Source organism: Exiguobacterium sp. s57, assembly GCF_018617685.1.
GTDB classification, from domain to species: domain Bacteria; phylum Bacillota; class Bacilli; order Exiguobacteriales; family Exiguobacteriaceae; genus Exiguobacterium; species Exiguobacterium marinum.
In genome coordinates this window covers 1-115,343 of record NZ_JACSKR010000001.1, presented here as the reverse complement: position 1 = coordinate 115,343, position 115,343 = coordinate 1, and the positions used below count along the sequence as shown (strand labels likewise).

Below are 115,343 nucleotides of genomic sequence, written 5' to 3'. Positions count from 1 at the left end.
CAAAGGTTTTTAAATTGTTGAATCGTATCTAAAGCTCGATTGGCATAACGTTCGTACCGTTCTTGCTTTTTCATTTTCTTCGGAGTGTCTTCGAGTGAAGGGACTAATCCGAAATTCGCATTCATCGGTTGGAAATGTTTCCCGTCAGCTGTGGTGATATAATGCGCCATCGAACCAAGCATCGTCTCTCTTGGTAAAACGACAAGTTCTTCACCCGCAATCATCTTCGCTGCATTAATTCCAGCTAAAAGTCCAGATGCCGCTGATTCTACGTATCCTTCCACACCCGTCATCTGACCGGCAAAGAAGAGTGTATCACGCGTGCGTGCCTGATACGTCGGCTTGAGCAGGCTCGGTGAATTGATGAATGTATTTCGGTGCATGACACCGTAACGGACGATATCTGCATTTTCAAGCCCAGGGATCAGTCGAATGATTCGCTTTTGTTCGCCCCACTTCAGATGCGTCTGGAAGCCAACTAAATTATAAAGCGTCCCTGCTGAGTTGTCTTGGCGAAGTTGCACGACCGCATACGGACGTTTGCCCGTCTTCGGATCTTCTAATCCGACCGGCTTCATCGGTCCGAATAGAAGTGTCTTCTTCCCACGCTCCGCCATGACTTCAAACGGCATACATCCTTCGAAGTAAATTTCTTTTTCGAACTCTTTGAGCGGGACAACTTCCGCTTTGACCAGTTCTTCATAAAACACATCAAACTCTTCTTCTGTCATCGGACAGTTCAAGTAAGCAGCTTCACCTTTGTCGTAACGCGACTTCAAATATACTTTTTCGCGATCGATTGTATCGCCATCTAAAATTGGGGCAGCCGCATCATAGAAGTAGAGATAATCTTCACCTGTAAACGCTTTGAGTGACGCAGAAAGATCAGGAGACGTCAATGGGCCTGTCGCTACAATGACAATGCCTTCTGGAATTTCTTTTAACTCTTCAGTATGCACTATGACGTTCTCATGATTTTTTAGTTTCTCGGTGATGAATCCGGCAAACTCATGACGATCGACAGCGAGGGCGCCACCAGCTGGCACGCTTGCCGTGTCTGCCGCTTTCAAGATGAGCGAATCAAGCGTCCGCATCTCTTCTTTCAAGACACCGACCGCGTTTTGAAGACCGTTCGCACGGAGCGAGTTCGAACAAACGAGCTCTGCGAATTGATCTGTGTGGTGAGCCGGTGTTTGGCGTACCGGTCTCATTTCATACAAATCGACTTGAATGCCGCGTTTGGCGAGTTGCCATGCCGCTTCGGAACCGGCCAACCCAGCCCCGATTACAGTTACACGTTGTTGCAACATTAATCCTCCTCTTGCTGATGTACCTCGGTATGGGTACAGTTCGTACATTGATATTTCAGACCGTCTTTAATTTTCTTCTCGACCATCAAGCTGTCGCACACTGGACACGGTTTCGCAACCGGTTTGTCCCATGAAACGAACTCACATTCCGGATAATTCGAGCACCCATAGAAAAGACGACCTTTTTTACTGCGTCGTTCCACGATTTGCCCATCCTTACAATTTGGACAAGGAACCCCGATTTCGACTTGTACCGGTTTCGTGTTAGTGCAGTTCGGGAAATTCGAACAAGCCATAAATTTACCGTATCGTCCCATTTTGATGACCATCGGCGAACCACAGACTTCACAGTCGATTCCCGCAGGCTCATCTTTCACTTCGATTTTTTCAATTTCTTCTTCGGCACGCTTCAAGCGCTTCTCGAATGATCGATAAATCGGTGCGACGACCTCGGTCCACTCGACTTCCTTATGCTCGATTGAGTCAAGGAGTGTCTCCATATCGGCCGTGAACTGAACAGTAATAAAGTCATTGAAATACTCATCAATCATTTCAATCACGAGTTCTCCAAGTTCAGTCGGAACAAACTTCTTCTCTTCTAAAACGACATAACCTCGTCGTTGAATCGTGTCGAGTGTCGGTGCATAAGTCGACGGTCGACCGATACCGAGTTCTTCCATCGCCCGAACGAGGCGCGCCTCTGTATAACGTGGTGGTGGTTGCGTGAAGTGTTGCTTCGGTTCGATCGTTTCGAAACTAACCGTATCCTCCACTTCAAGAGGAGGTAGTAGTCCTTCCTTCTCTTGATTCGTATCCACGATATCATCATCTTTCGATTCAATATACACTTTCATGAAACCTGGGAATTTAACGGTCGATCCATTGGCACGGAAAATCATGCCGTTCGACTCGACATCGATTTTAACTGTGTCTAATACTGCTGGTGCCATTTGGCTTGCAATTAAACGCTCCCAAATCAATTTATATAGTCTCAACTGGTCGCGTGACAGATAAGGCTTCAAGGAAGCTGGGTCACGTAGCGCTGAAGTCGGACGAATGGCTTCGTGGGCATCTTGTGCGTTTGCTGCTTTCTTTTCCTTTTGTTTCTGCAGAGCTACATATTCCTCGCCGAATGTCGATTCAATGTATTCTTTTGCCTCTGTCTTCGCCAAATCAGAGATCCGTGTCGAATCTGTACGCATGTACGTGATCAGACCGACCGTGCCCTCTTTCTTACCAAGATCGATTCCTTCATATAATTGTTGGGCGAGCATCATCGTTTTCTTCGCACGGAAATTCAATTTACGCGCCGCATCCTGTTGCAACGAACTCGTCGTGAACGGTAGCGAAGCGTTTCGCTTTCGTTCTTTCTTCGTTACGTCAATGACTTTAAACGTGTCATCGATGGTATCAAGAACTGATTGAGCGTCCTCTTCCGACTTCAATTCCATCTTCTTCCCATCTTTTCCGTAAAATGAAGTCTCGAACATTTCCCCATCATGATTCAAATCAAGTTTGATTGTCCAATACTCTTCCGGATCGAACGCATTGATTTCGCGTTCACGGTCGATGATCATCTTTACAGCAACCGATTGGACTCGTCCAGCAGATAGTCCTTTTTTTACTTTCTTCCATAATAAAGGACTCATCCCATAACCGACGAGACGGTCTAGAATACGCCGGGCTTGCTGCGCATCGACGAGGTCATGATTAATTTTACGTGGGTGTTTAAACGATTCTTTAATCGCATCTTTTGTGATCTCGTTAAAGACGACGCGACATTCAGTCGTCTCATCGACACCGAGCGCGCGAGCCAAATGCCAGGCAATCGCTTCCCCTTCTCTATCGGGGTCGGCCGCGAGAAAGATTTTCGTGGCTTTTTTAGCCGCCGTCTTCAATTCTTTCAATACCGGCCCTTTACCACGGATGGTAATATACTTCGGTTCAAAGTCGTGTTCCACGTCTACACCGAGTTGACTTTTCGGTAAATCGATGACGTGTCCCATCGAAGCTTTGACCATATAATTCGGACCTAAATAACGTTTAATCGTTTTTGCTTTCGCAGGTGATTCGACGATCACCAAATATTTTGCCATACATCTGCTCCCCTTTTAGAGGTCATTTAAATCCCTACCATAATATTCATGTTCTCACCGGTTTGTCAACGTACAATCTTGAGATCTTGAATAATTTGATCAGAATTCGTCAATGGAATCGCACCTTCTTCAATCAATCGATTCGGTCCTTCAGCAAGTGGATCGAGTGGTGAACCTGGTACCGCGAATACCGTCTTTCCTTGCTCTAAGGCGTGTCCGACCGTATTCATGGTTCCGCTCTTTCTCCTTGCTTGTAAGACGACGAGTGTATCACCGAGACCACTCACCAATCGATTTCTTTCCAAAAATTGAAATTTTTGAATCGGGGTGTCGGGCGTGTACTCACTCAACAAAATTCCATTCAGAGGAAGTCGTAGAAGCATGTTCCGGTTCGCTGCTGGATAGAGGTTTTTTAACCCCGCTCCGAGCACCGCCACGGTCGGACGATTTTTATTTAAGGCAAGCTCGTGGACAAGGCCGTCAATGCCAAGCGCTCCGCCTGAAACCGAAACAGTTTCTTCTATTAAAGAGTGATAATGATTCACGAGCGATTGACTGATTCGATTCAACTCACGACTTCCGACCATCGCAGTCGTTCTTTCTTGTAGTACCTCTAAATCTCCATCGTAAAACAAGCAATATGGTGGGTTGGGGATGTCAAGTAACCGTTTTGGAAACAGCTCATCTTCCCACGTGACGAACTGAGTATACGACTCAGACGCGTGCAACGCCCGTTCAGCCCGCTTCCAAACGTGTGTAGAGATTTGAGTGCGATGTGCTTCTAGCGTCCCGTTCAAATAATGATGCACAAATTCAACCGGAATTCGTGCAGCGGCAAACCGAGCTATTGTTTGATTCATCACAAACTCTCCTTTAAAAAAATGAGGGATGCAAGCATCCCTCAAGACTCTTATGTCGTCGGTTGACCCGTGACACACGCTTCGTATAAACCTTCATTTTTCAAGACACGAATCAATGTTTCACCGATGACAGCTGGCGTTTCAGCTACTTCGATCCCATTTGCGTTCAATGTCTTAATTTTCTCTGCAGCCGTCCCTTTGCCGCCTGAGATAATCGCGCCGGCATGTCCCATGCGCTTGCCTTCAGGTGCCGTTTGGCCACCGATGAACCCGATGACTGGTTTCGTCATGTTCGCTTTCACCCATTCAGCAGCCTCTTCTTCAGCTGTTCCACCGATCTCCCCGATCATAATGACAGCTTTCGTGTCTTCATCTTCGTTGAACGCTTTGAGCGTATCAATGAAGTTCGTTCCGTTGACTGGGTCTCCCCCGATTCCAACAGCCGTTGATTGACCGATTCCCGCAGTCGTCAACTGATGTACCGCCTCATACGTGAGCGTCCCAGAACGTGAGACGATTCCGACATGCCCTTTCGTATGAATATAGCCAGGCATGATGCCAAGTTTTGCTTCTCCTGGTGTGATGATTCCAGGACAGTTCGGTCCAATCAAGCGCGCTGGTTTGTCCTCGAGATAGCGTTTCACTTGAATCATGTCTACAACAGGGATTCCCTCTGTGATACAGATGATCAATTCGATGCCGCTGTCCACAGCTTCCATAATCGAGTCCGCTGCGAAAGCTGGTGGAACATAGATGATGGATGCATTGGCACCTGTCGCTTCTACCGCTTCAGACACCGTGTTGAAGACTGGCACGTTGTCGAGAACCGTCGTGCCACCTTTACCAGGTGTGACACCACCGACTAATTTCGTGTTATATGCAAGCATCTGTTCGCCGTGGAACAGACCTTGTTTCCCTGTAATCCCTTGAATGATTACTTTCGTATCTTTATTCGCCCAAATACTCATGTCGTTTCCCCCTTATCGAACAAGTGCTGCGATTTTTTCCGCACCATCAGCCATCGAGTTGGCTGTCGTGATCGCAAGTCCAGATTCATCGAGAATGCGTTTCCCGGCATCAACGTTCGTTCCTTCTAAGCGAACGACGAGTGGCAAGTCGAGTCCGATTTCTTTCGTCGCTGCGACAATCCCCTCTGCGATGATGTCACACTTCATGATTCCACCAAAAATGTTAACGAAGATTCCTTTGACCTGGTCGTCTGACAAAATCAATTTGAATGCTTCTGTTACCTTTTCTTTCGTCGCGCCGCCGCCTACATCGAGGAAGTTAGCGGGTTCGGCGCCGTAATGTTTGATGATATCCATCGTTGCCATCGCAAGGCCGGCACCGTTGACAAGACAGCCGATGTTCCCGTCAAGTGCGATATAGCTGAGGTCATGTTTAGACGCTTCCACTTCACGCGGGTCTTCTTCTGTCGTGTCACGGAGCGAAAGGATCTCCGAGTGACGATAGAGTGCGTTGCTATCGAAGTTCAATTTTGCATCGAGCGCGATGACGTTGCCGTCTTTCGTCGTAACGAGCGGGTTAATTTCTGCAATCGTGCAATCTGTCTCGACGTACACTTTGTACAACTTCATGACCATGTCACTGAACTTGTTGACGAGTTTCGTCGGGACTTCCATCTTGAATGCGAGACGACGAGCTTGGAATGGACGTAAGCCCACGACTGGGTCGACGATCTCTTTATGAATCTTCTCCGGTGTATGTTCAGCGACTTCTTCGATGTCCATACCACCTTCAGATGAACCCATGATGACAATTCGGCCGATCGAACGGTCAAGCACGAGTCCTAAGTAAAATTCTTGGTCAATCGCAGAACCTTCTTCGATATAGAGACGCTGGACAACTTTTCCTTCCGGACCAGTTTGGTGTGTCACGAGCGTTTTCCCGAGAATCTCTGAAGCGTATTGCTTCACTTCCTCATCTGTCTTCGCAAGTTTGACGCCGCCAGCTTTACCGCGGCCACCTGCGTGAATTTGTGCTTTTACAACTTTCACTTCACCATCAAGCTTCGCAGCTGCTGCTACAGCTTCTTCAACCGTAAAGGCTGGATAACCCGTCGGAACGGCTACCCCAAACTCTTTTAGCAATTCTTTTGCCTGATACTCATGGATATTCATATGTTTTCCCCCTTAGTCCCCTTTAATATCGGCACGTCTATTGTAACGAAAAACTGAAAGCGCTGTCTATCGTTCTTGCTTTAAGTTTTCATCTTTTTTTCACATATATCCCTAGACAAATCAAATTTTATCCTGTTCCATCTGATAAAGAAACACAAAAAGTTCGGCAATGACTTGATAGACGTCCTCCGGAATCTGATCTTCGATATTCAAAGCAGAGAGTAAGGATAGCAGTGCTGGGTCTTCATGAACAGGTATTCCGTTTTCGAGTGCAATCTCAAGCATGCGTTCGGCTACAATTCCCGTTCCTTTGGCGACGACATGTGGCGCATCCATCGACTGCTCATAGGAGAGCGCCATCGCTTTCTTCTGGTCTTTCATACTTGGAGGTCCACCTTTCCAAGCGGCGCGAACGTAGCAGGAACATGTTCCCGTTTCGCTTCATACGAAAAAGAAGATAGTTCGAACGAAACGCGATTCAAGCTCTCTTTCAAGAGCGGTTCATATGCGCTAACATATTGACTTAAATCGTGTCGCTCATTGAATACTCGAACAGACACGTATCGCTTTTGAATCAACACATCGATTCCCGTTTCGCCAAACTTTGGCGTCTCAAGAAACAACACGATCCTTGCATGATCAGAGTCAATTACATCCCGCTTCGGTGCCTCTAACCGAAATTGGACGTTTTCAAACGGACCTAATTGCGGTATGTGAAATGCTTGAGCGACGAATGGTGGATGTTGGGCTGCGTTGAACGCCTCCTGTGCTCTCACGAACTGCTCAAACTTTGGCTCGCCTTTCGCTTTGAACAGTTCTCCGACGAGTGTCTTCACATCATTGCCGGATCCGCTCTCTAGCATTGTTTTTCCCGCGTTTTTGAGTGATTCCGGCGTCTGCATCGGCTCCCGCATGAATCGCGCCAGTTGCTCCCCTAGCACTTGTAGCGGGGACTTAGCAGTCATGAGTGACTCTGTCGCTTGGGTAACCACTTTCAAGACAAGCTTTGGTTCGACGTCCGTGACGACCATCTTATACGTCACATTCTCCTTGACGTTCGCATTGACTCCGACTCGGAACATGCCTTGCGGTAGTTGCATAACCGCCTCGTTGCCGGGTAACAATTGCAACACCTTTCCGACCACTGTATTGCCTAGCAAAAGCGGTCGCGATGTCTGTTCGGTCACTTTGAACGGTAATACTCCTTGGTGATCGATACGCAACGCGATCACTCCTTTCACATATGCTTGATAGGGGCAAACGTACGACGATGAATTGGCGTCACCCCGAGGCGCCTCAACCCTTCTATATGTGCCTCGGTCCCGTATCCTGCGTTCTTGTCAAATCCGTATCCAGGATATGTAAGGTCGTATTCTTCCATCATCCGGTCCCGAACGACTTTGGCGACGACACTTGCCGCGGCAATCGAGACACTGAGCGAGTCCCCTTTGATTAGAGATTGTTGTGGAATATCGAGGTCAAGCTTCATCGCGTCAATCAATAAGGCATCGGCGTCTCCGACTTGACGGATGGCCTCCATCATTGCAAGTTTTGTCGCTTCATATATGTTGATATCATCAATTGTCCCCGACTCGACGATTCCGACACCGACTTCTGCAACTTCCATGATTTGATTGTAAGCCGCATCTCGTGCCGTTTTCGTCATCTTTTTAGAATCATTCAACCCCGCGACGTAAAATCCTTCAGGTAATAAAACGGCAGCCGCCACGACTGGTCCTGCGAGTGGACCGCGACCGACCTCATCCACGCCGACAATCCGTTCATATCCTGCACGTGTTAACTCGCGCTCATATGTCAAGCGTCGTTCGAAATCGGACCGTAACATCCGCTCCCGTTCAAATTGCAGCTCCTTCTGCCGAATCAACGTCTGCACACCCACCCGTGGGTCTTGTGATAATGTTGACTTCATTTGTATCCACTCTTCATATCGGATGTCTTGAAGCTGTTGTTTAATCTGTTGAATCGTCACAATCTTTCTCCTCCTACTCAAAAAAGCCCTGTTTTCACAGAGCTTCAAATCATTTCATGGTCGGCAGGTGTCTCGAGAGAGACCCGTCCGATTTTTTCATGTCGAAGTTCATTCAAAAGTAGTTCGCTCGTTTTTTCAAAATCGACGTATCCACCACTGAGTAAACCGCGTTTCTTCCCAATCATCTCGAGAAGTTCCACCGCATCATCAGGTAACGTCTCGATTTTGAATCGTTCCTTTAATTGCTCCGGGTAACGCGCCTGCAATTCTCGGACGGTGTACAGGGCGATGTCGTCCAAGTTGAGAATCTCATCTTTGATGGCGCCTGTTGCGGCCAAGCGATAACCAACTTGTTGGTCCTCAAATTTCGGCCAGAGAATACCTGGCGTGTCCAAGAGTTCCATCTCGCCGCCTTTCATCTTGATCCACTGTTGACGCTTCGTCACACCCGGACGGTCGCCCGTGATGGCGATGTTTCGTCCTGCGAGACGGTTGATGAGTGTTGACTTCCCGACGTTTGGGATACCGATGATGAGTGCACGAATCGGTCCAGGGTTACGCCCCTTTTCACGCATGCGGTCATGTTTTTCTTTCATCAACTTTTGAGCACCCGTGATGAGTTGTTTCAAGCCTTTACTATGCTTTGCATCGACGGCGACGACCTCGACGTCATCGCGCTTCAAGGCGCGGAGCCAAGCGTCGGTGACGACGGGATCCGCCATGTCTGACTTGTTCAAGACGATAAGACGGGGTTTGCCCGCCGTAATCTCATCGACCATCGGGTTACGGCTCGATTGCGGCACACGCGCATCTACGAGCTCGATGACGACATCAATCAGTTTTAACTTTTCAGTAACTTGTCTTCTTGCTTTGGCCATGTGGCCAGGAAACCATTGAATTGCCAAAAAAGCACCACCTTAATCTTCTATCGTGCCAACATCATCGAGCGGCCAGAAGATGAAGTTTGTCTTGCCGACAATCTCCTCTTTCGACACAAACCCAATCTCACGGCTGTCTTTCGAATTTTGACGATTGTCGCCCATGACGAAATACGAATCCTCAGGAACGACCGACTCACCCGTCACTTGTTCAAGTGTAAAGTTCTCCGTCAGCGGAAACCCGTTCATCTGTGCACGGAACTCATCTAAATACGGCTCTTCAACCGCTTCATCATTAATATAGAGCACGTCATCTCGATATTCGAGCGTGTCACCTGGAATAGCGATGACACGTTTAATATAATCTTTTGATTCTGTCGCATGGAATACGACGATATCGCCTCGGTCTAGCTCTCCAACATAGTTCGAAATTTTACTGACGATCATTCGATCCGCATTGTGGAGCGTCGGCATCATCGACTCTCCTTCAACGATGACAGGAACGAAGATGAACGTCCGGATAACGAACGCGATGACAAGAGCGACGACGATGGCTTTTAGCCAACTAAACACTTCTTTCAACTTCACTCACTCCTCTATCCATTTGAACTTATTGTACTAGAAAAAAATAAGCTTGTCGCAAGCGACAAGCTCAATTCCCATCTTAACGACGGATTTCTTTAATACGTGCTGCTTTACCGCGAAGGTTACGGAGGTAGTAAAGTTTCGCACGGCGAACTTTACCGTAGCGTACAACTTCGATTTGCGCAACGCGTGGTGAGTGAAGCGGGAATGCACGCTCAACACCTACACCGTAAGAAATCTTACGGACTGTGAATGTTTCGCTGATGCCGCCACCTTTACGCTTAATGACTACGCCTTCGAAGATCTGGATACGCTCGCGCGTTCCCTCTACGACTTTAACGTGGACACGTACTGTGTCACCAGGACGGAAAGCAGGTACGTCCGATTTGAATTGTTCTTCTGTGATTTCACGGAACAGTTTTTGTGTGTTCATGAATCATATCTCCTTTTTCTTCAATGTTCATATCTTCATATGCCCAAGCATCCAACAGCGGAACATCGGTAATCGGTGGGTTTAACCCACATGCTCAAACATAGCATATATTTCTCAATCGCGCAACGATTGCAGAAACTTTTTATCACGTTCCGTCAACTCGGCATGTTCGAGCAAATCCGGCCGTTTTCGATAGGTCCGCTCAAGCGATTGTTCCCGCCGCCATTCCTCGATTCGGGCATGGTTCCCCGATAGGAGGACGTCCGGTACTTTCAACCCACGAAATTCAGCCGGTCGTGTATAGTGCGGATACTCAAGAAGTCCGGTCGAGAAAGAATCATCTTCATGGCTCGCCTGATCGCCGAGGACGTCCGGAAGTAGTCGTACGGTCGCATCGATCATGACCATCGTCGCAAGCTCTCCACCAGTCAGAACAAAGTCCCCAATCGACACCTCATCGGTCGCCAGTTCATCATGGATGCGCTGGTCAAACCCTTCATAATGCCCGCATAAAAAGATCAGATGTTCTTCCTTTGCCCATTCCTCTGCCATCTGTTGATTGAACGGTTTTCCAGTTGGGGTCGTGAGGATGATTCGAGGCTTTCGTGCCTCGAGAGAGTCAAACGCATCAAAGATTGGTTGTGGTGTGAGTAACATGCCCGCCCCGCCGCCATACGGATAATCATCGACTTTATGATGCTTGTTCGTTGAAAAGTCCCGAAAGTTGACGAAGGTCATGTCCACCTGCCCGAGCGCTTTCGCCCGGCCAACGATGGAATAATCGAGCGCCTGAAACATGTCCGGGAACAACGTCAACACATCAATCTTCATCGTCAATCATTCCAGGAATCGGTGTGATGACAACTCGCTTCGTTTCCAAGTCGATTTCTTTAACGACCGATTCGATATAGGGGATGAGAGCATCCGACTTACCTGGGCGCTTGATCACCCACACATCGTTCGCACCGTTCGTTTCAAAGATGTCATCGACGACACCGATGACAATCCCGTCCACGATGGCCTCACAACCAATGATTTCATGATAATAAAATTCATGTTCATCCAACTCGTGGACGTGTTCGGCATGAACATAAAGCTTCAATCCTTTATATTTTTCTACGAGGTTGATATTCTCAAGTCCTTTGAACGTGACAAGATGAAACTGCTTATGCGGACGATATGTCGTGATTGTCATTTCTTGTTTCGTTCCGTCCACATCAAGAAACAGCGTGTTTCCTTTTTTAAAACGTTCTTCCGGAAAGTCTGTTGCCGCCAAAATCTTCACTTCGCCTTTAAGTCCATGCGTATTGGCGATTTTTCCAACATATAACCAATCCATCTCATTTCCCTCCTCAACAAAATAGGCCGACCTCAGAAAAGGTCGGCCACATCATTACTTCGCGTTTTTCGCGTTGTGGAATTTCTCCATGATCCCTGCTTTAGAGAACAAGTTACGTACTGTGTCAGATGGCTTCGCGCCGTCTGCCAACCATTTGAGCGCGAGTTCTTCGTTGATGCGAACTTCTGCTTCTGGTTTTGCAACCGGGTTGTAGTGACCAACTTGCTCGATGAAGCGACCGTCACGTGGTGAACGTGAGTCTGCTACAACGATACGGTAGAAAGGTGATTTTTTTGCGCCCATGCGCTTAAGACGAATTTTAACTGCCATGGTAATATACCTCCATCATGTGTTTAAGAATTGACAACTTTTATAGTATACAGCTTTTTCGTTCGACTGACAAAAGTTTTTGTTAGAAGAATGGAAGACCGAGGCCTTTTTTCTTCCCTTTCATTTGTCCTGACATTTGTTTCATCATCTTCTTCATGTCATCGAACTGTTTGATGAGACGGTTCACTTCTTGAATCGAGCGACCGCTCCCTTTTGCGATTCGCTTACGACGACTCGCATTGAGAACTTCCGGGTTGGAGCGTTCATGTTTCGTCATCGAGCGAATGATCGCTTCGACGTGATCGAGTTGTTTCTCGTCGATTTGGACGTTCTTCAACCCTTTCATTTTACCTGCACCAGGTAACATCGAAAGTAATTCATCAATTGGTCCCATGTTTTTCACTTGAGCCAACTGTTCAATGAAATCATCGAACGTGAACGACGCATCACGAATTTTGCTTTCTAGCTCTTTCGCTGCGTCTTGGTCCATCTGTGTCTCGGCTTTTTCAATGAGTGAGAGCACGTCCCCCATTCCAAGAATGCGTGACGCCATGCGCTCTGGATGGAACGGTTCGAGGGCATCCAACTTTTCTCCGAGACCGACGAACTTAATCGGCGCTCCCGTGACTGCCTTAATCGAAAGGGCTGCCCCGCCTCGTGTATCTCCGTCGAGCTTTGTCAGCACGACCCCGGTGATTCCGAGTTTCTCATTGAAACTGTCGGCCACATTGACCGCATCTTGACCCGTCATCGAATCAACGACGAGGAAGATCTCATTTGGTTTGGCAATCGTCTTCACATTTTCGAGCTCGCCCATGAGCGTCTCATCGATATGAAGGCGACCGGCCGTATCGATCAACACGAAATCGTGATGATTTGTTTTTGCGTACTCGAGCGCTTTCGTCACAATCTCTTCCGGCTTCACTTGATCACCAAGTGAAAAGACCGGTAAATCGAGTTGTTTTCCGAGTGTCTCAAGTTGCTTGATTGCCGCCGGACGATAAATATCCGCCGCGACGAGAAGTGGACTGCGGTTATGCTTTTTACGAATCAAGTTCGCTAGCTTCCCGGTCGTCGTCGTTTTACCCGCACCTTGCAGACCGACCATCATGACGACTGTCGGTGGTTTCTGACTAAATGAAATCGGGACGACGTCGCTTCCCATCAAATTTGTCAACTCTTCGTGAACAATCTTGACGACTTGTTGTCCTGGCGTCAATGATCTCATGACATCCTGACCAATCGCACGTTCTTTCACGTCATTGACGAATTGTTTGACCACTTTAAAGTTGACGTCGGCTTCTAGAAGGGCGAGGCGAACCTCACGCATCATCTCTTTGACATCGGCCTCCGAGATTTTTCCTTTACCGCGCATTTTGGAAAGTGTCGATTGCAATCGTTCTGATAATCCTTCAAATGCCATGCTTCAGCCCCCTACTCTAAATTCTCAAGCGCAGATATCGTAGCACTCACATCGTCTGTGAGTTCGACTTGACGTTTGAGGGTCTGAAGAAGTTGCTGGCGCTCTATGAATTTTTCGAATAGAGCTAGCTTTTCCTCGTACTGTTCAAGCATCGTTTCTGTACGCTTTATGTTATCGTAGACCGCTTGACGGCTGACTTCAAACTCTTCCGCAATCTCTCCGAGCGAGTAGTCATCTAGGTAATAAAGAGACATATAGTTGCGCTGTTTCGGTGTGAGGAGCGCTTGATAAAAATCGATGAGATAGTTCATACGATTCGTTTTTTCGAGCGTCAAACCTTTCACCTCCACATGTTAAGTGAAATCCCTTTACAACTACCAATAGTACAGCCGTCCCAAGTACTTGTCAAGTTTTTTTCTTAACAGTAAAACTTAGGCGAGGTCTTTGTTTGTGTCGTCTTTTTCAGTCATGTCATCCTGTGTCTTGTCTTCAAAAATATCACCGAACAATCCAAGGACGAACTGTTCCGGATTGAACACCTGTAAATCATCCATCTTCTCTCCGAGACCGACATATTTAACCGGAATGTCGAGTTCATTACGGATTGCAAGGACAATTCCGCCCTTTGCCGTCCCATCGAGTTTAGTCAAGACGATCCCACTTACGTTCGTTGCCTCTTTGAACGCTTTCGCTTGAATCATGGCGTTTTGCCCCGTCGTTGCATCGAGTGCGAGCAAGACTTCGTGTGGTCCGTTCGGAATTTCTCGTTCGATGACACGTTTCACTTTCTCGAGCTCTTTCATTAAATTGACCTTATTTTGGAGACGTCCTGCCGTATCACAGATGAGTACATCCATGTTACGTGACTTTGCAGACTGAACGGCATCGTATACGACTGCCGCTGGGTCCGATCCTTCCGTTTGACGAATGACCGGCACCCCGACACGTTCTCCCCACACTTCAAGTTGCTCTATAGCACCGGCACGGAACGTATCACCTGCCGCGAGCATGACGGAGCGACCTTCTGACTTCAATTGGTGCGCCAGTTTCCCAATCGTCGTCGTCTTTCCGACGCCATTGACGCCGACAAACAAAATGACAGTGAGTCCATCCTGCATATTGAGTTCACGATTCGATTCATCTTCTTGAAGCCGATTCGCTACGACCTCGACGAGTGCGTCACGGACAAGGACCGGGTCTTTCAAATTGCGTCGTTTCACTTCTTCCTTCAAGTCTTCGACGAGGTCCATCGTCGTCGTGACACCGACATCCGCTTGGATGAGCAAATCTTCGAGTTCATCGAAGAAATCCTCATCCACCTCACGGAAACGATAGACAAGGTCATTGACGGCACTCGCAAATCCGTCACGTGTCTTCGTCAACCCATCTGTAAACTTCTGTGACACCTCTTGAGTAGACGTCGTTAATTTATCTTTTAACTTTTTAAAAAAACTCAACGTGATTCCTCCATCTCTTCATCCATTTCGACGACACGTTTTGCTTCAGACAGTTCAACCGAGAGCACCTCGGACACCCCATTCTGTTGCATCGTGACGCCGTATAGCGTATCTGCTGCTTCCATCGTACCTTTTCGGTGCGTGATGATGACGAATTGCGTGTCAATCGACAGCGTACGAATGTATTCTCCAAATCGATGTACGTTCGCCTCGTCAAGAGCCGCCTCGACTTCATCGAGGACACAAAACGGTACCGGACGCGTCTTCAAAATCGCAAACAACAAAGCGATGGCCGTCAACGCACGTTCCCCCCCGGACAATAGACTGAGCGTCTGTAACTTTTTGCCAGGTGGTTTGGCCACAATATCGATTCCCGTATTCAGTAGATCCGACTCATCTATTAATTTCAAATCCGCTTCACCTCCACCGAACAGTTCAGTGAACGTCTGTTTGAAGTGAGCACGAACGCTCGTATACGTCTCCTTGAAGAGACGAGTCACTTCACGGTCCATTTCGGCGATAATATCATATAAATCCCCTTTTGCGCTGACGAGGTCGTCTCGTTGCTCAGATAAGAATGTGAAACGTTCATGAACACTATCGAACTCTTCGATTGCATTCAAATTGACAGGTCCGATCTCCTCAATTTGACGAACGAGCAGCTTGAATTCCTCTTTCGCATCTTCGAGCGGGATCTCGAGTTCTGGTAGTAGCTCGGCGACGAGTCCGTTCTCTTCTAACGCATCGAGTTTCCATTGTCGTTTTAATTCGAACTCTTGTTTGGCCGTTTCAAACTTCCGAACAATCGTGTCTGCTTGACGTCGCGCTTCCGTCGCCTGGTCGACTCGCTGACGCATGATGCGGTACGCCTCTTCATTCGACTTGAGTGTTGTCGTCAACTCGTGAAGTCGTCCTTGGATTGCTATGAATTCTGTCTCCGCAGCTGCGAGCGTCTCTTCAAGCTGTGCCGATGAGACGACTTCTCCACTGTCGAGTCGCGCGAGCTCACGCTCTAACTGACTCAAACGGTCCTTCAAACGATTCCGTTCAGTCGTCAAGCGATCCATTTCATGCCGAACTCGCTCTTCTTCAAGGGTATGCCGTTGCAAATCGAGTTCGTTTTGACGAAGCAACGTTTCGAATTGGCCCGTGCTCTCAGCGCTTTTCGCTTGTTCAGCACGGAGTGACTCGAGACGGACACGAATTTCTGCCTGCTCGCGGTCCGTATTGGCTAATTCTATCGTCAATCGTTCTAGTTCAGCGGTCGACGTCTCAATCGTTTGCTCATAGCGCATTATTTCATGGTCGAATAATTCAAGTTGTGACTTCGCATCGAGCGAGGCACGCTCGGCCGTACGATAAGCTGCCTCGACCTCTCGAAACGTCACTTCGACGGTACGTTTCTCGTTTCGGAGTGTTGATAACGCTTGCGTGATATTTGTCAACGCGTCTGTATACTCTTCAAGACGTTGTTTTTGCTCGTGAAGCATAGCAAGACCTTGTGTCAAACCTTGTTTCAAGTCATCTAATTCACGCGATTGCGTGAACAGGGCCACCCCTTGCTTACGACTACCACCCGTCATCGAACCGCCGACGTTAACGATGTCCCCTTCTAACGTGACGACACGGAAACGGTATCCTGTCGATTGTGCGATTTGGTTCGCGACTTCAAGCGTCTCGGCAACAAGTACCGCACCAAGAAGTGATTTTTTCAGCGTTTCGAACGATTCATCCGTCTCGACGAGCTCCGATGCCACGCCAATAAATCCACGCATCGATTCGAGTCGATGCAACACTTCACTCGGTACGAATCTTGGTTTGATGGTCGTCATCGGTAAGAATGTCGCACGACCCGCGTTTGCTTTTCGTAATTTGTCGATTTCCCGTCGTCCCACCGTTTCATCCCGAACAACGACATGTTGTTGTGTCTGCCCAAGAGCCGTTTCAATCGCGGCTTCATACGAAGGACGAACACGAATCAATTCAGCGACAGCACCAAGTACTCCCGGGGAGCGCTCTTTCAAGACGAATTTGACCGCATGGAAATAGCCTTCATACGATTGCTTCATCCGTTCGAGCATTTCAATTCGGTCTTCTGTCTTTTGACGACGGCGTTCGAGGTCATAGTACGATGTCTCTGCTCGCGTTAATTTTTCACGGATTGTCGTCTCTTCTTCGCGAAGTTCCGACTCTTTTTCACTCAAGTGTTCGAAGCGACTTTGTACTTGTTCATATTGCTCTCGCGCCTCATTGAGTGTCGCTTCTTGTGAGGAACGTTCATCAAGACGGTGTTTATTCTCCCGTAGAAGACGTTCCTTCGACTCGACGGCGACATCGATATCCCGTTGCTCCCGTTTTTGTTGGTTACTAATCGTCGCTCGCGTTGTCGCGAGTTCGAACGCTTCGCTTTGTACCGCTTCGATTTCGGAATTAAAATCACGCGAGGCTGCTGTCAATTGTTGTTGAAGCGCATTTCTCGACTCAGTCGTCTGGCGCAACGTGGCTACTTTTTGAGACAAGTCGTCACGAACGACTTGTAGCCGCGTCTCAAGTTCTGCCATCTCGGCGCTCACTTCTTCACGTTGACGAAGGAGACGGTCTTTCATCTCGGCGCCGTGTTCTTCTTGTGCTTTGGCGAGCTTGATGTCACCTGTCAATCGTTCGACATATGTCGAATGTTCACGCTCTGTTTGATTCAATTCGGTCAACTCGTCACGAAGCGTCGAAAGTGCAGCCTCGAGTTGACTTCGTTCTTCAGTAAGGTCACGAACCGAATGGTCGCAATCGGATAACTGTTGAACAGATTCTGCATGACGGATCGTCACTTGTTCAATCTCACGTTGAAGCAACTGAATTTCGGCACCCATAATGCCTGTTTCAAGTTCATCGTGTCTTGCTTTCGCGACTTTATACTCTCTTGCAAGTGCTGCCTGTTCACGTAGTGGTTCGACACGATCAGCCAATTCAAATAAAATATCATCGACTCGGGACAAATTTAACTCGGTGTCCTGTAATTTACGCTCAGCCTGTTTTTTACGCTGACGATATTTGAGGACTCCCGCTGCCTCTTCGATGACGGCTCGGCGGTCTTCTGGTTTCCCGGAAATGACTTGTTCGACCCGACCTTGCCCGATGATGGCAAACGCATCCCGGGAAAGACCTGTATCGAGAAACAAATCAATCACGTCTTTTAATCGACAAGGTTTTTTATTCATAAAATAGTCGCTGTCCCCACTTCGGGTCACGCGACGGGTCACACTCACTTCTTCATAAGGCAAACGTAACTGTTCGTCGCGATTATCAAGGACGAGCGTGACCTCGGCGACGTTACGGTGATTCTCACCCTCACTTCCGGCAAAGATGACATCTTCCATCTTGGCACCACGAAGTGATTTGGCCGACTGTTCTCCGAGTACCCAGCGAACAGCGTCCGATATATTTGATTTCCCGCTCCCGTTCGGCCCAACTACAGCCGTGACGCCGGGACGGAAATCTAATTCAATTCGCTTGGCAAATGATTTAAAGCCAGCGAGTTCGATTCGTTTTAAGTGCATCGTGACCATCCTATCCGCAGTAAGCATTCATCTGTATATTTTACCACAGTTAACAGTTCGTCAAAATGCCCGAATCATGCTATTCTTAAAAGAACTGTAGAAAGGGGAATACAGATGACGAATGAACAGATGATTGAAGCTATTTTGGATAAAATGAATATTATTAACCGCGGTGCGATCAAAGCGGAAGAATATAATGCAGCCGACCCATCAGCGGTGAAAGAGATTTACGAGTACGTAATGACACGTTCTTCCCTTTCTATATCGGAAGTTGACGGGATTGTCGAAGAGCTCGGTCAATTGACATGAAAAAGGAGTGGACCTAATCGGGTCCACTCCTTTCGTTTATAAATCTGCGTAACGCCTGTTAAAGGCGATGAGCGCTTCTTTCGCCGCCAATTGCTCGGCTTCTTTTTTAGAGCGTCCAATCCCTTCACCGACGATATCGTCACTGAGACGGGCATGCGCCACGAATTCACGGCTATGCGCCGGACCACGCTCTTCGATAATCTCATACGATACAGGACCGAGCCCTTCACGTTGCACACTTTCCTGCAACTGACTTTTAAAATCAGTCTGTTCTTCAAATACACCCGCTAAGACTTTCGGAAAAACCGCTTCGGCGAGGAATCGTTCGACTGCCTCAATTCCTTGGTCCAAATAAAGAGCACCGATATAGGATTCGAATACATCGGCAAGTAGTGCCGGACGTTTTCGCCCACCGGTCAACTCTTCACCTTTTCCAAGCAAGGTGAAGTCAGAAAAAGCATAGGCTTCCGCAAAATTCACGAGTGACGGTTCGCAAACGATCGCCGCTCGTAATTTCGTTAATTCCCCCTCGGAGCGCTCCGGATAAGTCTCATATAAGAAGCGAGATACAGTTAACTCTAGAACAGCATCCCCTAAAAATTCTAAACGTTCATTATCTTTCCGTAACCCTCGTTGCTCATTCACATAAGAAGAATGGGTGAACGCCTGCATGAGTAAGTCGCGATCTGAAAATTGAACGTCTAAACGTTCTTCTAATGATTTGAATAATTCTAAGATGCGTGCTCGTTCCATCTCCTGTCGCCGACGTCGCTGCGCCGACCCTTGACGGTCAAACCGTCTTTTGTCTTTTGTCATAGTTCCCTCCATGAATAAGCACAAGCCCACCGCTCGGTTCCGGGCGGTGGGATGGCTTGATTACACTTTTGTTTCGATATAAGCCACTACGTCGCCGACAGTCGCAAGTTTTTCAGCGTCCTCGTCTTCGATTGTGATGTCGAATTTATCTTCGAGGTCCATCACCATTTCCATCACTTCGAGCGAGTCAGCGCCAAGGTCATCCTTGAATGATTTGTCCGCTGTGATCTCAGATACATCTTTCCCGAGCTTCTCTGCCACTGCTTCTTGTACGTCTACTAAAATTTGTTCTTTTGTCATGATAAAATCCCTCCAAAGGTAAGTATATTAAATGTCAGTCTGTTGGTAAAGTTCTCTTTTACGCCATTGTCATGCCACCGTCGACGGCAATTGTCTGTCCGGTCACATATGCGGCTTGTTCTGATGCTAGGAACGAGACGAGATTCGCCACCTCTTCGACTTGACCAAAACGGTTGAACGGAATCTGCTCGAGTGTAGCCTCTCGTTGTGCATCTGTCAAGGCATCGGTCATGTCGGTTTGAATGAAACCAGGACACACGGCATTGACTGTCACATGACGTCCCGCGAGTTCGCGAGCCACCGATTTTGTCAATCCGATTAACCCTGCTTTCGCAGCCGCATAATTCGCCTGTCCCGCATTTCCAGTAATCCCGACAACCGAGGCGATATTGATGATTCGACCTGCATTCGATTTGAGCAAAGGTCGCGTGACGGCTTGCGATGTCAGAAAGGCCCCTTTCAAGTTCGTCGATAGCACGTCTTCGAAGTCGGCTTCTTTCATTCGCATGAGTAACCCGTCACGTGTAATCCCCGCATTGTTGACGAGGCAATCGATTCGTCCAAATGAATCGACTGTCGTCTTGACGAGCGCTTTAACATCATCTGCGTTTGAGACGTCTGCCTTCACGGCAATGGCTTCTCCGCCTGCCTCCACAATCGCTGTCACAACGTCATTTGCCTTCTGTTCACTACCCGAGTAGTTCACGACGACTCGAAAACCGTCTTCCCCTAAACGTTTCGCGATGGCCGCACCGATTCCACGGGACGCGCCAGTCACAATCGCTACTTGATCATGCACGAACTTCTCCTCCTAACGAGGCGACTTCTTCGAGCGTGGTCGCCTTTTGAATCGAAACGCTCGAATCGATTCGTTTAATCAATCCAGAAAGTGGTGAAGACGGACCGAATTCAATGAATGTGCCCACACCATCTGCAATCGCTTTTCGAACACAATCCTCGAAGCGAACTGACGAATAAAGTTGTTTCGTCAATAGCACCTTCAATTGTTCAGGGTCACGATGTATAGCAGCATCCACGTTCGAGATAAAGTCGACTGAAGCCGCTTCAAACGGTGACGAGGCGAGGACATCTTGGAATCGTGTCGCTGCCGGCATCATGTACGAACTATGAAACGCTCCAGATACATTCAATGGCAATACCCGTTTCGCACCAGCGGTTTTCAATTCAACGCTCGCCTGTTCGACAGCGTCGACATGCCCTGAAATCACAAATTGACCAGGACAATTCAAGTTAGCGATTTGAACCAAATCCCCGCTCGCACTGATTTTTTCTGTGATGTGATGCGCTTCTGTCAAATCGGTCATCCCGACGACAGCCGCCATCGTTCCGTCCTTCACTTCAGACATCAAATGACCACGTTCACGGACGAGCACGGTCGCCTCTTCTAAATCGATGACACCCGCACTGACGAGCGCTGCGTATTCACCTACGCTATGCCCAATCACGACATCTGGTGCCGCCCCTTTATCCGCATAGGCTTTTGCGAGCAACGAGGCATGCGCCACGATGGCCGGCTGTGCGACTTCAGTTGCTTGAAGGTCTTCTTTCGATCCCGATGACATGACTTCAAGAAGGTCAAACCCGAGTCGACGCCCAATTGCTTGAAGTGTCTCCGGATGATCTAAAAATGTCTGTCCCATTCCTACGGCTTGAGAGCCTTGTCCTGGGAACACCCATGCTACTTTCCCCATGTCCTCACCTGCTTTCGCTTAGTCTATCGCTTTGGCACGCTTGATTTTATCGACGACATCGTGGTCTACCATGATTTTTGCCTGTTTTAATGCACTCATGATTGCGAGTGCATCACTCGACCCGTGAGCTTTGATGACAGGCGCATTGATCCCAAATAATCCAGCTCCACCATGTTCGCGATAATCAAGCGTTTCTTTCAATCGTCTTAATTTTGGTTTTAAGATGAGAGCGGCGAGTTTTGATACAAGATTGCTCGTGAATTGTTCTTTCATCATTTTCATGAGCATCGCCGACGAGCCTTCTACACCTTTTAATAAGATGTTTCCAGCAAATCCTTCTGTCACGATGACGTCCACGTCACCTGACATCGCTTCACGTGCCTCGACATTTCCAACGAAGTGGACAGGGGCCTCTTCAAGGAGGGGGAACGCTTCTTTTGTGAGCGCATTTCCTTTCCCGGCTTCTGTCCCAATATTGAGAAGGGCGACACGTGGCGTTTTAATGCCACGGACGTGTTCCGCATAGAGCGAACCCATGATCGCATAATCTACAAGGTGTTCCGCCTTCGCATCCGGATTCGCTCCGACATCTAGTACGACGACACCACTACCTGTATATGTAGGGAACGTCGGAGATAATGCCGGACGCTCGATTCCCGGGATTCGTCCGATGATGAAAAGAGATGCCGCCATCAATGCCCCGGTATTTCCGGCAGACACGAGGGCATCCGCTTTCCCTTCTTTGACGAGCTTTGCCGCTACAACGAGCGAACTGTCTTTCTTACGGCGAACCGCTCGAACCGGTTCATCCGCACTTGTGATGATCTCACTTGCTGGAACGACCGTCACACGCGGGTCGTCAAGACCGTATGAGGAAATTTTTACCTCATCACCGACTAAAAAGAGTTCCATCGATTCGTTCGGATATTGTTCGACGAACCGTTTCACACCTTCCACAATCGCCTTCGGTGCGTGATCGCCACCCATTGCATCAATCGCTAACTTCATGCTTGTTCCTCCTCACCACGTCGGTAAATCGTGAAGTCGCCGTCAAAGACGCACTCCTCGCCGACATAACTTTCGACCGTGACATCTGTTCTCCCGTCCCCACGTAGCTTCATCACACGAGCCTTGGCAACGACTCGCTCTCCAAGATGGACTTGGCGACTGAAGCGGATGTCCGCTTTAGTGGTCAACGCCAATTCATCATTGATGAGCGCCACCGCTAACGAGTTGGCTTGCGCGAACAAGACGTGTCCACGGGCAATCTCATTGCGGCTAAAGACGTGTTCTTTTTCTATATCGAGGACTGAGATGGCAGAGTCATCTAGTTTTAAGTCAATCATATCACCGATGACCTCGCTCATTGAAAGCGATTTGACTTCATCGAGATGTTCGGAAGCCACATGTTTGATTCGTTCCCTTACTTCTGGAATTTTTAATTCCATCCGGTCGAGCCGAATCGTCTGGATGCTGACGGAAAACTGTTTTGATAGTTCTTCGTCTTTGATGAACGGGTTGTGTTCAATCGTCTCTTGTAACAAGCGTTGCCGCTCTTTCTTAGGTACCCGCATTCAGTTCCCTCCTAAACTAATCACTAAAGAACTTAACACCTGGTACTAATAGCAGTATATATTCTTTAGTCGTCATTTTCAAGTATTATTCTAACCTTTCCCCTACGAGAAGGTCGAGTTGTTTTAAATAGCTACGTAGCACCTTAAACTGGTCTTCATGCCAAAATGCATCACTTTCGAGCATTGCCACAGCATCTTGTCTCGCCACTTCCATCACTTTCAAATCGAGAACGGGATCGGCGACCCGGAAGCTTGGTAGACCACTCTGCGCGGTACCGAAGAAATCACCGGCACCACGTAACTCCAAATCTTTTTCCGCTAATACGAAGCCGTCGTTCGTTTCAGTCATCGTTTTCAGCCGAACTTTTCCGACGTCGGACTTAGGGTCTCCGACAAGGACACAGAATGATTGATGGGCGCCACGACCAACCCGGCCTCTCAGCTGATGCAACTGGGCGAGCCCAAAACGTTCGGCATCATGAATGATAATGAGAGAAGCGTTCGGAACGTTCACGCCTACCTCGACGACAGTCGTCGACACAAGAATTTGTGTCGCATTATCGGCGAACGACTTCATCACGTCATCCTTTTCAGCACTCGATAACTTTCCGTGCATCAGTCCGACTTCATGATTCGGGAAGCGGTCTTTCAAAATTTCATACAAAGCCGTCGCACTCTCCACTTCGAGCGTATCCGACTCTTCAATAAGTGGCGCAATCACGTATGCTTGGCGACCGAGCGACAGTTCCCGATCGACCATCGAATGAACACGATCGATTTGGTCATGTTTCGCCCAATACGTTTCAATCGGTTTTCGTCCTTTTGGCATCTCATCGATTGTCGAGACGTCCATCTCTCCGAACGCGCTAATGGCAAGTGTTCTTGGAATCGGAGTCGCGGTCATATATAACACGTCCGCAAATTCAGCCTTGTCTCGTAGCTTCTTCCGCTGCTCGACACCAAAACGGTGCTGTTCGTCCGTGATCGCCAAATGTAAATTCGAAAACTCGACCGGCCCTTGAATGAGCGCATGTGTCCCTACGATGATGTCGACGTCTCTTGATTGGATTGCTGTAAGGAGCGCTTCTCGCGCCTTTCCTTTTACCGAGCTCGTCAACAGGGCGATCGTGATGCCAAACGGTTCAAACAATTCCTGTAAAGACGTCGCATGTTGTTCTGCTAAAATCTCGGTCGGCACCATCAATGCACCCTGATACCCTGCCATGACGGTCGCGTACAAGGCAATCGCGGCAACGACGGTCTTCCCGCTCCCGACATCCCCTTGTAATAGTCGGTTCATCCGTTCTGGTTTTTCAAGGTCAGATACAATTTCACGGATGACCCGTGTCTGAGCTCCCGTCAACGGAAATGCGAGTCGTTTGACGAATTCATTCAATTGATGTTTGTCGAGTTGAAGGGCCCGACCGTTTCCTGACCGCTCCATTTTCCGAAACGCCTGCAATTTCAATTGATACATGAGACATTCTTCATATACATAACTTCGTCTCGCTCTTTTATAAGTGTCAACAGTATCTGGAAAGTGCATCCCACGAAGCATCGTCATCCGATCTTCTAGTCGATACCGGTCGCGAATGACTTGCGGCACCTGTTCCGGGAGATCGCTCACCTGTTCAAAAGCCAGTTTCACGATTCGACTGAAATTCTTTTGCGTCAGCCCGGCTCGAAGTGAATAAATCGGCTGTAGTCCGCCTGACGGGGCACCAAATTCGAGGTCGGTCGCGCTGATCGTCATCCGATTCATGTCCCATTTTCCTTTGACCGTCACCGTTTCGCCAATCACTAGCTTGTCCTTGTAAAACGCGCGATTGAACATCGTCACTTGGACTGCATACCGTTCTTCTAGTAATAGTCTGAACTGAAGGCGATTTTTACCTTTACTATAATAACGAACGAGCGGTTCGCCTTGGACTGTCCCACTCCATTTGACAAGGTCCCCATGTATAGCCGTGGTCACAGTTCCGCTATTATAATTCTCATAACGAAACGGGACGTGCTCTAGCACGTCCTCGATTCGAACAAGTCCCATCACTTCTAATTTTTTGGCCATTTCTGGCCCGACTCCTTTCAAAGTCGTCAGTCGTTCATTGTTTCGCATCTTCTTTCGCTCCAAATATATTTCGTTCGAGACGACGAGCCGTTGGTGTATTGGCAAGTCCACCTTTTGCCGTCTCTTTTAATGCGGTCGGCATCATTTGACCGACTTCATGCATCGCCGAGATGACTTCATCACATGGAATACGCGAGGTGATGCCCGCGAGCGCCATGTCTGCGGCGACAATTGCGTTGGCACCACCCATAGCGTTACGTTTCACGCATGGGACTTCTACGAGACCCGCCACAGGATCACAGACGAGACCAAGCATGTTTTTAAGTGCGATTGCAAATGCTGTAGCCGATTGGTCCGGTGTTCCGCCGGCCGCTTCGACGATTGCAGCTGCAGCCATCGCGGTCGCCGATCCGACCTCGGCCTGGCATCCGCCCGCCGCTCCCGATATGGAGGCGTTGTTCGCCACGACGAATCCGAATGCACCTGATGTGAACAAGTAACGAATCATCGCATCACGGTCCATCTCGAGACGATCCTTCACTGCAAACAACGTTCCTGGCACGACGCCCGCGCTCCCCGCAGTTGGTGTCGCACAGATTCGTCCCATCGCGGCGTTCACTTCGTTCGTCCCGATTGCTTTTGACACCGCATCTAAAATGAGGTCTCCGGCAAGCGATTTGCCTGAGCGAATATAGTCTTGCATGAGTACGGCATCGTTCCCCGTCAATCCCGTAACAGACGTGACACCTTGGAGCGCACGTTCGACCGCTTCTTCCATCACCTCGAGATTCCGGTTCATCATACCGATGATGTCCTCCCGACTTGAGCGTCTGACGTGCATCTCTTGTTCGATCATCACTTCAGAAATCGGAATGCCTCGTTCAGTGGCAATCGTCACTAACTCTTCTACTGATTTAAACATCACACATTCTCCTTATTCCCCAAAAATAGCTATCCGTTCAATTTGTGGCAACCGCTCGAGTTCTGCTAGCACGTCAGCAGGGATGGTCTCATCAATCTCAATGGCCATCAAGGCCTGCATTCCTTTTTCGTGACGGCTCACTTCCATATGACCGATGTTCAATTGGTGATTCGCCAAAACTCCCGTAACTGCTGCGATTGCACCGAATCGATCATGGTGTAAGACGACGAGTGCAGGTCCCCCTCCTGTCAATTTTAACGGGAACCCGTTCAATTCGGTAATTTCAATCGTTCCCCCACCGATTGAGACGCCGACGATTTCAAATGTCCCAAGTTCATCTTCGAGCAGGACGCGTGCCGTATTCGGATGATCTGTCAACAAATCACTCGTTTCAAAGATGACTTCGATGCCTTTCTCACTAGCGATGTCTAACGCCTGCGGGATTCTCAAGTCGAACGTATCAAACCCCATGATTCCACCGACGATGGCAACATCTGTCCCGTGACCTCGATATGTGTCAGCGAATGACCCGTAAAATGTGATATGCGCGGTACGTGGTGTTCTCCCGAACAACTTCCCTGCCATCAACCCAATTCGAGCGGCTCCTGCTGTATGTGAACTCGACGGACCGACCATGACTGGACCGATAATGTCAAACACACTACGATATTTCATCAATTTTCCCCCTTTCAAAAATCCCTACCTTCATTATACAGAAGGTAGGGACTTGAAACAGCTTATTCCACACTAAAAATATAAGAGTAAAGCGGTTGTTTGCCGTCGTGAACTTCAATTTCTATCTCGTCATTCACTGATTCGATATATGACGTCAACGCTTCTACATCTGATTCAGATGAACCTTCACCCGTTAAAATTGTGATGATTTCGTCATCCGCGTTGATGAGAGCATCGACTAGTCGCTTAGCCGCTTCAAGGCTTGATGAAGACGACGAGACGATTTTCTTCTCTGCAATCGCCATATGCTCGTCCTTTTTAATCTCAACGCCATCGATGCTCGTATCACGAACAGCGTACGTCACCTGGCCGGATTTCACTGTCTCAGCAGCCGACTTCATCGCTTGTTCGTTCATCTCGACATCTGCCTCAGGATTAAAGGCGATTGCTGCTGCAAGACCTTGCGGGACTGTCTTCGTTGGAATGACTGACACGCCACAAGGTGCGACAGACGCTGCTTGTTCAGCAGCCATGATGATATTTGAGTTATTCGGGAAGATGAAGACATGTTCCGCATGTGCAGATTCAATCGCCTTGACGATATCTTCTGTTGATGGGTTCATCGTCTGTCCGCCTTCGATGACGTGTGCCGATCCGAGGGAACGGAACAACTCACTGACACCTTCACCCATTGCCACCGTCACGATTGCAAATGGTGCTTTTGGTTTCTCATCTTGTTGAACGCCTTGTAGATTTATGCCGTGTTCTTCTTCGAGAATTGTCGAGTGCTGTTGACGCATGTTCTCGATCTTGACTGCGACGAGTTCACCGAAGCGCTGCCCTTTCGTAATGACCTCACCTGGTGTCTCGACGTGAACGTGAACTTTTAATAATTCTTCGTCCGCGACGACAAGAAGTGAGTCCCCTAGTTCAGACAATTCGTTACGGAACGTGTCTTCGTTGAATGGTGTATCTTTCAACTTATCATCTTGGAAACGAACCATAATTTCCGTGCAGTAGCCGAATTCAATGTCTTCTGTTGACATGAATCCTTGCGCCGCATGCGCGTGATGCTCTGCCTCGATCAACGCATCCATCACTGGAGCATGAGGTTTTTCGAGTTCTTTGCCTTCTAGGCTCGCGAGGAATCCTTCATAGATGACGAGAAGTCCTTGACCGCCAGAGTCGACAACACCGACTTCTTTTAATACCGGTAACAAGTCCGGCGTACGATCTAACGATGCTTTCGCTTCAACGATGACACGTTTCATAAATTCAGTGAAATCACTTGTCGACTCTGATGCAAGGAGCGCTTCGTCGGCCGCTTCACGAGCAACCGTCAAAATCGTTCCTTCAACCGGTTTCATAACCGCCTTGTATGCCGTGTCGACACCTCGCTTGAGAGCTTCCGCAAAATCAACTGTCGTGAGTTCTGTCTTTCCTTCAACGGCTTTACCGAATCCGCGGAACAACTGACTTAAAATAACGCCCGAGTTCCCACGTGCCCCCATGAGCAGTCCGCGAGCGAACTTTGATGACACCTCTGCAATATTTGATGAGTTCATGGCCGCTACTTCTTTCGCACCTGACGTCATCGTCAAATTCATGTTCGTTCCCGTGTCTCCGTCTGGAACCGGGAAGACGTTAAGCGAATCTACATAATCTGCGTTTTGGCTCAAGTTGGTCGCTCCGTTTGCAATCATGTTTGAGAGCGCCAATCCATCTAAACGTTTTAAACCCACACCAAATCCTCCTCCGTTTTCGTCAGTCATTCGTCAGACGAACGCCTTGAACGAATATATTTACCGACGAAACGTTTAATCCTAAAGTTTCTCCGAGCGTGTACTTCACTCGGCTTTGCACGTTGTATGCGACTTCAGATACTTTCGTTCCGTAGCTTACAATGATGTGCATGTCGATATGTACGTCTTCATCTTCTTGACGTACGACGACACCACGTGCATAATTTTCACGTTTTAACAATTCAGCAATGCCGTCTTTCAATTGTGCTTGTGAAGCCATGCCGACCACACCGAAGCATTCCATCGCTGCACCACCTGCGAGTGTTGCGATGACGTCACTTGTGATGTCAATATTGCCATATGTTGTCTTCATTTCAATTGCCATATGGAGTAGCCTCCTTTATTCGGAATGATTCCTAATGTACATTCTACAATAAGTACCTAGTTATTAAAAGAACCTGCTCCAGAAACTCGGTCAATTAGCGCGATAACCTCATTCATTATTCAAATCCTTGCGAGTAATGTCAAGTTTTTTTCTTGTCATGGTATGATTTTCTAGTTGCATCGGGAAAAAAGCCGTGCTAATATAAACGAGTGTCTATTAGGACGAACCCACATAAAAAAGGAGGGGAAACGCATGGCACGTAAATGCTACGTAACAGGTAAATCACCTAAATCAGGTAACAACCGTTCGCACGCACTCAACAAGACAAAACGTACTTGGGGTGTGAACGTACAAAAAGTTCGTATTCTCGTTGACGGTAAACCGAAACGCGTTTGGGTTTCAGCTCGCGCACTTAAATCTGGTCTCGTTGAACGCGTATAATACTTATACACGAACGAATAAATCCCAGCGGCATTCGCCGATGGGATTTTTTTTGCTTATTTTTTGACGACCATGACGAGAACGATCCCCCGATGAACCGTCAATCGGGCAAATGCTTCAGTCCATTCATTGGAAATCGTCAGCGCTTCTTCACTCTTGATGTCATGATGTTCGAGCGGGTACTTGACACCATCAATAGAAATAGTCGCTGTCTTCCAAGGTATGAAAGACAAATAGTAGCCTTCTTTTTTTGAAAAGCTATAATCACCGGCTTTAACGAGATAGACCGTTTGACCATTCCCATGCAAAACCATCTCAGGATACTTCTCGAGCAAACCGACGTTCGCGAACGTCATATCGACTCGCCCACCGAGCGCCCCGTATACGTGCATCCTCGTTGCCCCTCGCTCTCTTGCCAACTGAAGCGCAATCTCAAGGTCCGTCACATCTTTCTCGGACGGATAGCGTAACGCTTCTTTCGGTGGTTTTCCCACAAACGAGTCAAAATCTCCGACCACAACGTCCGGTTCAATCCCTTCATCTAACAGTCTCTGATAACCTCCATCAACACCGATGACATAATCGGCATGACGCGGTAAAGGAATAACTTCCGGACTTGCCGCGACGATCAAGACATTCATTGACGAATGTCCCGTGTAGCTACACGTGTGAAACGTGGAGCTGTTGTAAAGAGTAATACTAATACGATGGCTGAAATAATAAAGGATGGGGCCATGTACGTCGCGTTATAACCGAGTGAATACGCTACGACCGGGCCTTCCGCATACTCGGCGAAAAAGACGATACCCGAGATGACATGTGCCGCGTAACGCAACACCGACCCGATCAAGGCACCGAGCACCAAATATGTCGCGAGTGTCTTCGTCGCACCTTGACCGGCCGCCTGTTTCACACGACCAGCAAACACACCCGCCATACCGACGAGGCCATAAGCGACCGTATAGTCGAGCAAGAACTGTACAGGCGTGAAGATGTAGGCACCGAACAACAGTTGAAGCGTCCCGACGAGTGCACCTGTCGCAAGTCCCCCTTTCAATCCGTGACGGAATGCCATCACAAAGATCGGGAGCATCGCTAGACTAATCGAGCCCCCTTGTGGCAAGCGGTATGGGATGAGTAAATCAAAGATTAGCCCGAGCGCCGCAAACAATGAAATTTCGATGAGCGCTTGTAATTTAAAACGTGATTTCATCTTTCTTCCTCCTTTAACTGTTTGAACGACAAAAAGCAGCATGACGTAAACGCCATGCTGCTTAGATTCGCAACGTGCATTTTCGCCACATCCCTACGTCCGTGTGAACGGAACAGGTTCAAAGGGTTAGCGTATGCCTCTCAGCCACATCATGTGACACCCCTTGCGACAATATCTTGTTGTTCTATCGTTGATTATACACGAGATGCGCCACGAATGCTATCGATGGCTGCTTTATAATCCGGTTGATTGTAGATGGCCGAACCGGCAACTAGTACATCGGCACCCGCATCGATGCAATGTTTCGCCGTCTCTTCGTTGACCCCACCATCGATTTCAATTTCAAAATCAAGTTGGCGATCCTGACGCAGTTGGTTGAGCGCTGAAATTTTCGGTACGACCGATTCAATGAACGCTTGTCCACCAAACCCTGGGTTGACGGTCATGAGCAATACCATATCAACATCTGGGAGCACATGTTCGATCGTCGACAATGGTGTATGCGGATTCAAGACGACTCCACATTTCGCACCAGCCACTTTGATTTGTTGCAAGACACGATGCAAATGGTTCGTTGCTTCCACATGAACGGTCACGATATCCGCGCCTGCCTTCACAAAATCTTCCACGTATCGCTCCGGTTGGTCAATCATCAAGTGCACATCGAGGACCATATCTGATTTTTTACGTAAGCTCGCGAGCACAGGTAGACCAATCGAAATGTTTGGCACGAACTGACCGTCCATCACATCGAAATGGATATAGTCTGCTCCCGCTTCTTGAACAGCTTTCACTTCTGCCTCCAAATTGGCAAAATCGGCAGCTAAAATGGATGGTGCAATTTTAATCATCTGTCAATACCTCCGTTTTCGATCATTTAACTCTTCCATAAAGGTAACATAATTATCGTAGCGAGTTGAAGCAATTTTACCATCTTGAACGGCTTGTTTAATGGCGCAGCCTGGTTCGTTGATGTGAACACATCCTCGGAACTTGCAATCGTCGTGTCGTTCGACAAACTCCGGGAAACACCATCTGAGCTCATCAGTCTCGAGTTCCTGTGGAAACTCCAAACTCGAAAATCCCGGTGTATCTGCTACTAGTCCGTCCGCCAATTGAATCAACGTCACATGACGCGTCGTATGCTTCCCCCGACCGAGCGACTTGGAGATTTTACCGGTTGCTAACTCGAGTTCTGGTGCGACTGCATTCAGTAGCGAACTTTTTCCGACGCCCGTCTGCCCGGCGAAGACACTCGTCTTCCCTTTAAAGAGTCTCCGTACTTGCTCGACTCCATCCGAAAGCTCCGTTGACGTCTCAATCACATCATATCCGATTGCACGATAGCAATCCGCCGCCTCTTGAATCGATCCGGTTTCTGTTTCACTCAGCAAGTCCATCTTCGTCAAGACGATGATCGGATGGATCTGTTTTGACTCAATCAGAATGAGGAATCGATCAAGCAAATGATAGGAAAATGCTGGCTCTTTTACTGAAAAGAGGAGAAATGCTTGATCGATGTTGGCAATCGGCGGTCGGACGAGATGGTTCTGACGCTCCTCTACTTCAAGAATATAGCCGGTCCCATCCTCTTGGTCTTGAATCACTACATCGTCACCAACTACAGGCGAGATGTTACGTTTCCGAAAGTTTCCTCTGGCGCGACACCGAATCTCTTGATTCGATTCGGTCATGACATCATAAAATCCACCCTGTAAGCGAATAATCGTTCCTTTCAATATGACTACCTCCTTTAAAAAGAGGTGACGCTACCGTCACCTCTTTATTGTGCCTCTTTGGCTTGCGCATATGTGACTGAATCAGTTCGGACGATCTCACCATCAACTTCAATCGTTGCTGTCCCGACTTCGTTGGGGGCAATGACGAGCGTATACGAATACGTTGTTGTTTCTGTGATTTCATCTCGTAATACTTCAATTTCACCACGTGCATCGACCGTACGAATGACAACTTCGACCGCTTTCGGTTTTTTGTCTTTATCCGGTTGCTCAACTTCGACACTGACTTCTCGTTCAATCGAAACATCGGTCGGTTCAACGCCCTCTGAGACGATGACTGTGAGTTCTGTACCAGGGTCAACTGCAGTCCCTGCCGTCGGAAGTTGGCGGATGATTTGACCTTTTGGAACACTTGTCGAAAATTCATCACGTCTCACAATTTTCAGTTTGTTTTGCTCAGCATAGGTCGACGCTTCCTCGAACGTGTACCCGGCAAGATTCGACAGTTCCACTTTGTTGCTTCCTGTCGATACGACGAGCGTGACCGTTACTTCAGACGGCACGACCTCTTCACCTGGTTCGAGCGATTGGGAAATAACATCTCCATTGTCGACCGTTTCTGAAGCCTTTGTTTTAATTTCAAGGTCACTGAACGCCAAGTCTTTTAGCATTCGTTCAGCCGCAGTTTGCGAAAGTCCTTCCACATTCGGCATCTCGACCGTCTCTTTACCAGCAGAAACGACAATTGACACCGTCGTGCCTCGTTTCGGTTTACGTCCTTCTTGAGGGTTTTGCGAAATGACCTCACCTTCTTTGACGTCATCGCTCGCCCGCTCTGTCACTTCGACGACAAAGCCTGCGTTTTCAAGTTCAGACGTGGCATCACCGATGCTCATTCCGACAACATCAGGTACGACGGCACGTGACACCTCATCAGCGACCACGTATGCTGCGATACCACCACCAATTAATAACACGACGAGCAAAATCCAAATCCACCATTTACGCTTCTTCTTTTTGACCGGTGGCTGTTCTTCAGATTCCTGCTCTTTTGATGCAGAAATTGAAGATGTCGATCCAGGTGTTTCCGTTTTTTCTTCAGTCATGATTGGTGTCATGACGAGCGTTTTGTCGAACTCATCCTGATTGGTTGGGAGACGTCTCGGTTCATCGGCACGTTCACGACTCAATGCGGTCATACAATCTTTCTTGAAGGCTGCAACCGAAGTATGACGGGCACCAGGTGACTTCGCCAACGCTTGCATGACACAGTTTTCAAGTGCTTGGGGAATATTCGGATTCAAGTCCATCGGTCGAATTGGGTCATCCTGCAGATGTTGAAGCGCAACGGCAACCGGTGTCTCTCCTATGAACGGCACACGACCTGTCAACAGCTCATAAAGGACGGCACCGAGCGAATAAATATCTGACTTCTCATCAGCAAATTTACCACGTGCTTGTTCAGGCGAGAAATAGTGGACAGATCCAAGTACCGACATCGTATGCGTCAACGTCGCATTCGACATCGCAACCGCAATCCCGAAATCGGTCACCTTCACGTTTCCAAGTTGATCAATCATCATATTTTGTGGTTTGATATCACGATGAATGATTCGGTTCGCATGGGCATGATCTATCGCATCACAAATCTGTCCCATGATACGCAGTGCCTCATCGACAGATATGTACTCCTCTTGCAAATATTGTTTCAAGGTCACCCCATCGACATGCTCCATGACGATATAGTACAAATCTTCTTCATCGCCGACGTCATAGATGGCGACGATATTCGGATGGTTCAGACTCGTAGCCGCATGGGCTTCTCGCTCGAACCGGCGTATAAATTGTTCGTTATGTGAGAATTCAGATCGCAACACCTTGATGGCGACGGTTCGGTTTAAGATCTCGTCATGAGCTCGGTAGACATTTGCCATGCCTCCGCTGCCGATTTGTTGTTCGATCCGATAACGATCGTTGATTCGTTCTCCGCTTCGCATCGGATTCATCCTCTCTTTCTATCTGTAAATTGAATGAGGGCGACCGTGATGTTGTCGCTCCCTCCCAATTGATTGGCTTCCGCAATGAGTTGTTCAGCTTTTTGTTCAGCCGATACAGCTTGTTGTAAAACGTGTTGAATCGCCCCATCGGTCATATGCGTCGTCAATCCATCCGTACAAATTAAAATCACATCAAACTCAGGGTCAGCGAGCACTTGCACGTCAGGTTTGACCTGTTCGCTTGAACCGATCGCCCGAGTGATGACATTTCGTTTCGGATGAATCCGCATCTCTTCTTCCGTCAATTCACCGAGCTGTTTAAGCACGTTGACGTAAGAATGGTCTTCCGTAAGACGTCTCAATTCGTTCGCTTGGAGCGCATAGACACGACTATCTCCAATATGGACAATCACAACCGTCTCCCTGCTCCAACAAACGGCCGCTACAGTCGTTCCCATCATGACGAGATCGGATTGCTTCGCAAATTGTAGCACTTGTTCATTCGCCAGGTCGATGTGATGGCGGAACCATCGTTCGATTTCGACAGGAGTTTGAGGGAGCGACGGGAAAGCACGTCGAAACTCTTCAATCACGATTTGACTCGCGACCTCTCCCGCTGCATGTCCACCCATCCCGTCTGCAACTAGCGCAATTCCTGATAAGGTATCGCCTAAGATTAAAACTGCATCTTCATTTTGTGTGCGTACTTGTCCGCGATCTGTTCGAAATGCTAATTCCATCTATCTGATTACCTCGTTTCTTGTTCGCGCTCCTTCGCTCGAAGCTGTCCACAAGCGGCATCGATATCCGATCCTTGCTCGCGGCGAATCGTTACGTTCACGTTGCGGTCTTTGAGCACTTTTTCAAAGGCGAAGATTTGAGCTCGTGGTGTCCGTACGTAATCACGTTCGAGTACATGGTTGACGGGGATCAAGTTGACGTGACATTTGATTCCTTTCAATAGGTCCGCTAAAAGATGGGCATACTCTTCCGTATCATTTACGCCACCGAAGAGTCCATATTCAAACGTGATCCGACGACCGCTCTTTTCCGTGTAATAACGGACCGAGTCCATCAACTTGTCTAAGTCAAAGGCACGGTTGATTGGCATGAGTTTGGTGCGCAATTCAGTCGTTGGCGCGTGAAGCGAAATGGCGAAGTTGATTCGCATTCCTTCATCGGCAAACTTATAAATTTTAGGAACGATTCCACTTGTTGATACCGTGATATGACGCGCTCCGATGTTGAGCCCGTTGTCATGGTTGACCGTACGTAAGAAACGCATCAACTCATCGTAGTTGTCGAACGGCTCGCCGATTCCCATGACGACGACCGAGTCGACACGCTCTCCTGTTGCGTCTAATGCACGCTGCACATCGAGAACCTGCGCCGTGATTTCACCGGCTTCTAAATTTCGTTTCAATCCACCGAGTGTGGACGCACAGAACGTACATCCGATGCGACATCCGACTTGTGTCGTGACACAAACTGAGTTTCCGTATTCGTGACGCATGAGAACCGTTTCAATCGAATAACCGTCTTGTAATTCAAATAGGAACTTGATTGTACCGTCCTGTGATTCTTGTTTGACCAATTCTTTTAATGTCGTCAATTGGAAGGATGCTTCAAGTTTGTCGCGAAGCGCTTTCGGGACGTTCGTCATATCGTCGAAAGTTATGACACGTTTGACGTACATCCAGTCATATAACTGTTTCGCTCGGAATGACTTTTCTCCTGCTTCGATAACCCATGCCTCGAGTTCAGGAAACGTCAACGAATAGAGTGACGGCTTTGCGCCTACGAGTGGATTCTTTTCAACTGCTTTTGGATTCATTGTTTTATACCTCTTTCTTAAATGCGGCGATATAGAAGCCGTCGGTACCGAATGTCGTCGGTAATAATTTTAGTTCAGCACGGTCCGATTCCATGATCGGACGAACAGATTGCGGGAGACGTCCTTTGAGCGTTTCGTCCCACGCCAATCCTTTCGACAGAATGTAGTCAGCCTGTATCTCATTTTCAGACGGGTCGATCGTACATGTCGAGTAAACTAGCGTACCACCTGGTTTGAGCAGTGGCAATACGGCATCGATGATTTGTCGTTGGATCTTTGGTAAGTTTTCAAGCTGGGTCTTATCCTTCGTCCATTTAATATCCGGCTTCCTGCGAATGACGCCGAGTCCTGAACACGGAACGTCTAAAAGAATCCGATCAAAGCTCTCTCGTTCAAACCGTTCACCTGCTAAACGAGCATCAAGGGCAAGTGCGGTCACTCCATCGATGTGTAAACGTTTGGCTTGCTGGTCGATCAACTTTGCTTTATGTGGATGTAAATCTAGTGCGGTGAGCGACCCATTTTCCATTCGCTCGGCCGTATGCATCGCCTTCCCACCAGGGGCGGCACACGCGTCCAAAATATGATCATTTGTCGAAACACCGAGAGCATCTGCGACAATCATCGAACTCTCATCTTGAATCGACAAAAGGCCTTCCTCGATGAATGAGGTCGAATGGACGTTTCCGGACTCTACTACTAGTCCATCAATGGATAGTTCAGACCGCGACGTCAGAACACCTGCGTCAGCCAATTTGTTCATCATCTCATCTACCGTAATACGTTTGCGGTTGACCCGAACCGTTACAGGAGCAGGTTCGTTGTTCAATTGACAAATCGCCTCTGCCGTCTCGACCCCATACAAGTCAATCCAGTCTGCGACGAGCCATTCCGGGTGACTATGCTCGATTGAAATCCTTTCCGCGTCGGTCAAGCCACTGAAGTCCGGAAACCCTTCACGGAGGACGTTACGTAACACCCCGTTCACAAACTTACTCGTTCCGAGATGATGCCCCCGTTTCTTCGCGATTTCGACCGCTTCATGTAGGACGGCTCGGTCCGGTACTTTATCGAGATAAAAGAGTTGATACACACTCATTCGAAGTAGCGGGAGGACGAACTTATCGAGCTTCTTCGGGGAACGAATGCGATTTTTTAAAATGTAATCGAGTGTTCCCTTACGGCTTAGTGTCCCGTAAACGAGTTCTGTATAAAGGCCGACATCTTTTGGGGTCACCTTTTTTTGTTTCAATGTGTCATTGACGGCAATCGTAGAGTACGCGCCGCCCTGTTCAATTTTCATCAGCGTATCAAGCGCTGCTTCACGTACGTTCATGATTTCCTCCTAATCGGTCGCCAACACGTAGCTTCTGTCCGGCGCCACGCATGAAGGTCGCACCATCCATTCGTTTTTTACCGGCCGGTTGCAAATCCGTCACTTTGATGGCAACATCGTTTCCGGTCGCCACGACAAATCCGTCTTCTTCGAGACGAATAACTACTCCAGGTTGTCCTGTGCCGGTCGTTTTTTCTCCCATGAACAACTTCACCCGTTCTCCGTCCAGTGTTGAATAGGCAGTCGGGAAGGGATTCATACCTCGAATATGGTTGTATATGGCTTCCCCGTCCATCGTCCAATCAATCTGTTCCCGCTCACGGCTGATATTTGGCGCAAATGTTACCTCACGTTCATCTTGAGGGACTGCTTCAATCCATCCTTCCAAGAAGGCCGGAAGGGTGCGAATGAGCAGGTCACTGCCTGCTACAGCTAGTTTATCAAACAATGATCCGACTGTATCCGTTTCTTTAATCGGTACAATCGTATTGGCAATCATATCACCTGCGTCCAACTTGTCGACCATATACATGATCGTCACACCCGTCTCAGACTCACCATCGAGGATCGCTTGATGAATCGGTGCACCTCCACGGTATTTTGGAAGAAGAGAGGCATGGACATTGATGGCTCCGTTTGGCGGTGCCTCGAGTAATCCAGTCGGAACGATTTGTCCGTACGCCGCTGTGACGATGAGGTCTGGGCGTAACTCTAAAATCTCTGCATAATCTGTTCGAACTTTCTCGGGCTGTAGAACCGGAATCCCATGACGAAGGGCACATTCTTTTACAGGCGTCGGCTTCAGCTCACGTTTTCGTCCGACCGGTTTGTCGGGCTGAGAAACAACACCTACGACATTGTATCCTTCTTCAAGCAGTCGCTCAAGTACAGATACGGCAAACGTCGGCGTACCCATGAAGACGATGCGTTTGTCCTTCCCGGAATTAGGCACCGCGAGCTTGTCTGTGAACAAGACGCCGTCCAGATGGTCCATCTCATGTTGAATCGCACGGGCAAAAAAGCCATTCGCTTTAACCGTATAAGTACGTCCTTTCAAGTCCTGATTTTTGACGACAATCGATTCATGTCGTTCCACGAATCCGAATTCACCCGGGATACTTAAACATCCTTCAAGTCCGACTTCTCGACCTGACGTCTCAATGATTTCCGGATTGATCAAGACGAGCGGTCCCGTCTCATCGTCTGTATGGACGACCGCAAGTCGCTGATTCAAATTGACTTGCGGTGCCGCGACACCAACTCCATCATACTCATACATTGTATCGAATAAACGGTCGACCGTTTGACGTAACTTTTTATCGAACTTTGTCACTGGTTCGCACGTCACGCGTAAAATTTCATTTGGTACTTCTACTACTTTATACATGTCTCTCCACCTCACATGAATACGTATGGGTTCACATCGATACTCATTTGATATTCTTTCTTACTGATCGCTTTTGCTCTCGCTTGCTGTAATCGTGCCAGCTCCACATAGAGCGCTTCGGGTTGTTTCGTTTTTATAAACACTTGATAGCGATACGCGTTCTTCAGCTTTGACAAAGGCGCAGGCATTGGACCGTTCAAGCGGCTGTTTTCCACTTGCGCTTGTAAAAAGTCGGATGCGAACAATTCCGCCTCACTCTTGGCGACAAGCGGATTTTCCGCCGAAAACGTGACGAGCGTCAAAAACCAATACGGAGGATGATTTCCGACCTGCCTTAGACCCATCTCTTTGGCAAAAAACGACTCATAATCATGTTCACTCGCTGTTTCAATCACATAATGGTCAGGATTATACGTTTGGACGAATGCCTCACCTGGAAGTTTTCCCCGTCCCGCACGTCCTGCCACTTGTGTGACAAGCTGGAAGGTACGTTCGGTCGCCCGAAAATCAGGCATTCCGAGCGTCGCATCCGCTGCGAGCACCCCGACGAGTGTGACGTTCGGGAAGTCGAGTCCTTTGGCGATCATCTGCGTGCCGAGTAAGATATCCGCCTCTCCTTCTTCGAAACGGCGCAACAATTGCTCATGTGAACCTTTTCGTGACGTCGTATCTTGATCCATACGAATGATGCGTGCCTCTGGAATTCGGTTCAGTAATTCTGTCTCGATTTTTTGAGTGCCTGACCCGAACTGTTTGATTTTCTTACTGCTACATGACGGACACGTCGATGGCATACCTACCTCGTAGCCGCAATAATGACACTTCAACCGGTCTCCATGTTGATGATACGTTAAATTGACGGCGCAATGCGGACATGTCATCCCTTCTCCGCAATCACGGCACATGACGAATGTAGTAAATCCGCGACGATTCAGCAAAATAACGCACTGCTCTTTTTTCTCGATTCGGTCGAGGATGCCGTTAAACAATTCTTCCGAGAACATTGTCGTATTGCCCTTGGCCAGCTCACGACGCATATCGATGATGTGGACCGGCGGCATCTCGCCACCATACCGCTCTTTCAAATGTAAATAGCGGTAGACACCTTTTTGTGCTCTAGCATACGATTCAAGTGATGGGGTCGCACTGCCTAATACGACCGGACACCCATGATACCGCGCCCGCCAAATGGCGACATCACGCGCATGATAGCGCGGATTCTCTTCTTGCTTGTACGTCGTCTCGTGCTCTTCATCTAATATGATCAGACCAAGTCGGTCGAGCGGGGCAAAGATGGCAGAACGTGCGCCGACGACGACGTCGACTTCACGACGTTTGATTTTTCGCCACTCATCATACTTCTCACCTTTTGAAAGTGCACTGTGTAACACTGCGACCCGGTCACCGAACCGTCGCTTAAACCGTTTCACCATCATCGGGGTCAAGCTGATCTCAGGGACGAGTAAGATCGCCTGTTTCCCTTCATCGATGACTTGTCCAATTGATTCTAAATAGACCTCGGTCTTCCCACTCCCCGTCACACCATGGACGAGAAGTGTCTCGCCCGCGTCAGCCTCATGGATGGCCTGGACCGCTCTCGCCTGACTGTCATTTAATTGGACCGTTTCTTTGACTTGTTCAATCGTCGCGTACGGGTCACGATTCAATTCAACTTCCGTCAATCGAACCGCCCCGATATCTTCAAGCTTTTGAAGTTGCGGACGAGTCAATCCGATTTGTCGAAGCGCGGACCAATACATACGAGGAGTCTCTTCAAGCTGACGGATTGCCTCGAGTTGCTTTTTCGCACGTTTCGAGACGACAGTCGCATCGAGTAGCTCGACAAGGACATCGGTTTTGACCGTTTTCTTTTCTTTCAAGACAGGTGCAAGAGTCAATTCCCCCTTTTTAGCTAGCCCGAGGATGAGCGATTGTACGTCTTTCGGATATTCGGACAAGTGTGTCCCAAGTCGGACGCCATCAGGTACCAGACCTTCTTTGATTTCTTTGTCATAGCTGACCTTGAGCGCAGCCGGGAGCATCGCAAGAAGAGCGGATGACCGAAAGCAAAGCGTCGTCTCTTTCACATGGATTGACAGGTCGAGTAATTCTTCCGTGAGTGAGGATTCCTCATCTAACAAGGCTTCTAACGGTTTCAATCCTTCTCTCGTCCCGTCTGACGTTCCGACGACGATTCCGAGTAAACGTCGTGACCCGAACGGAACCGATACACGCATACCTGGTTCAATCAACGTCTCAAACTGTTCGGGTACTTCATAATCAAACGGGCGATCAATCGTGATCACCGGCGCATCGACATGAACATGTGCAATCATCGGACCGCTTCCTTAAAGTATGTGAGCAACTCGAACGCCAACTCTTTTTTCGATTGTTTCGGCAACTTAAGAATCGATCCGTCCCCGCTAAACAAGACGACCTCATTGTCGTCCGCACCGAATCCGATGTCACTGCCAGATACATCGTTAGCAACGAGGAAATCGACATTCTTTCGCTTCAGTTTGGCTGCCGCATGCTCCTCAAGTCGTTCCGTCTCTGCCGCAAAGCCGACCAACACTTGATGGGTCTTCTGTTCACCAAGTGTCTTTAAAATGTCTGTCGTTTCTTCAAGTTCGATTGTGAGCGGACCGTGAACCTTTTTATGTTTTTCTGAATAAACGTTTTTCGGGCGATAGTCCGCGACCGCTGCCGACTTCACAACGAGGTCGAGCAACTCGAAGCGGCTCGTCACTTCTCGAAGCATCTCTTCACTCGACTCGACCGGAATGGCCGTCACACCGTCTGGGACCGGGACTTGAAGAGGACCGTGGACGAGTGTGACGCGGGCGCCCATATCACGTGCCACTTCAGCGAGCGCTACACCCATTTTTCCAGATGAGTCGTTTGATAAGTAACGGACCGGATCGATGCGTTCGACAGTTGGACCAGCCGTGATCAAGACGTCTTTCCCCATATATAGTTTCGGAACGAACTGACTCTCGATGATGCGAACCAAATCTTCAGGTTCCGGTAGACGTCCACCGCCAATCCAACCACATGCCAAATTGCCGACGCCGGGCTCAATCAACTGATAGCCGTATGATTTCAACGTCTCGATGTTTCGCTGCGTCGCAGGATGTTCGAGCATATTCACATTCATCGCCGGTGAAACGATAACTGGACACTTCGCCGCCAAAATCGACGTCGTGATGAAGTCGTCGGCAATCCCGTTCGCTAATTTCGCAATGGTGTTTGCCGTTGCTGGAGCCACGACAATCAAGTCGCTCGAGTCGACCACATCGATATGGGCAATTTTTGTCGGGTCATGCTCTTCGAATACGTCCGTATAGACCGGGTTTCGACTGAGTGCCTGGAAGGTCGCCTGACCCACGAATTGTTCTGCTGACTTTGTCATCGCGACGTGAACATTCGCTCCGGCTTGAACCAATTTCGATGTGAGCGCACACGCTTTATAAGCCGCGATGCCACCACTCACACATAACAAAATAGTACGATCCTTCACCATTCCCAAACTCCCCCTTATAGACAATGAGACCCAAGTCGCAAACGACTTGGGTCACACTTCATCCGTTGTTTTTTTCATTCATGATGATTGTCGTATCACCCGAAAATAGTTCTTCTAACGCTTGACCGACCGGCTTATATGATTTTGGTTCGGCGACTTTCGGTGCTTTTCCATCTTGAATCTGACGCGCCCGTTTTGCAGCGACCGTAACGATCGTGTATTTTGACGGGATAACACGTTGTAAGGCATCAATCGAAGGGTATAACATTAAATGACCTCCATCATAGCTTTTTTATAGAGTGACGCAACACGTTCACGTTTACAATGCTCAGCTGTCACGATCGCTTTAATTCGATCGATGGCTTTGTCGACCTCGTCGTTCGTGACGACGTAGTCATAGGCATCCATCAACTCGATTTCCTCACGCGCGACGAGCAGGCGTTGCTTGATGACTTCTTCTGACTCTGTTCCCCGTCCGATGAGACGATTACGGAGCTCTTGAAGGCTAGGTGGTGCCAAGAATAAAAAGACGGCTTCCGGGAGAAGTTCCTTCACTTGGAACGCCCCTTGCACCTCAATTTCAAGAATGACATCTTGGCCGTTTTCGAGCGTTTCACGCACCCACTCTACAGGCGTCCCGTAATAGTTGCCGACAAATTCGGCATGTTCAAGCAGTTCTTTTTGTTCGATCATCCGTTCGAACTCTTCTCTCGATTTAAAAAAGTAATGTATTCCCTCAACTTCCCCTTCACGTGGCTTTCGAGTCGTAGCCGACACCGAATATTGAAGGTTGTTGTCCTCTTCCTCACGAAGAGCACGACAAACGGTTCCTTTACCGACACCGCTTGGTCCAGACAAAACGATTAATAATCCTCGTTCTTTAAAATTCACTGCAAGCCCTCCATCTTCTAACATCACATTTAATTATAATAGCAGTCAATCAATTGTTCCGGCAAGAAGAAGTTCGGATTTCCTACTCCATCGTACCATATTTTCTGTTTTTCTGATAACGTAGAGACAGAAAATGAACAAAGGTGATGAGATCATTGGCTTATGATGGATTAATGACATATCGTGTCGTAAAAGAATTACAATCGCTCGTCGGAGGACGAGTCAACAAAGTACATCAACCGTATTCACTCGACTTGATGCTACAGATTCGCTCGAATCGACAGAACGCGCAACTACTCATATCAGCAAACGCAATGTATGCCCGTCTCCAATTGACGGATACACCGATTAAAAATCCGCAAGAACCACCGATGTTTTGCATGATGCTTCGTAAGCATATAGAAGGCGGATTCATCACGGCGGTCGAACAAATCGGACGGGACCGCGTCATCGTCATTTCGGTTCGCTCTCGTAATGAGCTCGGCGATGAAGAATCGAAGAAAGTATACATCGAACTGATGGGGCGCCACTCGAACGTCGTCTTGACGACGGAAGAGGGCAAGATTTTAGATGCAATCAAACATCTTCCCCCTTCACAAAATACGTACCGGACGATCATGCCAGGAAGTGACTATCTACTCCCGCCTGAACAAAACAAGTTTGATCCGTTGACAGAAATGACGGAAGGATTGAAGCGCATCGATTGGAATGCCGGTAAGTTGGATAAACAAATTGTCGCCACGTTCGCAGGCGTCAGCCCTCAAATCGCTCAAGAAGTCGTCCATCTCACGAAGATGCCGAACCGTGATTCCTTGCAGCAAGCGTTCGAGAACGTTCTACGTCAACTCGACGGACCATACGTCTTTCAACAACTCGCGAGTGGAAAAGAACGATTCGCTCCGATTGCGTTGACAGCTGGAGACATCGAAACCGAGGAAACGTATGAATCGAGTAAAGAAGTGCTCGACCGTTTCTACTATGAAAAGGCGAACCGGGACCGCGTCAGACAACAAGCGCACGATGTCGAACGTCTCTTAAAATCAGAACTCGAAAAGAATCAATTGAAACGCCGCCGCCTCTTGGATGATTTGAAAGCGACGGAGCGGGCGGATGAGTTACAAAAATACGGTGAGTTGTTGACGACATATCTGTTCCAATTGGAGAAAGGGATGCGTGTTGCCGAAGTCGTTGATTATTATGACGAGAATGGTGCGACCCTCACGATCCCGCTCAACCCGCTCAAAACACCAAACGAGAATGCTCAGCAGTACTATAAAAAGTACAACAAGCTAAAAATCGCAAAGGTGGAAGTACAGAAGCAACTCGAACTAAACGATGCGGAAATCGAGTATTTAGAGACGCTCATCGCACAACTTGACGTCGCCTCCCCTTCCGACATTCTTGAGATTCGTGAAGAGCTCACTGAAGAAGGATACATTCGTCAAAAACGTCAAAAGAAAAAAGCGAATCCGAAAATTTCGCTTGAAGCGTACACGTCATCGACCGGCACGGAATTTTATGTCGGGAAGAACAATACGCAAAACGACCATTTGACGTTCAAGTTCGCACGACGTGATGAAATTTGGCTACACGTTAAAGATATCCCGGGCTCACACGTCATCATCCGTTCGACGGAACCGGATGAGACGACGCTTCTTGAAGCCGCATCAGTCGCCGCTTATTTCTCGAAAGCTCGTGCGTCAAGCGGCGTCCCTGTCGATTATACGCGCGCCCGCTTCGTGAAAAAACCGAGCGGTGCAAAACCAGGATTCGTCATCTATACGGATCAACAGACCGTCTACGTGACACCAGATGAACAAGTGATGAAGTCACTGAAACAGTCGTAAACAAGAAAACCCGCCATGATGATGGCGGGAGTTTGTTGACTAACATGAATAATATCGCTCGCCTTTCCGGCGCCCATGCTTTCCGCCGGCAATCCCGGAGCCGCATCGCGACTTGGGTCGCTGCTGGGTCTCCGTTGGATTGCTTTCCTGCATGAGTCGGGGCGCCGTCGGGCGAGCAACGCAAACGGTCGTCATCTGGCGGCCGTTTGTCTTTTTCTGAGGCATCGATGGCCGAAGAAAAAGCCCGGTACATACTTCGAATCGGTCCAAACGGGGAAAAGGAAGGGAAACGCCGAGCCCACCCGTCATCAAAAGGAGGAGTCCGATATGTACCGCGCCCATCCTGAAATCATCGTCATAACATTTCTTCAATTTTGTGGGGTAGAACGCCTCAAGAAATCGAAACCTACAAAAAAAAGACGAACCAGATCGCAAAATGCGATTTGGTTCGTCAACAGCCTGCCGCCATGATGATGAGCATAAAAATGTTTGGTCGTTCTAAATGTGGCCCACCATTTCTTGATGGTGGGCCACTAACGTATAGCTTGTTCACGCTTTTGGGTCATGCTTAAACGCCTCGAGCTGTTCATGATAATCGAGCAAATGCCCATGTAAAATTTCTGAAACGGATAAATCTTCATGTGGAAGTTTGAAGAGCGAATAGGGCTTGTCACATGTATAAAGAATATCGTGATGGTGTGCCAGTAAATATAAAAATTCGGATTCGAACGCTTGTCGTTCTTCCTCACTCATCATTAAAAGCGCTTCTCGATGTTCGGCTAAACTTTCTAGTAACAATACGAGTTTGTCTTCAAGGTGAATCAATAATCGGTACTGTTTAATCGTCATATATTTCAACTTAACGTTCGTCACTTTCATATCCTCTTGAAGCATCATATGCAACTCTTGATGTCCTAGAATACGGGCTCGCGTCTCCAATAGTTCAGCCGGTGAGCCGACGAGTTCGCGCCAATGATGAAATAGAAAGGATGAAGTCTTTCGTACCTCATTTAATAACCGATCTTCATAACGAGGCGGCAAAAACGCATAGTTGACGCCAAGTGAGACGAACACTCCGACCGCCGTCAATAACGAACGCGTCCATGCGTAATGAAAGAAATCAGAAGTCGGACTTTCGAGCATCATGACGATGGCAAATGCCGCATATGTCGACATATGTGTCTTATCAAACGTCGTATTGAGCGTGAGGGCCACGATGACGGCCAATCCGATTGATAGCGGGTTGACGCCGAATAAGTAAACGATAAAGAGTCCGCACATGAGACCGACTACCGTTCCAAAGATTCGGCTGAATACAATATTTGAGGAACGTTTGACCGTCGGTTGCATCGCAACAACGGCTGCGATGGCCCCCATTCCAGAATAAATTCCAAATACATACCATGAGATAGCGACGGTAATCGAAACGGCAATACCAGTCTTTAACGTACGAAGCCCCACTTTCGGGATGTATCGTTTTCCATTCATTTCAAATCGACCTTCCCTGTTTCAGAAATCAACTCCACGACTGGTCGATTCGAGGTAGACAATTGATAGACACCCGGCTCGACTTCCTCATAACGGTCGCTGCTTGTAACCTTCCCCGCTGTCGTCACGTTCACTTGCCCGGTCGCATGTTTTGGCGTATAACTGAGCGTTCCCGCTTCCGTTTGAATGGTCATCGCCTGATTGACGACGACGTCACTGACGGTCGCATGGCGATAAGAACGAATGACCCCGCTCACGAGCCTTGCTGACTCGATCGTCGTATCACTTTTTGATTCGATTCGCAGACGGTCGCTATCGATTTGTTTCAAATTCACCGCATTCGCCTCCATCACAATCGTCTTCGCATTCAATCCTTGTCCGGTCACTTGCTCAGCCTCAAGGTGAACAGATGTCATAGAGCTCGGTAACGAGACACGTATCTTGTAGCGTGAAGGTTCATCACTCGCACGGCTACCAACATAACTGAACCATCCATATCTCTCGACAACGTAAATGGTATCTCCGACTGATTTGACTTTGATTCGTCGTTCTTTTGAGTTCGTTTGCATCACTTCAATCTGAACTTTTTCATTTGGACTTCGCACAAATTCGACGTTGCCATGATTCGTTTCGAGTCGCAACTTTTTCATTTGATATCGGTCTTCGTATTGGTCTCCTAACGCTAATAAATGGCTGAATACAAATAAATTCACGAAAAACAGCGTTGGGATGATGGTCAAGACAAGACCGAAGGCGATTTTACGGTGTTTCGGAATCGCACGAAACCGTGCGCTCCATGTCTTCTCTTTGCTTCTTGAATACGCCATATGCCTCTCCTTTTTGAATCACTTCCGTTATTTTACCATGAAGTATGACATATGCCGAATCGAAAAAGAATCCGCCCGAGGGTGGATTCTTAAGAGGTGACCAAATCGCTCCAAGCACGGGGGTCTTGCTGCCACTCACGTAAAGAATTAAGTTCCGAACGGTTGAGGATTCCTTTCGTTTCTGCAACTTCAATTAATTCTGAGAATGTCGTCAATGACTCTGCAGAAAGGTTTGCCGAGGCTAGATTTTTTTCGAGAATCGGCAATTCGTAAGAGAAGATGGCTTGAATCCCAACGACCTTACTACCCGCTTCAAGAATCGCTTTCGCTGCATCGATACTTGACATCCCTGTCGACAACAAGTCCTCGATGACGAGCACGCGTGCGCCTATATCGAGTTTCCCCTCGATTTGATTTCCCTTTCCATGTCCTTTCGCACTCGAACGAACATAGATGAAAGGAAGACCAAGTCGGTCAGCGAGCAATGCCCCGTGAGGAATACCGGCCGTAGCTGTGCCTGCGATGACATCAACCTGTGTAGGGGTAATCGACTTCACCAACTTATCGATGATCACCTGACGAACTTCAGGATAACTGAGTGTCAACCGATTGTCGCAATAAATCGGACTCTTTAGCCCGCTCGACCATGTATATGGCTCGGTCGGCGAAAGTGTGACAGCTTCAATCTGTAATAGTGCTTCAGCAATTTGTTTCATACGTTTGTCCCCATTCCATCATGAATTGTTCGTACATGGTAACCGGATCGGTCGCACGTGTAATCGGTCGCCCGACGACAATCGAGTGGACACCAGCCAGCCTAGCTTCACTCGGTGTCGCGACCCGTACTTGATCATCATCGGTTTCACCGAGTCGGATACCTGGTGTGACGGTCATAAACGTGTCCCCGAGTTCCTGATGAATCATCTTCACTTCTTGGACAGACGCGACTACCCCGTCGAGTCCAGCCTGTTTGGCGAGGGTCGCTTGGCGGATGACAGCTTGATCGAGTCGTCCTGCGATTCCTAGTTCCGTCTGCATCATTCGTTCATCTGTCGACGTCAACTGTGTCACCCCAATCAAACGAGTCGTATCACTTGCCTGACGTAACCCGTCTAACGCATAACGCATCATCTTTTCGCCACCTAGTGTGTGGACGTTCGTCACAGCCACCCCAAGTTTTCCGATTTGACGCATCGTACGACGTGCCGTCTCCGGGATATCATGTACTTTCACATCAAGAAAGACCGGGTAACCGCGGTCGACCAACTCTTCAACAAATCGTGCGCCTTCCCGATAGAAAAGTTCCATCCCGACTTTGACAGCCGGTCGGTTCGGGAACGGTTGTAACAAGTGAAATGCTTCTTCTCGTGTCTCCACGTCAAGGGCGAGATACAAGTTGTGCATAAGCCTTCCCCCTCACATCCAAAATATGTTCGATTCCGAGTGAATCAAGTCGTGCCGGTAGCGCATCAATGATTTCCTGACAGACGTATGGATTCTCAAAGTTTGCCGTTCCGACCGCGACGGCTGACGCCCCAGCGTAGATGAATTCAAGCACATCGTCGACCGTTCGAACCCCACCCATGGCGATAATCGGAATATTGACCGCTTGCGCGACCTCATATACCATTCGGACGGCTACCGGTTTGATGGCTGGACCGGATAACCCGCCGATTCGGTTCGCTAAAATCGGTCGCCCCGTTTCGATATCGATTCGCATCCCGACGAGCGTGTTAATCATCGTCAATCCGTCCGCACCGGCCGCCTCGACCGCTTGTGCCATGTCGGTAATCGACGTGACGTTCGGGGACAGCTTGACATAGACCGGCTTACTCGAAGCCGCTTTGACGAGTCGCGTGAGTTCTGCAGCCATCACCGGGTCCGTCCCAAACTGCATGCCCCCACATTTCACGTTCGGACACGAGATGTTCAATTCGACCGCTTTAATGGTCGGGTCTGCACTGATTCGACGAGCGACTTCTACATACTCACCCGGCGTCGAACCGGCGACATTGGCGATGATTTCCGTATCGAACGTCGAGAGGAATGGCAATTTTTCTTCGATGATTGCATCGACTCCTGGATTTTGAAGACCGATCGCATTGAGCATGCCTTGTGCAGTCTCGGCGACACGTGGGGTCGGATTTCCGAACCTCGATTCCTCCGTCGCTGCCTTAATCATGATGCCTCCTAAGATGGAGAGATCATACAGTTTTGCAAACTCTTCACCGAATCCGAAACATCCCGAAGCCGGAATAATCGGGTTTTTTAAATGAAGACCTGGTAACTCGACATTCAATCTCATAACAGCACCTCTTCCGCATTGAATACCGGACCGTCACTACAGACTTTCACATAACCCTCCGGTGCCTGACAGACGCAGGCAAAACAGGCGCCAATCCCGCAGCCCATCCGATTCTCGATCGAGATAAATCGTTCAGGAATGGGTGAAGCGGCGACTGCCTTTAACATCGCTTCCGGCCCACAGCTAAACAACACGTCCGCTTCGACGCGTGCAAGTGGTCTCGTGACGAATCCAAGCTCCCCGTGACTGCCGTCTACTGTCGTGATGATGGTCTCACCAAGTTCACGAAATGCGTCTTCATAAAAGACACTTTCTTGTGAATCAAACCCGAGAATCGCAATCGTCTCGATCCCCATCTCATGTAGTCGACGTCTGACGTAGTATAGGGGTGGGACCCCAATGCCACCACCGACGAGGACGACCCGCTTTCCATGTTGTGCAAGTGGAAATCCGTTTCCGAGTGGACCAAGAACGTCCAACGTGTCCCCAACACGCTTAGCAGCTAATTCAGATGTTCCTTCCCCAATCACTTTATATATGAAGGTGATTTCGTCTCCTTCGACGTTCGCCACTGACAACGGCCGACGTAACAAGCCGGACGTCTTGATATGAAAGAACGTCCCAGGGGCGATCTCCACCCCGGGGCAGCGTACTTTCATCTCCATCGTCGCTCTGGCGATTTGACGGTTGCTGACAATTGTCACGTCACGTTTCATACCATCACCCCGAACTTTGTGAACGCCGGAATGCTGACCGTTTCGAACGATAGACTTTCAATGACTTGTAACAAGGCTTCGGCTGTATCGAGCGATGTGAGACAGAGCGTGCCTTGTTCTGCAGCCATACGCCGAATCAAGAAGCCATCTTTTGTGACGAGGGCATCACGACTCGTCGTATTGATAATCAAGTCGACGTCTCCTCGCTCGATCACGCTGAGCATCGTCTCACCATCTTCTTGAATTTTGCCGACTCGACGAACACGCATCTGTTCCGCTTCGAGACCGTCTGCCGTCCCACTCGTTGCCATGAGGCGGAAACCGAGACGGTCGAAACGTTTCGCCAAGGCGATGGCCTCATCCTTATCATGATCGGCAATCGTCATGAGCACGTTCCCTTTCAAGGCGATGTTCATCCCCGCTGCGACGAGCCCTTTGTAGAGCGCTTTTTCGAGCGTCCGGTCTGTCGCCATGACTTCCCCTGTCGACTTCATCTCTGGTCCGAGCGATGGGTCTACCTCTTTCAATTTCGCAAACGAGAAGACTGGTACTTTGACCGAGATACCGTCTGACTCTGGATGAATGCCCGTCCCGAGACCGAGTTCTTTCAAGCTCGTCCCAAGAATCGTCTGAGTCGCGATCCGTGCGACCGGTAAACCTGTCACTTTCGAGATGAACGGCACGGTACGACTCGCACGTGGGTTCACCTCGATGACGTATAGGTCGTCCGCATAGACGAACTGGATATTGAGAAGCCCTTTGATTCGGAATGCTTTCGCCAATTTGATCGTATAGTCGACGACTTTTTGCTTCAATTCGTCACTGAGACGTTGTGGCGGATAGACGGCAATCGAATCGCCCGAGTGTACGCCGGCACGTTCGATATGCTCCATGATCCCTGGGATGTAGACGTCCGTCCCGTCACAGATCGCATCGACTTCAATCTCAATTCCTGTCAAATAGCGATCGATGAGTACCGGTCGATCTTTCGAGGCGATGACCGCATGTCGCATGTACCGCTCAAGCTCAGACTGTTCATAAACGATTTCCATCGCCCGTCCACCGAGGACATACGATGGTCGGACGAGTACCGGATAGCCGAGTTCATTCGCACAAACGACGGCGTCTTCCACATTTGTCGCTGTCTTCCCTGGTGGTTGAGCCAATCGCTCAGCGGACAATGTGGCTTCAAACGCCTTCCGGTCTTCGGCACGGTCGATATCTTCCAGAGCCGTCCCAAGAATCTTTACGCCGTTCGCTTCTAGCGATGCTGCCAAATTGATGGCAGTCTGCCCACCGAATTGGACGATGACACCAAGAGGATTCTCGTTCTCGATGACCTCTAATACATCTTCTGTCGTCAACGGCTCGAAATACAATCGATCGGAGATGGAGAAGTCCGTCGAGACCGTTTCTGGATTGTTGTTGATGATGATTGCTTCGTAACCCGCATCTCGAATCGTTTGGATCGAGTGAACGGTCGCATAGTCGAATTCGACACCTTGACCGATTCGAATCGGTCCCGACCCGAGGACGAGGATGGACTCCCGGTCTGTCTTGACCGCTTCATTCTCCACTTCATACGTTCCATAGAAGTATGGCGTCTCAGAAGCGAACTCGGCCGCGCACGTATCGACCATCTTATAGACGGGACGTATGTTCCATTCTTTCCGTTTCGTGCGAACCGCTTCTGTATCCATCGAGAGCATGCGGGCGATTGCCACATCACTGAAGCCGAGGCGTTTCACATCGAGTAAACGTTCTGACGTTAACGGCTCCGCGACGAGTTGTTGCTCAACTTGCCAAATCCGACTCAGTTTGTGTAAGTAGAATCGATCGATTTTTGTCAGTTGGTGTAGCGCTTCTACCGTGTATCCGCGACGAAGGGCCTCATATACGATGAACAAACGCTCGTCTGTCGGATGGGTGAGTCCATTCTCGAGCTGTTCTGTGTCTAATGCTTGAAGTTGTGGAACGTAGAGTTCTTCCGTGCCCAGTTCGAGCGAACGTACCGCTTTTAACAGTGCCTCTTCTAAATTTCGACCGATGGCCATGACCTCACCCGTCGCCTTCATTTGTGTGCCTAAGCGGCGATCCGCGGACTCAAACTTATCGAAAGCGAAACGTGGGATTTTGGCGACGACGTAATCGAGCGCCGGTTCGAACGAGGCGTAGCTCGTCTCTGTGACCGGGTTTTTCAATTCTGATAACTTGTAGCCGACAGCGACTTTTGCAGCGAGTTTGGCAATCGGATAGCCTGTCGCTTTTGATGCGAGCGCCGAACTTCGGGAAACACGTGGATTCACTTCGATGACGTAGTACGTGAAGCTGTCTGGGTCGAGGGCGAATTGGATGTTGCATCCTCCCTCAATCCCAAGTGCCCGAATGATGTCGAGCGAGACGCTACGTAGCATCTGGTAATCCCGATCTGACAGCGTCTGAGTCGGGGCGAACACAATCGAGTCACCGGTGTGGACTCCGACCGGGTCAAAGTTTTCCATCGCACAGACGATGATGGCTTGGTCACTCGAGTCACGCATCACCTCGAACTCGACTTCTTTCATCCCGGCAATCGATTTCTCTAACAAGACTTGCGTCACAGGACTCGCTTTTAGTCCAGATTCGACGATTTGCTCGAACGATTCCCGATCATGGGCAATCCCTCCACCGGTTCCCCCGAGCGTGTACGCAGGTCGGATGATGATCGGATAGCCAATCCGTTCCGCAAATCCCCAAGCAGACTCGAGCGTATGGACGATCTCACTTTCAGGTACACCGTGACCGAGTTCAAACATCAAGTTACGGAACTGTTCCCGGTCCTCCGCCTGAACGATCGCAGACAGTTTCGTCCCGAGAAGTTCCACGCCACAATCACGTAAGACACCCCGTTTGTCGAGTTCAAATGCCAAGTTCAACCCTGTTTGTCCTCCTAGCGTCGCCAGAAGTGCATCGGGACGTTCTTGCCGGATAATCCGCTCGACGAATTCTGGTTCGAGCGGTTCGATGTAGACACGGTCCGCTGTCGTCGGATCCGTCATGATTGTTGCAGGATTCGAGTTGACGAGAATGACTTCATAGCCTTCTTCTTTCAAGGCAAGACATGCCTGTGTACCAGCATAATCAAACTCCGCTGCTTGTCCGATTACAATCGGTCCTGATCCGATTACGAGGATTTTCTGAATATCTGGTCGTTTTGGCATGTCAAATTCCCACTTTCTGTTTGTTTTCTTGTACGAGTTGCATGAAACGGTCAAACAAGTCGTTGGCGTCGTACGGTCCCGGTGCTGCCTCGGGATGGTACTGTACCGAGAACGTCGGATGGTGGAGGTGTCTCACCCCTTCAATCGTTCCATCGTTGACCGCACGATGTGTCACGATGAGCGGTGTATCGAGTAGTGACGTTTCCTCTACCGCATATCCATGATTTTGTGACGTGATGGTCACGGCACCTGTCTCGAGCTCAAGTACCGGATGGTTCGCGCCACGGTGTCCGAACGGAAGCTTGAACGTGTCCGCCCCGTTTGCGAGAGCGATCAGCTGGTGACCGAGACAAATCCCGAACATCGGAGTCGTCGGCATGAGTTGTTCGATGAGTGGTAGTGCCGTCGGAACATCTTTTGGATTTCCAGGTCCGTTCGACAACATGATACCGTCCGGCTCATACCGCAATACGTCTTCTGCCGTCACGTCGTGCGGGAAGACGATGACCTCACACTCTCGCTTCATCAGTTCACGCATGATACCGAGTTTCGCCCCGAAGTCGATCAAGGCGATGCGAGGACCAGTTCCCGTACTCACATACGTCCGTTTCGTCGATACGCGTGCCACCTGATCTGTTGGAGAAACTTCATCAAATCGAGCCCGTACCTCGTCCCAAGTCAACTCTCCATCGATGAGGACGCCGCGCATGACCCCTTTTGCACGTAAATGACGTGTCAACATCCGTGTATCGATATCCGATAGTCCTGGAATGCCGAAGCGGGTAAGTGTCGCGTCGAGTGTCGCCGTTGAACGAAAGTTCGATGGCGTATCGCACGCCTCTTTCACGATTAGTGCTTTTGCCATCGGTACCGTCGTTTCAAAATCCTCACGATTGACGCCATAGTTCCCGATCAGTGGGTTCGTAAGAACAATCATTTGGTCGCAGTACGATGGGTCCGATAAGATTTCTTGGTAACCTGTCATCCCTGTCTGGAAGACGACTTCCCCCATCGTATCCGCCGGTGCCCCGAATCCTTTACCGACAAATGCCATGCCATCCTCAAGCCATAATGTTCGTTTCATCAAATCGCCCCTTATATACAATTTCGCCGCCGACCATCGTCATGACTGGCCACCCGACAAGCTCTCTCCCCGCGAACGGTGTATTCTTTCCTTTTGAATAAAAAGTAGTGGGATCGACCACACGCGTCGTTTCCGTGTCGATGAGAACCATGTCCGCGTCCGCCCCCACCTGAAGTTCCCCTCTCGATAAGCCGAATACGTCACTCGGACGTTTCGTCATCCAGTCGAGCAACTGACGCTCTTCCATGACCCCGCTTTTTACAAACGTCGTGTAAAGAAGTGGAAGTGCTGTTTCGAAACCGGTAATGCCAAACGGAGCCCGCTCCATCCCTTGTGTTTTTTCTTCAGCTGTATGGGGAGCATGGTCCGTTGCGATCATGTCAATCGTCCCGTCGAATAATCCTTCGATGAGGGCTTGTCGATCATCCTCGCTTCGGAGCGGTGGATTCATCTTGAAGTTTGCATCGAGACCCGGGATGTCCTCTTCGCTCAAGACGAGATGATGAGGGGTCACTTCTGCGGTCACTTTGATGCCTGCCAGTTTCGCATCCCGGATGACACGAACCGATTGCCGCGATGAGACGTGACAGACGTGATAGTGACACCCTGTCTCTTCAGCAATCAAAACGTCGCGAGCGATATGAATGCTTTCGGCGAGGCTCGGAATCCCTTGAATTCCATGCACCTCACTGAATTTCCCTTCGTGGACCGCGCCCGCTTTAAGCGTATTGTCCTCACAGTGAGCGACAATTGCTTTGTTCAATCGTTTCGCTTCACGCATCGCTTCACGCATCATCGCTGCTGATTGGACGCCGACCCCGTCATCTGTGAAAGCAAACGCATCTGCGAGCGATTCCATGTCGACTTGTTCTTCACCGAGCTGTCGTTTCGTGATGGCGGCGTATGGAAGGACACGGACGACCGCATCCTGTTCAATCTTTTGAAGGAGAACATCCATCGTCTCGCGATTGTCTGGAACCGGTCGCGTATTCGGCATAGAGCAGATGGTCGTGAAACCACCTGCCGCAGCAGCCAGCGTCCCTGTCTTGATCGTCTCTTTCGCTTCGCCTCCTGGTTCTCTTAAATGAACATGCACATCGACAAGTCCTGGAGCGAGCAAATAGCCCGATGCATCGACGATTTCTTGTCCCGTCGTCTCCCCTTTATAGTCAAGTGATTCAATCTTTCCGTCTTTCACTTGAATGGCTGTCGTACGCTTCGTTCCCTTGTCATACCATGTCGCGTTTTGAAGTATCATTGTTGTCCTCCTAATGCTCGATTTAAGATGCTCATACGGGCGTATACCCCATTCTTCATTTGCGGGAAGATGCGTGACCGTTCATGTTCGATCAGACTGCCCGCAATCTCGACATCCCGATTGACCGGTGCCGGATGCATGATGATGGCACCTTCTTTCATTCGTTCGATTCGTTCGACCGTCAAGCCGTAACGCGTGTGGTACTCTTCTTTTGAAAAGATGTCACCCATAATGTGGCGCTCGTGCTGGACACGGAGCAGCATGATGACATCACTTTCACCTAAGACATCATCAAGCTCTTTTCGCTCCAACCCCATCGAATCGTCCCACCAGGAGACCGGGCTACATCCGACCACGTTCGAACCGAGGCGCTTCAAGACGCTTGCGTTCGAGCGGGCGACACGGCTGTGGACGAGATCACCACAGATGGCCACGTTCAACCCTTGAAACGTTCTGAACTCTTCAAAGATGGTGACGAGGTCGAGCAATGATTGCGATGGATGTTCCCCGCTCCCATCGCCCCCATTCAGTACCGGGATGTTCAACTTCTCGACGAGTTCATGATAATATCCCGCCTCCGGATGTCGAATGACAAGCGCGTCCACGCCGATGGCTTCGAGCGTTTTACACGTATCGTATAACGTCTCGCCTTTCGTGACCGATGACGTCGTCACGTCGAACGGAATCTCTTGCATGTTCAGATGGCGTTCGGCCATTTGAAATGAATTTTTCGTGCGTGTCGAGTTTTCAAAGAACAGGTTCGCGACCGTCTTCCCGTCAAATAATGGCGGTAGGTCTCCTTGCTTGTAGCGCAATGACTCTTCAATCATGCCCATGATCTCCTCAAGGGAAAGTGTGTCCAAACTGACGAAGTGTTTGACCGGTTTCACGTCTGTCTGCATCGTATTCATGTTCGTCTCCTCCTTTTGTTAGAGGCAAAGAGAAAAGGCGTCTCTTCACCTAGTGAAGGGACGCCTTTACTTGAGCAGAGTACGCCCAAATAAACGAGCCTTCACTTTGCCGACCTCACGGGATCGATTTAAAAGTTACTTGCTTGTTTCGTTTCTTCAGTTGTGTTGACTTCGTCAATCGAATCGTCTTCTTCTTTCGGTAAAATGACGTTTAAGAGAATCCCGACGACTGTCGCGAGTGCCATTCCTTGTACAGGGAAGCTGCCAAGTTGTACCATTGCCCCGCCTAGACCGATGACGAGGATGACCGATGAGATAATCAAGTTGCGTTTCTCCGCCAAGTCGACTTTACTTTCCACCATCGTGCGCAGCCCGTTCGAGGCGATAACCCCGAACAAGAGGATCGAGATGCCCCCTTTTACCGGATTCGGGATGGTCGAGATGAACGCTTCAACGTGACCGAGGAATCCGAAGCTGATGGCCATGAGCGCCGCTCCTGCGATGACATACACACTGTACACCCGTGTGATCGCCATGACACCGTTGTTTTCCCCATACGTCGTACACGGTGGACCACCGAGCGCAGAAGCGACTGCCTTCCCTACCCCATCACCTAGTAATGTCCGGTGGAGACCCGGATCTTTCATCGTCTCCCGTCCAATGATTTTTGAGGTGACCATTTGATCTCCGATATGCTCCGTCATCGTGACGAGTGCGACGGGTACGATGGCGAGGAGCGCACCGACTTGCCACATCGGCATATAGTCGACGAACACCATTGTGAAGTCAGGAAGTTGGAACAAGCTAGCTTGTTGGATTGGTGAGTAGTCGATGATTCCGAACGCAGCGGCGATGGCATACCCTCCAACGATTCCGAATAGAATCGGAACCGCTCCCCAAACACCTTTCAATTTCGTCATGGCGAGCATCGTGATCCCAAGTGTAAGTAGTGCAATCATCATGAATGTGCCATTGTATGCACCATCTTGATTCATCGACATGTCGATGGCGACTGGTGCGAGCGAGAGCCCGATGACCATGATGACCGGTCCGACAACAACTGGTGGAAGCAATCGAAGCAACCAATTGACACCTGTTTTATAGATGATCAACGAAACAACACCGTATACGGAACCGGCGACGATGCCTCCGAACAGTGCAGCTTCGACACCCCATTGCTGACTGACCGCAATGATTGGCGCGATGTAGGCAAAACTTGAACCTAAGTATGTTGGGACTTTGAAGCGAGTAATCGCTAGGAATGAGAGCGTGGCCACTCCGGAAGCGACGAGGGCGACCGATGTATTTAATCCTGTCAAAATCGGGACTAAAATCGTCGCTCCGAACATGGCGAAGACGTGCTGAAGGCTGAAAAGTAGCCATTGTGGAAAGTGAGCGGGACGCTCGTGGATGTGTAGTACGGGTTGTTTCATATTGAATTTCTCCTTCCTGGCCTCTCTGGACCACCTTAAAGGTTTGAGTTTATTGCTGGTTGATTGTGACTTCATCTGCCGTGTCGACTTCACTGAGCCGGACGACGACTTGCTCGGATTTGGATGTAGGAACGTTCTTCCCAATAAAATCAGGTCGAATCGGAAGTTCCCGATGTCCCCGGTCAATCAAGACCGCGAGCTGGATATAATCCGGGCGACCGTGGTCGACGAGCGCGTCCATTGCGGCACGAACCGTACGACCGGTATAAAGCACATCGTCGACGAGGACGACAGTCTTTCCATTGATGTCATGTGGCAGTTCTGTTGCTTTCACTTCCGGATCTAACGACTTTTTCGATAAGTCATCGCGATAAAGAGTGATGTCGAGATTCCCTAGTGCGACCGGTTTACCTTCAATCTCCTCGATGCGACGGGCAAGCCGATCGGCGAGTGTCTCCCCTCTCGTCTTAATCCCAACGAGAACGATATCATCGATTCCTTTGTTACGCTCGATGATTTCATGGGCGATTCGCGTCAAGGCGCGACGGATGGCTGACTCATCTAAAATAACTGATTGTTTCACGTGATTCCTCCTTTCATGCTTCATTCAAAAAAGAAGACTCCCTCGTCCGGCTGGAAAGGGAGTCTTCATCAAAAACGGCAGTCTGATGCCGGGGTTGAATTGACGTAAATGTGACCTCGGTCACAATCCTTTCGCAGCCTCTCTGGACTGGGTTTAAAGGTGTTATGCTTCCTAGACTATAAATCGGAACGGGATAGAAGTCAACGAGTTTTCTCGATTTTATCTAACTTTGCGAGTTCCGCTTTAAAGTCTTCAGGGAGTGGCGCCTCAAATTCCATCCATTGTTTTGTTCGAGGATGGTAAAAACCGAGTGTCGCCGCATGCAATGCTTGACCCCCTAAATCGATTGTACGACGCGGTCCATACTTCGGGTCTCCCGCGAGCGAATGACCGATATAGCGCATATGCACACGAATTTGGTGCGTACGACCTGTCTCAAGCTTACATTCGACGAGGGTAAAGTCTTTATAGCGTTCGAGCAAACGGAAATGTGTAACGGCTTCTTTTGCGTTCCGGTCCGTCACCGTCATACGCTGACGATCATTCGTATCGCGTCCAATCGGCGCTTCAATTGTCCCAAGTTCATGGACAAGTTCACCATGGACGAGCGCGATATATTCACGTTTGATCGTCTTGTCTTTCAATTGACTCGCAAGTGATTCATGGGCCAAATCATTTTTGGCGACCATGAGGAGTCCCGTCGTATCCTTATCAATTCGGTGTACGATTCCCGGACGCTTCACACCATTGATACCTGATAGGTCATCACAATGTCCGAGCAGGGCGTTGACGAGCGTTCCGGACGTGTGACCGGCTGCAGGGTGAACGACCATCCCTCGTGGCTTATTGACGACGATGACGTCTTCGTCTTCATATACGATATCGAGTGAAATTTGTTCAGGCAACACTTCTAGTTCTACCGCTTCCGGTATGTTCACTTCAATCTCATCGCCCAATTGGAGCTTATAGTTCGGTTTGACGGCAGTACCATTAACGAGTAATACCCCTGTCTTTATCCATTCTTGTACTTGCGAGCGTGACCACTCTCCACGGTCACTTACCCACTTATCAATCCTTGCCTTTTCATCGGCGACAAAAGTATAGGATTCCATTACGATTGTCCCCTTTCTTTGTGTAATTTTTCTTCAAATAAAATACCAATAACCATCAAAATGACACCGAACGTGAGCGCCATATCAGCCACGTTAAAAATCGGGAAGTTGTAGCCAAACGGATACGTGTCGACAAAATCGACGACTTCGCCACGAAACAAGCGATCGATAAAGTTACCGATGGCACCGGCCAACAATAATCCGACGCTATATCCAAGAAGTTGATACCCGTTCACCTCTTTGTGTAAGAAGTATACCAAACCGGCGACGACGAGAATCGTGATGATGAAGAAAAACACCATCTGTCCTTCTAACATCCCCCAAGCCGCTCCCTTATTGCGATAAGAAGTCCAATACAACAAATTCGGGATGACCTCAATTGATTGACCAATCGTCATCGTCTGTACAACGACCCATTTCGTTAGTTGGTCGAGCAAAATCAAGATGAAGGCCAATCCATAATATCGTTTCATATACGTCTCCTTTCAAGCCGTTAAGAAACCGGAGTGGGGACGCCACTCCGGTTCGTCTTAACCGATTACTGATGCACAGCGTGGGCAAAGCTCAGGATACTCTTCGTTTTGTCCAACCTCTGTCGAGTACGTCCAACAACGTGCACAAGCGGCACCATCTGCTTTCATGACTGTGATTTTCGTCGTCGCATAATCAACGTCTGCCGTCTCAGCCCACTCCACTTGTGATACTTGAAGCAGTTGGCTTACGTTGTCGATTGTATTCAACAAGCCGGCAGTCTCGGCTTTCGGTGCAAGAATCAACTTCGCCTCAAGCGGTTTCCCGATCAGCTTCTCGCCACGTGCGATTTCGATCGCTTTGAGGACATCGTCACGGAAGACGAGGAATTTCGACCATTTCTCTAACAACGTTTTCTCGTCAGTAGTCAACGCATCGACTTCTTCAAGATCAGTCAAGAAGATGCTTGCTTCTGACTTCCCAGGAACCTCTTTCCACGCCTCGTCAGCAGTGTGTGGAAGGATTGGCGCCAACAGTTTTGTCAAGAGGACGACCGCATCGTACATGACCGTCTGAACGGCACGACGACGGAGATCGTCTTCACGCTCGATATACAAAATATCTTTTGTGAAGTCAAGGTAGAACGATGACAACTCGTTGACGCAGAAGTTATGAACGAGATGGTACACGGCCATGAAGTCAAATTCATCGTAGGCTTTAACAACTTTCGCCTGCAATTGCTTGAGCTTCGTTGCCATGAAACGGTCCGCTTCCGGCATATCTTCAAACGCGACACGCATCGATGGTTCAAAGCCGTTCAAGTTTCCAAGAAGGAAACGGATTGTGTTACGCATCTTCCGGTAAACTTCTGATACTTGTTTAAAGTTGTCATGTGACGCACGTACATCAGACTGATAGTCGACAGATGCGACCCAAAGACGTACGATTTCAGCACCGTACTGCTTCACGAGATCGTTCGGTGCAATGGTGTTACCAAGAGATTTCGACATTTTGCGTCCGTCCCCATCAAGAACGAAACCATGGCTCAAGACGTTACGGTACGGTGCTTTTCCTGTCGTCGCAACAGCCGTTGAGAGTGATGAGTTGAACCATCCGCGGTATTGGTCAGATCCTTCAAGGTAAAGATCTGCCGGACGACGAAGATTTTCACGTTCTTCTAACACACCGGCATGGGATGACCCTGAATCAAACCAGACGTCCATGATGTCGAGTTCTTTACGGAATTCTCCGTTCGGGCTGTTCGGATGTGTGAATCCTTCCGGAAGAAGATCTTTTGCTTCTCGCTCATACCAAACGTTTGAACCGTGTTCACGGAACAAGTTTGCGATGTGATCGATCGTCTCGTTCGTGATGATTTCCGTTCCATCTTCCGCATAGAAGATTGGGATCGGAACACCCCACGCACGCTGACGGCTGATGACCCAGTCTCCACGGTCACGAACCATGTTGTAAAGACGAGTCATTCCCCATTCCGGGACCCAGTTCACTTTTTCGACTTCACGGAGCATATCCTCTCGGAAATCTTTAATTGAAGCGAACCATTGCGGTGTCGCACGGAAGATGACCGGTTTCTTTGTACGCCAGTCATGTGGATACGAGTGTTTGATGAACTTTAAGTTGAGCAAATATCCATTCTCCTCAAGTTTCATCCCGATTTGCTTATTTGCATCCTCGTAGAATAGCCCTTCGTATCCAGGTGCTTCATCCGTCATATATCCACGGTCATCTACCGGACAAAGGACATCTAAGCCATATGCTTGTCCGACGCGATAGTCGTCTTCCCCGTGCCCAGGAGCTGTGTGGACGAGTCCTGTCGCATCCGCTGTGACGTGATCGCCAAGGACGACGAGTGACGTGCGTTCATACAACGGGTGTTGTGCCGTCATGTACTCGAAGTCACGTCCATTCCAAGAACCGCTCACTGTGTAATCTGACCATCCGAGCGCTGTCGTCACTTCTTCGACAAGCGTCTCAGCGACAATATAACCTTTTCCTTCATGTTCGATGCGCGTATACGTCAACTCATCACTCACCGCGATACCAAGGTTCGCCGGGATTGTCCAAGGTGTCGTCGTCCAGATGACAAAGTGATCGTTTGACGTCAACGTATCTTTCCCATCTACGACACGGAATGCCACGTAGATTGCTGGTGACTTTTTATCATAGTATTCAATTTCTGCCTCAGCGAGTGCCGATTCAGAAGATGGTGACCAATAGACAGGTTTTTTCCCTTTATAGATATAACCTTTTTCAGCCATCGTTCCGAACAAGCGAATCTGTGCAGCCTCATACTCAGGAAGGAGGGTGATGTATGGATTTTCAAAGTCTGCGAGAAGACCGAGACGTTTGAATTGTTCACGTTGCGAATTCACTTGCTCCATTGCATACTCCGCACACTTCTCTCGGAATTCAGCGACCGTCATCTCTTTACGGTTGACGCCTGCTTTTTGAAGGGCATTCTCGATTGGAAGTCCGTGTGTATCCCAACCTGGAATCATTGGAGACTGATATCCGTTCATCCCTTTGAAACGAACGATGATATCTTTTAATACTTTATTCATCGCGTGTCCCATGTGGATGTCGCCATTCGCGTATGGAGGTCCATCATGCAAGATGTATTGTGGTTTCCCAGCATTTTTTTCTTGCACCTTGTTATAAAGGTCCATGTCTTCCCATTCCGTTTGCATCGCTGGTTCGCGTTTTGGTAAATTCCCGCGCATCGCGAATTCAGTGTTTGGCATTAAAAGCGTGTCTTTGTAGTTCATCGAAACTCCTCCATCAACATTTTTTAGAAAACAAAAAAAACCAACCCATCCCTGATAGGGACGAGTTGGTTGACTCGCGGTACCACCCTACTAGCCTCACCTCAAATGAGACCGCTCTCGGTAACCGATAACGAGGTCAGGCGGACACGCTTACTCAAGTTCAGCGTGACAACTCATAGGGGATACCGATTCGAGTCTTTCTCTTAGGCTCTCACCGCCCCTAAGTCGCTTCGTAGGTATGACTCGATCGACGCGTCCTACTCAACGTGTTGATCATTTATCCATGTTGTTCTTCATTCTGTGTGACTTCGTCGTCATTATACGCAAGTTCAGTTCTATCGTCAAGAACCGTCTGCACAGGCGGCTCGCCGACAATCATTTCCCACTCCGTACTATTGAGGAGCTCCATTTGGGCATCTACGAGGACACGGAAACGTGTACGGTATAACTCAACCTTTTTGAGCATTTGAACGACTTCTCGTTCAGCAAGTTTCTCTTTTCGGGCTGCTTCTTCTTCACGGGCGTACGCCTCACGCTCTGCTTGTTTCAAAATGAGGCTCGCTTCTTTTTGAGCGTTGTTCTTCACTTCTTCCGCAGCTTCCTGTGCAACGATAATCGACTTGTTCAACGTATCTTCCATCGAGGAAAAGTAGTCAATGCGAGCTTGCATATCGTTGACGAGTTCTTCATACCGTCGATTCTCACGAATCAATAGTTCAAACTCTTTAATGATTTGATCTAAAAATTCATTGACCTCATCGATGTCGTACCCACGAAAACGGGAAGAGAATTCTTTATTATGAATATCAATCGGTGTCAACGCCATTCGACTTTCCTCCTAAAATTCAACGTATGGTGCCATACTGTATTTTAATTTTTTCACGTTTGGTCGAACCTAGAATTTCCATCAATTTGATGCGACCGTGTCCACGAACGGATAGAAGGTCGTCTGGTTCGAGAATGAAGCTCGCATCTTCAATGACTTTATGATTTACTTTGCAGTCGCCATGTTTGACGAGTGCTTGTGCTTTTTGACGGGACATGTTTAGAACCTCGCTCACAACCGTATCAAATCGTAAAGAAGAAACGATACCAAATCCTTCGATCCATTCAATTGTCGGAACGACAAGAATCTCGTCTTGCTCAACGGAGGAAATGCGAACTTTCGCTTTTCCGACACGATCCAAATTCATTTCGATGAATCCGACTGATTCACGCGTCGTCGCAAATTGTACAATCTCATCTTGAAGGACGACATCTCCAAACTTTTGACGTTTCAGCCCTGCATTGAGTAAGGTTCCCGTCACTTGTCGATGCGTCAAATCCACAAACTTTGTTGGGTATTCGATACGTCGGATTTCAATTTCAAAATCATGAGGATTCAGTTCATAGTAATCCGGCGCCAAAATAAGTCGACACCTTTCTGCGCCTTCGAATCCGCCATCACTATGCATAACAAGTTGATTACCGACAATCTGTTTGACGATTTGTTGTTCACGCGGGTCTAAAAAGTCCGTCAATTTCAACACATAACTACTCTCGACTTGTTGCACCCAGTCGAGCACTTGTTCGACGAACGCCCGTTCACTTGGTCTGTAGTGGTCATAGACGCTCATACATCACCCGAAAATCGCAGCAATTCCGGCTTGTGCCATACGAAGCACGAATAAAGCGACGATTGGAGAGATATCAAGCATGCCACCAATTGGTGGGATGATTCGACGAAACGGTGCCAAGAACGGTTCACACAAAGCCGATAAAATTTGACCAAACTTTGATTCACGTGCGTTCGGGAACCATGATAATAAGATATAGCCGATGAGAATCCAACTATAGATGCCAAGTAAATCACTCAACGTGTTGCCTAAGGCAGGAATTACATTTTCCATTCAGTTACCACCCTTTACTGTGAAGTTCATCCTCCGAGATCAAGTTTGAGATTGAGCCAGTCAATTCGACGTTGTTCGGAGTACACAGAATCGTGTTATGTCCAATCGAAGTCATCGACCCTTCCAATGCATAGACAACACCTGAAAGGAAGTTGACGACTTGACGCGATTGTTCTTTTGACATGCGTTGAAGATTGACGATGACAGCACGGTTTTCTTTTAGTTGATCACTAATGTCCTGTGCTTCAGCGAACACACGCGGTTCAGCCAATACGACTTTTGAACGTTCTTTCTTTTTCGTATTTAACGCGACGAGGTTATTCGCTGATTTTGGACGATCCTCTTGTTTCATGACCGATGTTTCAGTCGTTGAAGGAGTTGCTGTATTTGCGACGGCATACTCTTCTTCCTCATATGTGCTGTTCGGATCTTCCTCGAGTCCAAAGAAATCTTTCATTTTGTTTTTGATTGACATAACGGATTCCTCCTTAAGATATATTATTGCACAAGTACGGTACCAATACGAACAAACGATGCGCCCTCTTCAATTGCGATTGGATAATCGTTTGACATCCCCATCGACAGTTCCGTGCAAGGAGCGTGATCGTATCCTTTTGCCGTCACTTCATCACGTACATGGCGTAAACGACGGAACGTCTCACGAAGGATTGTCTCTTCTTCCGTGAACGGCGCCATTGTCATCAACCCAATGATTCGAATATGAGGATACTGTTTACAATTCTCGATGAATGGCATGACTTCCTCTATTTCAAGCCCATGTTTTGAATCTTCTCCTGACGTGTTCACTTGAACGAAACAATCAATTCTTCTGTTTGCTCGTTTATCAATCTCTGATGCGAGTGACAACCGATCTAGAGAATGAATGGCTGCGACGTGATCGATGATTTGTCTCACCTTGCGCGTCTGTAACGTACCGATAAAATGAAATCTCGCATCTTTCGGCAAGTTTTCGACTTTTTCGAGCAATGACTCCGGACGATTTTCTCCAAAATCACGAATCCCTTCTTCATAGAGGGCATTCGTCACATCCACGCCAACCGACTTCGTGACGGCGATTAACGTTGGTTCCACTCCTTGAACGTGCGCTGACATAATCGATTGAACTTGTTTTACATTATCTGAAATACTCACAATTTACGCTCCTTGACGATTACTGCTGCAAATCGGCGTTTAACCTCTCCATCACGATACGAGAAAAACGGGACGTCTGCACCAGTCGTTAAATTCGATTGGATGACGGTTGTGTCATGCTCTTTTGCCAATACTTCATTAACAGTCTGAAGTGATAAATGGGCATGATTGCCTGACTCATCTCGTACCGCTTGGTTATAGGCGATCGGCGAAACGGATTGAACCGCATCTAGTACACGACGGTCGACCTCATAGTCGTATCCTGAAATCGACGGACCGACAAGCATTTCCACTTCTTTAGCATCAATCCCCTTGTCTTCGAATGCGCGAATCATAGACTCGACGATATTACCGACAGTTCCCTTCCACCCGGCATGGGCGATCCCAATGACTCCATAGTCTTTTGCACAGAAGAAGAGCGGCACACAATCTGCAAAGACAAGTGCTAACGGCAACGATTCTTCCGTAGTTAAGAGACCATCTGTTTGCGGAATCGCTTCATCGTATCGAAATGCACCCTTCCCACGATCCGAGGCATTCACATATCGAACGCTCGTTTCATGTACTTGATCGGCCCACACCGAGCCTTCTAAAGAAAGGTTAGCTTGTTGAAAGAAAAACTGACGATTTAGAACGACCTGGTCAATGTCATCGTCGACGTGAAGTCCGACATTCCCTGCATTGTGTCCATCCGTTCGCGTTGTCACATAGGCGTGATAGCGATTCGTCTTTGTTTCCCATGTATGTAACAGTTGCATCGGTCTCTCCTTTTAGAAAAAGGGATGCCGAGAACCGGCATCCCTATCTTGTTTAGTTACGACGTTGTCTCACGAACGCAGGGATGTTAATCGTCTCATCTGGGACGTCTCCTCCATACACTGGGCGATGGAAGTTCCCTTCATCTTGTTGAGCCGTTTCATTTGCTTTTGGTTGAGGTTCCTTGTTCTCAACTTCAGGCTGCTTTTTCGGTTGCTGAGGGAACGGATTCGTCCCTTGCGCTTCCTCAGCGAATTCAGTTGCAATCACCGTAACGATGATTTCATCGTTCAAGTTTTCGTTGATAACCGAACCGAAAATCAAGTTCACTTCTTCATCGGCTGCACTTTGAACGATTTGAGCCGCTTCTGTCACTTCATACAAGCTGAGGCTAAGTCCACCCGTAATGTTCATCAAGACACCTTTTGCCCCTTCAATCGAAGATTCAAGAAGTGGAGACGAAATCGCTTTCTTTGCTGCTTCAATAGCTCGGTTTTCACCTGTAGCGACACCGACACCCATAAGAGCAGATCCTTTTTCCGTCATAATCGTTTTCACGTCAGCGAAGTCGAGGTTGATGAGACCTGGAATCGCAATCAAATCTGTAATCCCTTGCACACCTTGACGAAGTACGTTATCCGCTTCACGGAATGCTTCAATCATCGGCGTGTTACGTTCAACGATTTCAAGAAGCTTATCGTTTGGAATCACGATGAGTGTATCTACTTTTTCTTTAAATGCCTGTATCCCGTGCTGGGCGTGTTGCATCCGTTTCCGTCCTTCGAACATGAACGGCTTTGTAACAACACCAACTGTTAGCGCGCCAATTTCTTTCGAAATCTCAGCGATAACTGGAGCAGCACCCGTTCCGGTTCCGCCCCCCATACCCGCCGTGACGAAGACCATATCCGCTCCGTCAAGCGCTTCGAGTAACTGTTCACGACTTTCTTCTGCCGCTTTTTTTCCGATGTCAGGGTTCGCACCTGCACCGAGACCACGTGTCAATTTAGCACCAAGTTGAAGTTTCACATCAGCTTTCGACATGTTCAAGGCTTGTGCATCCGTATTGACAGCGATGAATTCGACTCCTTGCACCCCATGCTCAATCATCCGGTTAACAGCGTTCGACCCGCCACCACCGACTCCAATTACTTTAATTTTTGCTACGGCGTCAATCGCCTCATCAAAGTACATCATTTCAGGTATCCCCCTACATATTTTCCAAGTTGTATTACAACGTCAGCTTAAACGCCAAATAATTTTTCCATAAAACGACTAAAACCTTTTTTCGACTCTTGATCGGTCTCGTATTCGTTCTCTCCAACATGAGTATCGGTCGCTTCCTGCTTATGATTAAGCGATTCATAGCGAACTTCCGGTTTTTCAAGTTGAGATTTTGAAACGTGATGATCACTCATTAAGACATATTTCAATACGCCGACTGCCGTCGCATATTTTGGGTGTCTCACCCCAATCGACGAAGGTTGATATAATCTCGTCTTTTGGCCCATAATACGCGTTGACAATTCTTGAATACCAGGTAGAGCAGCTGCTCCACCACAAAGTAAATATCCACCATTCAGCGTCGGAACACCTACTTTTTGAACCTTATTCAACATAAGGGTAAACATTTCCTCTATTCTCGCTTCTAAAACATAGCTAATTTCTGATTGTGGTTCAAACGCCACTTCCCCATTGATATTCGTGTAGGAGAAACCTTCTGTCTCATCAGCCATTTCTTCGAGTGCGAGACCGTACTCTTCTTTCGCCACTTTGGCATCTTGATACTTACAATTTAATTTATAGACTAAATCTCTCGTCATATGATCGCCACCGACTGGAAGGATATACGAATAGACGAGGTCTCCACGATAAAATACTGAGACCGTTGTCTTTTCATGTCCGACATCGACAAGTCCAATCCCTAAATCGATTTCGTCAACAGAGGCCGCACTCATGCCGAGCGCGAGGTTCCCCAAAATAAATCCTTCGAGACGTAGTCCGGCGCGTTCAATCGAACGACGAATACTATGTAAAATTGTCTTCGATCCGGTAACCATTTTCCCATGCATCTCTAGTCGATAACCAAGCATGCCACGAGGGTCCACGACACCCGTTTGTTGATCGACCGTGAATGAAGATGGAATCACATCAATGACACTCATTTCATCTGGTAGTCGCATCACTTGAGCTGAATTAATGACTTCCATCACGTCTTCATCTGTAATTTCCTGATCTTCTCGCTTCACGGATGCGATCCCATGACATGGGGCAATTTGGATATGTTCTCCTTCAATGGCAACGTATACAGATTGAATTTGATCGCCTAACGATGTTTCAGCATGTTCAACGGCTTGTTTGATCGCTTGGACTGTTTTATCGATGTCTACGACAGCGCCACGTTTTACACCCGCAGACGGTGCACACCCTTCCGCCAAAATATTAAGCGTTCCGCCGAGCAATTCACCGACGACGAGCTTAATCTCTGACGTTCCAATATCTAATGCGGCCACATAACCATTCGCTTCCAAAAGGGAAACACCTCCGCTCTATAATTTTCCTATACAAATTACATGACAAATATGACAGATATCCAATAAAGTTGTGGGTTTCGACAAGATATCTCACGTCTAAGTTTACAACAAATAAGATAGTGAGAAAAGGTAGAATCCTACAATTTAAGCGGTTTCGCGTTATCAATTCGTTTACAAACGACAAAAAAACAGTCCTTATCTGTCTAAGGACTGTAATATAACTGATTATTCATTCGTTTTCTTGTATGGAACAAAATAAAAACCACCATCCATGACGACTGTTCCACGCTCGCCTTTAGGGATGTTTTCATAAATTTCTCCATACTTTGATACGGTTTCGCTTAACTTCAAAGGCGGTGTGAGCAACGTATTTCCGTCATTCATAAAGATCTCGTAGCGCGTCGGTTCTCCTTTTTGTTTTGACAGGATGATTTCCGACATACGGGCACGCGTCGCATCATCCACTTGTTCAAGTTCACTCGCAATTTTTTCAAGCTCTTGCTCCGAATTAAATTCCCTAAGCAATGGACCATCTTTTAATTTCCTCGGGTCGGTGATGGTACCCGTCGGATGGAGTGAACCATCGGCTAAGACGACGACGTCGCCTTTGTCCGCTCTCGAATATGCAATCATCTTCTCTTCCGTTACGTTGACGTATACCAAATTATACCAAGAACAATCAATTTCTACCCGCTTGACACCAGGCAACTTTTCCATTTGCGCACTCATCTTTTTTGGGGACAAACCGATGAACTTTGTCGATGTGTCGAGTTCCATATCTTGAAGCACATAAGACTCTTCTAACCAATAGAGTCCGGATACAGTCACTTCTTTCACATTCGACATCGAGGTTTGCATATAGACCACAAGTAAGATAAGGATCCCAAACAGTGAGAGCACAGAGAACATCCGACGATTCGCTTTTTTTCGTCGTTGTTTCTTCATGTACGGAATACGGTCTTCTAAACTGCGTACCGTTTGTTGACTTGGTTCCATCGGATTCTTCTCCTTTATCGAATGACTTCTTCTACTAAATCGGCCAAGGCATTTGATGCATCCGGGAATCCGAGTGCACGGGAGGCTTTCGCCATCTCTTCCTGACGTTCAAGGACTTTTCGAATCGCTTGAATGAGCGTTTCTCCCGCCAAAACTTCTTCTTTTACGAGGAGTGCCGCCCCGTTCTCGACAAGGGCAGAAGCATTTTTTGTCTGATGGTCTGCCGTCACGTAAGGGCTCGGAATCAACACGCTCGGTAATCCGAGTGCGGTCAATTCTGAAATCGTCGATGCCCCTGCTCGAGAGATGACGAGTGACGTACAAGCGAGCAGTGATGGCATATCATACACATATGGATGAATATGAACATTTTCAGACTTTGGCGCTTGTTTTAACACGGCTTCGTAATGTACTTTACCCGTTACGTAGAGTACATTGATTGGCAAGTCCGAGAGCGCCGGAACAGCCTCTATAACTGCACGGTTGATTGCTTCCGCACCTCGGCTTCCACCGTATATCAAGACGATTGGACGTGCATCTAACTGGTAATGTTCTCGTACGGCAGCCGCATCGACTTCCGTCTGCAATACTTCGCTACCACGCGGATTTCCGATCAAGCGGACGTTCGCGCCTGGGAAATGGACATCCGATCCTTTAAACGAAAGAGCGACCCGATCAGCTTTTTTGGATAAAAACTTATTCGTCAACCCTGGGATGCTGTTTTGTTCATGCAGGATGGTCGGGATACCTAGTTGTTGCGCCGTATAGACGACCGGTCCTGACACGAATCCGCCTGTTCCGATGACGACGTCTGGTTTGAATGCTGCCATATCTTTTTTTAGAGAGCGTACAGCCTTTAAGAACCAGTACGCCGTCTTCAAGTTCTCGAGGGAGAGGGAGCGCTTCAATCCAGCGATTTGAATTGATTTGAACGGGACACCAGCTCTAGGAACAAGATCGGCTTCTAACCCATTCTCCGTTCCGACGTATTGTACCTGTAAATTAGGGTGACGTTTTTGTAACGTCTCAATCAATGCGAGGGCCGGGTAAATATGACCACCGGTACCTCCACCAGAAATCATGATTTTCATCGGTTCGCCTCCTCATATGCGCGAACGAGATGAATGAAGTGTTCACCTCGTTCTTCAAACGTTTTAAATTGATCCCAACTCGCACAAGCAGGGGATAACAAGATGATATCTCCTGTTTCAGATTGCTCAAACGCGAGTGTGACGGCGTCTGCTAACGTCTCGACCGTGAAAGATGGGATTTCTTGGGACTCCCCAAGTTCTTTGAAACGCTCTTTCGTCTCACCGTACGCGACGACAGCTTTGACGTTGGAAAGGGCAGCGACGAGCGAAGATAAATCTGCACCCCGCTCAAGTCCTCCACAGAGCCATACGATCGGAGCATCAAATCCTCGTAGCGCCGCTTCCGTCGCGACGTTGTTCGTCGCCTTCGAATCATTGTAGACGGCACGTCCGAGAACGTCACCTAAACTTTCAGTCCGATGCGCGACACCACCAAAGTTTCGTAATACACGCTCGATGTGTGCTTTTGGAATATCAAACGGTTCGACCAACAGGAGAGCCGCTAGTACGTTCTCGACATTATGGGCACCGCCTAATGCCAATTCGTTCACGCGAATGACTCGCTCCCCGCGTACCGTGACCCAACCGTCCACGACGGAAGCATCTCCTCGCTCAAAACTAAATGTGTTTGGTGCAAGATGAGCAGGGACACGTTTCATCACTTCGGAGTCTGTCAATTTGACGACGATTTGGTCGTCACGTGTCATCTGACGGAACAAGTTTCCTTTTGCATCTGCATACGAGTCGAAGTCGCCGTGATAATCGAGATGGGCTTCTGATAGATTCAGCAATGCTGCCGAACGCGGATGGAAGGACTCGACCCCCATCAACTGAAAGCTCGACAATTCAATGACAATCAAATCGTCCGTCTTTGCATCAGCCGCAACTTCAATCGCGGGGAATCCGATATTACCTGCAAGATGTACCGGACGTTTCCCTCCTTTGAGTAGCTCATAGACGAGTGTCGTCGTTGTTGTTTTCCCATTTGAGCCGGTGATGGCGACGAAGTCTGCTTCAGTTGCCAAATAAGCGAGCTCCACTTCGGTATAAATCGGGATTTCACGAGAAATTGCTTCTTGGAGCAATGGAATCTGATAAGGAATACCTGGATTTTTAACAATCACTTCTGTCTCATTCAATAAACCGACGGGATGTTCATTGAACACCGAGCGGATTCCAAGAGCTTGAATTTTATCTTGTTCGTCTTCGGGTGGGATGTTCCCCGTGTTGATCGTCACATCTGCTCCCGCATGATGCAGATATGTTGCCGCTGCAATTCCGCTCTTAGCGGCGCCGAGGACGAGAACTTTTTTACTGTGCCATTGCTTTTCCATCTGTCTCACCCTTTTACATGAGTAATAATGATAAACCTGCCGTAATTAAACTGATGCCACTGAACGTTAGCACGATGCGCCATTCTGACCAACCGACCATTTCGAAATGATGGTGAATTGGACTCATTTTAAAGAGTCGTTTGCCTGTCGTTTTAAACGAGATGACTTGCAGAATCACACTCAACGTTTCGATAACGAAGATGATGCCGACAAAGACAAGAAGCAACTCAAGTTTTAACATGAGCGCGAGTCCGGCCACAGCCCCACCTAAAGCGAGTGACCCTGTGTCACCCATGAAAATCTTCGCCGGATACTTATTGAAGACGAGGAATCCAATCAATGCGCCAACGACCGCAAAAGCGAACCAGGCAATGCCAAGCTCATCTTGTGTAAGGGCATAGATTCCAAAGAACGTAAATGTCGGGATAGCTGAGAACGAAACTAGTCCGTCTAGCCCATCCGTCAAATTGACGGCATTTGAGAATCCGACGAGCCAAAAGATTACGATGGCGATATAAAACCACCCTGTATCAAACGAGATCGAAGTGAACGGGATTGAAATTGACGTATCAAGTTCTCCTCCGAGTGATAAGAACCATGCGAACAAGACCGATACTCCGATTTGACCAATCAACTTCTGAAGGGACGTCAATCCGAGGTTGCGCTTATTGACGACCTTGATGTAATCATCTAAAAACCCGATTACCCCGAACGCCATCGTCACGAATAAAAGTGTCCCGAATCCGGCGACCGCTTCTCCAAAGATGACGGACACGATGAACCCGACGAGAATGGCGAGCAAGATGACAATTCCACCCATCGTTGGTGTGCCTGACTTCTTTTGGTGCCAACCTGGACCTTCGTCACGAATTTCCTGTCCAAACTTTAACTGACGCAATGCCGGAATCGCTCGTGGCATGACGATTAAGACACTTAATAATGAACTGATTAATACGATTAAACTAATTAACATGTTGCTACCTCACTACTCTATTTATTGAACGAGACGCTCAAGCGCCAGTCCTCGAGATGCCTTTAACAATACCACAGTATCTGGTCGCTGATAATGATGAAGAAGTGTCTTTGCCTCTTCAACTGTCGGGACCACGTGGACGTTCACACGTGAATCTTGAATCCCATCCGCAATCCATTTTGCTTTTTCGCCAACGAGAATGCAATCTGTCACTGGGGACGTCACGACGATGCCCACTTGTTTGTGTTGTTCTCGTTCATCGGCACCTAGCTCGTACATGTCACCAAGGACGAGCACACGTTTTGAGAATCCTTCGAGTGACTTGACCGTTTCAATCGCTGCGATCATCGACGTCGGACTCGCATTGTAAGCGTCGTTAATGAGATGTGTTTCCCCGAACATCTGTTTTTCCATCCGCATCGACGTCAACTTGATTCGATCTAGCCCGCGTTGAATCATTACACGACTAAGACCGAATTCCAATCCACATGCAATCGCATAGGCTGCATTTCGAATCTGATGAGCACCTAACACCTTCAGTTCATATAAATCACCGTTGTATTTAAAGATGGATGCATCGAACGTCGTCTCGACCACGTCGATTTTCCCATCGGCCGTTTCAGCATATCCGACCCTATACCCTTGATTTGCGAGAAGCGGTTCATCCGCATCGACAATCAGTCGACCGTCCGGTTTGAGACCCGCCTTGATTTCAAGCTTCGCTTTTGCGATACCCGAACGACCTCCGACTTGCTCACCGTGAGACTCCCCGATATTCGTAACAAAGGCCACGTTCGGTTTAGCGAGTTTCGACAATTGTTCGATTTGACCGAATCCGTTCATGCCCATCTCTAATACAGCGACTTCCGTGTCCCACGGCATTCTGAGCACGGTGAGCGGTAAGCCGACGTCCGAGTTGAAGTTCCCAGCCGTCTTATGTGTTTTATATTTTTCTTCTAAGACGACGGCAATCATATCTTTCGTAGAGGTTTTTCCGTTCGATCCCGTAATCGCGACCACGAGCGGATTGATTTCTTCTAAATAACGGGATGCCACCGTTTGAAGTGCCTCGACCGTCGATTTGACAGGGATGACGAAAAGGTTGTCAGGTTGCGGACGTCCTTCTTCCCAAAACGTGACGATTGCTCCTTTTTCGATTGCTGCATCGATGTAATCATGTCCATCGACACGCGCGCCGACGATTGGGACGAATAGCCCCGATTCATTTTCATCTCTCGAATCCGTAGCGACGCGTTTGACAAGACGCTCGTCGTCTACCTCAATCCCAAACCAAGACGCTAACTTCTGAACTGTCAATTGTTCCATTCATACTTCCTCCTCATACATAGGAAAAGAGAGCCGCAGCCCTCTTGATCTCGTGCGTTAATTCGACGGTGTCTCCAATTTCACTTTCAAGGAGGCACCAGTTTTAACCGGCTTTCCTTTGCCAATCGATTGTGATGTGACAAAACCGGTCCCATCGATTTCTAAATTTAGTTGATAGAGGGTCGCTAAGCGTTTCACATCACGTAGCGACCAACCTTTTAATGTTGGCATCGTAAACGAATTACTCGTTTTTAGCAACAATCTTTCTCCGACAACATATGACTGCCCTTTAACAGGACTTTGTGCTGTCACTTCGTCCCCGTTACCTAACACGATTGGATTAAATGAGTGATCTGTCGACTCTTTCACTGCATCTTCGCGGTTATTACCGATATAAGAAGAAGTCGTCTTCGTCGACGCTTCGACCGCTTTTTCTTGCTTTTCAGGTTCGACACTCCGATAACGTAACGCGACATCCATCACGTCTTTGAAGAGCGGGGCCATGATGCGCGGTCCAGTCGTCGACGAGTCACTGTTTGGTCTATCGACAGCGATGTACATGACGAGTTCCGGATCGTCTTCTGGCGCCATTCCGACAAACGAGTGAATATACTGTCCACTCAAATACTTCCCGTTCTCTGCAATTTGGGCGGTCCCTGTCTTCCCGACGACGCGATAATTGTCTAACGCATACAATTGTCCAGTCCCCACATCGCTGTTCACGACACCGTCCAGTGCTTCACGCGTTTTTTTTGCAGTCTCTGCAGTGATTGGCTGACCAACCTCTTTCGGGTTCGTCGTCCGAATCGTCTCTCCGGTCTCACTATTGACGATTTTTTTAATGACGTGTGGTTGTTTCATCGTTCCATCAGACGCAATCGCTGATGTCGCCTGCAAAATTTGCATCGGTGTCACCGCGGTGGATTGACCCCAGGCCGTAATTAAGACGTTCATCGGACTTTCAAAGTCGAATTGACTATTGACCTCTCCAGGCAAATCGATTCCAGTTCGTTGATCAAACTTGAATGCTTTGAAATAATCCTCATAACGGCCAAGACCGAGTCGTTCGTTCGCTAAAATCGAGAACGCGACGTTTGATGAGTGCCACACCCCTTCTTCCATAGGAATGGTACCCCATCCGGTAATGTTGTAATCATTGAAGACCGTCTTCCCGTATTTGTACGACCCTGATTCATACAGTTCGTTTGGGTTGTATACTCCTTCATTGATTGCAGCCGCTAGCGTAAAGATTTTCATCGTCGATCCTGGTTCAAATCGAGAAGAGACCGAAAAGTTGCTGTACGAAGAAATCTCACGCGTGTTCGGATCAAAAGACGGACGGTCAGATAGGGCGACAATCTCGCCTGTTTTCGGGTCCATGATGATGGCCGTTGCGTGTTTTGGTTCGTATTCCTCATACAATTCGTTCATCTTCGTCTCAAGCAACTGTTGAATACGGTGGTCGATCGTCAATTGGACATCGGCTCCGTCTTCCGGTTCAATCTTCAGCTGTTCGTCACTCGACACGAGTTCACGTCCGGCTAAATCTTTCTCGAATCGATATAATCCGTATGACTCACTTAAAATATCGTTAAGTGACTTTTCAATCCCAAGTTCACCAACGAGTTCGATCCGACCATTTTGGTCAATCTTTTGCGCGTATCCGATGACAGATGAAGCGAATACTTTATTCGGGTAATAGCGCTTCGGTTCTTCGACGAAGGTAATCCCTGGAAGCTCAAACGCTTCGATTTCTTCTTTTTGCTCAACGGTCAAATCACGGCCAGGAACACCGAACTCGATTTGCCCACGGTCGATATTTTGCTCGAGCCGTTTCAATAAATCTGCCTCTGTCATCGGAAGGACCGTCGAAAGTTTTTTTGCGGCCTCGTCAATCTCATCTGGCATGAGCGTTTTCCCTTCGACTCGCTCGCCACCAAGCTTCATTACCGCGACAAGTCGATAGGAAGGGATATTGATTGCGATTGGTTGACCGAATCGGTCATACACCTCGCCCCGCTCTGCCTCCAACGTACTGACTGCTTTCCACCGTTGTTCTTCTGCGAACGCCAGCATGTTCTCACCTTTATACGTATGCGTGAGCGATAAGTAAAGAAACCATCCGACAAAAAATAAAAAGAGCGGGGTGAAGCAGACAATCGCTACCCACGCCACTCTTTTTTTACTCTGTTGTAGAGAATTCATCAATCAATCACCTTGACATTCTTCTCATTGAATTTCATTCCGAGTTTCTCGGCAATCGCGTAAATTCTTTCTGGCGAGCTTAATTGGGCGATTTCATACTTTAGTTCTTCATTTTCTTTTGCAACCCCGTCGACCTGCTGATTAACGGCTGCTGTATCACGCATAATGTTATATGCTTCGTTGTGTTTCGACACCGTGATGCCACCGAACATGACCACTGAACCAATCATTACTGGATACAGGATCGATTCAAACAAGGTCAACGTGCGTCGTTTTGGAACAGGTATTGGTCGTTCTTGCGGAATCGGATTTCGATTCGGTGTAACTTGAGGCTGCAACGCCTTACGGGCAGCTTCTGGCATCAGGTATCCCTCCTACTAGCTAAATTATTTTTGTTTTTCGGCCACTCTCAGTTTAGCTGAGCGTGAACGACGATTATCTTCGAGTTCTCCTTCACTCGCCACGATCGGTTTACGCGTGATGAGTTTGAGCTCGGGTTCGAATTCTTCTGGAATGACCGGCAATCCTGGTGGTAACGGTGGATATTGGCTCCGTTCTTTAAACACTTGCTTACAAATTCGGTCTTCTAATGAGTGGAACGTAATGACACAGATCCGTCCGTTCACTGCGAGTAAATCGATTGCATCTTGAACGGCACGGTCGAATACGTTCAACTCGTCATTGACGGCAATTCGAATGGCTTGGAACGTCCGCTTCGCCGGATGACCGCCCTTGCGTCGTGCTGGTGCAGGAATCGCTTCTTTAATCAAGTCGACAAGCTCGAACGTCGTCTCAATCGGTTTATCAACACGAGCTTTCTCAATTTTTCGTGCGATTTGTTTTGAAAACTTTTCCTCCCCGTATGTAAAGAAAATACGAGCAAGTTCCCCAAACGACCATTCATTCACAACATGATAGGCTGAAAACTCCCGTGACCGGTCCATTCTCATATCGAGTGGTGCGTCATAATTGTAACTGAATCCACGTTCTGCCTCATCTAGCTGTGGCGAGGAAACGCCTAGGTCGAATAGTACACCGTCCACTTTCATGACACCATGTTGCTGAAGTTCTTCTTTCAAGTGAACGAAGTTGCTCTTTATAAACGTCACACGGCCTTCATAAGGAGCCAATCGCTCTTTCGCATGCGCGAGTGCGACGTCATCTTGGTCGAATGCATATAGTTGACCCGTCGTTAGACGCTTTGCGATTTCTTCACTATGACCCGCTCCACCTAACGTACAATCCACATATACCCCATCTGGTTTGATGTTCAATCCCTCGATGGACTCCATTTTTAAAACCGTTTCATGCTCAAACATTCAAAAAACCCTCTCAACCTACATATTTCAACTGTATTATTACACTTACTTTATCATAAAAATGTCAAGGTCCGTACAGGTTTTTAGCGAAAAGAGGAAACAAAAAGGTAACAACAAAAAAAACTCCTGACAAATGTCAAGAGCCCATATGAAATATGTTATACAAGGAATAAACAACGCTCCGCTTCTGAGTCTTCATAAACTGGTTTCAACCGATGAAAAACGTCTAGACCGTGACGGTTTAAAATCGGAACCATCGATAAAATACGCTCTTGAGGAGCATCCATCGGGAACAGTCGGGTCGAAAGATGAATCCGCCGGGCGTTCAATCGATATTGATTCCGTTTCGCTTCAGCACGCATCTCATCTGCCAACTGCTCGAGAACATGTTTCGACTTCGATTCGAATCGTCTTCCGTGCTTACTTGCTTCCTGACTGACCGCTTCCGTGAGCGTCCGATATGCATACAACTTCGCTTCGAACGATTCATCATCAAATGGATAGTCCGGTAGTGGCTGTTTCATATATTCCTCTAAGGTCACGCTTTCTTGTCGTAATTTTTTTTCATCATTTCTCGACACGATCACGCCACCAAGACGTGGGAGGAGAAGCGGCATCTTCCATCCGAGCTCATGGAATAACGGACGTAGTTGCAACCAGTAAGCGATTTCGCCGGGACCACCGACGTACCCAAGTGTCGGAAACAAATATTCCTGCATGAGCGGGCGTGAGACCACATTGTTTGAAAAACGTTCCGGGTGCGCTTCTATTTCACTGAGCAACTCTGTCTCCGTGAATCGATGTCCACGTTTGGTCGTATACACCCCATCAATTTTTGTGAGCAACTCACGCGTGCCGTCATGATAAAACAGATGTGCCGCCTCTTTATTTAATTCTACTGACGGCATTCCTTCTTCATAGGAATGGGCGAGCGTATGCTGGAGCGCGTCTTGATGTTCGATGAGACGTCGGAACATCGGACGTTCGAGTGCACGGACGTCTTGAGTATGTGGATCAAATAACAAAAAATCAGTTCCTACGAATCGACGCATCATCCTACCAAAAAACTGAGCGAAAGAATGGCTCATTTGAATAAGGTCGATTAACTCATTGTACAAATCAGAGGTATACTGGGTCTCCGTCTCGTTCAATAGTAACTGCTGCGCCATTTGAACAAGCTCGAGTTTTAGACGATCGAACTCCAGTTCCCCTACGGAAGCTTTTCCTGCTAGCGGAATTGTGGACAAAGCATCTTTCTTTAAAGTTCTCGAAAACGTCTGGGTCGTGAAAACATGATTGATTTCAGCGAAGTCATGGTCCTCCGTCGCCATCCAAAAAATCGGAAGGACCGGCTTTCCTAGTTTTTTCTCTGCCTGCTTCGCCCGTTTGATGACTGCCAACAGTTTGTACACAGCAAACAAAGGTCCACCGAATACGCCAACCTGCTGTCCCGTCACCATGACGTATGCTTCTCGCTGTTCGAGTAGATCAAGGTTCGCTACTAGTCGATCCGATAGTTCCCCAAACTGCCGTTGCTGCTGTTTTAAAATATGGACAATCTCATGCAAATGTTCATAGGAGCGTCCCGTAATCTCCTGCGCACGTTTCTCGACCTCATCCATGCCTCGATAATCGAGCCAACGCCCGTACCCATGCTCCACTTGAATCATCGGAGATGTGGGTGTATATAGGGCATCAAATGCTTCTACTTTCACGAATAACAACTTCCTTTCAATCAATCAACGAATCATTTCTCGAGCCACACCGATTGCGAATAAAATCGCATGTGTCGGCACAAGGAGCAAAAAGAGCAAACGCCAGCCGTGGACAAACATCTTTGTAAACAATACTTCCTCGTATCGAATCCGTTGCCAGATTGCATTGATTGGAAAAATGGCACAACAAATAGCAAGGAATAAAAGAAACACTTCCGTCCCGACGATAGCCTCGAGTAAAACGCCACATGCATAAAACCATAGGAGAACTCCAGTATCACAGGCGAGTTTAAATGAGTTGATTGATTTCGGCATAATTTTTCTAAGTATCATATACACCATAAACCATAAGATGAGTGGAAATGAAACGATATACACTAACACGATGCGCTCGCTCCTATAATCAATTTATGTAGCAGTGGAATGACGGTGAGTGAATTCTGCGTCAGAGCGGCTTTTTCAATCACCGGCTTTAAAATTGCATCCACTTCTGTTGGCCTACCTTCTTCAATGTCTCGAAGCATCGAGGAACGGTTCTCCGCGGTGCTTGCGATGATTGACTCAATGTATGTGTATGGGACTTGTTGCGGAAACAACGGCGTCAACTCACGATAAATTGACTGCGCAATCTCACGATATGGAGAGTTAACGAGTGCTCCATTCGGGACACGACATAATGCTGTGATGGGATTGATGATGGCATTGGCGAATAGCTTTTCGATGACGACTTGTTCGATATCCTCTTCCCACACAAGCTGGAGCGGACTCTCTTTAATCTGAATCGGGGGAAGACCTGTCGAACTTCCGATTCGAATACGTCCGAGTCCTCGGTGTTCTATCCCGCCCCTTGATTTCGTCACACCGTGTTCGACGATTCCCAAATGAAAGCCTCGGCGTTTCGCATAGTCAAGATGTGCGATCCCATTTGAACAAATGAAGACCGGCACTTTTCCTGTCAGTCGCTCCGTAGCTCCCTCTACTTGATGGGCTTTTGTCGTGACAAAGAAGATGTCCTCGTCGGTCTCTTGTAACGTCTCGCTAGACTTGAGAGATACATGCGCTGATCCATTCGTCATACCTGTCCTCGTAATGGATAGCCGCTCGTCGGGTGATGATATGTTTCGTCCATAGACTGTCACCTCATAATCATCAGCAAGTAAGGATGCCATCAATAGTCCGACCGCTCCGTTTCCGATTATCCCGATACGTTTGATGGAGTTCATAGTTGCCCTCCTCCTATAAAAACTATTTTCGCACAAAAAGTTTACCACATCTTTTCGCTATGACCCAAAAATCGCAAACAAAAAAGAAGCGACCTGAAATCAGATCGCTTCTTCTCGCATTATTTGCTTGTTACTTCTTTACCGTTGTAATGTCCGCAAGATTTGCAAACACGGTGTGAAAGTTTCATTTCCCCACAGTTCGGGCACTCGTTCATACCAGGTACGTTGAGTTTGAAGTGAGTACGACGAAGACGTTTGCGAGTTTTCGACGTTCTACGGAATGGTACTGCCATCGTTGTCCACCTCCTTGAAAAGTTAACCTTCCTCGTTCTCTTTTTTCGAGAACAGGTCAGCCAGTCCCGCGAAGCGCGGGTCAATTTTTGGTTGGGTTTCGGGCTGATCGTCAGTGAGCGTCCAGCCTTCTCCTTCAACCTGAGTTTTGTCTGTTTCGTTCCCGTAAACTTGCATCGGGACGTCTAACATGATGAGCTCTTTTACAATCGGTACAAGACTGATCGTATTTCCTTCTGGCAAATTCACGTCATCGAATTGCTCCGTATAACGCCCATTCTCCAAAAAGAAAGGCTCGAGCGATTCAATATCGAATTCATAAGTGACATCTTCTAACGTTCGCGCATCTGGCAACGTCAGGTCACCTTGAATCTTCAGATTGAATGTAACTTGATTAGATGTGAACGATGCATCCCCGTGCACATGCACCGGGCGAATCGAACGGATATCCGGATGGAGCTGAGTCAGCTCTGGTAGTTCTACCATCTCATCGATTGTAAAACCGTCACCCTGGTTTCGGAGCTTAAGTAGCTGTGCAATAGACCATTTCATCCGAATCACCTCAATTGCAACAATATGAATTATAGATAGGCCAACTTGTTTTGTCAATGTTTTTTCTTTACACTAAAATCAGTTGACGACGGCGCTTTGCCAAAGCGTACTTACTCATCTTACACCAATCCATACGACAATGCAAAGGAGTAAATCATGCAAAAGACGGCCATTATTGCAGAGTACAACCCATTTCACAACGGGCACTATTACCAAGCGCAAACTGCACGTCAAGAAACAGGGGCTGATATCATGATTGCCATCATGAGTGCACAGTTCACTCAACGAGGAGAACCAGCCTCGTTCGATAAGTGGAAACGGGCAAAAGCGGCCGTCGAGAGCGGTGGCATCGACCTTGTCATCGAACTGCCGACCCAATATGGTGTGCAGCGCGCCGACCGTTTCGCCACAGCCGCTGTCTCAATCGCAGAACAACTCGGTTGCCAAACCTTATCGTTCGGGAGCGAGAGCGGTGATGTCGATGCTATTCTTCATGCAGCACGAGCAGACGTCGAAGAGATGGCGATATATAAAAAGGAACTCCGTCAAGCGCTACAAGCAGGTCATTCATCTGCACAAGCTTCGAGTCGTGCGTTTCAGACCGTCTATCCTACATTTGATTTGACTCGCCCTAATAATATTTTGGCCTATCATTACGCCAAAGCGGCGAAGACGATTCAGTTGCACACGGTCAAACGACTAGGTGCGGATTATCATGATCCTTCATTGGCGGACGTCATGTCAGCGACAGGCATTCGGGCACATTACTTGGACTCTGGAGAAGTTCGTGCCGTGCCAAAAGCGACAGAAGCGATGTTTCGGACGCAATCGATGACCCATTGGGAATTGTATTGGCCAGTCTTGCAATATAAACTTCGAACACTTCCACTCACCACGCTAACTGAACTCGTAGGGATTGATGCATCTCTCGCACCGCGGCTTATACGTGCAGGATTAGAGACGTCTTTTGACCAGGCCCTTACTGCCGTCTCGACACGTCGTTACACGCGTACCGCGATTCAACGGGCATTTGTGTCAGTTCTGCTTCATTGGTTAAAAGAGGAAGTACCGACACTTTTTGAAGATGTCCCATACGTGAGACCGCTCGCATTTAATGAAATTGGGCGACTTGCGCTACGAGATGTGAAACAAGACCTTCCAATCGTCAGTAAGTTCGATGCACGTCTCGACTTCGAAGCCCGTGTAACCGAAGCGTATCGACTCCCTCTTCAAAACGATGAGTTGATTGAACATCGCCAACGCCCTCAGTTCATTTCTTCTAAATAACGAATCGCATCTTCGGCCGTCTTCACAGGGACAACTTCGATGTCACTGTCGAGACGGTCTCGCGATTCAAGCGCTTCTTCATAGTTCGAACCAGATGGGACAAAAAAGACTTCCGCGCCTTCTTCATCGGCCGCGACGATCTTCTGCCACGCGCCCCCAATCGGTCCGACATTTCCTTCCTCATCGACCGTTCCCGTTCCGGCAATCCGTTTGCCATTCGCCAAATCACCCGTCGTCAATTGATCATAAATTTCAAGCGTGAACATCAATCCTGCGGAGGGTCCTCCGACATTCGTCAAGGACACATTCACTTCAGGGTTGGCTGTGATTTCCTGCACGGGAAGGGGCTCGTATATCCCGATTCCGACCCGATCGCCGCTCTGGTCAATCGGTTGAATGAGCGTTTTGACGATGCGCTCTTCCCCGTCTCTCTCAATCGTCAATCTCACTTCATCACCTGCATCAAATTCCATCACCCGCTTTAAAAAGTCTCCGCGTGTTGCAAAAGACATCCCGTCAATTGCGGTGATAACATCTCCGGGCTTTAATATATTGGCAGCGAGCGACCCTGGAATCGGTGCGGACACATAGATTCCATCAAAGTCGACTGTCACTTCCTTGCCAGCGAGTTTATAGGCATATTGAATCGCTGCTTGTTGCGACGAATCCATTAATAATTTCTGACGACGGTCGTAATCTGCTTCGCTTTCACCGTCATATAAATAGCGACTAGATAAATTTGCTTCCGTGAACGGTGTGATCCAACTTTCTACTAACCAAAAAGGTGTCGCGCGTCGTTGGGAGATCGTCACCATCATCAGTTCCCCTTCATCCTTTACGCCGCCTTGGACAGTCAGGAACTCTTCAATCGAGGTCGCTGCTCCAGGTGAGGAGATGTAGTAAGGGAGCGGTACGAAAAGAAAGAGCAGCACTGTAACAAGTAGACCGAGACCAATTTTTAACGATTTCATTGTCCCGAGCTCACTTGATATTTTTTCCGTAACGCCACTTCGACTTGCTCCGGTACGAGCTCACTGACCGACGCACCGTATTTCGCCACTTCTTTGACGATGGACGAGCTGAGGAACGAATATTGACTATTCGTCATCATGAATAACGTCTCTACGTTCTCATTCAACTTTTTGTTGATTGATGCGATTTGAAGCTCGTATTCAAAATCCGATACCGCACGAAGCCCACGGACAATCGTCGCCGCTTCCCGCTCTGCAGCATACTCGACAAGTAATCCACCGAACGCATCGGCCGACACGTTTGGAAGATGTGTCGTCACATCTCGTATAAGTCCTAATCGTTCTTCCACATCAAACAGTGGGGCCTTGCTTGAATTCTCAAGGACGGCGACAATGACCTCGTCAAAAATGGCCGCCGCTCGTTCAATTATATCTAGATGTCCGTTCGTGATGGGGTCAAAGCTGCCCGGACATATCGCAATTCGTTTCATTCGTTTCACTCCTCAATCGATGCATACTCATAAAAACTGATGGTGATCACATCTGAGTATCGCTGTTCTTTAATTCGTTCAAATCGTCCCACTCGCTCCGGTAACGTCACGTCACTACCATGTTCACAGACGATTACGCCGATATCGATCAACATGTCAGACTCATCGATTAGTTGTAAGAACGCAACGTGTTCTTCCGCATGATAGGGAGGGTCCATAAAGATGAGTTTGAAAGATTCCTGTTTCAGTTTGAGCTGCTCGAGCACAGCTTTGGCATCTTGACGATATACCTTCCCTTTCTCTTCATAATGGGTCGTCTGTAAATTCTCTTGAATCGTTTGGACGGCTTTCGGTTGACGGTCGACGAAAATGACTTCGTCACAACCTCTCGATAATGCCTCGATTCCTAGTCCTCCGCTACCCGCGTAAAGGTCTAGCGCTTTCCCCCCGGAAAAATAAGGTCCGATGATGTTAAATAATGACTCTTTCACTTTGTCCGTCGTCGGCCGCGTAGCCGTGCCCGGGACCGCCTTCAATCGGGTCCCTTTTCGTTCTCCAGATATGACACGCATGTCTTTCCCTCCAGCAGAAAAGATGAAGGTGACGCCACCTTCATCTTTTTGATTATTTCAATTTTGTCTCGTACGTTTCTGAAACGAACGGACGCTCACTCCGAACGACCGCTTCCACGAATGGCAGAGCCTTCACTTGTTCGATTACGGTTTCATAACCTTCGAGGTCCGTGTAAAGAAAAGCATACTTCTCTCGTTTCGAGACAAAGTACAGGTTTGCATAACGTCTGAGTGCCTTCAATTGTTTCAAGGAATTCACATATACGACGATACCAATCCGTTCATTCAACTTAGACGGCGCATCCACAACTTCCGCCTCCTCCGCAACTGCCCCCTCCGGAACATCCACCTTCGTCAAAGAATGGGTTGCCGGTCGGGACTTTGATTTTAGGAGAGACTGAATGAGCCAATAGTTCACTCACTTCCCCTAACAACTTATCCAAGTTTCGTTCCGCTTTTTTGAACGCCGCAATTTCCGGCTGAACGTCGAGACGACGTTTGATGAGATGCATCTCTTTTTTTATGCGGTCATGATCCGGATGATGTTTCCCGAAACGTTGGACATATTCGTAATCTTCTTTCATCTTTAAAAACTCGCGCTCGATTTCCTTGGCTTCCTGCGATGTGCGCCGTGCAGCTTTCGTTTGAATATATGTTTGAAACGATTCGCTTGCTTCAATCAAATCGGTCAATTCTTCTGTTTGATCGAGCAGGGCAATCGTCTGTTCAGTGATTATCATACCCCTCACCCTTTCTGCCATGATTTTACCACAATTGTTTCCCTATGTAAGCAATCCACACTATAATTGAATGTGACCGCAAGGCGTTCAATGTAGAAAGGAAGTGAAGAGACGCACCATGTGCGTCTGTATATGAAAAAAGTTTCTTTTAATATGATTCGATCAGCCGGCATCAAGACGGCTTATGCGAAACCCGAATATTATTTCGACCAACTCGACAAGGTACGCGCTGCCGACCTCGTCTTGTTCCCCGAGTATTGGATGGTCAATTCCATCATCTATGGGATGAACAAAGCCATTTTCCCGTCTCCTGCGACATATCACCTCGGTCACGACAAAATCGAGATGACGCGTGCATTTAAAGCGACGTATCCTCATCGCATTCCGAAGACGTTGATTTACGGAAAAAACCCATACACAATTGAACGCGTCTTGGAAGAGTTCCACTATCCGTTCGTCGCCAAAAAAGCCAAGTCCTCGATGGGTCAAGGCGTATGGTTGATTAAAAACGACCAGGACTGGTTAGAATACGTCGAGAAACATGATACGTTCTACGTACAAGAGTTTATTCCGAATGATCGTGACTTACGCGTTATCGTGATTGGAGAAGAAGTCGTCGGTGCCTACTGGCGTGTCAGTGAGGCCTTTTTAAACAACGTCGCCCAAGGAGCCAACTTTTCGTACGAAGACATCCCGGAAGACGTCGTCAAAGAAGTTCAAACGATTGCGAATACGTTATCCATCAATCACGCGGCGTTTGACGTCATCGTGACGGAAGACGGATTTTATATTTTGGAGTTCAACGTCTTTTTCGGTTCAGAAGGACTGCTTCCGCTCGGTGTAAAACTTCCCCAAAAAATCGAGGAATACTTAAATACACTTGGTTGATTAATCGTTCATCTTTTTTTCACAATTTGAACACACGTTATTCCAAGAACGTTTTTGAATATGGTATGATGACATATGAGGTTTATTCGAAAAGGGGGATTATGATGAAATTTGAGCAGTTCCACATCGAGGGAAAAGAAATCCGTTTTGGTTTGCTCGAGACGATCATGGATCATCATCATTTCATCCGTGAAGGTGCTTGGGACTACGAGCGTGCCACGTATGATATGAAATATGAGAAACAATCGACCGGCGAAACATTCTATCTTCGCTTACCTGTATACGCGATCGAAGGTCAAATCGAGGATCGTCACGCTGTCGTAAAAATGCTCACACCGATTTTAGGAAAGCATTATTACCCACACGGTGTTGAATACGATGAAGTCTTCCCAGAAGAAATCGTCCGCGACTGCGAACGTCGTCTAAAGGCACTCGCAGAAACACTAGAAGTCAAACCCCTTGCATAAGCGAAGGGGTTTTTCTTATGGTCTCTTATGGTCTCTTATGATCTGAGATGAAAGTCGAACAAGGACTTTACGCCGACAGGTCCTCTGACTGAAGGATGGAACAACCTTTACTCTCATAATACACAATCATACCCTCAATCTTTTTCAAATCGTAACTCGAGATGCAATCTGATAGAACACTGACCTCATAGTCGGACTTCCGCAGATTGTAGCAAGTCGACTTCATACAAGCAGTAGCATCAGCACCAGTGATATAGAAGGTATCGATGCCATTTTGTTCAATAAACGTCGCAAACGCCTCGCTCGTCAAGGCGTTGCCCTTGTATTTCGTGAACACGTGGTCGGACATGATTTTCAAATCTGGTGCTAATTCCGCTCCTCGCGTCCCTGTTTTAAAAGTTCTAGTCCCTGCTGATAAATTTTCATGTCGGATATAGACGATATGTAACTTCTTTGCGACCGCCCAGTCAATCGCTTTGTTAATGTTGTCGATGATTGCTTTATAATTTTTTGTGATGTCATTTTGAATATCAATGACGACCAACGCATGATTCTGCATGTTCCATCCTCCTCCAATATTAAAAAAACGAACATTAGTTCGTCTTACTTCACATCATAACAAAATTCACTTCTGGAAGATATAGTCATGATCAACATAGCGTCTAGCATATAAAAAAGGGAGACCCTTTACGGGTCCTCCCTTCGGTCATATCGCTATGATGCTCAACGTCACATCGACCTGACCGAGTAATAAATCAAATTGGTCTCGGACATAGCGGTACAATCGCTCTGCCTCGACGAGTGATAATGGTGCAATGATTAGATAATCATAGTGGTCTTTCGAGCGAGAGACGACTTTCACTTCTTTCAAGCCAAATTCAATGGCGCTACAGGCAATCAAATCTTCAATCGCCCGTTCCGCGATCGTCACGTCTCCGTATGAATAGTCATTCCCAATCACAGCCATCGTATCATTCATGGTGATCACTCCTTTTCATTCGCGAGCACTTTCACGTCCTCCATGATAGATTCGATATCGACCGGGTCATCCCCTGCCGTTGCCATCTGAGCGACAGCACGTACATCATGGTGACGGTCGATGACGTACATCGTCGTCGCGTGCGTCACGAGTCCACTGTTCGCCTTGGAATAATAAAATTGAAGTTGACGCGTGATGCGGTCGATGTCGACCTGGTCTCCCGTCAACATCTTCCATCCCGTCGGCTCCGCTTGGAACGCCTCACCATAGTTTTTAAGTACGGGCACGGTATCCACGTCCGGGTCGACCGTGATGGCGACGAGTTCTACGTCTGAGCCGTATAAGTTCTCATCTTTTAATTCTTTTTCGAGCTTCATGAAGTCACGTAACGTGAGCGGACAAATATCTGGACAGTTCGTGTAAAAGAACGTCACGATTTTCACTTTTCCATTATCGGAATTGTACGTCTCTTCATTTAATGCGTTCGTCAATGTGAACGGGGTTGGCTCTTGAATGACGGGTAGGTCGTCTTGATTGAAGAAAACAAAATACACGGCTACTCCGATGACAACAAGCGTCAAGACGGTCAAACCGACCGTCATATAGCTATTCCGTTTCATACAGCTCTCCCTCTCTATAAATCATCCTCCGATTATCGCGCGGAATACGTTCGTCGTTTCACCAGGGTCATATGCCACATAGAGAAGAATGTAAACCGTCACACCCGTAATAGCCGTAAAGAACCAGACGACTGAAGCTTTTGGTCCAATCTTACGGTGTTTCTCGATTTTATTTTTATAACCGAGATAGAGCGTGATCAATCCGAGGACACCACCTGTTGTCGCGAGAAGGATATGGAAAATCATAAACCCGAGATAGAATGGTTTCACTGAATCCGGTCCTCCGAATGCCGTGTTTCCGACAAAAATGGTACGCGAGACGTACAGGATGAAGAACGTCGTCGCTGCAATCGCGGCAGCCGTCATCACCTTTTTATGTTTTTCAATGTTGCTGCGGTCTTTTGCGATAATCACCCATCCGATGGCGACTAGAATCGCACTGATGACGATGAATGACACACTAATTAAGGCAAGATAGTTCATCAACGTTTCCCCTTTTGTTCTGTTTAATTTTTCTCATTTGTTTCTTGCGGAGTGAATGACATGCCTTCATCGAGAGCAAGAGATTTCGTCCGACGCACCCAGCCGAAGAACGTCCAGCCGAAGAAGAAACCATACACGATTTCTTGACCGAGTTTCATGAGAACCCCACCGAAACGTTGGTCTTCGAGCGCGCTATTCGTCGCTCCCATTAACGCCTCTAAATCGATTCCGGACACGTCACCGTTCGGTAGACAGTATCCAAGGACCGTCGCAAACGTCTGCGGATCCGTATACGCATTATAAAGCGTCGTTTGACTAAAGATGATGAGCGCACAGGCCGGTGTCAACAAGACCCCGTTGGCGATAATATATACCATTCGTTTCAAATCGGACATTCCTTCCTCTTCGTCTGAGACGAGCGGAACGATGACCGGATACCACATCGTCAAACTAAAGACGACTAGTGCACCGTGGAAGATCCGGTGAACGCCATAATTCGTCAAGACGTAGTCGAATACGACCGGCATATGGTAAATCGAGAACAATGCGTTGAATAAAATGAGCGCAATCAGTGGCGTCGTTAAAAACTTAAACATCGGTCCAATGAACTTGAAGCTAAGTACTTTTTCAAACACCCAGTACGGCAGACCGTAAACGACGAGTGCCGGTGCTAAAATGTAGACGAGCACCATCTGGAACATATGCACCGATAAAATGATATGTGCCATGACATCGATTGGACTTCCAAAACCGATGTAATACAAGACAATGGCAAACAACATACTAAACTTTTGTAACAACGTGGTCGAGGCATATCCTCGCTTCGCCATTCTCTCTGTCACGACGGCGTATAATACATAAATCCCGACCATGAGCAATCCGAACAGCGGACTCCATAACGTGAGCCAATCAAATTGATTGAGCAGCTCCGACGTATTCCAGAGCATCCGTTCACCCCTTTTCTTTCTCTCCCTAACCTTTGAAACCGTTCACTTCAAGATTACTATTCATTCATTTTTGAAGTAAAGGAAAAAGGACCGAATCATCCGTGTTTCCACAGATGTTCAATCCTTTGTCACAATTACCAAATGAGTAAGCGTAGTGCAGCTACCGTGATGATAGCAATAAAGATGCCTAACCACATCATACCGACGATCCATGTGTTCCCACGGTTATTCATATGCATGAAGATATATAACTGTAGAAAGACTTGAATGACTGCCAAGATGATCAAGAAGCCACCTGCTGCCCAAACTGGCATGAGTTCCGCATAAACGGCACCGAATGCCACGAACGTGAGTAAAATCATCATCGCAAAACTAATCAATTGAAGCTGATACTCACGCTTTGATTCTGCTTTTACTTCTAGCTCTAATTGTTTGTGTGATTCGTTCATAGCTCGTTTTTCCATATTAGTTCACCATCCCTAAGAGGTAGACGATTGAGAAGATGAAGACCCAAACAACATCGATGAAGTGCCAGTATAGACTTGATACATAAAACTTTGGTGCGTTGTATACATCAATCGGACGGTTCCAGTTACGAATCAAGAGCGTCGTAATCCAAAGGAGACCGAACGTGACGTGCGCTCCGTGGAAGCCGACTAACGTGTAGAAGGCTGAACCGAATGCGCTCGACGTGAACGTGTGACCAATGTGGTAGTAGTGAATGAACTCGTAAATCTCCGCACCAAGGAATCCAGCACCAAGAAGGAGTGTCACAATCAACCAAAGCTTCATCCGTCCTGGATTGTTTGCTTTCATGTTCATCATCGCAAGGACACTTGTGAGTGAACTTGTGAGGAGGAGCATCGTCATGATGAAGACGAGCTCCATTTCAAAGATATTATACGAGCGTAATTCCTCTGGCGCACCAGAGTTCAAGAGACCAACGTATGTTCCAAAGAGCGAGGCGAAGAGGACTGTCTCACCACCAAGGAAGAACCAGAAAGCCACATATTTATTTTTCCCTTCCAGCGTTGCTTTCTCTGGATTGGCCGGGATACCGGTCACTGGGTGTTTTTCAACTGTATGTGCCATTTATTGTTCTCCTTTCTCACGAATCGCTTTCAAGTCTGCTTCGACTTGTGACTTCGGAATGTAGTAGCCGTGATCGTCAATCCAAGAACGTAGGAACATCGAGACGAACGTCATCGCTAATCCAAATCCGATCAATGACCAGCCGACAACTGTGTTATCCATCTGGAAGATGGCACCGAGTCCTGCGATGAAGAGGCCGAGTGACATGAAGAACGGAATGAGCGAGTTGTTCGGCATGTGGATGTCCGAAACTTCTTCAGCGACTGATACGCGTTTGTTACCAGCCATCTTCTCAAGCCAGAACGTATCAAGTCCTTTGACGAGTGGTGTTTGTGCAAAGTTGTACTCTGGAGTCGGGACAGGAAGTGTCCACTCAAGCGTACGTCCGTCTTCCCAGTGGTCTGGTTTGACGCGTTCTTTAGACAAGAAGGCTTTCACAACGGCGATGAGCAAGATAATCGTTGACACACCCATGAAGAATGCTCCGATTGTCGAGAGTAGGTTGAGCGTATCCCAACCTTGACCACCGAGGTATGTGAAGACTCGACGTGGCATACCGAACAATCCGAGGAAGTGTTGCGGGAAGAACGTCAAGTGGAATCCGATAAAGAACAACCAGAACTGCCAGTATCCAAGCTTTTCAGAAAGGGCTTTTCCGAACATGAGCGGGAACCAGTAGTAAAGTCCTGCGAAGAGACCGTATACAACCCCACCTACGATAACGTAGTGGAAGTGAGCGACAACGAAGTAGCTGTCGTGGTATTGATAGTCAGCCGGTGCGACTGAAAGCATAACTCCTGTCATCCCACCTACGAGGAATGAAGGAATGAACGCGACTGAGTAAAGCATGGCGACGTTGAATTTAATTTGACCGCCCCATAGCGTGAAGAGCCAGTTAAAGATTTTAACACCGGTCGGTACGGCGATGGCCATTGTCGCAACAGCGAAAATCGAGTTGGCGACTGGACCGAGACCGACTGTGAACATGTGGTGAACCCAAACCATGAACCCAAGGAAACCGATGAGCATTGTCGCGAAGACCATCGTCGTGTAACCGAAGAGGCGTTTACGCGCAAATGTCGGAATGATTTCCGAGAAAATACCGAATGCCGGTAAGATCAAAATGTATACTTCCGGGTGACCGAAGATCCAGAAAAGGTGTTCCCAGATGACTACGTTCCCGCCAAGTGCCGGGTCAAAATAGGCAGCTCCGAAGAGTCGCTCGAACATCAACATGAACAATCCGACCGTAAGTGGTGGGAATGCGAAGACGATCAATGCCGATGCAACGAAAGTCGTCCATGTGAAGAGTGGCATGCGCATGAGTTTCATTCCTGGCGCACGCATGTTCAAGATTGTGACGAGGAAGTTAATCCCGGCCATCAATGAACCAAAACCTGAAATTTGAAGACCGAGGGCGTAGAAGTCTACCCCTGTCGCTTCCGGTTGTGTTGAGAGCGGCGCATAAGCTGTCCAACCTGCGTTTGGTGCTGCTCCGAAGAACCAGCTCAAGTTGAGCATGACTCCACCGAAGAAGAATAACCAAAATCCTAATGAGTTAATGAACGGGAACGCAACGTCGCGTGCCCCGATTTGAAGCGGTGTGACCGCGTTCATGAAGCCGAATAGCATCGGCATCGCCGCTAGGAAGATCATCGTCGTCCCGTGCATCGTAATCAATTGGTTAAATGTCTCACCGCTGACAAAGTCGTTCATTGGTTTAACGAGTTGCCAACGAATCAGTAATGCTTCAATTCCACCGAGAAGGAGGAAGAAGATTCCTGAAAACAAATACAAAATACCGATTTTTTTGTGGTCAACCGTCGTAATCCAATCCATGATGCCATTGTATTTACGCGATTGCTGCATTGCAGTGGTCTGTGCCACGTGAAATCCCCCTTTTCCCGTTAGTCAATCTTCTGCTCATACAAGAAGTCAACGAGTGCGTCTAATTCTTCGTTGCTGATTTGACCTTCATTGAAACCTGGCATGAGAGCCCCTTGTTTCTTCTCTTGCGGGTCACGAATCCACTCTTTCAAGTTGTCCTCGTTGTTTTCGAGGTAACCTGCGAGCCATTCCCGATCACCGAAGTTCGTTAAACTTGGTGCCACTTTACCGCCGCCGTGACAGCTCAAGCAACTTTCGACATACACTTGTTCACCTGTCGTCAAGTTCGTGTTGTCTGCGACGAGGTTCTCACCGTTATCGTCTTGCTTGGCTTTCATGTCAGCGAGCCATTGATCGTATTCTTCTTGCTCGAGCGCGATGACTTTAAAGTCCATAAGGGCATGTGACGGACCGCAAAGCTCAGCACATTTTCCATAGTAAGTACCTGGTTCATTTGCATGCAACCACATTTCGTTATCAAGTCCTGGGTTCGTATCTGTCTTACCAGATAAAGCTGGTACCCAGAATGAGTGAATGACATCTTTAGACGTCAAGTTGATGCCGACTCGTTTTCCGACTGGAATGACGAGCTCTTGCCCTGTCACTACACCTGCCTCTGGATATTCGAACTCCCACCAGTACAAGTTTGCTGTAACATTGATTTCTTCTTCTTTTTTCGCTTCTTTCGCTTTCGCGAGTTCGACAGTCGTCGTGATTGTCGGAACAGCGAGAATGATGAGAAGGATAATCGGAACGACTGTCCAAATCATCTCAAGTGTACTGCTACCTTCAACTTGCTTCGGAATCGATTCGTCTTTCCGACGGAACTTCATGAGCACGTACACGTAAATGACCGAGACGATGATGAGTACGAAGAGCATGATCGCCAAACTGATGAGAATGATGCGGAGCTGAAGCTCAGCCCCTTCTCCCATCGGCTTCAATGCAGACAATCCCTCTTGACCGCAACCTGACAACAGGACTGCGAACATCATCATCGGGACGATGCCAAACAGAAGCTTCTTAAATGATTTCACAACAATCCCCACTTTCTCCCAAAATGATGTGTAATGGTTTTCTATATAGTGAGTGCGGTCACCAAAGTGCTGTCAAAATCAGCGCGATAATCCACACGACTAAATAAATTAATGAATAGAAGAACATTTTGTTTGCCCACTTGATTTCATCCTCGGCGTTGAATCCTTTCAACCCGAGATACAACCAATAGCCCCCTAAACCGGCTGCGACTGTCAAGTAAACAAGACCGTAATGCATAAATAAGAGCGATGCTGGAATTAGCGTCGCAATCCACCAGATGATTTGCCGTTTCGTGATGGCAAATCCGTTCACGACCGGAAGCATCGGAATGCCTGCCGCTCGATACTCTTCCGTGCGTCGCATCGCGAGCGCTAGGAAGTGCGGTGGTTGCCATAAAAACATGACAAGGAACATGAGCCACGCATCGATATGAAGTGTCGGATCAAGCGCTGCCCAACCGATGAGCGGTGGAACGGCTCCCGAAATACTCCCGACGACCGTATTGAGCGTACTCGTACGCTTAAGCCACATCGTATAAATCACGACATAAAAAAATGCCCCGATTAAACCGAATACTGCAGCGACGTACGATACAAGGAGCAATAACAGTGTTCCAATCGCAAGTTGTGTCAATCCGAGGAGTAAGATTTTCTCCCCTGAAATCTTGCCGGTTACACTCGGTCGATTGTCCGTACGATCCATTAAGTAATCGATATCTCGGTCCACGAAGTTGTTTAGGTAACAACTCCCCGAAATCACGAGTGCGCTTCCTAACATCGTTAATAAGAGCTGTGGCCAAACTTCAAACAAGTAAAGTACTGGCGTATCGCTCTGATACGTCGCTGCCACGAAGAATCCCGCAAACACCAACAACAGGTTGGCACGAACGATTCCCATTTTCGCTAAGGCGACGTAATCTCGAAATGACGTTGACTCTGTATATTCTAACTCTACCGTCATTCCTGGGTTGACTTTTGTCATACTGACCCCCCCACATAATCACGAAATCCTCGCATTCTCTTCACAGAAAAAACACAATATGAACAAAATACACTTAACTCTCTACAAAGATACCATATTTCTTTATAAAATACGCCTTTTATGCTTGTGAAATAGCGAGTTTTTTGTGTCGATAGTGTGATATTTGTCACACCTAATGTGCTTTACTAATATTAGAATAACGTTTTTGATAACGATTGCAAGCTTTTCCATTTCGTTTTTCGAACAGAAAGCCGTATAATAAGTATGGCGAAAAAAATATAAATAAACAAGGCACAATTTTATCGGATTTTGATTAGAAGCAGGTGGTAATGCATGCATAAAAAACTCGCGTTTTTCTCAGGGTTTGTCACCCTCGGAATGATGCTTGTCCTCATCATGGGTGGAACCGTGACGAAGACGGACTCAGGGGATGGTTGTGGGACGGACTGGCCACTCTGTCACGGAAAATTGATTCCAACGAACCCGAGCGTTGAAACGATGATCGAATACAGTCACCGTGTAGTATCTGGCTTTGAAGGCCTTCTCATCATTGCGCTCGCAATTTGGACGTTCATCGCAGTTAAACATCGTTTCGATGTAAAAATCTTTGCGTTTCTCGCATTCATCTTCATGCTCATCCAATCCATCATCGGAGCAGGGGCAGTCATATGGCAACAATCAGATGCCATTTTGGCACTTCATTTCGGTATCTCTCTCGTCTCATTCGCATCGCTACTCATTTTGACGATTCTGTTATTCGAGGGGGACCGAGAACATAAAGTTGTATCAAAGAAATTGCGCGCTCATCTGTACGGCCTTTCTATCTATACGATGATTGTCGTTTATACGGGAGCGTACGTCCGACATTTAGGCGCTACTTACGCATGTGTCGGTTGGCCAATCTGTGACCAAAATGTATGGACGTTCGAATCTTATGTTCAAATGGGACATCGATTGATGGCGGGGCTCCTTGTCCTGTACACATTATTCGTTCTCTACTTAGCGAAGAAAGAGATGGATCAGTTGATCGAACGTGGGATGATGGCGTCCCTCTTCTTCATCCTTCTTCAAGTCGGAACAGGAGCATGGATCGTACTTGGTGGCCACGCCACATATGTGCCACTTCTACACGCATTCTTGATTACTTGCTACTTTGGTATTCTGTCATACCTTTCTTACCACGCTTATCGATCGACAGCTCGGAAAGATGTAGCACGACTGAAAGACATGAATGGATAACTCAAACAAAAAAGCGCTTCAGCGCTTTTTTGTTTACAATTCTTTAAATCGTTCGAGGGCACGTTCTCTCGCTTCTTTATGGTCGACAAGCGGCATCGGATAATCTTCCCTTTCCGACGGGTCCGGGAAGTGAATTGACTTATCTGACACATGCTTCAGTTCCGGCACATAATGTCGAATGAACGTTCCGTCAGTGTCAAATCGCTCGGATTGAGTCGTCGGGTTAAAGATACGGAAATATGGAACAGCATCGGTCCCGACCGAAGCGGCCCATTGCCATCCACCGATATTCGACGATGCCTCGTAATCAATCAGTTTCCGTTCGAAATACCGTTCCCCTTTTCGCCAATCGAGAAGGAGATGTTTCGTCAAGAAGGACGCGACAATCATGCGTAGGCGGTTGTGCATCCACCCGGTCTCATTCAACTGACGCATCGCTGCGTCTACAATTGGATAACCGGTCTCTCCTTTACACCATTTTTCAAACTGTTCATCATTTTCTTCCCATTCAAGCGACTTATATTTGGGATTGAACGGTTGTTCTTTCAATCCGTGGAACTTTGCCATGACCATGTAGTAAAATTCGCGCCACAATAGTTCGTCGTAATACGTGTCGCGACCTTTCGACTGTTTAGCGGACAATACCTGTTCGGTGATGGTTCGAATCGACAATACACCGGTACGTAAGTATGGGGACAATCGACTCGTTCCTGCGATGCTTGGAATGTCACGTTTCTCACCGTAATCGACCATGCGATCATTGACGAAGCGGGTCAACCGTTTCTTCGCCTCGGTCTCCCCTAACCCTTTCCACTCGCGTTCACAACGTTTGAACAAGTCTTTTAGTTCACTCGGTATTTCATTCTTTGTGCTAATGAATTGCGCTAAGCGATCGACATCCACATCGTAAGGTTTCGGCGGCTGTTCGGCATATACCGCTTTTTTGAACGGGGTGAACACCTTGTATGGATCACCGCTCTTTGTCTTAAACGCATCAGGTTGAAACAGATGCCGGTCAAGCAGTCGTACGACTTTCACTTCTTCACCAAGTGCTTCGATGACGCGATCGTCGCGCTGTTTGAACGGTTCCACATACTCCGCATTGAAGTAAAGCACATCAATCTCACCGAGCTGTTTCACGAAGTCAGCCTCTGACTCGGCGACGAGGACACGAAGTCCTAACCCATCCGCTTCTAAATCATCCATAAAGGTACACATTGTCGAAAAGAAGTAGTCGTGGCGTACCTCAAACGGATCACAATATTCAGGGTTTAACCAAAAAACAAAATCTAGGTCGTCACCTTCCCCCATATCTTTCAAAGCACGGTGTAGCATATGATTATCGGTCAGTCTAAAATCGGATCGGAACCAACATACTCGTTTCATGATTTTCACTCCTATCTACAAAAAAGAAGCATAGCGAACTATGCTTCTTTTGATTATACAAATTCAATCAACAAATCGTCACTTTGTATTGTGTCGCCTTCTTTTATGTGGATGGCTTTAATCTCACCATCTTGTGCTGCTTGAATGGTCGTCTCCATCTTCATCGCTTCCGTGACGAGCAGCTGCTCCCCACGATGAATACGACTGCCTGGTTCAACCAGTACTTTCAAGACAGAACCTGGCATCGATGCACCAACTTGTTTCGGATTCCCCCGGTCCACTTTCGGACGGCTCGTCGTCGCCGACTTGACGTTTACGTCTTTGATTTCAATCTCACGTGGTACCCCGTTCATCTCATAAGAGACGAGACGAATGCCATCTTCGTTTGGTGCACTGACTTGCACGAGCTTAATAATCAACGTTTTCCCAGTCTCGATTTCAACATGGATCGTCTCGCCAACGTTTAGTCCATAGAAGAACGTTAACGTGTCGAGCACCGATACGTCACCATATGTCGTTGTATGTTTGATATAGTCTTCATACACTTTCGGATAGAGCGCATGGGCGAGAAGCTCAAAGTCCGTGACCGGTCGTTCGAATTTTTCGAACAGTTCTTGACCTGCAGATTTAAAGTCGTACGGCTTGATCAATTTACCCGGACGAACGTTTAGTGGTTCTTCCCCTTTCAAGATGACTTGTTGCACTTCTTTCGGGAATCCACCAGGAGGCGTCCCTAACTCACCTCGCATCATTTCAACGACCGAGTCTGGGAAGTCCAACTGATGACCACGCGTCATCACATCTTCTTCCGTCAAGTTGTGCTGGACCATGAAGAGCGCCATGTCACCGACGACTTTTGATGACGGTGTCACCTTGACGATATCACCGAACAACATATTGACCCGTGCGTACATCGCTTTGACTTCTCCCCAACGGTCCCCGAGTCCGACTGCTTTCGCCTGTTGTTGAAGGTTTGAATATTGTCCCCCTGGCATCTCATGTTCGTATACAGACGGATGTGGAGCGCGCATATCACTTTCAAACGGTTCATAGTTGTGACGAACGTCTTGCCAGTAGTCACTGATGACTTCATAGTGTTTTGGATCAATCTTTGGTTGACGTTCATGATGGTTGAGCGCATACACTAAGCTTCCACCTGAAGGCTGCGACGTCATCCCTGACAACGAGCTCGCAGCAACGTCTACGATGTCAACCCCGGCATCTGTTGCCCGTGCATATGTGAAAATCCCGTTTCCGGATGCATCGTGTGTATGCAGATGAATCGGTAAATCGACAGCATCTTTCAATGCCGATACGAGTGCATATGCAGATTCTGGCTTCAAGAGACCAGCCATATCTTTGATTGCCAAGATATGGGCACCACTCGCCTCAAGCTTCTTCGCAAGATCGACGTAGTAAGGTAAGTGATATTTCGGGCGGTTACCGTCATATAAATCGCCTGTATAACAGATGGCAGCCTCTGCCACTTTCCCTGTCGGCAATGTCGCATCAATCGCAAGTTGAATCGACTCTAAGTTGTTGAGACTGTCAAAGATTCGGAATATATCAACACCTGCATAAGCCGCTTCATGTACAAACTTCTCAATGACATTGTCTGCATAGTTTTTATATCCGACCGCATTCGCACCGCGGAGCAACATTTGAATCAAGACGTTCGGCATCTTCTCACGAAGCTTCATGAGTCGAACCCATGGATCTTCAGACAAGAAGCGATAAGCGACATCAAATGTCGCCCCTCCCCACGCCTCGACCGAGAACAATTCCGGCATCAGTTTGCTCGTTGGCTCCGCGATATTGAGGATGTCCTGCGTCCGCATACGTGTCGCGAGTAATGACTGATGCGCATCACGCATCGTCGTATCTGTCAATAACAGTTCAGGTTGATGCTTGATCCAGTCGGCGAGCCCATCAGGTCCGAGTTCAGTCAGGATTTGTTTCGTTCCTGGCTTCGCTTCTGACGGGAGGTTATGCGGGATTCGCACTGAACGGCTAATCGGCTTATCCTTCAATCCGACACCAGGGAATCCGTTCACCGTGACGTCTCCGATATAGTTCAACAGTTTCGTTCCACGGTCTTTCCGTTTCGGGAAAACGAAAAGCTCTGGCGTCTCATCGATGAACGACGTGTTGTAGTCACCACTGATAAAATTCGCATGTTTCATCACGTTAATCAAGAATGGAATGTTCGTTTTGATTCCACGGATCCGGAATTCATTCAAGTTTCGAACCATTTTTGAGGCAGCTTGTTCAAATGTCATCCCATGTGTCGACAATTTAACGAGAAGCGAGTCATAGTATGGCGAAATTTCTGCACCGACATATGCGTTCCCACCATCCAAACGGACACCAAAGCCGCCCGGTGAACGATACGCCATAATTTTTCCAGTGTCCGGCATGAAGTTGTTGCCTGGGTCTTCTGACGTAACACGTGACTGAATCGCGTATCCGAGAAGTTTAATGTCCTCTTGTCGTGGCATTTGAATCATATCGCCGTGAAGCGACTCGCCTTGAGCGATCATCAGTTGTGTTTGAACGATATCAAAGCCTGTCACCATCTCGGTAATGGTATGTTCGACTTGGACACGCGGATTGACTTCGATGAAGTAGAACGATTCGTCTTCAGTCACCAAAAATTCGACCGTACCGGCGTTGACATATCCAACGTGCCGCATAAGTTGAACCGCTGCATCACAAATCGCTTGTCGAGATGCTTCAGACAACGTCACACACGGAGCCACTTCGACGACTTTTTGGTGGCGACGCTGAACCGAGCAGTCACGTTCGAACAAGTGAACGATGTGACCATGCTCATCCCCGAGGATTTGGACCTCGATATGTTTCGGACGTTCAACTAATTTTTCTATGTACACTTCATCAGAACCAAACGCTTGTTTCGCTTCTGATTTCGCACGTTCAATTAAATCTTTCATTTCGGCTTCCGTACGAATGACACGCATACCGCGTCCCCCGCCACCCATAGATGCTTTGACCATAAGTGGGAAACCGTGCTCGTTGGCAAACGCCTCCGCATCTGCGTAAGATGTGAGTGGACCGTCTGATCCTGGAATGACAGGGAGTCCAGCGGCTATTGCACTTTGGCGTGCACGTACTTTGTCCCCGAAAGCATGTAGGTGCGACTCGTGAGGTCCGACGAAGATAATCCCCTCTTCGCGGCAACGTCGTGCCAACTCGATATTTTCAGAAAGGAATCCATATCCTGGGTGAATCGCATCACTGCCCGATTCTTTAGCGATGCGAATAACGTCTTCGATATCGAGATACGCATCGATTGGCTTTTTATCCAGTCCCACTAAATAGGCCTCATCGGCTTTAAAACGGTGTAACGAGCCGCTATCTTCTTGCGAATAGACGGCCACGGTCCGAATGCTTAACTCCGTTGCCGCTCGGAATACCCGAATGGCAATTTCCCCACGGTTTGCAACAAGTAACTTTTTAATTGCTTTCAAATGAAATCCCCCCATTAATGAAATTAGATATTGATATTACCTGATCACGTGAAGCGGTGAACGTTGTACATTTTCTTCTGACTTCACTCGAATTTCTTCTCGTCTTGTCGCTTCTTGATGACGATTTCGCATCGAGATACTACTGAGCACACCGAGAACCCCCATCATCATAATGAGCGATGTCCCACCATAACTGACAAGCGGTAAGGTCACCCCTGTCCCTGGGAACCAACCGGACATCGCACCGATATTGATGGCCGTTTGAACAATGATTTGTGATGCAATACCAAACGAGACGAACATCGCAAAATGATTATCCGCATGATTGGCGATATGAATCGCGCGAAACGCGATAAAGAAGAGTAATACCAAAACCGTCAACACACCGAAGAACCCTAACTCCTCAGCAATGATCGACATGATGTAGTCAGTCTCAGGTTCTGGCAAATACCCGTACTTTTGAAAACTGTTCCCGAGCCCGACACCGGTCAATCCTCCATGCACAATCGAAATGATCGACATGAGCAATTGGTGACCATATCCTTCCGGGTCCATAAATGGGTTGAACACGACTTCAATCCGGCTTCGTTGATTCTCCGAGAAGATGGTCGTAAACAATAAGAAGACAACTCCAATCCCCGCTAAAATACCAGGAATCAAAACCCGAAGTGGTGCCCCGACACCGAACCACATAAGTAGCATGATGGAACCGAGAACAAACAATCCACCCATATCCGGTTGACCGTTGATCGCGATGGCATAGAGCGAGAAGTAAAAGAGGACCGGTACTAAAAAGAAGGCACCGATTTGTGCGCGCCACCCTTTTTTCACAATGGCGGCTCGGGCTAGTCGACCCGGTAACCCTTTCAACTCGTTATTCCATAATTCATGGTAGTAATTCGCAAGTAAAATGATGAGAACGAATTTTGCGATCTCGACCGGTTGAATCGTAAACCCTCCGATGATGAGCCAAGCCCGCGCCCCATTTAACGGCGGCATCGCCCATGTGACAAACAGCAGAATGACGGACACCGTATAGAGAGTGAGGCGAAGACCTTTTTTACGAAACATCTCATAGCGGAATAACGTCGCAAACAAGTAGACAAAAATCCCGATCCCAACGTAGATGAGTTGGCGATAAAATAAGCTACTATTTGCGTAATCCCCACGATTCCATACGCTCGCACTATAAATCATGATGGAGCTTAGCCCGACGAGCAAGAGCACTGACAAAAACAACGCAAAATCAAAATACCGAAACCGTGCTTTCATGTATTCACTTCCTTATGTAAAACAATCCGACAACCCTTATAAAAAAATACTCAAACAGCGCCACTTGCACAGTTTGAGTATAAGGTTCATAATTCTGAAGCTTCTGCCAAGGCAGACAACTTTTGTTCCAATGAATCGAGCAGTCCTTTACCTTCAATGTCTGAAATAAGTCCAAGACGAACCGCAAAATCAATTTGGCGCGATAGTCCAAACATATGTGTATCAAGTACCTCTTCATAAAGTGGGCACTTCGGCATTTTAAGGTTTTCTAACTGTACTTCAATCAGACAACGGATTTTTTCAGCATCCGCCTCGAGTAACAGAAGCGCTTGCTCCCGTTGGATTGCAGCCAAATTTGTCGCCACTACGACCCCTCCTCCGTACGATGACAGACTGTTTGTCATAACTCAACTGTACATTATCTTTCATCATAATTCAATGTACAGTATGAATGAACGCGACATTCTTCCTCTTTTCCATTTTACGAGAAAGAGCGCTATAATGAAACGTGTAATGTGTATAAAGGGGGACCATAGCATGATTTTTCCACTAGACGGAGCGGTTCGTCACAACTTGACGATTGACCCAACCGTATGGATTTTTGACGAACGAAAACGAAAGATTGAAGAATTGGACTCGGTGACAGAAAATGATCGTGAGGCCTACTATGCAAAAATGGGGAAAGCATGGGACGACGGATTATCGCAAGGGACTAGAATCGATCACAATAAACCAATGTCTCGACAAGACAAGGACGCTGCACTGCGCGATTCGTTCGCGATGCCGCTCGCACCGTTTTTGAACAATGCCGAACCTGTCGACTTGGCTACACATATCCGCTTCTACGGCGAAACGGTGTTGACGATTCCACTCAACGAGGCACCTCTTGTTCATTTACAATTTTCAAAAGATGGAAAGGTACTTGCCGACGGACCGGTCTATGTGTTGTATGAGGATCAAGTCATTCGTCAAGTCAACCACATCACCGTACTGAGCAATCAATGAGGAGGAAATTTCCTTCTCATTTTTTTGGACTTTTTAGTTCATAAAGTGTAACATATAGTGTATTGATTATAATGAATCTATGAAAGGTTGTGACGCTTACGATTCCTTTATGGAAACGAAATTTAATGGTAGTTTGGATCGGTAGCTTCTTGACTGCCGCTTCGATGAGTCTTGTTCTACCATTTCTTCCACTATTCATTGAACAGCTCGGTGTGAAGGACCCAGATCATGTCGTCACCTGGTCTGCTGTTGCGTTTGGTGCGACATTCCTCGTTGCCGCAATCGTCTCCCCGATGTGGGGCCGATTAGCTGACCGAAAAGGGAGAAAACTGATGCTGATCCGGGCCAGTCTCGGTATGGCCGTCGTCATGTTTCTCATCAGCTTCGTCCAAGATGTCTATCAACTTGTCGGGTTGCGCTTACTCATGGGTGCCGTCTCTGGATTTATCTCGGCCGGTATCACCTTGGTCGCTTCCCAAACCCCTAAAGAGAAAAGTGGCTGGGCGCTTGGTACCCTGTCAACCGGTGGCATCACCGGAGGTCTTTTAGGCCCGCTTATCGGCGGGTTGCTCGCAGACTGGATTGGGCTTCGATCCGTTTTTCTCTTTACCGGAAGTGCACTCTTCCTGACATTTCTCATCACGCTCTGGTTCGTCAAAGAAGAATTCGTTCCCGTGAAGCGTGATGAGCTCGCTTCGATGAAGTCCATTTTCGCTTCACTGCGACATCCTCAGTTGATTGTCGGACTGTTTGTGACAACGTTCCTTATTCAGTTCTCGACACAATCCATCGGACCGCTCTTGACATTATATGTACGTGAATTGAACCCGCATACGACCTCGCTCGCTTTCATGGCAGGTATCGTCGCATCCGCCCCAGGACTCGCCGCTCTCTTTTCAGCTCAGCGTCTCGGACGCTTATCGGACAGATACGGTGCAGAACGTATCTTGTTTTGGGCACTGCTTCTCTATAGCGTTTTCTTAATTCCGCAAGCATTCGTCACATCGACGACCCAACTCATTTTACTGCGCTTTGGAATTGGATTCGCGACAGCCGCCTTGATGCCATCGGTTCAGTCACTCTTACGCCAACACACTCCCGTATCGGCGACGGGTCGAATCTTTTCGTATAACCAGTCCGCTCAATTTATGGGGAATTTACTCGGGCCGCTATTCGGTTCTCAAATCGTAGCCTATTTCGGTTTTTCGGCCTTGTTCATCATCACGGGACTAATCATGATCTCGAACGCTTTCTTAGAACGGACGAACGTCCAGTCGCTACAACTCGATACAAAATAACGCCGGGCAAGGTGCTCGGCGTTATTTGTCGTGCATCCGTCATAGTAAATCTGCAGCCAATCTTGCGAGCGACGAACGCTCCCCTTTCACCAGCCGGACATGCCCGAAGACATTTTGTCCTTTGAACCGTTCCACCGCATACGTCAATCCGTTCGAATATTCATCCAAGTACGGATGGTCGATTTGGTATGGGTCACCGACGAGTACGATTTTTGAGTTCTCCCCGACTCGGGTGAGAATTGTTTTGATTTCGTGCTTCGTTAAGTTCTGCGCCTCATCGATGATGATGAACTGGTCAGGCATGCTTCTACCTCGAATATAGGTGAGCGCTTCGAGCTGAATCGATTTCATACCGGCTAATATATTCCCGAGCTCGTCTTTTGAATTCGCATTAAATAAAAATTCCAGGTTATCATAAATCGGTTGCATCCATGGGCGAAGCTTTTCTTCCATTTCCCCTGGCAAGTAGCCGATATCATTCCCCATCGGCACGACCGGGCGAGCGACGACCAGCTTATTGTAACGCTGTTCATCTTCAACAAGCGAGAGCCCTGCTGCTAGAGCAAGGAGCGTCTTACCGGTACCAGCTTTCCCAAGTAAAGTGACGAAAGGAATATCATCTCGAAGCAACAGATCGAGTGCCATTCGTTGTTGGACGTTTCGCGGGTGAATTCCCCAAATGTGGTCAGCGTCGAGCGCCAATGGCCTTATGATTGGTTGAAGAGCATCGACTACCGCAAGTACACTCGCCTTTGAGACATTACTTTTCAAGACGACAAACGAGTTCGGATAAAGGACTTGTTGGGTAAAGGCGGATGTTGGTAGTTGACGAACCTTATAAAATTCATCGACGAGTGACTGGTCGACCTCAATTTCGCGGTATCCAGCGTACAAGTCAGTTGTATCCACGATATGGTCTGTCAAATAATCTTCTGCATCGATTCCAATTGCATCTGCTTTCACTCGGACTAATATATCTTTTGAGACGATGACGACTTTTCGATTTTCATCATCCTCATATTGTTTCATCAGTTTCAACGCGACGACTAAAATCCGATTATCGTTCGTCATCACGTCAAAAGGAATATCGACCTGATGCTCGTGACCAATCTCGACAAAGAGACGGCCCCCGTTTTCAAGTGGCACGCCATCATGAAGTTTACCTGTTGCCCGAAGTTGGTCCAAGACACGCGACGTTTCACGAGCATTCCGTCCAACTTCATCCATGTTTCGTTTTTTACCATCAAGCTCTTCTAAGACGATGGCCGGAATGACCACATCATGTTCTTCGAATTGAAATAAGGATAGCGGATCATGTAGAAGTACGTTCGTATCTAAGACATACGTTTTTTTCATAGACTTTGCCGCCCCTCGAATATAGGATGGTGGTCAAGAATGAAGGCTTTCTCCCACTTCACGGTCTAGCTTCTCCGCCGCACGGATATCATACGTTTTTGTGATTTCAGGCTGAGCGTAGGATGCACCATAAAACGAGATGTTCCTCACTTCTTCAACATGCCCTTCGAAAAAACGAAGATGAAGGCTCGGTTTGATCGATGGCTCAAATTCTTGGATGGATGAAAGCAAGACGTGATAAGATTGACCATCTTCGATAAAGATGAGACCTGCCGTCTTTTCAGTCGTCAAGATGGTGACGATGTGTGAGTTTTTGGTCAAAGCAAGTCGAATCGTGACAGCATCGAGTGCTTGCACCCAACTGATGGCATGGCTTATTGGCCAACGCTTCGCCTCATCAAAACCGACGAGAAATGTTAACGGCATGTCATTTAACAGACGCTCTTGCGCGGATGTCAATTCAAACGTTGCCTTACTCGCCATTCAACTCCCCTCCTTTTAATCGGGTATGGTTGTACCATTCTCCCTTACCGGTTTAATTCCCTGCTTTCAACGGATGAAATCATGCTATACTCATCCTATAGAGGAAGGTGAGAAGATGCGTGTAAAATGTTCTCTTTGCGATAAAATCGAAACGATCGATTCATGGTCATTTGAAGCAAAACGATTGCGCAATAAACCGGCTAAAACGTATATGTGTCAAGAGTGTCAGGCGCGAATCAGCGAACGAACCACCGAACGCGCTGCATCTGGACAATTTAAGTTATATCCTACATTTCGTCAAAAACGAAATTGGTAATGCAAACGGGCGCCTCCGAAGAGACGCCCGTATTTTTTTATCCTTCAACTGCATCTTGACGACGGTTCCACCAGAGGCGTCCCCGATAGATGGCCAACACAATCGCCATAACGGTAAGGACTTCCGGAATTGGCCAAGTGAAAAAGACGAGTGCCATCGTCCCTGCTCCAAGTGACAGAAGAATATAGACAATGAGTGACTTCCACCACGCCAACTGTTTCGCAAAACCAAGTTTAAAAACGAGAATCGTCAGTAAAATGACAACAACGACAAGTGCATTAAAACCGACGGAAAAGTCGTTCTGGTCGCTACCGACACCTAACATCGAGGCGATCCACGGAACGTCAATCTGTGTGATATCAATTGTTTGAGAAGCTTTCAAGACAATAAGTCCCCCTTTATTTCATACACATCCATTCTACACTATTCCACATAAAAGGGAACGCCGAAGCGTTCCCTTTTACCATTTATTCTTTACCAAGTTTACGACGCTTGTCAGCTTTCTCGCGTTCGTTTTTGTTCAACACTTTCTTACGGAGACGAATTGACTCTGGCGTGATTTCACAATATTCGTCATCGTTCAAGAATGTGAGCGACTCTTCGAGCGAGAATACGCGCGGACGTTTCAAGACTTGTGTAGAGTCTTTTGCCGAGGCACGCATGTTTGTCAACTGCTTCCCTTTAACAGCGTTGATGGCAAGGTCGACGTCACGGTTACATTCACCGATAATCATCCCTTCATATACATCCGTACCTGGCTCGATGAAGATCGTTCCACGGTCTTCAAGGGCGCCGATTGAGTAGGCTGTAGACTTACCAGGCTCGATACAAACCATGACACCGCTGCGACGACCGCCGATGTCAGCCTGGATGAACGGACGATACTCTTCGAACGTGTGGTTCAAAATCCCATATCCGCGTGTCGCAGACAAGAACTCGTTACGATAGCCGATGAGACCACGTGAAGGAACGATGAATTCCATACGTGTTTGTCCATTGTCGTTCGTATTCATGTTTGCGAGTTCCCCTTTACGGAGACCGATTGATTCCATGACAGGTCCTGTATACTCTTCTGGAACATCGATGAGAACGCGTTCGAATGGCTCAACTTTCGTACCGTCTTCGTCTTCACGAATGATGACTTGCGGCTTAGATACTTGGAGTTCGTATCCTTCACGGCGCATGTTTTCAATCAAAATTCCGAGGTGAAGCTCTCCACGACCAGATACAACCCATTGGTCCGGTGAGTCAGTCGCTTCGACACGAAGTGAAACGTCTGTCTCGAGTTGCTTCAAGAGACGCTCTTCGATTTTACGCGCTGTGACAAAGTCCCCTTCACGTCCTGCGAACGGTGAGTTGTTCGTCATGAAACGCATTTGAAGTGTCGGTTCATCGATACGAAGAAGTGGAAGTGCATCCTCTTTCCCAACCGGCGTGACCGTCTCTCCGACGTTGATGTCTTCCATACCGGCAACTGCAATCAAATCTCCAGCTTTCGCCTCTTCGATTTCAACGCGTTTGAGTCCGAAGTAACCGAACAATTTTGTGACGCGAAGTTGCTTGATTGACCCATCCGTCTTACAAAGTGAGACTTGTTCTCCGACATTAATTTTCCCGCGGAAGACGCGACCAACACCGATTCGACCGAGATAGTTGTCGTAGTCGAGCATTGTGACTTGGAATTGGAGCGGCTCATCCGAGTTATCGATTGGAGCCGGTGTGTTTTCAAGAATCGTGTCGAGCACGTGAGTAATGGTATCTTCTTGTTTTTCTGGATCAGGATCGAACGAACTTGAACCGCTGACAGCCGATGTGTAGACGACAGGGAATTCAAGTTGATCTTCATCTGCACCAAGGTCAATCAAGAGATCAACGACTTCGTCGACAACATCAAGCGGACGAACCATAGGCTTATCAATTTTGTTGACGACAACAATTGGACGAAGTCCTTGGTCGAGCGCTTTTTTCAAGACGAAACGAGTTTGTGGCATACAACCTTCACGCGCGTCGACGACAAGGATTACGCCGTCTACCATACGCATGATTCGTTCAACTTCGCCACCAAAGTCTGCGTGGCCTGGAGTATCGACGATGTTAATTCGTGTGTCTTTATAATCGATGGCCGTGTTTTTAGCGAGAATTGTGATTCCGCGCTCACGCTCGATATCGTTTGAGTCCATCGCACGTTCTGCGACTGCCTCGTTCGTCCGGAATGTACCAGACTGTTTCAATAATTCATCAACTAACGTTGTTTTACCGTGGTCAACGTGAGCGATGATGGCTACGTTACGAAGGTTTGTTCTTACGTTCATGTAGTTATTCCTCTCTTATTTAAAAAATTTCAACTTTTCTTCAACTTTAAGAGTATAGCACACGTCACAGTACCTTTGTCGAGTGGAATCGACTGTGAACGTTTTCATTGCATGTTTTTTATCATACAATAGGGAAGATAACAGAAAATGAGGAGGAGTCTCCATGCAGCTTATGTTTTTATTGATTGCTTTAGCCGTCGTCGCTGGATTTGTCGGTGTCGGCATCGGAGTTGCCGAAGGGAGCACCGCTATCATCTTAGGTAGTCTCGTGTTAAGTGGTGTCGCAACGTTCTTTGGCATCCAGTTACGCCGTCGCATTCTTTCAGACCGTCAATCTTCATGAAAACAAAGGTGTAGCTTTGACTCAGGTCAAAGCTACACCTTCTTCATCAAAAGTTAAATCGGACGCGTCAAACAGACGCGATCTCGAAGGAGCAATCCATCTTCTTCAATCACTTCGTATCCGTGGTTGATAAAGTAATCCCGTTCAACCGAGTCGAATCGGAAACCGGCTTGTTGATAAAAGCGAAGTTGCATGATGCTAGAGTTTCCCGTACAGACGAGGAGTTCTTTTCCGCCGAACGATGATGCCCGCTTCACTGCATCCTGTAGCATTCGCTGTCCGATTGTTTGGTTTTGGCGTTCCGGCTTCACTGCGATATTCACGAGTTCGACCCGTCCCACCTCGTGTGACACTAACATGTATGCACCCACGATTTCACTACCGAGTAACGCTTTGAACGTACGCCCTTTCTGAAATTGTTTTAGGACCATCGCTTCATTCGGATTCGCTAACACGAGAAGATCCCGGACTTCTTCATAAGACTCATGCTCCACGATGTGAAGATCTGGCTTCGCTTCGGCTGTCACCCCTTTTGCGATGACATAATGTTTGATGACATCGTTCACGAATGATTCGCTGCCTGCCAATACGGACGTTTTGCTATCATACTGAATCGGTTCACCGTATACAGAAACGACACGCCCTCCTACTTCTTCTACGAGCAGCTTCCCAGCAGCATAGTCCCACGGCATATTACGCATCGTGATGTACCCGTCAACACGCCCGGCAGCTAGCCAGGCAAGTTCAAGTGACGCGGCCCCGTGCGCCCGTGTCCCAATCGAGTCCCGAACAATCGGAGCGAGGATTTCCGGGGCGATTTGATGGTTCGGCGTAACCCACGTGGCATTCATACTTAAAAAAGCATCTCGTACTTGATGTTCATGAAGAGTCGTCAACATCCTACCGTTTAACGTCGCACCAAAACCTTTTCGAGCCATAAACATCTCATCTGCCATCACATCATACACGAATCCATACTCCACGGCTCCATCAATCATTATAGCAACCGAAATCGCAAACATTCGTTTCTGATGAATGAAATTTAACGTCCCATCAATCGGGTCAACGAACCATACCGTCCCTGTTAACGTGTCCGGTGAGTCTGTCGTCCCTTCTTCCCCCATGATTTGATGGTGTGGAAATGCTTCTTGAATACGACGAACAATCAGCTGTTCCACCGCCCGGTCAATTTCAGTGACCAAATCCCCCTTTCCGGTCTTTCGTTCCACTTCATAACTTTGATCTATCTCACGACGAATTAATTCCCCCGCCTGTTTGATTAAATCGACTGCAAACCATTCTATCATCTGTGATCACCTCAACTGTATTGTACCAAACAAAAACCAGTATCCGCTCGGAATACTGGTTGAATGTGTGTAATGGTTAGGCTTCGAGACGCAATAATTCTTGGCGGTACTTCTCTAACCGATGCTTGCTAGCCTGAACTGTAGCATCATCTTGTGACGCCATCGCATCGAAGAGGGTTGCCAATTCATAATCAATCTCTAAGCGCAGCACCGGAATCCGTTTTTCTGCGTCTTTTCTTTTGAATGCCTCAATCACTTGTTTCATAAGATGCCACACTCCTTTTGTTGGGCTACAAGTTACGGTTTAATGAGTTGAATTGAGTATATCAGATAAAATCTGAAAAAGAAAGAGAATTGTCTGACTATTTTGAATTTTTTATCTTACTGGATATATTCCCAATTTTGAGCCCCTTAAACCTGAATCAGTGTTAAAGAACTGTACCCGATTTAAAAGAGAAATAACAAAAAAGTATGCCTCAAATTGCACAGGCATACTTAGACTTACAGTTTGATTCTTTTATTCGAGGACTTCATTGCCGCTTGTACGGTACGATAAGTGGAATATCCCGTCTGTTCGTCGTGAACCGCGTTCAGTTGTTTCTCCTCTGACTTAGATGTTACGATTTGTTTGAAGGTCCGATATGCGTCGAGGAAAACTTCCCGCTCGACCCCACCTTCATTCGCCTGTGCGACGACATTATAAAACTCGACGACATCAATCAATTCGTCTGTCGTCCAATCCGGATTGATTGGATAATTGATTTGCATATTGTTCACCTCGACACTCATTGTAACAACAAAAAAAACTATTGCAAGTTGAGCTAGAAATCTCTATAGTTTTTTTGTTGCTTCTTTTTTAAATCAGCATATAACGTAACGATATCTTTCATCATATAAATAAACTGTTTCCAAGGGGGATTTACGATTGAAATTAAAAGGTGCTACTCAGCTCGAAACGCCACTATTTGACACGTTGCTTGAACATGTCGACTCGAACCCGATAGCGTTCCACATTCCCGGTCATAAAAGCGGGAAAGGTATGGATCCTGAGTTTCGTGACTTTATTGGCGAAAACGCCTTAAAAATTGATTTGATTAACATCGCCCCTCTAGATGACCTCCATCATCCAAAGGCGGCAATCGCTGAAGCGGAGCGCTTAGCGGCAGAGGCGTTCCGTGCTGATGAGACCTTTTTCTCCGTACAAGGAACTTCGAGCGCAATCATGGCGATGATCATGGGCGTCGTTGGACCGAATGAAAAAATCATCGTGCCGCGTAACGTGCACAAATCGGTCATGTCTGCTCTTGTCTTAACTGGTGCTCATCCGGTCTTCATCCATCCAGAATTCGATGAGACGTACGGTATTGCGCATGGCATCACAGCTAGCGCGGTAGAACGTGCTCTCGAACTTCACCCTGATACAAAAGCTGTGCTCGTCATCAACCCGACTTATTTCGGTGTCGCCGGTGACTTAGAACGCATCGTTTCCGTCGCCCATGCGCAAGATGTTCCTGTTCTCGTCGATGAGGCACATGGGGTTCATCTCCCGTTCCACGATGAACTTCCTCTTTCAGCTATGCAAGCTGGAGCTGATGTGGCCGCTACGAGCGTACACAAACTTGGGGGCTCGATGACTGGAAGCTCCATTTTGAACGTACGTCGCGGTCTCGTTTCAACGGAACGGATCCATGCGATGCTTTCAATGATTACAACGACCTCAACGTCTTACTTGCTCCTTGCTTCTCTCGATGCAGCGCGTCGACAACTCGCGACAAAAGGACATGAGATGAACGAACGGGCATTAGATCTCGCTAGAACGGCCCGTACGGCCATCAGTCATATGCCCAACTTGTCTGTATACGGGCATGCCGAGCTTCATTCTGAATCGACGTACGCACTCGACGAGACAAAAGTGCTCGTATCGGTTCGTGAGCTTGGTGTGACAGGCTTTGAAGTGGAAAAGTATCTTCGTGAAAAACATCGGATCGAAGTGGAGATGTCGGATTTACTGAATGTTCTCTTCATTGTCACATCAGCAGATGATGAGTCGACAATCCAGGCATTGATCGATGCGATGCGTGACGTTGTATCCGTTTATCAGAAATCCGGAAATGAATCGTTATCCATCATGCTCCCGGAAATCCCGCCACTCGCGCTTAGTCCACGCGACGCATTTTATGAAGAAACGGAGACGATCCCTCTCGAGAACGCGGTCGGACGCATTTCAGCGGAATTCATCATGGTGTACCCTCCAGGGATTCCGATTATCATCCCAGGTGAATTGATCACAACGTCGACGCTCGACTATATCATGGCCAACATCGAAGCCGGTCTCCCGGTTCAAGGCCTTGAAGACGAGTCGCTTCAAATGATTAAAGTCATCCAACAAACAAAAGCGATTCGCTAAACAAAAAATGAGCCGGTCATTACGACCGGCTCATTTTTTATGTCATCTCAGAAAAGGTGGCTGTAGATGATCGAATTGCTTCCCCTGTTACCTATTATAAGAAAACGCTTACATTTTTTCAAGTATCAATTTCCTCTGATTCTTTTATTTTTTCAGCTAAACAAACCCGTAAAAATTCAGCGACGTGCGCCGTATCATTCAAGTTGATACCTAGCATCGGATATAATTGGCGCGGCTCTTCTAGCGCATGTTGATCGAGAAGGGCCGATTGTCCGGTTTGCATACATACGACCAACACTTTTCCCATAAACTGATGGGTGTACACAAACCCAAAATCATAACGTGCAGCTTCTGTTTCGATTCCAGTGAATCTTACGCGACTCGTCTCGGATACGGTATATAATAACTCCTCATCGAATGCCATCAGGATTCCCTCCCTTCTCTCTTCACAAGTATTTTCCTTTATACTATGAGTATGAAACCTAAACAAAGGAGCGTTCGACATGAAAATTGCATATGCCTCACAATCAGATCAAACCGCACTCGTTCAATTGATGCATCAGTTATGGCCTGATGCACCGATTGACGAACTCCAGATGGAGGTCAAGCTCGGTCTCACTTCAAAGAAGATGCATTATTTCATCGCATCCTCCGACACGGGAGGAGCCATCGGTTTCTGTCAACTCAGTTTCCGGTATGATTATGTGCCCGGTTCGTCTGCATCCCCGACTGCCTACGTGGAAGGTGTCTATGTCATCGAATCAGCACGACATCAAAGTGTTGCATCGCATTTGATTGAGGCTGCCTCTACCTTTGCCACACGTAACGGGTGTATCGAACTGGCTTCGGATACCGAACTTGAAAATAAAGACAGCCAACAGTTTCACAAAAAAATTGGATTCAAGGAAGTCGAACGCATCGTCACCTATATAAAAAACCTCTCTCACGAATCGTGAGAGAGGCAGGCTGTTGACTAACATGAATAATATCGCTCGCCTTTCCGGCGCCCACGCTTTCCGCAGGCAATCCCGGAGCCGCATCGCGACTTGGG

Annotated in this window: 118 protein-coding genes, 1 riboswitch and 1 other annotated feature (1 of these 120 running past the window's edge); of the genes, 13 read left to right on the top strand and 105 right to left on the bottom strand. The window is 47.8% G+C overall.

Annotated elements, in window-relative coordinates:
* The 18 genes from trmFO to smc all read right to left on the bottom strand — a co-directional run.
* Positions 1-1,310: the 5' portion of an FADH(2)-oxidizing methylenetetrahydrofolate--tRNA-(uracil(54)-C(5))-methyltransferase TrmFO gene (trmFO, locus tag KNO98_RS00590; protein WP_214698208.1), read on the bottom strand. It extends 1 nt beyond the left edge of the window; 1,310 of the gene's 1,311 nt are visible here — the first part of the coding sequence; it begins with the start codon at positions 1,308-1,310; its stop codon straddles the left edge of the window (only 2 of its three bases are visible, at positions 1-2).
* Complete coding sequence (gene topA, locus KNO98_RS00585; protein ID WP_026826260.1) at positions 1,310-3,406, bottom strand: type I DNA topoisomerase; 2,097 nt, start codon at positions 3,404-3,406, stop codon at positions 1,310-1,312. Before topA ends, trmFO begins: the two co-directional genes overlap by 1 nt.
* Positions 3,407-3,471: 65 nt before the next feature.
* On the bottom strand, positions 3,472-4,266 hold the full coding sequence (dprA, locus tag KNO98_RS00580; protein ID WP_026826261.1) for a DNA-processing protein DprA: 795 nt from the start codon (positions 4,264-4,266) through the stop codon (positions 3,472-3,474).
* A gap of 50 nt (positions 4,267-4,316) precedes the next feature.
* Positions 4,317-5,234: a succinate--CoA ligase subunit alpha gene (gene sucD / locus KNO98_RS00575; RefSeq protein ID WP_214698207.1), complete on the bottom strand. Its 918-nt coding sequence runs from the start codon at positions 5,232-5,234 to the stop codon at positions 4,317-4,319.
* Positions 5,235-5,246: 12 nt separating this feature from the next.
* Positions 5,247-6,407 carry an ADP-forming succinate--CoA ligase subunit beta gene (gene sucC / locus KNO98_RS00570; protein ID WP_026826263.1) on the bottom strand — a complete coding sequence of 387 codons (1,161 nt, stop codon included), beginning with the start codon at positions 6,405-6,407 and terminating at the stop codon, positions 5,247-5,249.
* A 120-nt stretch (positions 6,408-6,527) separates the two neighbouring features.
* The gene (locus KNO98_RS00565; RefSeq protein WP_026826264.1) at positions 6,528-6,788 is read right to left on the bottom strand and encodes an EscU/YscU/HrcU family type III secretion system export apparatus switch protein; all 261 of its coding nucleotides are present in this window, start codon (positions 6,786-6,788) and stop codon (positions 6,528-6,530) included.
* Entirely contained in the window at positions 6,785-7,639 is an 855-nt protein-coding gene (locus tag KNO98_RS00560) for a hypothetical protein (protein ID WP_353047711.1), read from the bottom strand. Before KNO98_RS00560 ends, KNO98_RS00565 begins: the two co-directional genes overlap by 4 nt.
* A gap of 5 nt (positions 7,640-7,644) precedes the next feature.
* Positions 7,645-8,397, bottom strand: a complete 753-nt coding sequence (locus KNO98_RS00555) for a ribonuclease HII (RefSeq protein ID WP_214698206.1) — start codon at positions 8,395-8,397, stop codon at positions 7,645-7,647.
* Positions 8,398-8,441: 44 nt separating this feature from the next.
* Positions 8,442-9,302, bottom strand: coding sequence for a ribosome biogenesis GTPase YlqF (ylqF, locus tag KNO98_RS00550; RefSeq protein WP_214698205.1), 861 nt, complete (start codon positions 9,300-9,302; stop codon positions 8,442-8,444).
* Positions 9,303-9,314: 12 nt separating this feature from the next.
* Entirely contained in the window at positions 9,315-9,857 is a 543-nt protein-coding gene (gene lepB, locus KNO98_RS00545) for a signal peptidase I (protein ID WP_026826268.1), read from the bottom strand.
* Between the two features lie 82 nt (positions 9,858-9,939).
* Positions 9,940-10,293, bottom strand: a complete 354-nt coding sequence (rplS, locus tag KNO98_RS00540) for a 50S ribosomal protein L19 (protein ID WP_015881369.1) — start codon at positions 10,291-10,293, stop codon at positions 9,940-9,942.
* A 114-nt stretch (positions 10,294-10,407) separates the two neighbouring features.
* A complete protein-coding gene (gene trmD, locus KNO98_RS00535) occupies positions 10,408-11,124 on the bottom strand; it encodes a tRNA (guanosine(37)-N1)-methyltransferase TrmD (protein ID WP_214698203.1) in 717 nt (238 codons plus the stop codon).
* Positions 11,114-11,632: a ribosome maturation factor RimM gene (gene rimM / locus KNO98_RS00530; protein WP_214698201.1), complete on the bottom strand. Its 519-nt coding sequence runs from the start codon at positions 11,630-11,632 to the stop codon at positions 11,114-11,116. Before rimM ends, trmD begins: the two co-directional genes overlap by 11 nt.
* Before the next feature lie 54 nt (positions 11,633-11,686).
* The gene (gene rpsP / locus KNO98_RS00525; RefSeq protein WP_015881366.1) at positions 11,687-11,962 is read right to left on the bottom strand and encodes a 30S ribosomal protein S16; all 276 of its coding nucleotides are present in this window, start codon (positions 11,960-11,962) and stop codon (positions 11,687-11,689) included.
* An 82-nt stretch (positions 11,963-12,044) separates the two neighbouring features.
* The gene (gene ffh / locus KNO98_RS00520) at positions 12,045-13,385 is read right to left on the bottom strand and encodes a signal recognition particle protein (protein WP_026826271.1); all 1,341 of its coding nucleotides are present in this window, start codon (positions 13,383-13,385) and stop codon (positions 12,045-12,047) included.
* Positions 13,386-13,396: 11 nt separating this feature from the next.
* A complete protein-coding gene (locus KNO98_RS00515) occupies positions 13,397-13,720 on the bottom strand; it encodes a putative DNA-binding protein (RefSeq protein WP_026826272.1) in 324 nt (107 codons plus the stop codon).
* Positions 13,721-13,816: 96 nt separating this feature from the next.
* The gene (ftsY, locus tag KNO98_RS00510; RefSeq protein WP_214698199.1) at positions 13,817-14,842 is read right to left on the bottom strand and encodes a signal recognition particle-docking protein FtsY; all 1,026 of its coding nucleotides are present in this window, start codon (positions 14,840-14,842) and stop codon (positions 13,817-13,819) included.
* Positions 14,839-18,396: a chromosome segregation protein SMC gene (gene smc / locus KNO98_RS00505; RefSeq protein WP_214698197.1), complete on the bottom strand. Its 3,558-nt coding sequence runs from the start codon at positions 18,394-18,396 to the stop codon at positions 14,839-14,841. The genes ftsY and smc overlap by 4 nt, the downstream gene beginning before the upstream one ends.
* 114 nt (positions 18,397-18,510) lie before the next feature.
* Here smc and KNO98_RS00500 point away from each other — a divergent pair, with 114 nt between their 5' ends.
* Positions 18,511-18,705: a DUF1128 family protein gene (locus KNO98_RS00500; protein ID WP_034771119.1), complete on the top strand. Its 195-nt coding sequence runs from the start codon at positions 18,511-18,513 to the stop codon at positions 18,703-18,705.
* A 36-nt stretch (positions 18,706-18,741) separates the two neighbouring features.
* Here KNO98_RS00500 and rnc read toward each other — a convergent pair whose 3' ends face one another.
* The 11 genes from rnc to KNO98_RS00445 all read right to left on the bottom strand — a co-directional run bounded on the left by rnc (position 18,742) and on the right by KNO98_RS00445 (position 28,899).
* Positions 18,742-19,521, bottom strand: a complete 780-nt coding sequence (gene rnc, locus KNO98_RS00495; protein ID WP_285800405.1) for a ribonuclease III — start codon at positions 19,519-19,521, stop codon at positions 18,742-18,744.
* A 60-nt stretch (positions 19,522-19,581) separates the two neighbouring features.
* Positions 19,582-19,821, bottom strand: coding sequence for an acyl carrier protein (acpP, locus tag KNO98_RS00490; RefSeq protein WP_026826277.1), 240 nt, complete (start codon positions 19,819-19,821; stop codon positions 19,582-19,584).
* A 58-nt stretch (positions 19,822-19,879) separates the two neighbouring features.
* Positions 19,880-20,620, bottom strand: a complete 741-nt coding sequence (gene fabG, locus KNO98_RS00485; protein WP_026826278.1) for a 3-oxoacyl-[acyl-carrier-protein] reductase — start codon at positions 20,618-20,620, stop codon at positions 19,880-19,882.
* A complete protein-coding gene (gene fabD / locus KNO98_RS00480) occupies positions 20,613-21,533 on the bottom strand; it encodes an ACP S-malonyltransferase (RefSeq protein ID WP_214698195.1) in 921 nt (306 codons plus the stop codon). Before fabD ends, fabG begins: the two co-directional genes overlap by 8 nt.
* 18 nt (positions 21,534-21,551) lie before the next feature.
* Positions 21,552-22,541 (bottom strand): phosphate acyltransferase PlsX, encoded by a 990-nt coding sequence (gene plsX, locus KNO98_RS00475; RefSeq protein WP_214698193.1) that lies wholly within the window; start codon positions 22,539-22,541, stop codon positions 21,552-21,554.
* Positions 22,538-23,107, bottom strand: a complete 570-nt coding sequence (gene fapR / locus KNO98_RS00470; protein ID WP_015881355.1) for a transcription factor FapR — start codon at positions 23,105-23,107, stop codon at positions 22,538-22,540. Before fapR ends, plsX begins: the two co-directional genes overlap by 4 nt.
* An 85-nt stretch (positions 23,108-23,192) precedes the next feature.
* Positions 23,193-25,223 (bottom strand): ATP-dependent DNA helicase RecG, encoded by a 2,031-nt coding sequence (gene recG / locus KNO98_RS00465; protein WP_214698191.1) that lies wholly within the window; start codon positions 25,221-25,223, stop codon positions 23,193-23,195.
* Positions 25,210-26,097, bottom strand: a complete 888-nt coding sequence (gene sdaAA / locus KNO98_RS00460; protein ID WP_026826282.1) for an L-serine ammonia-lyase, iron-sulfur-dependent, subunit alpha — start codon at positions 26,095-26,097, stop codon at positions 25,210-25,212. Before sdaAA ends, recG begins: the two co-directional genes overlap by 14 nt.
* Before the next feature lie 12 nt (positions 26,098-26,109).
* Positions 26,110-26,772, bottom strand: coding sequence for an L-serine ammonia-lyase, iron-sulfur-dependent subunit beta (gene sdaAB / locus KNO98_RS00455; protein WP_214698189.1), 663 nt, complete (start codon positions 26,770-26,772; stop codon positions 26,110-26,112).
* Between the two features lie 62 nt (positions 26,773-26,834).
* Positions 26,835-28,514, bottom strand: a complete 1,680-nt coding sequence (locus tag KNO98_RS00450) for a DAK2 domain-containing protein (RefSeq protein ID WP_214698187.1) — start codon at positions 28,512-28,514, stop codon at positions 26,835-26,837.
* Between the two features lie 22 nt (positions 28,515-28,536).
* On the bottom strand, positions 28,537-28,899 hold the full coding sequence (locus tag KNO98_RS00445) for an Asp23/Gls24 family envelope stress response protein (protein WP_015881350.1): 363 nt from the start codon (positions 28,897-28,899) through the stop codon (positions 28,537-28,539).
* 252 nt (positions 28,900-29,151) lie between these two features.
* On the opposite strand from KNO98_RS00445, the gene rpmB reads away from it, so the two are divergent.
* Positions 29,152-29,340, top strand: a complete 189-nt coding sequence (gene rpmB / locus KNO98_RS00440) for a 50S ribosomal protein L28 (protein WP_015881349.1) — start codon at positions 29,152-29,154, stop codon at positions 29,338-29,340.
* Between the two features lie 56 nt (positions 29,341-29,396).
* Here rpmB and KNO98_RS00435 read toward each other — a convergent pair whose 3' ends face one another.
* The 13 genes from KNO98_RS00435 to gmk all read right to left on the bottom strand — a co-directional run bounded on the left by KNO98_RS00435 (position 29,397) and on the right by gmk (position 43,284).
* Positions 29,397-29,981, bottom strand: a complete 585-nt coding sequence (locus KNO98_RS00435) for a thiamine diphosphokinase (RefSeq protein WP_214698186.1) — start codon at positions 29,979-29,981, stop codon at positions 29,397-29,399.
* A complete protein-coding gene (gene thiT, locus KNO98_RS00430; RefSeq protein ID WP_214698184.1) occupies positions 29,978-30,553 on the bottom strand; it encodes an energy-coupled thiamine transporter ThiT in 576 nt (191 codons plus the stop codon). The genes KNO98_RS00435 and thiT overlap by 4 nt, the downstream gene beginning before the upstream one ends.
* Positions 30,554-30,626: 73 nt before the next feature.
* Positions 30,627-30,727, bottom strand: a riboswitch (TPP riboswitch).
* Between the two features lie 20 nt (positions 30,728-30,747).
* A complete protein-coding gene (gene rpe / locus KNO98_RS00425) occupies positions 30,748-31,404 on the bottom strand; it encodes a ribulose-phosphate 3-epimerase (RefSeq protein ID WP_026826287.1) in 657 nt (218 codons plus the stop codon).
* Between the two features lie 3 nt (positions 31,405-31,407).
* Entirely contained in the window at positions 31,408-32,295 is an 888-nt protein-coding gene (gene rsgA / locus KNO98_RS00420; RefSeq protein ID WP_026826288.1) for a ribosome small subunit-dependent GTPase A, read from the bottom strand.
* Between the two features lie 41 nt (positions 32,296-32,336).
* Positions 32,337-34,289, bottom strand: a complete 1,953-nt coding sequence (gene pknB, locus KNO98_RS00415) for a Stk1 family PASTA domain-containing Ser/Thr kinase (protein ID WP_214698183.1) — start codon at positions 34,287-34,289, stop codon at positions 32,337-32,339.
* 5 nt (positions 34,290-34,294) lie between these two features.
* The gene (locus KNO98_RS00410; RefSeq protein ID WP_026826290.1) at positions 34,295-35,029 is read right to left on the bottom strand and encodes a Stp1/IreP family PP2C-type Ser/Thr phosphatase; all 735 of its coding nucleotides are present in this window, start codon (positions 35,027-35,029) and stop codon (positions 34,295-34,297) included.
* 8 nt (positions 35,030-35,037) lie between these two features.
* Positions 35,038-36,123: a dual-specificity RNA methyltransferase RlmN gene (gene rlmN, locus KNO98_RS00405; protein ID WP_026826291.1), complete on the bottom strand. Its 1,086-nt coding sequence runs from the start codon at positions 36,121-36,123 to the stop codon at positions 35,038-35,040.
* 4 nt (positions 36,124-36,127) lie between these two features.
* Complete coding sequence (rsmB, locus tag KNO98_RS00400) at positions 36,128-37,459, bottom strand: 16S rRNA (cytosine(967)-C(5))-methyltransferase RsmB (RefSeq protein WP_214698182.1); 1,332 nt, start codon at positions 37,457-37,459, stop codon at positions 36,128-36,130.
* A complete protein-coding gene (gene fmt, locus KNO98_RS00395) occupies positions 37,446-38,846 on the bottom strand; it encodes a methionyl-tRNA formyltransferase (RefSeq protein WP_214698181.1) in 1,401 nt (466 codons plus the stop codon). The genes rsmB and fmt overlap by 14 nt, the downstream gene beginning before the upstream one ends.
* 11 nt (positions 38,847-38,857) lie before the next feature.
* On the bottom strand, positions 38,858-41,182 hold the full coding sequence (priA, locus tag KNO98_RS00390) for a primosomal protein N' (RefSeq protein WP_214698180.1): 2,325 nt from the start codon (positions 41,180-41,182) through the stop codon (positions 38,858-38,860).
* Positions 41,179-42,369 carry a bifunctional phosphopantothenoylcysteine decarboxylase/phosphopantothenate--cysteine ligase CoaBC gene (coaBC, locus tag KNO98_RS00385; RefSeq protein WP_214698178.1) on the bottom strand — a complete coding sequence of 397 codons (1,191 nt, stop codon included), beginning with the start codon at positions 42,367-42,369 and terminating at the stop codon, positions 41,179-41,181. Before coaBC ends, priA begins: the two co-directional genes overlap by 4 nt.
* A 58-nt stretch (positions 42,370-42,427) precedes the next feature.
* Positions 42,428-42,637, bottom strand: coding sequence for a DNA-directed RNA polymerase subunit omega (gene rpoZ / locus KNO98_RS00380; RefSeq protein WP_214698176.1), 210 nt, complete (start codon positions 42,635-42,637; stop codon positions 42,428-42,430).
* Positions 42,637-43,284 carry a guanylate kinase gene (gmk, locus tag KNO98_RS00375; RefSeq protein WP_051545980.1) on the bottom strand — a complete coding sequence of 216 codons (648 nt, stop codon included), beginning with the start codon at positions 43,282-43,284 and terminating at the stop codon, positions 42,637-42,639. The genes rpoZ and gmk overlap by 1 nt, the downstream gene beginning before the upstream one ends.
* A gap of 131 nt (positions 43,285-43,415) precedes the next feature.
* Between gmk and KNO98_RS00370 the strand changes: the two genes are divergently transcribed.
* Positions 43,416-45,107: an Rqc2 family fibronectin-binding protein gene (locus tag KNO98_RS00370; protein WP_026826297.1), complete on the top strand. Its 1,692-nt coding sequence runs from the start codon at positions 43,416-43,418 to the stop codon at positions 45,105-45,107.
* A gap of 549 nt (positions 45,108-45,656) precedes the next feature.
* On the opposite strand, the gene KNO98_RS00365 is transcribed toward KNO98_RS00370, so the two are convergent.
* The 36 genes from KNO98_RS00365 to KNO98_RS00190 form a co-directional block, all read right to left on the bottom strand.
* Positions 45,657-46,595 (bottom strand): FUSC family protein, encoded by a 939-nt coding sequence (locus KNO98_RS00365; RefSeq protein ID WP_026826298.1) that lies wholly within the window; start codon positions 46,593-46,595, stop codon positions 45,657-45,659.
* Complete coding sequence (locus tag KNO98_RS00360) at positions 46,592-47,422, bottom strand: hypothetical protein (protein ID WP_214698174.1); 831 nt, start codon at positions 47,420-47,422, stop codon at positions 46,592-46,594. The genes KNO98_RS00365 and KNO98_RS00360 overlap by 4 nt, the downstream gene beginning before the upstream one ends.
* Before the next feature lie 89 nt (positions 47,423-47,511).
* Complete coding sequence (pyrE, locus tag KNO98_RS00355; RefSeq protein WP_214698172.1) at positions 47,512-48,138, bottom strand: orotate phosphoribosyltransferase; 627 nt, start codon at positions 48,136-48,138, stop codon at positions 47,512-47,514.
* A complete protein-coding gene (gene pyrF / locus KNO98_RS00350) occupies positions 48,122-48,826 on the bottom strand; it encodes an orotidine-5'-phosphate decarboxylase (RefSeq protein ID WP_214698170.1) in 705 nt (234 codons plus the stop codon). Before pyrF ends, pyrE begins: the two co-directional genes overlap by 17 nt.
* Complete coding sequence (locus tag KNO98_RS00345) at positions 48,801-49,727, bottom strand: dihydroorotate dehydrogenase (protein WP_214698167.1); 927 nt, start codon at positions 49,725-49,727, stop codon at positions 48,801-48,803. The genes pyrF and KNO98_RS00345 overlap by 26 nt, the downstream gene beginning before the upstream one ends.
* On the bottom strand, positions 49,724-50,443 hold the full coding sequence (locus KNO98_RS00340) for a dihydroorotate dehydrogenase electron transfer subunit (protein WP_214698165.1): 720 nt from the start codon (positions 50,441-50,443) through the stop codon (positions 49,724-49,726). The genes KNO98_RS00345 and KNO98_RS00340 overlap by 4 nt, the downstream gene beginning before the upstream one ends.
* The gene (carB, locus tag KNO98_RS00335) at positions 50,440-53,643 is read right to left on the bottom strand and encodes a carbamoyl-phosphate synthase large subunit (protein WP_214698164.1); all 3,204 of its coding nucleotides are present in this window, start codon (positions 53,641-53,643) and stop codon (positions 50,440-50,442) included. Before carB ends, KNO98_RS00340 begins: the two co-directional genes overlap by 4 nt.
* A 1-nt stretch (position 53,644) precedes the next feature.
* Positions 53,645-54,727: a carbamoyl phosphate synthase small subunit gene (locus tag KNO98_RS00330; protein ID WP_214698160.1), complete on the bottom strand. Its 1,083-nt coding sequence runs from the start codon at positions 54,725-54,727 to the stop codon at positions 53,645-53,647.
* Positions 54,705-55,985 (bottom strand): dihydroorotase, encoded by a 1,281-nt coding sequence (locus tag KNO98_RS00325; RefSeq protein ID WP_214698158.1) that lies wholly within the window; start codon positions 55,983-55,985, stop codon positions 54,705-54,707. The genes KNO98_RS00330 and KNO98_RS00325 overlap by 23 nt, the downstream gene beginning before the upstream one ends.
* Positions 55,982-56,896, bottom strand: coding sequence for an aspartate carbamoyltransferase catalytic subunit (locus KNO98_RS00320; RefSeq protein ID WP_214698156.1), 915 nt, complete (start codon positions 56,894-56,896; stop codon positions 55,982-55,984). Before KNO98_RS00320 ends, KNO98_RS00325 begins: the two co-directional genes overlap by 4 nt.
* Before the next feature lie 128 nt (positions 56,897-57,024).
* On the bottom strand, positions 57,025-58,329 hold the full coding sequence (locus KNO98_RS00315) for a uracil-xanthine permease family protein (RefSeq protein WP_026826308.1): 1,305 nt from the start codon (positions 58,327-58,329) through the stop codon (positions 57,025-57,027).
* A gap of 49 nt (positions 58,330-58,378) precedes the next feature.
* Positions 58,379-58,936, bottom strand: coding sequence for a bifunctional pyr operon transcriptional regulator/uracil phosphoribosyltransferase PyrR (gene pyrR, locus KNO98_RS00310; protein WP_251125007.1), 558 nt, complete (start codon positions 58,934-58,936; stop codon positions 58,379-58,381).
* 176 nt (positions 58,937-59,112) lie between these two features.
* Positions 59,113-60,024 (bottom strand): RluA family pseudouridine synthase, encoded by a 912-nt coding sequence (locus tag KNO98_RS00305; RefSeq protein ID WP_214698154.1) that lies wholly within the window; start codon positions 60,022-60,024, stop codon positions 59,113-59,115.
* Positions 60,024-60,497 (bottom strand): signal peptidase II, encoded by a 474-nt coding sequence (gene lspA / locus KNO98_RS00300; protein ID WP_026826311.1) that lies wholly within the window; start codon positions 60,495-60,497, stop codon positions 60,024-60,026. Before lspA ends, KNO98_RS00305 begins: the two co-directional genes overlap by 1 nt.
* Before the next feature lie 57 nt (positions 60,498-60,554).
* On the bottom strand, positions 60,555-63,281 hold the full coding sequence (ileS, locus tag KNO98_RS00295) for an isoleucine--tRNA ligase (protein ID WP_026826312.1): 2,727 nt from the start codon (positions 63,279-63,281) through the stop codon (positions 60,555-60,557).
* 53 nt (positions 63,282-63,334) lie between these two features.
* Positions 63,335-63,555 (bottom strand) — a binding site (T-box leader).
* 3 nt (positions 63,556-63,558) lie between these two features.
* Positions 63,559-64,107, bottom strand: coding sequence for a DivIVA domain-containing protein (locus KNO98_RS00290; RefSeq protein ID WP_214698152.1), 549 nt, complete (start codon positions 64,105-64,107; stop codon positions 63,559-63,561).
* A gap of 19 nt (positions 64,108-64,126) precedes the next feature.
* The gene (locus KNO98_RS00285; RefSeq protein ID WP_214698150.1) at positions 64,127-64,897 is read right to left on the bottom strand and encodes a YlmH family RNA-binding protein; all 771 of its coding nucleotides are present in this window, start codon (positions 64,895-64,897) and stop codon (positions 64,127-64,129) included.
* A gap of 3 nt (positions 64,898-64,900) precedes the next feature.
* Positions 64,901-65,170, bottom strand: a complete 270-nt coding sequence (locus KNO98_RS00280) for a YggT family protein (RefSeq protein ID WP_026826315.1) — start codon at positions 65,168-65,170, stop codon at positions 64,901-64,903.
* Between the two features lie 4 nt (positions 65,171-65,174).
* On the bottom strand, positions 65,175-65,645 hold the full coding sequence (locus KNO98_RS00275; protein WP_026826316.1) for a cell division protein SepF: 471 nt from the start codon (positions 65,643-65,645) through the stop codon (positions 65,175-65,177).
* A gap of 23 nt (positions 65,646-65,668) precedes the next feature.
* Complete coding sequence (locus tag KNO98_RS00270) at positions 65,669-66,322, bottom strand: YggS family pyridoxal phosphate-dependent enzyme (protein ID WP_214698149.1); 654 nt, start codon at positions 66,320-66,322, stop codon at positions 65,669-65,671.
* Positions 66,319-67,080, bottom strand: a complete 762-nt coding sequence (locus KNO98_RS00265) for a purine nucleoside phosphorylase YfiH/LACC1 family protein (protein WP_214698147.1) — start codon at positions 67,078-67,080, stop codon at positions 66,319-66,321. The genes KNO98_RS00270 and KNO98_RS00265 overlap by 4 nt, the downstream gene beginning before the upstream one ends.
* 52 nt (positions 67,081-67,132) lie before the next feature.
* Positions 67,133-68,275 (bottom strand): cell division protein FtsZ, encoded by a 1,143-nt coding sequence (gene ftsZ, locus KNO98_RS00260; protein ID WP_026826319.1) that lies wholly within the window; start codon positions 68,273-68,275, stop codon positions 67,133-67,135.
* A 47-nt stretch (positions 68,276-68,322) separates the two neighbouring features.
* A complete protein-coding gene (gene ftsA, locus KNO98_RS00255) occupies positions 68,323-69,609 on the bottom strand; it encodes a cell division protein FtsA (RefSeq protein WP_214698145.1) in 1,287 nt (428 codons plus the stop codon).
* 228 nt (positions 69,610-69,837) lie between these two features.
* Positions 69,838-70,608: a cell division protein FtsQ/DivIB gene (locus KNO98_RS00250; RefSeq protein ID WP_214698143.1), complete on the bottom strand. Its 771-nt coding sequence runs from the start codon at positions 70,606-70,608 to the stop codon at positions 69,838-69,840.
* Positions 70,609-70,622: 14 nt separating this feature from the next.
* Positions 70,623-71,699, bottom strand: a complete 1,077-nt coding sequence (gene murG / locus KNO98_RS00245) for an undecaprenyldiphospho-muramoylpentapeptide beta-N-acetylglucosaminyltransferase (RefSeq protein ID WP_214698141.1) — start codon at positions 71,697-71,699, stop codon at positions 70,623-70,625.
* Positions 71,696-73,033, bottom strand: a complete 1,338-nt coding sequence (gene murD, locus KNO98_RS00240) for a UDP-N-acetylmuramoyl-L-alanine--D-glutamate ligase (protein WP_214698139.1) — start codon at positions 73,031-73,033, stop codon at positions 71,696-71,698. The genes murG and murD overlap by 4 nt, the downstream gene beginning before the upstream one ends.
* Before the next feature lie 13 nt (positions 73,034-73,046).
* On the bottom strand, positions 73,047-74,006 hold the full coding sequence (gene mraY / locus KNO98_RS00235) for a phospho-N-acetylmuramoyl-pentapeptide-transferase (RefSeq protein ID WP_026826324.1): 960 nt from the start codon (positions 74,004-74,006) through the stop codon (positions 73,047-73,049).
* 21 nt (positions 74,007-74,027) lie between these two features.
* Positions 74,028-75,332, bottom strand: a complete 1,305-nt coding sequence (locus tag KNO98_RS00230) for a UDP-N-acetylmuramoyl-tripeptide--D-alanyl-D-alanine ligase (protein ID WP_214698137.1) — start codon at positions 75,330-75,332, stop codon at positions 74,028-74,030.
* Positions 75,333-75,389: 57 nt separating this feature from the next.
* Positions 75,390-77,537 (bottom strand): penicillin-binding protein, encoded by a 2,148-nt coding sequence (locus KNO98_RS00225; protein WP_214698135.1) that lies wholly within the window; start codon positions 77,535-77,537, stop codon positions 75,390-75,392.
* Positions 77,537-77,899 carry a cell division protein FtsL gene (gene ftsL / locus KNO98_RS00220; protein ID WP_026826327.1) on the bottom strand — a complete coding sequence of 121 codons (363 nt, stop codon included), beginning with the start codon at positions 77,897-77,899 and terminating at the stop codon, positions 77,537-77,539. The genes KNO98_RS00225 and ftsL overlap by 1 nt, the downstream gene beginning before the upstream one ends.
* 24 nt (positions 77,900-77,923) lie before the next feature.
* Positions 77,924-78,856, bottom strand: coding sequence for a 16S rRNA (cytosine(1402)-N(4))-methyltransferase RsmH (gene rsmH, locus KNO98_RS00215; RefSeq protein WP_214698132.1), 933 nt, complete (start codon positions 78,854-78,856; stop codon positions 77,924-77,926).
* A gap of 158 nt (positions 78,857-79,014) precedes the next feature.
* Positions 79,015-80,571, bottom strand: a complete 1,557-nt coding sequence (bshC, locus tag KNO98_RS00210) for a bacillithiol biosynthesis cysteine-adding enzyme BshC (protein ID WP_371742720.1) — start codon at positions 80,569-80,571, stop codon at positions 79,015-79,017.
* 24 nt (positions 80,572-80,595) lie between these two features.
* Complete coding sequence (locus tag KNO98_RS00205) at positions 80,596-80,955, bottom strand: DUF3397 domain-containing protein (RefSeq protein ID WP_026826330.1); 360 nt, start codon at positions 80,953-80,955, stop codon at positions 80,596-80,598.
* Complete coding sequence (locus KNO98_RS00200) at positions 80,949-81,794, bottom strand: ketopantoate reductase C-terminal domain-containing protein (RefSeq protein WP_026826331.1); 846 nt, start codon at positions 81,792-81,794, stop codon at positions 80,949-80,951. The genes KNO98_RS00205 and KNO98_RS00200 overlap by 7 nt, the downstream gene beginning before the upstream one ends.
* Positions 81,795-81,913: 119 nt before the next feature.
* Positions 81,914-82,087: a 50S ribosomal protein L32 gene (gene rpmF / locus KNO98_RS00195; RefSeq protein ID WP_015881300.1), complete on the bottom strand. Its 174-nt coding sequence runs from the start codon at positions 82,085-82,087 to the stop codon at positions 81,914-81,916.
* Positions 82,088-82,109: 22 nt separating this feature from the next.
* Positions 82,110-82,637, bottom strand: a complete 528-nt coding sequence (locus tag KNO98_RS00190; protein ID WP_026826332.1) for a YceD family protein — start codon at positions 82,635-82,637, stop codon at positions 82,110-82,112.
* 156 nt (positions 82,638-82,793) lie between these two features.
* On the opposite strand from KNO98_RS00190, the gene KNO98_RS00185 reads away from it, so the two are divergent.
* Positions 82,794-83,924, top strand: a complete 1,131-nt coding sequence (locus tag KNO98_RS00185; RefSeq protein ID WP_214698130.1) for a tRNA(Met) cytidine acetate ligase — start codon at positions 82,794-82,796, stop codon at positions 83,922-83,924.
* Here the strand turns inward: KNO98_RS00185 and KNO98_RS00180 are convergent.
* The 5 genes from KNO98_RS00180 to KNO98_RS00160 are packed head-to-tail and all read right to left on the bottom strand — an operon-like array spanning position 83,903 to position 86,698.
* Positions 83,903-84,895 (bottom strand): SepM family pheromone-processing serine protease, encoded by a 993-nt coding sequence (locus tag KNO98_RS00180; RefSeq protein ID WP_214698129.1) that lies wholly within the window; start codon positions 84,893-84,895, stop codon positions 83,903-83,905. The genes KNO98_RS00185 and KNO98_RS00180 overlap by 22 nt on opposite strands.
* The gene (coaD, locus tag KNO98_RS00175) at positions 84,892-85,386 is read right to left on the bottom strand and encodes a pantetheine-phosphate adenylyltransferase (RefSeq protein WP_026826335.1); all 495 of its coding nucleotides are present in this window, start codon (positions 85,384-85,386) and stop codon (positions 84,892-84,894) included. The genes KNO98_RS00180 and coaD overlap by 4 nt, the downstream gene beginning before the upstream one ends.
* A gap of 5 nt (positions 85,387-85,391) precedes the next feature.
* Positions 85,392-85,958, bottom strand: coding sequence for a 16S rRNA (guanine(966)-N(2))-methyltransferase RsmD (rsmD, locus tag KNO98_RS00170; RefSeq protein ID WP_214698128.1), 567 nt, complete (start codon positions 85,956-85,958; stop codon positions 85,392-85,394).
* Positions 85,959-86,010: 52 nt separating this feature from the next.
* Entirely contained in the window at positions 86,011-86,265 is a 255-nt protein-coding gene (locus KNO98_RS00165) for a DUF2129 domain-containing protein (protein WP_235181850.1), read from the bottom strand.
* On the bottom strand, positions 86,249-86,698 hold the full coding sequence (locus KNO98_RS00160; RefSeq protein ID WP_026826338.1) for a YlbF/YmcA family competence regulator: 450 nt from the start codon (positions 86,696-86,698) through the stop codon (positions 86,249-86,251). Before KNO98_RS00160 ends, KNO98_RS00165 begins: the two co-directional genes overlap by 17 nt.
* A gap of 132 nt (positions 86,699-86,830) precedes the next feature.
* Between KNO98_RS00160 and KNO98_RS00155 the strand changes: the two genes are divergently transcribed.
* Both KNO98_RS00155 and KNO98_RS00150 read left to right on the top strand, forming a co-directional pair.
* Positions 86,831-87,586 carry an ATP-grasp domain-containing protein gene (locus tag KNO98_RS00155; protein WP_214698124.1) on the top strand — a complete coding sequence of 252 codons (756 nt, stop codon included), beginning with the start codon at positions 86,831-86,833 and terminating at the stop codon, positions 87,584-87,586.
* A gap of 104 nt (positions 87,587-87,690) precedes the next feature.
* Positions 87,691-88,053: a YugN family protein gene (locus tag KNO98_RS00150; protein ID WP_015881291.1), complete on the top strand. Its 363-nt coding sequence runs from the start codon at positions 87,691-87,693 to the stop codon at positions 88,051-88,053.
* Positions 88,054-88,120: 67 nt separating this feature from the next.
* Here KNO98_RS00150 and KNO98_RS00145 read toward each other — a convergent pair whose 3' ends face one another.
* The 10 genes from KNO98_RS00145 to cyoE all read right to left on the bottom strand — a co-directional run bounded on the left by KNO98_RS00145 (position 88,121) and on the right by cyoE (position 96,080).
* Positions 88,121-88,612, bottom strand: a complete 492-nt coding sequence (locus KNO98_RS00145) for a cysteine hydrolase family protein (protein WP_214698122.1) — start codon at positions 88,610-88,612, stop codon at positions 88,121-88,123.
* Positions 88,613-88,759: 147 nt separating this feature from the next.
* Positions 88,760-89,032: a hypothetical protein gene (locus KNO98_RS00140; RefSeq protein ID WP_214698120.1), complete on the bottom strand. Its 273-nt coding sequence runs from the start codon at positions 89,030-89,032 to the stop codon at positions 88,760-88,762.
* Positions 89,033-89,037: 5 nt separating this feature from the next.
* Positions 89,038-89,652, bottom strand: a complete 615-nt coding sequence (locus KNO98_RS00135) for an SCO family protein (protein ID WP_026826342.1) — start codon at positions 89,650-89,652, stop codon at positions 89,038-89,040.
* Between the two features lie 21 nt (positions 89,653-89,673).
* Positions 89,674-90,135, bottom strand: a complete 462-nt coding sequence (locus tag KNO98_RS00130) for a DUF420 domain-containing protein (protein WP_214698118.1) — start codon at positions 90,133-90,135, stop codon at positions 89,674-89,676.
* A 23-nt stretch (positions 90,136-90,158) separates the two neighbouring features.
* The gene (locus KNO98_RS00125; RefSeq protein WP_026826344.1) at positions 90,159-91,082 is read right to left on the bottom strand and encodes a cytochrome c oxidase assembly protein; all 924 of its coding nucleotides are present in this window, start codon (positions 91,080-91,082) and stop codon (positions 90,159-90,161) included.
* 134 nt (positions 91,083-91,216) lie between these two features.
* On the bottom strand, positions 91,217-91,546 hold the full coding sequence (locus KNO98_RS00120; protein WP_214698117.1) for a cytochrome C oxidase subunit IV family protein: 330 nt from the start codon (positions 91,544-91,546) through the stop codon (positions 91,217-91,219).
* Position 91,547: 1 nt separating this feature from the next.
* Positions 91,548-92,174, bottom strand: a complete 627-nt coding sequence (locus tag KNO98_RS00115) for a cytochrome (ubi)quinol oxidase subunit III (protein WP_034771133.1) — start codon at positions 92,172-92,174, stop codon at positions 91,548-91,550.
* On the bottom strand, positions 92,175-94,043 hold the full coding sequence (gene ctaD, locus KNO98_RS00110; RefSeq protein WP_026826347.1) for a cytochrome c oxidase subunit I: 1,869 nt from the start codon (positions 94,041-94,043) through the stop codon (positions 92,175-92,177).
* Between the two features lie 38 nt (positions 94,044-94,081).
* Positions 94,082-95,059 (bottom strand): cytochrome c oxidase subunit II, encoded by a 978-nt coding sequence (gene coxB / locus KNO98_RS00105; RefSeq protein ID WP_034771494.1) that lies wholly within the window; start codon positions 95,057-95,059, stop codon positions 94,082-94,084.
* A 97-nt stretch (positions 95,060-95,156) separates the two neighbouring features.
* The gene (gene cyoE / locus KNO98_RS00100; RefSeq protein ID WP_214698116.1) at positions 95,157-96,080 is read right to left on the bottom strand and encodes a heme o synthase; all 924 of its coding nucleotides are present in this window, start codon (positions 96,078-96,080) and stop codon (positions 95,157-95,159) included.
* Between the two features lie 333 nt (positions 96,081-96,413).
* On the opposite strand from cyoE, the gene KNO98_RS00095 reads away from it, so the two are divergent.
* Positions 96,414-97,319, top strand: a complete 906-nt coding sequence (locus KNO98_RS00095) for a COX15/CtaA family protein (RefSeq protein ID WP_214698115.1) — start codon at positions 96,414-96,416, stop codon at positions 97,317-97,319.
* A 33-nt stretch (positions 97,320-97,352) separates the two neighbouring features.
* Here the strand turns inward: KNO98_RS00095 and KNO98_RS00090 are convergent, their stop codons facing one another.
* The 4 genes from KNO98_RS00090 to KNO98_RS00075 all read right to left on the bottom strand — a co-directional run bounded on the left by KNO98_RS00090 (position 97,353) and on the right by KNO98_RS00075 (position 103,830).
* Positions 97,353-98,705 carry a cryptochrome/photolyase family protein gene (locus KNO98_RS00090; protein WP_214698114.1) on the bottom strand — a complete coding sequence of 451 codons (1,353 nt, stop codon included), beginning with the start codon at positions 98,703-98,705 and terminating at the stop codon, positions 97,353-97,355.
* 53 nt (positions 98,706-98,758) lie between these two features.
* On the bottom strand, positions 98,759-102,208 hold the full coding sequence (locus tag KNO98_RS00085) for a pyruvate carboxylase (RefSeq protein WP_034771139.1): 3,450 nt from the start codon (positions 102,206-102,208) through the stop codon (positions 98,759-98,761).
* Between the two features lie 21 nt (positions 102,209-102,229).
* Positions 102,230-103,465 carry an FtsW/RodA/SpoVE family cell cycle protein gene (locus KNO98_RS00080; protein WP_214698113.1) on the bottom strand — a complete coding sequence of 412 codons (1,236 nt, stop codon included), beginning with the start codon at positions 103,463-103,465 and terminating at the stop codon, positions 102,230-102,232.
* A gap of 86 nt (positions 103,466-103,551) precedes the next feature.
* A complete protein-coding gene (locus KNO98_RS00075) occupies positions 103,552-103,830 on the bottom strand; it encodes an Fpa/YlaN family protein (RefSeq protein WP_214698112.1) in 279 nt (92 codons plus the stop codon).
* 172 nt (positions 103,831-104,002) lie between these two features.
* On the opposite strand from KNO98_RS00075, the gene KNO98_RS00070 reads away from it, so the two are divergent.
* Positions 104,003-104,470, top strand: coding sequence for a hypothetical protein (locus KNO98_RS00070; RefSeq protein ID WP_214698111.1), 468 nt, complete (start codon positions 104,003-104,005; stop codon positions 104,468-104,470).
* Between the two features lie 125 nt (positions 104,471-104,595).
* Positions 104,596-105,768, top strand: a complete 1,173-nt coding sequence (locus tag KNO98_RS00065; protein WP_251129443.1) for a multidrug efflux MFS transporter — start codon at positions 104,596-104,598, stop codon at positions 105,766-105,768.
* 39 nt (positions 105,769-105,807) lie between these two features.
* Here the strand turns inward: KNO98_RS00065 and KNO98_RS00060 are convergent, their stop codons facing one another.
* Together KNO98_RS00060 and KNO98_RS00055 are read right to left on the bottom strand one after the other, a co-directional pair.
* Complete coding sequence (locus KNO98_RS00060; RefSeq protein ID WP_026826356.1) at positions 105,808-107,124, bottom strand: PhoH family protein; 1,317 nt, start codon at positions 107,122-107,124, stop codon at positions 105,808-105,810.
* A 33-nt stretch (positions 107,125-107,157) separates the two neighbouring features.
* Positions 107,158-107,607 (bottom strand): PNPOx family protein, encoded by a 450-nt coding sequence (locus tag KNO98_RS00055; RefSeq protein WP_026826357.1) that lies wholly within the window; start codon positions 107,605-107,607, stop codon positions 107,158-107,160.
* 115 nt (positions 107,608-107,722) lie between these two features.
* On the opposite strand from KNO98_RS00055, the gene KNO98_RS00050 reads away from it, so the two are divergent.
* Positions 107,723-107,923 (top strand): YlaI family protein, encoded by a 201-nt coding sequence (locus KNO98_RS00050; RefSeq protein ID WP_026826358.1) that lies wholly within the window; start codon positions 107,723-107,725, stop codon positions 107,921-107,923.
* Between the two features lie 37 nt (positions 107,924-107,960).
* On the opposite strand, the gene KNO98_RS00045 is transcribed toward KNO98_RS00050, so the two are convergent.
* Positions 107,961-108,305: a YlaH-like family protein gene (locus KNO98_RS00045; protein WP_051545981.1), complete on the bottom strand. Its 345-nt coding sequence runs from the start codon at positions 108,303-108,305 to the stop codon at positions 107,961-107,963.
* 85 nt (positions 108,306-108,390) lie between these two features.
* A complete protein-coding gene (gene typA, locus KNO98_RS00040; protein ID WP_026826360.1) occupies positions 108,391-110,235 on the bottom strand; it encodes a translational GTPase TypA in 1,845 nt (614 codons plus the stop codon).
* A gap of 163 nt (positions 110,236-110,398) precedes the next feature.
* On the opposite strand from typA, the gene KNO98_RS00035 reads away from it, so the two are divergent.
* Complete coding sequence (locus KNO98_RS00035; protein ID WP_026826361.1) at positions 110,399-110,578, top strand: DUF5325 family protein; 180 nt, start codon at positions 110,399-110,401, stop codon at positions 110,576-110,578.
* A gap of 53 nt (positions 110,579-110,631) precedes the next feature.
* Here KNO98_RS00035 and KNO98_RS00030 read toward each other — a convergent pair whose 3' ends face one another.
* The 3 genes from KNO98_RS00030 to KNO98_RS00020 all read right to left on the bottom strand — a co-directional run bounded on the left by KNO98_RS00030 (position 110,632) and on the right by KNO98_RS00020 (position 112,653).
* The gene (locus KNO98_RS00030; protein WP_214698109.1) at positions 110,632-111,885 is read right to left on the bottom strand and encodes an inositol monophosphatase family protein; all 1,254 of its coding nucleotides are present in this window, start codon (positions 111,883-111,885) and stop codon (positions 110,632-110,634) included.
* A gap of 76 nt (positions 111,886-111,961) precedes the next feature.
* A complete protein-coding gene (locus tag KNO98_RS00025; RefSeq protein WP_015881266.1) occupies positions 111,962-112,150 on the bottom strand; it encodes a hypothetical protein in 189 nt (62 codons plus the stop codon).
* Between the two features lie 236 nt (positions 112,151-112,386).
* Positions 112,387-112,653, bottom strand: coding sequence for a UPF0223 family protein (locus tag KNO98_RS00020; RefSeq protein ID WP_026826363.1), 267 nt, complete (start codon positions 112,651-112,653; stop codon positions 112,387-112,389).
* Positions 112,654-112,810: 157 nt separating this feature from the next.
* Here KNO98_RS00020 and KNO98_RS00015 point away from each other — a divergent pair, with 157 nt between their 5' ends.
* Complete coding sequence (locus tag KNO98_RS00015; protein ID WP_214698108.1) at positions 112,811-114,292, top strand: aminotransferase class I/II-fold pyridoxal phosphate-dependent enzyme; 1,482 nt, start codon at positions 112,811-112,813, stop codon at positions 114,290-114,292.
* Between the two features lie 118 nt (positions 114,293-114,410).
* Here KNO98_RS00015 and KNO98_RS00010 read toward each other — a convergent pair whose 3' ends face one another.
* Entirely contained in the window at positions 114,411-114,716 is a 306-nt protein-coding gene (locus KNO98_RS00010; protein ID WP_034771146.1) for a DUF3055 domain-containing protein, read from the bottom strand.
* 79 nt (positions 114,717-114,795) lie between these two features.
* Here KNO98_RS00010 and aac(6') point away from each other — a divergent pair, with 79 nt between their 5' ends.
* Positions 114,796-115,248, top strand: coding sequence for an aminoglycoside 6'-N-acetyltransferase (aac(6'), locus tag KNO98_RS00005; RefSeq protein WP_214698107.1), 453 nt, complete (start codon positions 114,796-114,798; stop codon positions 115,246-115,248).
* Positions 115,249-115,343 lie beyond the last annotated feature (95 nt).

Excerpts from the sequence above, each read along its gene's own strand:
- plsX (WP_214698193.1), bottom strand. The coding sequence starts at position 22,541 with ATGAAGTTAGCGATTGATGCAATGGGTGGCGATCACGCACCGAAGGCG.
- ileS (WP_026826312.1), bottom strand. The coding sequence starts at position 63,281 with ATGAACTACAAAGACACGCTTTTAATGCCAAACACTGAATTCGCGATG.
- KNO98_RS00115 (WP_034771133.1), bottom strand. The coding sequence starts at position 92,174 with ATGGCACATACAGTTGAAAAACACCCAGTGACCGGTATCCCGGCCAAT.
- KNO98_RS00030 (WP_214698109.1), bottom strand. The coding sequence starts at position 111,885 with ATGATAGAATGGTTTGCAGTCGATTTAATCAAACAGGCGGGGGAATTA.
- fapR (WP_015881355.1), bottom strand. The coding sequence starts at position 23,107 with ATGCGGGTACCTAAGAAAGAGCGGCAACGCTTGTTACAAGAGACGATT.
- KNO98_RS00190 (WP_026826332.1), bottom strand. The coding sequence starts at position 82,637 with ATGAAATGGTCTATTGCACAGCTACTTAAGCTCCGAAACCAGGGTGAC.
- recG (WP_214698191.1), bottom strand. The coding sequence starts at position 25,223 with ATGCGAAACAATGAACGACTGACGACTTTGAAAGGAGTCGGGCCAGAA.
- KNO98_RS00225 (WP_214698135.1), bottom strand. The coding sequence starts at position 77,537 with ATGAATTCTCTACAACAGAGTAAAAAAAGAGTGGCGTGGGTAGCGATT.
- KNO98_RS00070 (WP_214698111.1), top strand. The coding sequence starts at position 104,003 with ATGATTTTTCCACTAGACGGAGCGGTTCGTCACAACTTGACGATTGAC.
- murG (WP_214698141.1), bottom strand. The coding sequence starts at position 71,699 with ATGAAAATCATGATTTCTGGTGGAGGTACCGGTGGTCATATTTACCCG.
- KNO98_RS00305 (WP_214698154.1), bottom strand. The coding sequence starts at position 60,024 with ATGGAATCCTATACTTTTGTCGCCGATGAAAAGGCAAGGATTGATAAG.
- KNO98_RS00285 (WP_214698150.1), bottom strand. The coding sequence starts at position 64,897 with ATGAGCGTCTATGACCACTACAGACCAAGTGAACGGGCGTTCGTCGAA.
- rplS (WP_015881369.1), bottom strand. The coding sequence starts at position 10,293 with ATGAACACACAAAAACTGTTCCGTGAAATCACAGAAGAACAATTCAAA.
- pyrR (WP_251125007.1), bottom strand. The coding sequence starts at position 58,936 with ATGAAGCATGAAAGGAGGAATCACGTGAAACAATCAGTTATTTTAGAT.
- rsmD (WP_214698128.1), bottom strand. The coding sequence starts at position 85,958 with ATGCGTGTCATATCTGGAGAACGAAAAGGGACCCGATTGAAGGCGGTC.
- KNO98_RS00315 (WP_026826308.1), bottom strand. The coding sequence starts at position 58,329 with ATGAAACAACCCGTACTACACATCCACGAGCGTCCCGCTCACTTTCCA.
- KNO98_RS00265 (WP_214698147.1), bottom strand. The coding sequence starts at position 67,080 with ATGCAACTGTTACATACATGGGAAACAAAGACGAATCGCTATCACGCC.
- pyrE (WP_214698172.1), bottom strand. The coding sequence starts at position 48,138 with ATGAAACAAATTGCTGAAGCACTATTACAGATTGAAGCTGTCACACTT.
- sdaAB (WP_214698189.1), bottom strand. The coding sequence starts at position 26,772 with ATGAAATATCGTAGTGTGTTTGACATTATCGGTCCAGTCATGGTCGGT.
- KNO98_RS00410 (WP_026826290.1), bottom strand. The coding sequence starts at position 35,029 with ATGGAATTAGCATTTCGAACAGATCGCGGACAAGTACGCACACAAAAT.
- cyoE (WP_214698116.1), bottom strand. The coding sequence starts at position 96,080 with ATGACAAAAGTCAACCCAGGAATGACGGTAGAGTTAGAATATACAGAG.
- KNO98_RS00320 (WP_214698156.1), bottom strand. The coding sequence starts at position 56,896 with ATGAATACGATGCAGACAGACGTGAAACCGGTCAAACACTTCGTCAGT.
- pyrF (WP_214698170.1), bottom strand. The coding sequence starts at position 48,826 with ATGCACAACTTGTATCTCGCCCTTGACGTGGAGACACGAGAAGAAGCA.
- KNO98_RS00500 (WP_034771119.1), top strand. The coding sequence starts at position 18,511 with ATGACGAATGAACAGATGATTGAAGCTATTTTGGATAAAATGAATATT.
- KNO98_RS00135 (WP_026826342.1), bottom strand. The coding sequence starts at position 89,652 with ATGAAACGGAATAGCTATATGACGGTCGGTTTGACCGTCTTGACGCTT.
- KNO98_RS00130 (WP_214698118.1), bottom strand. The coding sequence starts at position 90,135 with ATGAACTATCTTGCCTTAATTAGTGTGTCATTCATCGTCATCAGTGCG.
- KNO98_RS00445 (WP_015881350.1), bottom strand. The coding sequence starts at position 28,899 with ATGGCAATTGAAATGAAGACAACATATGGCAATATTGACATCACAAGT.
- coxB (WP_034771494.1), bottom strand. The coding sequence starts at position 95,059 with ATGATGATGTTCGCAGTCCTGTTGTCAGGTTGCGGTCAAGAGGGATTG.
- KNO98_RS00365 (WP_026826298.1), bottom strand. The coding sequence starts at position 46,595 with ATGAATGGAAAACGATACATCCCGAAAGTGGGGCTTCGTACGTTAAAG.
- KNO98_RS00325 (WP_214698158.1), bottom strand. The coding sequence starts at position 55,985 with ATGATACTTCAAAACGCGACATGGTATGACAAGGGAACGAAGCGTACG.
- rpe (WP_026826287.1), bottom strand. The coding sequence starts at position 31,404 with ATGATTAAAATTGCACCATCCATTTTAGCTGCCGATTTTGCCAATTTG.
- KNO98_RS00060 (WP_026826356.1), bottom strand. The coding sequence starts at position 107,124 with ATGAAAAAAACGTATGTCTTAGATACGAACGTACTTCTACATGATCCG.
- topA (WP_026826260.1), bottom strand. The coding sequence starts at position 3,406 with ATGGCAAAATATTTGGTGATCGTCGAATCACCTGCGAAAGCAAAAACG.
- sdaAA (WP_026826282.1), bottom strand. The coding sequence starts at position 26,097 with ATGTTTAAATCAGTAGAAGAGTTAGTGACGATTGCCACTGAACGAGGC.
- rpmF (WP_015881300.1), bottom strand. The coding sequence starts at position 82,087 with ATGGCAGTACCATTCCGTAGAACGTCGAAAACTCGCAAACGTCTTCGT.
- rlmN (WP_026826291.1), bottom strand. The coding sequence starts at position 36,123 with ATGAATCCAAAAGCAGTTGAAAAGAATCCACTCGTAGGCGCAAAGCCG.
- thiT (WP_214698184.1), bottom strand. The coding sequence starts at position 30,553 with ATGAAATCACGTTTTAAATTACAAGCGCTCATCGAAATTTCATTGTTT.
- coaD (WP_026826335.1), bottom strand. The coding sequence starts at position 85,386 with ATGAAACGAATTGCGATATGTCCGGGCAGCTTTGACCCCATCACGAAC.
- rsmH (WP_214698132.1), bottom strand. The coding sequence starts at position 78,856 with ATGTTTGAGCATGAAACGGTTTTAAAAATGGAGTCCATCGAGGGATTG.
- KNO98_RS00155 (WP_214698124.1), top strand. The coding sequence starts at position 86,831 with ATGAAAAAAGTTTCTTTTAATATGATTCGATCAGCCGGCATCAAGACG.
- KNO98_RS00250 (WP_214698143.1), bottom strand. The coding sequence starts at position 70,608 with ATGGAACCAAGTCAACAAACGGTACGCAGTTTAGAAGACCGTATTCCG.
- KNO98_RS00330 (WP_214698160.1), bottom strand. The coding sequence starts at position 54,727 with ATGAAACGAACATTATGGCTTGAGGATGGCATGGCATTTGTCGGTAAA.
- gmk (WP_051545980.1), bottom strand. The coding sequence starts at position 43,284 with ATGTTAGAAGATGGAGGGCTTGCAGTGAATTTTAAAGAACGAGGATTA.
- trmD (WP_214698203.1), bottom strand. The coding sequence starts at position 11,124 with ATGAAGATTGATGTGTTGACGTTGTTCCCGGACATGTTTCAGGCGCTC.
- KNO98_RS00020 (WP_026826363.1), bottom strand. The coding sequence starts at position 112,653 with ATGCAAATCAATTATCCAATCAATCCGGATTGGACGACAGACGAATTG.
- ctaD (WP_026826347.1), bottom strand. The coding sequence starts at position 94,043 with ATGCAGCAATCGCGTAAATACAATGGCATCATGGATTGGATTACGACG.
- typA (WP_026826360.1), bottom strand. The coding sequence starts at position 110,235 with ATGAACGTAAGAACAAACCTTCGTAACGTAGCCATCATCGCTCACGTT.
- KNO98_RS00085 (WP_034771139.1), bottom strand. The coding sequence starts at position 102,208 with ATGGGGGGATTTCATTTGAAAGCAATTAAAAAGTTACTTGTTGCAAAC.
- KNO98_RS00065 (WP_251129443.1), top strand. The coding sequence starts at position 104,596 with ATGGTAGTTTGGATCGGTAGCTTCTTGACTGCCGCTTCGATGAGTCTT.
- rpmB (WP_015881349.1), top strand. The coding sequence starts at position 29,152 with ATGGCACGTAAATGCTACGTAACAGGTAAATCACCTAAATCAGGTAAC.
- KNO98_RS00230 (WP_214698137.1), bottom strand. The coding sequence starts at position 75,332 with ATGGAACAATTGACAGTTCAGAAGTTAGCGTCTTGGTTTGGGATTGAG.
- mraY (WP_026826324.1), bottom strand. The coding sequence starts at position 74,006 with ATGTTAATTAGTTTAATCGTATTAATCAGTTCATTATTAAGTGTCTTA.
- KNO98_RS00340 (WP_214698165.1), bottom strand. The coding sequence starts at position 50,443 with ATGAAACGTGACGTGACAATTGTCAGCAACCGTCAAATCGCCAGAGCG.
- ffh (WP_026826271.1), bottom strand. The coding sequence starts at position 13,385 with ATGGCATTTGAAGGATTATCAGAACGATTGCAATCGACACTTTCCAAA.
- KNO98_RS00345 (WP_214698167.1), bottom strand. The coding sequence starts at position 49,727 with ATGAGATTGAATGTCGAGTTACCAGGTCTTCATTTAAAAAACCCGATT.
- murD (WP_214698139.1), bottom strand. The coding sequence starts at position 73,033 with ATGGAAAAGCAATGGCACAGTAAAAAAGTTCTCGTCCTCGGCGCCGCT.
- rsmB (WP_214698182.1), bottom strand. The coding sequence starts at position 37,459 with ATGAACGTACGTGAAGCAGCGCTTGATACGCTGATGAAAATTGAACAG.
- rnc (WP_285800405.1), bottom strand. The coding sequence starts at position 19,521 with ATGACAAAAGACAAAAGACGGTTTGACCGTCAAGGGTCGGCGCAGCGA.
- coaBC (WP_214698178.1), bottom strand. The coding sequence starts at position 42,369 with ATGGTGAAGGATCGTACTATTTTGTTATGTGTGAGTGGTGGCATCGCG.
- fabD (WP_214698195.1), bottom strand. The coding sequence starts at position 21,533 with ATGGGGAAAGTAGCATGGGTGTTCCCAGGACAAGGCTCTCAAGCCGTA.
- KNO98_RS00275 (WP_026826316.1), bottom strand. The coding sequence starts at position 65,645 with ATGTCAATCAAAAACAAAATGAAAGATTTCTTTGGACTCGAGGAAGAT.
- KNO98_RS00360 (WP_214698174.1), bottom strand. The coding sequence starts at position 47,422 with ATGGCGTATTCAAGAAGCAAAGAGAAGACATGGAGCGCACGGTTTCGT.
- KNO98_RS00185 (WP_214698130.1), top strand. The coding sequence starts at position 82,794 with ATGCAAAAGACGGCCATTATTGCAGAGTACAACCCATTTCACAACGGG.
- KNO98_RS00145 (WP_214698122.1), bottom strand. The coding sequence starts at position 88,612 with ATGCAGAATCATGCGTTGGTCGTCATTGATATTCAAAATGACATCACA.
- KNO98_RS00290 (WP_214698152.1), bottom strand. The coding sequence starts at position 64,107 with ATGGCGTTGACACCGATTGATATTCATAATAAAGAATTCTCTTCCCGT.
- rpsP (WP_015881366.1), bottom strand. The coding sequence starts at position 11,962 with ATGGCAGTTAAAATTCGTCTTAAGCGCATGGGCGCAAAAAAATCACCT.
- sucC (WP_026826263.1), bottom strand. The coding sequence starts at position 6,407 with ATGAATATCCATGAGTATCAGGCAAAAGAATTGCTAAAAGAGTTTGGG.
- carB (WP_214698164.1), bottom strand. The coding sequence starts at position 53,643 with ATGCCAAAACGACCAGATATTCAGAAAATCCTCGTAATCGGATCAGGA.
- KNO98_RS00140 (WP_214698120.1), bottom strand. The coding sequence starts at position 89,032 with ATGAATGATACGATGGCTGTGATTGGGAATGACTATTCATACGGAGAC.
- KNO98_RS00010 (WP_034771146.1), bottom strand. The coding sequence starts at position 114,716 with ATGGCATTCGATGAGGAGTTATTATATACCGTATCCGAGACGAGTCGC.
- acpP (WP_026826277.1), bottom strand. The coding sequence starts at position 19,821 with ATGACAAAAGAACAAATTTTAGTAGACGTACAAGAAGCAGTGGCAGAG.
- rimM (WP_214698201.1), bottom strand. The coding sequence starts at position 11,632 with ATGGATTGGTTATATGTTGGAAAAATCGCCAATACGCATGGACTTAAA.
- KNO98_RS00080 (WP_214698113.1), bottom strand. The coding sequence starts at position 103,465 with ATGAAAGCACGGTTTCGGTATTTTGATTTTGCGTTGTTTTTGTCAGTG.
- pknB (WP_214698183.1), bottom strand. The coding sequence starts at position 34,289 with ATGCGAAGCGGAGAACGAATCAACGATCGTTATCGGATCGAACAACAA.
- priA (WP_214698180.1), bottom strand. The coding sequence starts at position 41,182 with ATGATTGCACATGTTCATGTCGATGCGCCGGTGATCACGATTGATCGC.
- KNO98_RS00200 (WP_026826331.1), bottom strand. The coding sequence starts at position 81,794 with ATGAACTCCATCAAACGTATCGGGATAATCGGAAACGGAGCGGTCGGA.
- KNO98_RS00435 (WP_214698186.1), bottom strand. The coding sequence starts at position 29,981 with ATGAATGTCTTGATCGTCGCGGCAAGTCCGGAAGTTATTCCTTTACCG.
- KNO98_RS00035 (WP_026826361.1), top strand. The coding sequence starts at position 110,399 with ATGCAGCTTATGTTTTTATTGATTGCTTTAGCCGTCGTCGCTGGATTT.
- ftsL (WP_026826327.1), bottom strand. The coding sequence starts at position 77,899 with ATGCCAGAAGCTGCCCGTAAGGCGTTGCAGCCTCAAGTTACACCGAAT.
- fmt (WP_214698181.1), bottom strand. The coding sequence starts at position 38,846 with ATGTATAAAGTAGTAGAAGTACCAAATGAAATTTTACGCGTGACGTGC.
- KNO98_RS00120 (WP_214698117.1), bottom strand. The coding sequence starts at position 91,546 with ATGGAAAAACGAGCTATGAACGAATCACACAAACAATTAGAGCTAGAA.
- KNO98_RS00090 (WP_214698114.1), bottom strand. The coding sequence starts at position 98,705 with ATGAAACGAGTATGTTGGTTCCGATCCGATTTTAGACTGACCGATAAT.
- KNO98_RS00055 (WP_026826357.1), bottom strand. The coding sequence starts at position 107,607 with ATGGCGAGTAAGGCAACGTTTGAATTGACATCCGCGCAAGAGCGTCTG.
- KNO98_RS00025 (WP_015881266.1), bottom strand. The coding sequence starts at position 112,150 with ATGAAACAAGTGATTGAGGCATTCAAAAGAAAAGACGCAGAAAAACGG.
- KNO98_RS00125 (WP_026826344.1), bottom strand. The coding sequence starts at position 91,082 with ATGCTCTGGAATACGTCGGAGCTGCTCAATCAATTTGATTGGCTCACG.
- ftsZ (WP_026826319.1), bottom strand. The coding sequence starts at position 68,275 with ATGATGTACTTTGATGAGGCGATTGACGCCGTAGCAAAAATTAAAGTA.
- rpoZ (WP_214698176.1), bottom strand. The coding sequence starts at position 42,637 with ATGTTATACCCTTCGATTGATGCCTTACAACGTGTTATCCCGTCAAAA.
- lspA (WP_026826311.1), bottom strand. The coding sequence starts at position 60,497 with ATGAAACGATATTATGGATTGGCCTTCATCTTGATTTTGCTCGACCAA.
- dprA (WP_026826261.1), bottom strand. The coding sequence starts at position 4,266 with ATGAATCAAACAATAGCTCGGTTTGCCGCTGCACGAATTCCGGTTGAA.
- KNO98_RS00160 (WP_026826338.1), bottom strand. The coding sequence starts at position 86,698 with ATGATAATCACTGAACAGACGATTGCCCTGCTCGATCAAACAGAAGAA.
- KNO98_RS00280 (WP_026826315.1), bottom strand. The coding sequence starts at position 65,170 with ATGGAAAATGTAATTCCTGCCTTAGGCAACACGTTGAGTGATTTACTT.
- KNO98_RS00565 (WP_026826264.1), bottom strand. The coding sequence starts at position 6,788 with ATGAAAGACCAGAAGAAAGCGATGGCGCTCTCCTATGAGCAGTCGATG.
- sucD (WP_214698207.1), bottom strand. The coding sequence starts at position 5,234 with ATGAGTATTTGGGCGAATAAAGATACGAAAGTAATCATTCAAGGGATT.
- smc (WP_214698197.1), bottom strand. The coding sequence starts at position 18,396 with ATGCACTTAAAACGAATCGAACTCGCTGGCTTTAAATCATTTGCCAAG.
- KNO98_RS00150 (WP_015881291.1), top strand. The coding sequence starts at position 87,691 with ATGAAATTTGAGCAGTTCCACATCGAGGGAAAAGAAATCCGTTTTGGT.
- KNO98_RS00050 (WP_026826358.1), top strand. The coding sequence starts at position 107,723 with ATGCGTGTAAAATGTTCTCTTTGCGATAAAATCGAAACGATCGATTCA.
- KNO98_RS00180 (WP_214698129.1), bottom strand. The coding sequence starts at position 84,895 with ATGAAATCGTTAAAAATTGGTCTCGGTCTACTTGTTACAGTGCTGCTC.
- KNO98_RS00095 (WP_214698115.1), top strand. The coding sequence starts at position 96,414 with ATGCATAAAAAACTCGCGTTTTTCTCAGGGTTTGTCACCCTCGGAATG.